The organism is Desulfovibrio piger (assembly GCF_012843875.1).
Classification (GTDB): domain Bacteria; phylum Desulfobacterota; class Desulfovibrionia; order Desulfovibrionales; family Desulfovibrionaceae; genus Desulfovibrio.
Genome location: NZ_JABAFY010000001.1, coordinates 1 through 114298 on the forward strand (window position 1 = coordinate 1; position 114298 = coordinate 114298).

The window sequence follows — 114298 nt, forward strand, 5'->3', positions numbered from 1 at the left end:
TTACCTCGTCAATTTTATGGGGCTACTTTACCTTGCTTTGGCCTGTATCCTTTGGAGAAAACTGGTATAGCAAGGTGTATGCCGGACATTCTCTAAGTCAGGGCAGCCCAATCCCAAAGGAGTCTTTATGTCCCTTGCCAGCCGTGGCGCGGAATTTTTCCGCTTCTGCATCGTGGGCGGTCTGACCTTTCTGGTGGACTACGGCCTGCTGTTCCTGCTGACCAGCGTGCTGGACGTCCATTACCTCTGGTCGTCCGCCTGGGCCTTCATCGTGGCCGTCATCGTCAATTACTACCTTTGCGTGTTCTTCGTCTTCCATCAGGCGGCACGCAGCTTTGCCCGGCAGGTGGTCTTCGTGGGATCGAGCCTGGCCGGTCTGGGCATCAATCAGGTCTGCATGTGGCTGCTGGTGGACAAGCTGGCCCTGCACTACATGCTGGCCAAGGTCGTGGCCACGGGCGTGGTCATGATCTGGAACTACATCATGAAGCGCAAGGCCCTCAGCTGACCGGGCAGGGAAGCTCCCCAGCCTTTTCGCTGCGTCCTTTCCAGCGTTGTCCAAAATGGAAAAAGCCGGGCTGTTGCCCGGCTTTCTTCATTTACGCCTGAGGGGCTTGCTCCGGCCTGTTCCCGCCGGAGGACATGCCTGTCCTGCCCTGCCGCAGCAGCAGTGACAGCACATTGAGCTGGATCTCGAAGGCCTGCCGGGCCCGCTTGCGCTGGCAGTCCAGGGTCAGGCCGGCAACAAAGCTCAGCAAAGCCGCCAGCATGCAGAATCCGGACACGATCAGGGTCGGGAAGCGGGGTACGAGCCCGCTGGACATGTATTCGCCCAGCACAGGCAGGAACAGCCCCAGAGAAAGCAGGGCCAGCAGACAGGCCACCGACCAGAAGACCAGCAGGGGACGGTAATCCTTGAACAGGACGGCGATGGTCTTCAGGACGCGGAAGCCGTCCCGGAACGTGCTCAGCTTGGAAAAACTCCCTTCCGGCCGGTCGCGGTACTGGATGGGCATGGAAGCGATGCGGAAATTGTTGGCCAGGGAAAAGATGGTCATCTCCGTCTCGATCTCGAAGCCCTGCGAAAGGATGGGGAAGGATTTGACGAACAGGGGCGACATGGCCCGCATGCCCGTCATGACGTCCTCGATCTGCCGGCCGCGCTTCCAGAACATATTGATGCAGCGGCGCACCAGCATATTGCCGCAGTTGTGGAATGGGCGCTTGTTCTCCGTGAAGTAGGTGGAGGACAGCCGGTCGCCGATGACCATGTCCGCACGTCCTTCCAGCACGGGCGCGCACAGGGCCGCCGCCTGCGAAGCCGGATAGGTGTCGTCCCCGTCCACCATCAGATAACAGTCCGCCTCGATGTCACGGAACATGGTCCGCACCACGTTGCCCTTGCCCTGACGGGGCTCGGGGCGCACGATGGCACCGGCCTCACGGGCCAGACGGGCCGTTTCGTCGGTGGAATTGTTGTCATAGACATAGATATCGGCATCCGGCAGGGCCTGACGGTAATCCCTGACCACGTTCCCGATGGTCAGCGCCTCGTTATAGCAGGGGATCAGGACCGCGATCCTGTTGCCTTTCTTCTCAGTCTGCATATCCGCTCCTCGTGACCTGTGCATCGGCGTCCGCCGCTACCGGCGAACGCCGCAGCAACAGCCAGCCTTCATTCTCAAAAAGCAGGACACCGTAACGCAGCAACAGGGCTTTGTGCTCCACATGGCGCGTCAGCAGCAACGCGGCCTGCTCCGTACGCCAGACCTCCATATAGCCGGTGGCATCGGCCGCCATGCGGTGTTGCATGGCCAGCCAGCGCCGGGCCATATCCGGGTCGGCGGCATAATAGATGACGTTCCCGTCCTTGTGTACGGGCAGCATGGGCATGCGGGCAGCAAAGCGCACGGCCATGCAGTCTCCGTCAGTAAAAACCAGCTCTTCCGGTCCCGCCTGCGAGCGCAGGGCCTGCAGGGCATCCCGCAATCCCAGGGAATGCGCCTTGATCTGCCGGGCCTCTTCCGTATCCAGCCAGCCCAGACCGGTCATGTCCGCCAGGGCATGCCGGGCCGCCACCACCTGTTTGCCCTGCCCCAGCGACAGCAGGACGACAGCCAGCAGGATGACGATGCCACGGCGCAGCAGGGGGGCAAGGCCCTGCCAGTACAGGGACAAAAGACAGGTCAGCAGCAGCCAGGAAAGCGGCACCAAAAAGCGCGTGCCCCGCAGGATCTCCTGACTCATGTTCTGCCGCCCCAGATGGCGGGCCAGCCACATCTCCAGGGCGCAGAGCACACAGCCGCCCGCGATGCCCAGCACCATGCCCGGCATGAGCCGCAGCAGAGTGCGCAGCGGCCCGGCCAGCTGCTGCCGCTTTTTGAACAGCACCACCGCCGACACGACCGCCGCGGGGAACAGCGGGACGGGGAAGGTATAATAGCGCGATATGTCCGCAAGGCTTTGCCAGACATCATGCCAGTCCTTGCTGTAACGCAGGGCGCGCACCTCGGCAAAAAGCCCGGCATACTCGGCCGGCGGTGCTGGTGTATCCGCAAGAAAAACTTTCAGATATATAACAACGGGAACTGCGAAGCTCAACAGATTCAGCAGGCTCAGGCCCGCGTGGCGCCACAGTCCCCTGTCCCGCCAGAGCAGGAACAAGGCCATGAAGAACATGGCTCCGCCCATGAGGGCGCTGACCGTATGCACCAGCATGGCACAGCCTGACAGGAACATGACCACAGGCTGCAGCGAAGGGCGTTTGACGGCCGCACAGGCCAGCAGCAGAAGGAAGGGCCAGAGATCGGCATAGAAGATGCGCGGCACCGGATCCGAGCGCATGCTGCCCCAGAAGGTGCCGAACGACCAGTGCACGGCAATGCTCATCAGGATCGAGAGCAGGACCGCCAGAGAGGGGCTGCGGAACAGGCAGCGCCCCAGGATGTAATAGGCAAGGAAGTGCAAAAAGACGCCCAGCGCGCCCACACGCAGCATGTCCGTGGCCGCATTGTCCCCGTCGGGGAGCAGACCCGCCAGGGCCGTCAGCAGGTTGGGCACGCCCGGATCCTGCGGGAAAAAAGACGCCACCGGGTCACGGGCAAAGGCCGCGGGGTATTCCCCGGCTTCCATGATCTGCGCGTAGTTCTGCAGGTCGCTGTCCATGCCGATGCCCTGGGGATTGAGGTCCAGCGTCCCCTGCAGGGCACACCAGCAGAACAGCGCGGCCAGCAGGACCAGAAGCAGATCCGCAAGCCGGTGTCTTTTGTGTTCAGTCTCTTTCATAGCGGCAGCCCGTCTCTTGATAGATGCCATCCCGCCGGTCTCAGTCCCGGCGGGATTCCTTTTCCGCAGCCTGCCGGCGGGCGGCCGCCAGCTCCCGGGCACGCCGGATCAGGCGCTGGTCCATGCGCCGCATGATCTGGCGGCTGTGCGTCAGGATGTACACCCCGCCCAGGATGCCCACGGCGCCGAAGGCCTCGCGGAAAGCAAAGTCCTCTCCCAGCAGGGTCACGCCCAGGACAACGCCCACCAGCGGCATGATGTTGAGGAAGATGGCCGCCTGCCCTGCCCCCACCACCTTGACCCCCATGTTCCAGAAGATCATGGCGCACACGCCGCCGATCCAGACGATATAGACCATACAGGCCAGGGTCGTGCCGCCCACGCTGTGCACGTCCAGCTGGCCGGTCAGCGCGGCGTAGATGAAGGTGCCCGCCGTCCCGAACAGCCCGGCCCAGGCCGTGGTCGTCAGGGGCGGAAGATGGCGCATGACGCGGAAGCCCGTCAGGGAATAGACGGCCCAGCCCAGCTGGGCGGTGAAGAACAGCAGATCCCCCTTGTTGAAGGAGATATGCAGCAATACGTCTATCTGTCCCTTGCTGACGAGGAACAGCGCCCCTGCCACGGAAAGCAGGATCCCCAGCAGTTCGATGGGCAGCAGGCGTTCGCGCAGGAAGATCAGGGCCACCAGTGCCGTCACGGCCGGAGTGGTCGTGGCGATGAGAGTGGCATTGCTGACCGTGGAGAGCTGCAGACCGGTGAACTGGGCGATATTGTTGAGCGCCACACCGGTGATGCCCATGAGCAGCAGGGCCGGCATCAGGCGCAGCGGCGGCAGGAGCGGCAGCCCCCGCCAGCGCATGAGCGCGAAAAAGGTGATGCTCATGAGCAGATAACGCACTGCGGTCATGGTGGACGGGTTCAGCTCCCGCATGGTGATCTTGACCAGCAGCGGCTGGGCGCCCCACAGGGCGGCCGTCAGGGCCAGCAGGGCAAAATATCGGCTTGTGGCTGTCGTCATGATCTTCTCCAGAGGCCTTCCTGTGCGCGCACCATAGCGCAAAATAAAAGATTTTTCGAGATATACGCACGCAGGATCCCCGCCGGGCCCCCCCGATCCTGAACCGGCGTTGACGTGATCTGCGGCGGCAGGCAGCAGTGCTGTGGTTCCTTTAACAAAGGTATCGCAAATCCCGTACCGCCGCTTTTCTTCCCTGCTGACCGGTAGGGGCACGCAGTCCGGGATCGATGCTGGCCCTGTTCTGCGTTATACGCAGAGATAAGCCGGCACAGGTTCGCTACCTTTTTGAGATGATTGCCTTTTTATTTTTCAAAGGCAAAATAAATTGAAAACAATTTTCAATTCCGTTGACATCATTTTTCAATCATGGCATGTTTGCCCCAACAAAACACATTACCACAGGAGCCACCATGCCGAGATTGGAAAACCTTCCCCAGACCCGGATCTCTTTCCGCCGCAGTGCCAACAACCTGCACATCGCCACCGGCGAGGATCTGGATCTGGAACAGGCCCGTGCCATCCTGAACCTTATGCGCTGCCACAGCAACGACTGCAACAAATTCTTCATCGATGTGCGCCATGTGACCCGCATCCAGCCGGCGGCGGCCGCCGCCCTGCGCGGTGCGCCCCAGCCTTCCATCGCGCCGCAGCGCATCCACTACAAAGGCTCCCGCGGCTTCGAGCTGGCGACGAGCGGCAACAAGGTCCTCATTGTCCCTGAAAAGGCAAAGCATGTTTGCAAGGGCACCTGCCCCAACTGCCGCTGCAAGGACAAAAAAGCCCGCGCCAAGGCGCGGAATACGGCCCGGGCGGCTGTGGCGTCGGGGGGCGCCGCTGTTGCCTGATGGATGTGAACCTCAAACAGTAAGGAAGAAGGTCATGAAAAAAATTCTTACCCTCATGCTGGCTGCCAGCATGCTCCTGGGGGCCGCCAGCGGCGCCAAAGCCATCGATTTCAAAGCCTCCGGCGAATGGCTGGTGGGCTTTGGCCTTGGTGACGGCAGCCTCATCAAGGATGTGGACAACAAGAAGTACCACCACGACGATACCTTCAACGCCGGTCAGCGCGTCCGCCTGCAGCTGGATGCCGTGGCCTCCGAATCCCTGTCCGGTACGGTGTTCTTCGAGATCGGCGACCAGATGTGGGGCAATGCCGAAAGCGGCGGCGCCCTGGGTGCCGACGGCAAGGTGGTGAAGGTCAAAAATGCCTATATCGACTGGATGGTGCCCAATACCGACCTCAAGCTCCGCATGGGCCTGCAGGCCGTGGCCCTGCCCAACGTGGCCGGCGGTTCCGCCATCATGGACGGTGACGCCGCCGCCGTGGTCGCCAGCTACCAGTTCAACGACAACGTGGGCCTGACCGCCCTCTGGATGCGTCCGCTTAACGACAACTACACCGGCACCAATGCCGACGGTGAAGCCTACGGCAACGGCTACAACAACTATCTGGACAACATGGACCTCTTCGCCCTCATGCTGCCCCTGAAGTTCGACGGTGTGGAGCTGACCCCCTGGGCCATGTACGGCATGCAGGGCAAGAACACCCGCTTCAATGAAGGCGGCGTGGGTACGGCCGACGGCGCGCTGGACGTGACCCTGCCCGGCTACCTGCCCGGCATGAACGAGTTTGCCCTCGGCAAGACCGGCAAGGCCTACGGCTCCATGTTCTGGGCCGGCCTGCCCGTGGCCATCACGGCCTTCGACCCCCTGAACATCGAATTCGACATCAATTACGGCTATGTGGAAGCCATGGGCCGTTATGACGTGCTCAAGCGCGGTACGGACTGGGTGCGCGGCAACAGCAAGCGTGAAGGCTGGCTGGTCAAGGCCCTGGTGGAATACAAGATGGACTGGGGCACCCCCGGCATCTTCGGCTGGTATGCCTCCGGTGACGACGGCAACGTCAAGAACGGTTCCGAGCGCCTGCCCTCCATCGCCGGCGCGGGCAACTTCACATCCTTCATGGGTGACGGCAACCTGGCCTGGGGCACCGGCTACAACTTCTACGACAACAATCTGACCTACGCCGGTACCTGGGGCGTGGGCCTGCAGATCGCGGACGTGAGCTTTGTGGAAGACCTCAAGCACACCTTCCGTGTGGCCTACTGGGGCGGCACCAACAGCCCCTCCATGGTCAAATACATGGGTTCCGCCGTGGCCTGGGACGACACCACCGCCGCCCAGGACGGTCCCTATCTGACCACCAACGACGGTCTGCTGGAATTCAACCTGGTCAACTCCTGGCAGATCTACGAGAACCTGGAAGCCAATCTCGAGCTCGGCTACATCATCAACATGATGGACAAGGACACCTGGGACAAGAGCTACGTCAGCGATCGTAACTGGTCCAAGCAGGATGCCTGGAAGGCCCAGCTGATCTTCGCCTACAGCTTCTAGTCCTCCCGGGGCGGGCCATCCGCCCCTTTCCCGCGCGTGCTTCTCCTTCCCGCGCGCACTCCGCCGCCGCTGTTTTTGCAGGAACAGCGGCGGCCTCCTTTTTCCGGCGGCTGCCGGCAGGCTCATCCGGCGCCGTGGGCACCGGATGCAAGATGCTCCTGCCTAGGGCAGACGGGCATACTCCTCTTCGCTGACAGGCTCCAGCCACTGGGAGCGGCAGCCCTCACCGGGGACTTCTACGGCCAGATGCACGAACCAGCTGTCCCTGGCCGCGCCGTGCCAGTGCTTGACCCCGGCGGGGATGTGGACCACGTCGCCCGCGTGCAGTTCTCGTGCGGGCTTGCCCCACTCCTGATACCAGCCGCGCCCGGAGGTGCAGAGCAGTATCTGCCCGCCGCCGCTGGCGGCCTCATGGATATGCCAGTTGTTGCGGCATCCCGGTTCGAAGGTCACGTTACCGATGACGACCCCTTCGGTGGAAAGCATGTTCAGGTAACTGTTGCCGACAAAGTAGCGGGCATAGGCCGTGTTGGCACCGCCCGGGGCGAAAGGCCCCCTGTTTTCCTGCATGGTCGTTTCCTTTTGTTGATCGTTATATGTCACGCCCGGCCGGTATCGCCGGAGGTGCGGCCACACTGCCGGGCAGCCGCGGACGGACTGCGCCGTGTACCGCTGCAAAGACAGAGCCTTCCTGAGGCTGGGGAAACACATCCCCTCCGGCGCTCTTGCACAGTCGTGCCGTCTGCCCGCGGACGCCACTGGCGGCGTCTTCTCTCCCTGCCGTCTGTTGGTTACACTGGACAGGCAGCCCGAACCGGAGGTCCTCATGGCATCCTCAGCCCTGTCCATCAAAGAAGATATCCTTGCCGCCCTGAAAGACATCCTGATGCGGCACCTCCCCGCCCCGGAGATCCGCCCCAGCTCCATCGACGGTCTGGTGCTCGTCCGGCGGGAGGACTCGCCCGCACCTGACCGCTGCTTCGAAAGACCGCTGGTGTCCGTCATCGTCCAGGGAAGCAAACGCTCGCTCATCGGCTCGCAGGAATTCGTCTTCCGACGGGGCCAGTTTCTGGTCTCCGGCATCGACATGCCCAGCTCGTCTTCCTTTTTCGATACGGCTCCCGGACAGCCTTTCCTCTCCCTCTTCTTCTATCTGGACAGGCAGATCCTGACGGACCTCATGCTCAGGATGCGGCCTGCGGGCAAAACGCCGCAGGAAGACGGCCCCGGCGTCGCCGTGGCGGATGCCGAACCGGAATTCCTGGAAGCGGTGCTGCGCCTGGCCGAGCTGCTGGACAAGCCGGAGCAGATCGCCATCCGCGCCCCCATGATCCTGCAGGAGCTGCACTATCTGCTGCTGATCGGGCCCCTGGGCCATGTGCTGCGCGGACTCTATGCCCAAGGCTCGCAGAACAGCCAGGTCTTGCAGGCCGTCTCCATCCTGCGCCGGGATCTGGGGGCCCCGGTACGCATGGAGAGCCTGGCACGGCAGGTGGGCATGTCCCTGTCCACGCTCCATCGTCATTTCAAGACCGTCACCGGCCTGAGCCCCCTGCAATACCTCAAACAGCTCAGGCTGCACGAGGCCCAGCGCCTGATGCTCATGGAAGACATGCGCGCGGCCTCGGCGGCCCTTTCCGTAGGCTATGAGAGCGTGCCCCAGTTCAGCAGGGAGTACAAACGCATGTTCGGCGAACCGCCCCACCGGGACATCCAGCGGAAACGCACGCTTGCGCCTCTGGGCGAAGCCGGGGCGGGCGGCCTTTAGGATACGTCCGCGTCATCCGTCCGCGGGCCGACCCTGTTCCGCGCCGGTGCGGCCCGTCCTCGTAGGGCCGCGCCCTTCCTGACCTCAAGACCATCCCGTCATTCCCGCATGCCCCGGCAACAGGAACACAGCCGGGGCGCGCGGTGACACTATCCTCCTGCCCGGTGCTCTAGGCCTCCGGCAGCACGCTGTTGACGCAGGCAAGAGCGTTGAGCGTGCGGGGGAAGCCGATGCAGGGCAGCATCTGCAGCAGGGCATCCACCAGCAGCTGCTTGCCGTTGCCCACGGCGGCATTGCCCTGCACATGGGCCTTGACCTGGGCCTCACAGCCGCCCAGCGCGCTGATGATGCAGAAGGTCAGCAGCTCCCGCAGCGGCAGATCAAGCCCCGTGCGCGTATAGATGTCGCCGAAGCAGAACGCGGAAAGATGCCGGACGAGGATCTCTCGCTGTCCTTCAGGGGCCGAAGCGTGCATCTTGCTGATGGCATCCCCGAAAATACCGGTCTGTACGGCAAGGCCTTTTTCAAAGCGGTCTTCTTCGCTCACCGTGCCGCCTTCAGGCAGGGGCAGGGCGATACCGGCGGCCTCCAGGGCGGCATCCGCATGGCGCAGGGCCGCCTCCGTCCGCGGGAAGCCGATATAGGGCGCGCACTGGTACAGGGCCTCGCGGATCTCTTCGGGACGCACGCCCTGATGCAGGGCGGCCCGTGTCTCCTCCCCTATCCCCTCCGGCGTCTGGATGGCGGCCAGGACGACCAGGGTGATGAGGCGGCGCCGACGCGCATCCAGGCAGCCCTGTCCGGCGATCTCGCCGTATTCCAGGCGCTCCCGGATAGCCGCCAGTTCGGGATCCGTCCCGGCCAGTGCCGGGGCCCCCGTCTTGCCCAATTCCTTCCTGTACGCTTCCGCTTTCTGCATCCTGTCCATGGTGTTCCCCACGATATCTTCAACGGTTGTGCCGGATGCCCCGGCATGAGAAAGACGGCCCGCTGCCGCATACCGGGGAACGCAACGCAAAGATGCCTCCTGCTCCCCGTCGACGCAGACCGGAAGGCTCCGCCCTTTTCCGGCAGATCCCGTCCGGGCAACGGACCTTTGTCCTGTGCTTACCGGGATACGCCGCCCCGGCTGCCGGGTACAGACCTGTTCCTGGCAAATAGTTGCCCAAAACTGTCGCGGGATGGCCCACGAAAAAGGGGACACCTTGCGGTGTCCCCTGCGTATGTTCGCTGAAAGGCTGCGCCACGGCAGCCGGGCGGGATGGGCTAGGCTTCTTCGGTATCGCGCACCACTTCGAGGATGCCGGACTGGCCGCGGATGGCCTCGATGACATCATAGAGCTGGGTGGCGTTGCACACTTCCACGGTCAGGCGCAGTTCGGCCCGGCCGTCCACCAGCGCCCGCGAAGACAGCGCCGTGATGTTGATGCCCTGCAGGGCCAGGAGCTGGGCGATGCCCGCCAGCACGCCGCTGCGGTTCTGGGCCAGGATGAAGATGCCGGCCTCGTAGGGCTTTTCCTCCTCGCCGTCCCAATGCACGGAGATGAGGCGCTCCGGCTCCATATTGGCTACATTGGGACAGTCCGCACGGTGGACGGTGACGCCCATGCCGCGGCTGATGTAACCGATGATGGGGTCCCCCGGCACCGGGTTGCAGCACTTGGCAAAACGCATGAGCACGCCGTCACAGCCGGAGATGCCCACGCCGTCGCTCTTGCGCTTGGCGGCTTCCTTGCTTTCCTTGATGGTGGGCGTGGCCGGTTCCGCAGCCGCGGCATTATCGGGATGCAGGACGGCATAGAGCTTGTTGAGCACACGGCGCGGCGTGATATGCGCATAGCCCACCGAGGCCACCAGCTCGTCCACGTTCTCGAAGTTCATCTCCTGGGCCACGATGGCCAGCTGGCCGTCCTTCAGGGCGCGCGCCACATTGAGGTTGACCTTGCGGCCTTCCTTTTCCAGCATGTCGCGGCCCAGGGCCAGGGCATGGGCGCGTTCCTCGGTACGCAGGTAGCGCTGGATGCGGCTGCGGGCGCGGGCCGTCTTGACGATCTTGAGCCAGTCGCGATTGGGGTTGCGCGAAGGATCGGTGATGATCTCCACGATGTCGCCGTTCTTGAGCGGCGTGCCCAGCGGCATGAGGCGGCCGTTGATCTTGGCCCCGGCGCAATGATGGCCCACCTTGCTGTGGATGTGGAAGGCGAAGTCCAGCGGCGTGGCGCCTTCGGGCAGTTCCTTCACGTCACCGGCAGGGGTGTAGACGTAGACCTCGTCCTTGAACAGGTCCAGCTTGAGCGAATGCATGAACTCGCGCGAGTCCGCTTCGTCGCCCTGGCGCTCGAAGATTTCGCGCAGCCAGGAGAACTGTTCCAGGTCCTTGGAGTTGACCCGGCCCTTTTCCTTGTACAGCCAGTGCGCGGCCACACCGTGTTCGGCCTGCCGGTGCATCTCTTCGGTACGGATCTGGATCTCGATGCGCTCGCCCTCGGGCCCGATGACCGTGGTATGCAGGCTCTGGTAGCCGTTGGCCTTGGGCATGGAGATATAGTCCTTGAAGCGCCCGTGCACCGGCTTCCACTGCGAGTGCACCAGACCGAGCACCGCGTAACAGTCGCGGATGTCCTTGACCAGCACGCGGAAGGCCATGATGTCGTGCATCTCGTCCAGGGTCAGGGACTGGGACTGCATCTTTTTGTAGATGCTGTACTTGTGCTTGATGCGCCCGTAGACCTGCCCTTCCAGACCGTTGGAAGCCAGCAGATCCTGGATGAGGGAGACCACCTTTTCGATGATCTGCTTTTCCACCACCTGATGCGCGTCCAGCCAGTGGTCGATCTGGTTGTAGATGTCCGGCCGCAGGTATTTGAAGCTCAGGTCCTCCAGCTGGCGCTTGAGCAGGTACAGGCCCAGACGGTTGGCCAGGGGCGCGTAGATGTCCATGGTCTCCTGGGCGATGCGGCGCTGCTTGTGGGGCTTCTGGAAATCAAGGGTGCTCATGTTGTGCAGGCGGTCGGCCAGTTTGACCATCAGCACGCGCATGTCGTGGCTCATGGCCAGGATCATCTTGCGGATGTTCTCGGCCTGCGCCTCTTCCTTGTTCTCGAAGACGATCATGCTGATCTTGGTGACACCGTCCACGATGTCGGCCACGTCTTCGCCGAACTTGTCGTCGATCTCTTCGATGGTGGTGCCGGTGTCTTCCACCGTATCGTGCAGCAGGCCCGCCGCCACCGTGGGCTCGTCAAAGCCCATGTCGGCCAGGGTATAGGCCACGGCCAGCGGATGGGACAGATAGGGCTCGCCCGAAAGGCGCGTCTGCCCCGCGTGAGCTGTGGCGGCGAACACATAGGCCTTCTGGATCAGCTCCAGATTGGCATCATGGTTGTTGGCCGCCACCTTGTCGAGAATTTCCTGAATACGAATCATAGCGTCCTGCCAGACGGTAAAAAGTTGACGATACCGGTTTTGTCCATGTTCGGCCAACTGTCCCGGCTTGTCAATGACGACGGCCCGGAAGGCAGGGACAGGCGAGAAAAGCTCCCTCCGGCCCGGGGAGGGCCGATGCAGGCCTCCCGATTGTCCGCAAAGGAGCCATGCTGCCGGGTCTCTCTCAGCCCTCCCGCGCTCTCCTTGTTGCCGCCGGGATCTCCGGGGCCTGTGAACAGCAGGAGGCCGCCCCCGAAGGAGCGGCCTCCCGACAAGCATCATGGTCTGTCCGTGCAGACCGGCATCAGTTAGTTGTCGTGATGCCAGCCCAGGAACATCTTGTAGGCCGGGTTGTCGGTCTCATCCACATGCGGGTAGCCCATGCGGTCGACGCGGGCCAGGAACTCCTCGAAGTCCTCGCGCCGCTCTTCGGGAACTTCCACCCCCAGCAGCACGCGGCCGAAGTCCGCCCCGTGGTAGCGATACTGGAACAGGGTGAAGTTGTAGGTCACGCGCATGGCGTCCATGAAATTGAGCAGGGCACCGGGCCGCTCGGGGAAGAAGAAGCGGATCAGGCGCTCGTTGTGCACCTGGGGCGCGTTGCCGCCCACCATATGGCGCAGGTGCAGCTTGGCCAGCTCGTTGTCCGTAAGGTCGCAGGCGCTGAAACCGGCAGCCCGCAGGTCTTCCAGCACGGAGGCCACCTCGTCGCTGTTCTTGATGTCGATGCCCACCAGCACATGGGCGTTGACCGGGTCGGCGAAGCGGGTGCACAGCTCGGTGATGTTGCGGCTGCTGATGGCCTGCACCAGCTGGCGGAAGCTGCCCGCCTTCTCGGGGATGGTCACGCCCAGCAGGGCTTCGCGGTTGGCACCGAAGCGCGCCCGTTCGGCCACATGGCTCAGACGGTCGAAATTCATGTTGGCGCCGCTGACCACGGCCACCAGGGTGGTGTCGCGCAGGTTGCCCGCGCGGGCATAGGCACGCAGACCGGCCAGGGCCAGCGCACCGGCCGGTTCGGCCACCACGCGGGTATCTTCAAAGATATCCTTGATGGCGCCGCAGATGGCGTCCGTGTCCACGGTGATGATGTCGTCCAGCAGGTCGCGGCAAAGGGCGAAGGTCTCCTCGCCCACCAGTTTCACGGCCACGCCGTCGGCGAACAAGCCCACGTCCTTGAGCTCCACACGATGCCCGGCCATGATGGAACGGCGCATAGCGTCGGAGTCCACGGGTTCCACGCCGATGACGCGGATCTCGGGCCGCAGGTTCTTCACATAGGCGGCCACGCCGGCGGCAAGTCCGCCCCCGCCGATGGGCACGAAAATGGCGTGAATGGGGTCGGGATGCTGACGCAGGATCTCCATGCCGATGGTGCCCTGTCCGGCAATGACATCGGGATCGTCAAAAGGCGGGATGAACACGTAGCCGGTCTCCTTGATGAGATCCAGCGTATGCCGCCAGGCATCGCTGAAAGACTCACCGAACAGCACCACCTGTCCGCCCAGACGGCGCACGGCATCCACCTTGATGGCGGGCGTGGTCACGGGCATGACGATGACGGCTTCGCATCCCAGACGGCGGGCGGCCAGGGCCACCCCCTGGGCATGGTTGCCGGCTGAGGCGGCGATGACGCCGCGGCGCAGCTCTTCGGGAGAAAGACGGGCCATCTTGTTGTAGGCGCCGCGCAGCTTGAAGGAAAACACAGGCTGCAGGTCGTCCCGCTTGAGCAGCACGCGGTTGCCCAGGCGGCGGGAAAGGCTCACGGCCTCATCCAGCGGGGTCTCGACGGCCACGTCGTAGACCCGGCTCAACAACACCTTGTTCAGGTACTCGCTATGATTCGACATGGAAAACATCCCTTGTAAAAACGGTGCGCCTGCTCACGCCAGAGGCAGGCGGAATCTTTGGAGCATATACCCATTACACACGCCCCACAAGGGGCCGGGGAGCCGCCTTTCCGCAGGACAACGGCTTTTCCGGCCACGGATGCCCCTGCGGCCCTTTCCTCAGGCCCGTCAAGTTCTGCTGCATATGAGACGGCAGCAGACATGCCCCGGGCCCGCCCTCTCTCCCACGAGTCGCCACCTGACGAAACCAGCCGCACATGGGCCTTCCTGCCATAAAAAAAGACCGCCATCCCACGGACGACGGTCTTTTTACCCAAACGGTCTTTTCCTGCCCCGTCAAGAGCAGTCCTCCTGCGCCTGCGATCGCTGTCCCGCCCCAGCAGGAAGCGGTACGGAAGCAGTCTATTTTTTCAGGGCCAGCGAATCCACGATGGCCTGGGCCTGGGCATCATCCACCTTCCCGGCCAGCAGGACGAGCACATGCCGGTCAGCTCCCAGAGCCAGCACGCCCCGCATGGGGATGTTCCCCGCATGGCCCTGCATCTCGTAGACATCATCGGCCCGGGGCCGGACATCCGGCGCATCCAGCATCTTGCGGTACTCCTCCACGATGTCGGCGCGGCTGCGCGTACCGTTGAGGCCCGTCACCAGACTCACCATGATGCCGGCATCCGGGGAAAGCATGGTCACGGAGCCCTTGTCCTGGGCCTCGATGGTCCAGCCCTCGGGGATGTCCACCGTGAAGAAACTGTCCGCCCCCAGGGGAGAGGCAAGGACGGGCACGGCCCCCCAGAGGAAGCAGCACAGCAAGATAGCGCAGTATTTCATTTTATTCATGCTTGCCGCGGGTCTGGGCGCGGCTCTGGAATTTTTCCCTGTCCACCACCACGCGCTCGTGGGTGCCCTCTCCGATGGGGCCTGCTTCGTCATAGGCCGTCACCGCAAAGGTCAGGCCGCGCCCGTTGGCCGAGACCGCCGTCAGCTTCGCCTCAAAGCGCACCTTCATGCCGCAGGGGGTCGGCGCCATGTGGCTGATGTCCACACGGGTGCCCACGCTGGTCAAGCCTTCGGGCAGGCAGGGACGCACAGCTTCCATGGCGGCCCGTTCCATGCCCATGATCATCATGGGCGTGGCCAGCACCCGGACCTCGCCGCTGCCCACCTGCGCGGCCAGCAGGCCTTCTTCCACCGTCGTTTCCCACTGTCCTGTCATCCCGGCTTTCGGCATGGTCTCCATGATGTCCCTCCCTGTTGCGGATACGGCTGTCTTCTGTTCCTGAACAGGATCGACCTTCCTGTCAAGCCGGATGCCCCTGTGCTCCGACAGCCAGTGGTACCAGGCAGCCACATCGCCGCGCAGACGGTCATCGAGGCGGGCCAGCGCCGCCTCCCGCAGATCCTGCGGCACACCGCCGTAAAAAGCCTCGGCTATGCTCCCGGCGATGGCGGCCTGCGTGTCGCTGTCACCGCCCAGCCAGACGGCATTGCGTACGGCCTCCTCGAAGGAACGGCTTTCCAGAAAGGCGATAATGGCTTCGGGGACGGACTCCTGACAGCTCTCCTTGTGACGGTACGCGGGCCTGATCTCGGCCAGGCTGCGGGCCAGATCATACCCGTAGCGGGAAGAGACATAGTCACGGATGGCATCCCGCCCGGCACCGTCCCGGGCCAGGAAGATGGCTGCGGCCGTGGCGCAGGCCCCCTTGATGCCTTCGGGATGGTCATGCGTCACGGAGGCGCTCAGGGCCGCATAACGCTCCGTTTCTTCCAGACTGTCACAGGCCCAGCCCACGGGCGAGACACGCATGGCCGAACCGTTGCCGAAACTGTTGTACGGCTCACGGCTGCCTGTGACGATCCAGCGGAAAAAACGCTGACCGTAGCCCGCCCGGCTGTAGGCACGGCCATATTCGTGCATGGCGTCGATGAAGGCCTCCCGGCAGGCCTGTTCCTGCCCGTAGGCCTGCATCAGCCCCCGGGCCACGGCCACGGTCATCACCGTATCGTCCGTGAAACGGGAACAGGGAGAAAATAAAGGAAAGGCCTCCGCAGCTCCCTGCCACGGATGGAACTCGTAAGGACTACCCACCATGTCACCGATGATGGCTCCCAGCATGATCGATCTCCTTGATACACGGCGCCTCATGGAAACGTCCTGCCCGTTCTTCTCCAGCAGGGAGGCTGCATCCCCGGGATGGCGCACTTCAAAGAAAAAAAGCTGGACGTGGCCGCAGAGACCAGCCTCCAGCCCTGGACAGCCTGTCCGGGAACAAAGATAGCGCCAAGGCGGAGCGTTTGCCACCATCACGACGGCGCACCTCACGGCACCTCTCGTTCCCGGATGCGGCATTGTTCACCGATGGCCCGCAAGCCGGAGACCCGGTAAACGCTAGATCTTTCTGTACTTCCCCTTGGGGCAGACATGGCAACGGCCATCGGGCACAGCCGGTTTGCCGTACCAAAGGGGCTCTTGGTGGTACCGCAGGCACCGCGCTGGCCTCCGGCGCTCACCGTATGCCGTTGCAACGGACATCACCGCAAACATCACATTTATAGATCGTTCCCGGAAAACCGCAGGTGGGACACACTAGCATGACGTACCTCTCAGGGTTGCAATGACACTGTCCGGCAGTGAATGCCCCATCCTGCTGCGGGATCGTTCCAGATCGCGGGTCATGTGAAAATTCTTTGTTCTTTTTTGTTATCCTGCGTGTATCATTGACCGATTATAATAAACAACCGTTTCTGTTTTTCATCTTTCAAGCACTTTTTTCCACCTGCGGTCCCTGCCGTCCAAAGACAGTGAGGAAAGCACCGAACATATCCACGCTTTCCACCAGGGCCTGCCGCGAGTGTCCCTGCCGGTCACGACAGCAGGCGCAGGACGGCGTGTCATGCGCCAAGGCAAACGGGGAATAGTCTGAACCGGAATGTCGTTTCGTTGGCGTGCTGACCGGGCATTTTCCCGGCCAGATCTGGCGTCATGACCATGCGCAAAAGATGGATCATTTGCCGTCCTGCCGGGATACCTCACAGAAAGGCCCGGCAGGAAGATGTCACATGGGCACAAAAAAAGCCCTCACGGAGATTTCCGTAAGGGCTTATTTTTTATGGAGCCAGCTAAGAGACTTGAACTCTTGGCCTGCTGATTACGAATCAGCTGCTCTACCAACTGAGCTAAGCTGGCGGACGGCTTGTTGTGTCAAAATATGGCCAGACTGTCAAGCGGAAATATGCCCGGCCCCGGGATCAGTCCGCAGTCCTTTCCAGATACAGGGGGATGACGTGCAGGCTGCGGCTGACTTCCTCGGTATGGCCCAGCCACCAGCGGACCTTGTCGCCGGGCCAACCCAGTTTTTCCGCCACGGCACGGGCCACGCCCGCCACATTGAGGATGGGATGGCGCTGGAAGACCTGCGGCAGTCCGTAGGTCAGATTGCAGGCAAGACATTTTCCGGGACGCTGATGCAGCTCAAAGGCCAGTTCCGCCTTCCCTTCTCCTTCGGAGCGGCAGACCAGAACGATGTCATAAGCGCCTTCCTCAGCGCCGCCGAACAGTGCGTCGAAAAAAGCCTCAGTGCGTTCCGGAGGGAACACACTTTCAAGAAAGGCCTTATCAAGAACCTTGCTCATATTGCCTCCAGCCCGACAACGGGCAAGAAAATTTCAAAAGCTAAAGATAGCGTTTTTTTTCATAAAAGACAAATCCGCCCGTCAGCAGAGCAGGCACAGGGGCCGCAGCCAGTCCGGCACACAGGGCAGGTCCCGTAGGCAGACGTCCTGCCGGGGCAGGCGCTCCAGCCGGAAATCTGCCAGCAGCTCGGCTGCCGCCAGCGGTCGCATGTCCGGGCGCAGGCCTGCCAGACGGGCCAGCACACCCACGATCTCCGCCGCCGTGACGCCCTGGCGGCGCAGCTCGCGCACCCCCAGGCTCTGATGGCGCTTGGCCAGCCGCTCCCCCTGTCCGTCCAGCAGCAGCGGGATGTGCGCATAGGCGGGCGGTTCGAAGCCCCACAGACGCAGCAGGGCCAGCTGGCGCGGCGTGGACGTCAGTATGTCGCGGCCCCGCACCACCTGGGTGATGCCCATCAGGGCGTCGTCCAGGGCCACGGCCAGCTGGTAGGCCACCACGCCGTCGGAACGGCGCAGGGCAAAATCGCCGCCGCAGTCCTCCAGAGTGAAAGATTGCTCACCCAGCAGGCCGTCCTGAAAATGGAAACGTCCCTCGGGGCAGCGCAGGCGCAGGCAGGCACGCCGCCCCTGTGCCTCGCGCTGGCGCCGTTCTTCCGGGCTCAGATGACGGCAGGTACCGGGATAGGGGGCCCCGGCATCATCCACATGGGGGGCTCCGGCCAGCTGGCGCAGCTCCTTGCGGGTGCAATAACAGGGATAGACCAGCCCGGCACGGTCCATGGCATCCAGCGTCGCATCATACAGGGCCGCGCGGGCGCTCTGGAAATAAGGTCCGCACGGGCCCTGCTCCGCCATGTCGCCCTCGTCCGGGATGATACCGTCCACGGCCGGGCCTTCGTCCCAGTCCAGCCCCAGCCAGCGCAGATCCTCCACCAGAGCCCGGGCATATTCGGGACGCGAACGCTGGGGGTCGATGTCCTCCATGCGCAGGACCAGCGTCCCTCCGGCGCTGCGCACCGCCAGCCAGGCCAGGAGGAAAGCCCAGGCATTGCCCAGATGCATGTAGCCCGTGGGGCTGGGGGCCAGCCGTCCCCGCACGGGACGGGAAGAGGCTGACGGCGCAGGATGGTAACGATAGGCTTGCAGGCTGCGGGGCAGTGCGCAGGGGATGGTCATGCCGCCTCCGAAAACGCCCGTACGGGCCGTCTGTGTATCATGAAGGATATGAACGAAAGGGGAAGGGCCCCCTGACAGGAGCGCCCTTCCCCTTTGGGAAAATCTGTCTGCGCGGAGACTATTTCTTGTTCCACGGCATGCGGGCCAGCAAAAGACCCAAGCCGCAGAAGCCCGTCACCCCGGCAAAGACCAGGCCCGCGCCCACGAAAGCGCTCAGCCAGAGCCACTGGGGCCAGGCAAGGCTCAGGGCCAGGCCCAGCAGCACCATGCCGCCCGCGCCGATCTGGATCTGGCGGAACATGGGCAGGCTGCGGCGGCTGCGCACCACAGGGAGACCGGCCTTGTCCCAGGCCGTGGCCCCGCCTTCCATCTGCCAGGCCTCACCGGCGGCCAGCTGTTCCAGAAGGTCGCTGTTGTTCTTGGTGCGGCGGCCCGAGTTGCAGGTGAAGACCACGGGCTTGTCCGTCACGGGGCGGAAATCCTGCCAGCGGATGACCGACAGGGGGGCGATCTCCGCGCCTTCGATGCGCAGGGACTCCACTTCATCAGGTTCGCGTATGTCCACGAGCCGGATCTCGCCGGCTTCCAGTTTCCTTTTGACATCCTGGGGGCTCATGAGAGGAAGCATGATCGACTCCCGTATATGCCGGGCCCGGGGCCCGGGTCATGCCGCCCTCCCGTTGCGGACGAAAGGACGGACTATTTCTTGGTATTGCGTCCCTGCTTGCCGGAGCTCTTCTTGCTGCTGCTCTTTTTCTGGACGCTGCTCTTGCTTTTGCTGCGACTGCTTTTCTTGACGCTGCTCTTCTTGCTGCTGTCCTTCCGGCTGACGCTGCTCTTGCTCTTGTTGCGGCTGTTGTTCTTCTTGACGCTGCTCTTCTTGTCCCGCGAGCTCTTCTGGCTGACACCGGCCTTGCTCTTGCTGCGGCTGTGCGAGATCTCGCGCACGGCCTGCTCTTCGGCATAGGCGGCCATGCGCAGTTCCTCGGCACTGAAGGCGTCGCTGCCTTCCACGCGCCGGGCTCCCATGAAGGTAGTTCTGAAATACGGGTCGTCAAGGCTGTTGATGCGCACGCGCGTCCAGCGACGGGGGCTGTGGACGAATTTCCCGTCCCCCACATAAATGCCGGTGTGGTAGCCGCGGCGGGGATGGTGGAAGGCCACGATGTCACCGGCGCGCATGTCTTCCACGCGGGTGATGCGCTTGCCTACGGCCGACTGTTCCCGGGCCGTGCGCGGCAGGTTGATGCCCACGCTCTTGTAGGCCCACTGGACGAGGCCGGAGCAGTCGAAGCCGCCGGGATTGCGCCCGCCGGGCACATAGGGGGTACCGATGGCGGAACGGGCCACCTGCACGGCCTTGGCCTGCCGGGGACCGCCCTCCTCGGCGCTTTCATCGAAAACGGCTTCATAGGAACGGCGGAAGCGGGCTTCCTGCGCCGCGCGCTGGCGCTGCGCATACCAGGATTCTTCAGGATAACCGGAAGAGCCGGACCCGGAATGGGAGGCGCAACCGGCGCTCAGGGCCAGCAGGCCCATGGCAAGGGGTATCAGCAGTCTTGGGACAAGACGCATGCTTTCTCCGGGGTAAGAAATCGCAACCAAAAACGGGGGGAAGGGCCCGGGCGGCAGGGAAAAGCCCCGCATGCCGCCGGCAAAGGGACAGTCCCTGAGGGGGACAGGACGACGGCCGGACAGCCTGCCCTGCCCCAAGGCCATACGAAACTTGGGCTTGAGAGTATTAGCACAGGCTGCTGTCAAGTGTAAAAAACTTTTTGGGAAAAATTTTTTGACCGCAGTATCGTGCAAAAAAAGGAAGCCGGGGCTCTCCCGGCTTCCTCAGGTGTGGGCTAGGCCTGTTCGTCCTGCGTTCGCAGGTCGCGTTCGATGCAGGCAAAGGCGTTGTGGCTGTGGATGGATTCCATGCTCTCCACTTCCACGCGGAACCAGCGCACATGCTCGTGCTCCGTCAGGCGCTGGGCCACGTTGCGCACCACGTCCTCCACGAAGGTGGGCTGGGCGAAGGCGTGCTCGGTGACGTATTTCTCGTCCTCGCGCTTGAGCAGGGTGTAGACGGCGGACGAGCCCGAAGCCTCGGCCATCTCGATGAATTCCTCGATCCAGCTGAAACCCGACATGCGCACGGCCAGATGGATCATGGTGCGCTGGCTGTGCGCGCCCTCGCGGCTGATGGCCTTGGAGCAGGGGCACACGGTCATCACGGGCACGTCCACTTCCAGCAGGAAGGACTGGCCCTTCTCGTCCAGCTCGCCGGTCAAACGGCATTCATACGAGATGATGCTCTTGATGCCCGACGAGGGCGCGGGCTTGTGCACGAAATAGGGGAAGCAGAAGCGCACATAGGAACGGCGCGCTTCCAGACGTTCCTTGACCGTGGCCAGCAGGCGGCGCACCGACTGGTAGTTGATTTCGTCGTTCCATTCTTCCAGCGCTTCGATGAAGCGGCTCATGTGCGTGCCCTTGAACGAGGCGGGCAGATCCACACCAAGGTCCACCCGGGCCACGGTCTGGCGGCTGCCCTGGGCGCGGTCGCGCACCAGCAGGGGCATGGTGATGCCGCGGATGCCGACGCGGTCGATATTGATGGGAACCTTGGGGGCATGGCGTTGCACGTCTTCCATTATGCGAGATCCTGTCCTGTAGTTGTACCGCTGAAGGTGCCGTGCTTGACACCCTTGCAGGAAATGAGCTTGTCGGCCAGCGCCCGCACGCGGGCGGCCTCGCCTTTGAGGATGAGCACCTCAAGGCAGTTGTGATGGTCCAGATGCACATGCAGGGTGGCGATGATGATGTCATGCTCGTCGTGCTGCATCTGGGTCAGGCGGCGGGCCAGGTCGTTCTTGTGATGGTCATAGACCAGGGTCAGCGTGCCTGCGCCCTGGCCGTCGGCCTGTTGCCACTCCTCGGCCACAAGGGCCTTGCGGATGAGGTCACGGATGGCTTCGGAGCGGTTGCTGTAGCCCTTGACGGCGCACAGGGCGTCGAAAGGTTCCAGCAGCTCTTCATCCAGAGAAACACCAAAACGTGTCAGTTTTCCCATTGTTCGCCTCATGCGGCCGGGACACCGTCCGGCGGTGCCCGGTGGTGAATCTAGCAAAATCTTCCTGAAAATCCAGAGGCCTTTCCCCGCCCCTGCCCGCCGGAGCGGCGCCTTTCACGAAAAAACGTGCCGGGAAAGGGGCGGACAGGCCGGATGTCGGCCACAGGTGCGCGCCCGTCATGCCGGGCCGCTGCAGCAAGGGATACAAAAGGCCCCTGCCTGCGCATGTTGCCGCATGCCTTGCGGGGACAAGCCCCTCACGCAGGCAACGGGGGGCCGGCTACCGGGGCGGGAGGGCTCCAGGGCCCACGATCCGGGCCTACGCGGGCCGGACGCGGCGGCGTATCTCCCATACGGCCACCGTGACGGGCACGGGCTGGGCATACAGGGGTTCCACACGCTCGGTGAACACGCGCCGCCCTTCCAGACCGCCGCCGTGCAGGGCCTGCAAGAAGGCCTCGTACACGCCGCGCCCGGGCTCGGCCACCCAGGCCGCGCCGTCGTCGGCCAGCACGTGGGAAAGGAAGTGCATCACCGGCGCCACGAAGCGCTTTTCGTACATGATGTCGCCGCCCCACAGGCGGAAGATGCTGCGGGGCCGCACGGCGGGCTGCCGCCAGTCCATGACGGTCCACAGGGGCGAGGACACCCCGTTGTGCCGGGCGTTGAGGCTGGCGAAGTGCAGGGCCTCTTCCTCATAGTCCATGCCGATGACCTGCGCGCCCAGCCACTGGCCCACCATGGCCGTGAGGCCCAGGCCGCAGCCCAGGTCGAGGCAGGGGCGCCCGGCGATCTCGGCGCGGCGCTCTTCCAGCCAGCGGCACAGGGCGATGCTGGACGGCCACAGTTCCGTCCAGTAAGGCAGACGTTCGTCCTCGAAGTTCTGCGGATCGTCCAGCATGGCGTTCCACAGGGTCTCCAGGTCGGCGGCGCGCTGCAGGCGCCACAAACGGCCGCAGGCCCGCACGGAGATGAAGGGCGTGTAGGCCGTCAGGCCGTGGCTTTCCTCTTCGGCTCCGGGAGCGGTCTCCGCCGCCGGAGCTTCCGTACTGTTGCAGGCCAGTCCGGCCTGTTCCAGCAAGTTTCCCAATCGCGTATCCATCCCGCAAGCATAGCGTATCGGCCCCCATCTGTACAGACGGACGGATTGTGTCCTGCCCCCCCTTTTGCTATGCTGCGCCCGTACCTGCACGCACGGATGCGGCCCGCCGCAGGCTGCCGGAGATCCCGGCGCCCCGCGACCCTGCCGCCCCGTCGGCCGCAGGAGGATCTTTTCCTACAGGAAGCTTATGGGACAGGATATTTTCGACGTCATCATCGTGCTGGTCCTGACGGCCTTCGCGGCCCGCGGGTTCTGGACCGGCTTCGTGGGCGAGGTCGCCGGGCTGATCTCCATCGTGGGCGGCTTCTGGGTCTCCCACCATTTCCACACCGTGCTGGCCCCGCACCTCACCTTCATCACCGAACCGGCCTGGCGCAACATCGCCAGCTATGTGCTGCTCTTCCTGGGCGTGCTCATCGCCGTTGGCCTGCTGGCGCGGCTGCTGCAAAAGCTGCTGGCCTTCTCCTTCGTGGGCTGGATCGACAAGCTCACCGGCGGCCTGCTGGGCCTGGCCAAGGGCGTGCTGCTCTGCGCCGTGGTCCTGCTGCTGTTGCAAAAGCTCTTCGGCGATGCCGAGTTCCTGCGCCATTCGCGCGCCCTGCCCTACTTCAATTCCCTGATAAGCCAGGTGCGCGGCTGGCTGCCGCCTGACCTCATCAGCCGTTTCGGACTTTAACCCTCCACAAGGAACAGTTTCATGAAAAGCGCTCTGGAAGAATTGCAGGCCGTCATCGAACGGCTGACCGATGCCGAGAACGGCTGCCCCTGGGACAAGGAGCAGACCCCCGAAAGCCTGACCGAATACCTCATCGAGGAAAGCCACGAGCTGGTCAGCGCCATCCGCTCCGGCAACACGGCCGACGTGTGCGAAGAACTGGGCGACGTGGCCTTCCTGCTGCTCTTCGTGGCCCATCTGTACCAGAAGCGCGGCCAGTTCAGCCTGGACGACGCCCTGAACAACAACCGGGCCAAGATGGTGCGCCGCCATCCTCATGTGTTCGGTGACGTGACCTTCGACAATCTGGACGAGCAGCTCAAGACCTGGGAAAAGATCAAGCGCGCCGAGCACACCGATGCCGAAGGCAAGCCCCAGGGCCTGTTCGACTCCCTGCCCTCCAGCCTGCCGCCGCTGACCAAGGCCTACCGCATCCACTCCAAGGCCGCCCGCGTGGGCTTCACCTGGCCCGAGGACGAAGAAGTGGAACAGCAGGTGGAAGCCGAATGGCTGGAATGGCTGGACGCCTCCGCCGGCGACGACGCCGAAGCCCAGAAGCACGAACTGGGCGACCTGATCTTCAGCATCACCGAGATGGGCCGCCGCAAGGGCATCAAGGCCAGCGAAGCCCTTGACCTGGCCACGGCCCGCTTCCTGCGCCGCTTTGCCCGCATGGAAGAACTGGCCCGGCAGCAGGGGAAGGACTTCCCCGACCTGTCGCTGGATGAGAAGGACGAGCTGTGGAACGCGGCCAAGGAAGAAGAAAAGGCCGCCCATTAGCGACCTTTGCCCTTTGGCGGCTTTTGGCGGTCGTGCTGGCCCTGCTGCTCTGCGCCTGTTCGCAGGAGGTCATGGGCCCGCACGGCCGCAAGCCGATGCTCCTGTCCGGGACGGAACGCCCCGACAGGGCCCCCGGCAGCCTGCTGCGCGCCGATCCCGGCTATATCCAGTGGCTGGAACGCCAGTCCATGCTGGGCAATGCCGACGACCTGGCCGCCGAGGTCTCGGGCTCGGAACGCCTGTGGGGCAACAGCGGCAGCAATGACCGCCTGCCCCTGCTGCTGGATGCCGCCCCCTGCTGGCTGGAGGTCAATCCCCACACCCTGCGGGGCAAGGCCACGGCCATGCAGTCCCTGGCCCGCTCCGGCACACTGGAAGCCTTCCGGCGGATGGGCTTTTCCGGCCTTTACCTGTCCCCGTCCCAGGAACAGGGCGCCCTCTGGCACAACCAGCTCCGCCCCGATTTCGGCACGGGCACCACGTCCCTGGCCTTCGACGCCCGCAGCGGCGATGACGAACAGTTCGCCCGGCTCAACGCCCGTGCCGCCACCAGCGGCTTCCAGCTGGGCGGCTCCCTGCCCCCGGCCGCCACAGGCCTGGGCCCGGACTTTTTCCTCCAGGCCCGCCACGCCAGCCGCTTCAGCGGTCTGTACGCCATGATGGAGGCCCCCTCCTCTCTTTGGAGCACGCTGCCCGCCTCGCCCCAGGAATGGGAATGCCTCCCCCTCAACGCCCGGCAATGCCGCGCCCTCACCGACAAGGGCCTGCTGCCCCCGGCCCTGCTGCGCGACAGCCTGCCCTGGGCCACGCCCGGCGGCTGGGCCGTCACCGGCGAAGTGCGCGGGGCCGACGGCAAGCCCCGGCGCTGGCTCTACCGCTATGCGGGCAACGTGCTGCGCCCCGTGCTGCTCTGGCAGGATCCCTCGGGACAGGCCCGGCGCGTGCTCTCCGCCGCCGTCATCCGCCATACCGGCCTGCAGCAGCAGACCCTGGCCGGGCTGCACCTTGAAGCCATCATGGGCCTGGACGTGCCGCCCGACGGCGGAGCGCCCTCCCCCCGTGACCAGCTGGCCCCCGGTCTGGAGGCCCTGGATGCCCTTGCCCGCGAGATCCACCGCTACGGCGGCTGGGCCATGCAGGCCGACATCCTGCCCCCGTCGCTGACGCCCCTTATCCAGCGGGCCCCCGTGGACCTGACCCGCGATACCGTCACCAGCCCCGCCGCCGAATATGCCCTGCTCACCGGCGATGCCGCGCCTCTGGCCACATTGCTGCGCCAGTCCATGAACAGCGGTGTCCGGCAGGAAGGTCTGGCCCGCGGTCTGCACCAGTGGCGGGGCGTGGACTGGCGTCCCCTGCGCGACCTGCCCGGTGGCGAGGCCCTGTTCCAGCGTGCCTGCCGTCTTGCCGGCCTGCATGACGACGAGTATTTCTGGCCCACCACGCCCGCCGGACTGGCCCGGGAAGCCCTTGGGCGCAAGCCCGATGCCGTTCCCGCCCGCGACCGGCGCGACACGGAACTGGAAGAAGCCTGCCTGCTGCTGCTTGCCTGGCGTGTGGGCCTGCCCGGTCTGGCCTTCGTGAGCCCGCAGGAATTGCAGGGCGCCCTGCCCCTGCCCAAGTCCACGCCGGGCACGGCTGCCAGCGCCGGTCTCGTCCCCCTTCTGGAGCCGGAGACCGCAGCCGGAGAAGTGGAGCCCGCGCCCCTGGCCTTTGGCCCGCTTTCGGAAGAGCTGCGCCTGCCCCGGAGCCCGGCAAGCATCATGGCGCGGCTGCTGCATGCCCGCGCCGTCTCCGGTGTGGCCCGGGGCCGGCTTTTGCGCGTGGTCAGCGGCCCTGCCGGGACTCTGGCCACCGTCACCCGTCTGCCTGACGGCAGCTGCTGGGTGCTGGCCGCCAACTTCGGCAGCGACAGCGCCACCCTTCGCATCCCCCTGCCCGTTTCCGGGGCAGCGCAAGATATCGTTGAACAGACGTCCCTGGCTGTCCAGGGAGGTCTGACCGTGACCCTGAACGGCCGTTCTGCCCGGCATTATCTGGTCGGAGCCGCCGCATCGCCCAAGGAGCCATCATGACAGAAAAAAATCCCGATGCCGCCAGCAAGCTGGCCTGCCCTGAAGAGGAGATCCCCATGGGCATGACGCCCTGGTCCCAGCTGGATGAAGAGGCCCGGGCCCGGGTAAGCCGCCCCACCCCTGCCGACGGCCAGAAGAGCCCGGCCCCCGGCACAGCGTCTGTGGCCCCGGAACCGGCGCCCGCCCCGCAGCAAGAGTCCCCTATCCCCATGCCCGCCGCAGAGGCCGTGCAGGCTGAGGACGCCCCGGCCGCTCCCGCCGCGCCCGTTGCCGCGCCGGTGGAAAGCCCTGCCGCGGACCAGACGCCCGAAGCGCCCCTGAGCATGGAAGCCGGGGAAGCGCCTGCGGCCCCTGCCGAGGCTGCACGGCCCGTACCCGCGACCGAGCCTGCCGTCACCGCCGAAGAAAAGGCCGACGGCAGCGAAGCCCCTGCGGAGGACGTCGCTGCCGATGCCGCCATGGCCGAAGCGCCCCGCAGCGGACGTCGCGGTCTGGCCACCATGCAGCCCGCTGCGATGGATGAACAGATCCCGGCAGCCGAAGCAGCTCCCCTGCCGGAAGAAGGCCAGGCGCCCGCCCCGCAGGCAGAAGCCCCGGCCGCTCCCGCCGCGCCGGTGGCCGTGCTGGAAGCCGGGCCTGCCCAGAAGGCCTTTGCCGTACTGGCCAAGATGGGCCCCCTGGCCCTGCTCCTGCTCCTGGCCTGCCAGCTCTGGCCCACCTTCCTGACCGGCGGTCTGTACTGCCCGCCGGAAATGAAACTGATGGATACCGTCCGAGAAGCGCTGGCCAGTGGACAGTGGTTCGCGCCCCTGCATAACGGTGATGCCCAGCTGCCCGTCTTCGTCTGGATGCTGGCCGCCCTCGACCTGGTGGCCCGCATGGTGCCGCAGCTTTCGGCCTTCGTCTGGCCGGCGGGCGCCGCTCTGGGCGGGCTGGCTTGTCTGTGGGGCACCTGGGCCCTGAGCCGTGCCGCCGGTTTCGGCCCGCAGGCCGCCCTGGCCTCCGGCCTGATCCTGCTCTCCAGCCTGCTGTTCCCGCAGCTGGCGCATTTCATGGGCCCGCAGGGGCTGGCCACCGGTCTGTGCCTGCTCTCCATGGCCTTTTTCTGCATGGGCTGGAAAAAGGAACACGCCTGGATCTCCCTGCCGCTGGCCTTCCTGACCTCCGGTCTGGCCGCGCTGACCGGCGGCCTGGTCTTCCTGATCCTGCCCCTGCTGACCAGCCTCGTCCACCTGTTCTGGACCTGGCGCATCCGTCGCGCCCAGCGCTTGGACGCGCTGGCGGGCTTCCTCCTGCTCCTGCTGCTGGGTACCCTCTGGGCCGCCGCCATCATCTTCTGGGTGCAGGCCGAAGGCTACGCCCAGGCCGTGTCGGGCAAGTTCATCAGCCTGCCCTGGCCCCTGCCCGCCTTCTGGTGGCTGGCCCCGGCGCTGGCCGTGCTCGGCCTCCTGCCCTGGCTCTTCGTGGTCACCGGCGTCAACTGGGGCCGCGTGTTCGCCACCAGCTGGAAGACCCTGCGAGCCAGCCGCAAAGAAAACAGCGGCAGCTCCTTCCTCTGGATCGCCCTGTTCTTCTCCCTGCCCTTGTCCCTGCTGGGTTCCGGCCTTGCCGGTGCCACGCCCGCGCTCTGCCTGCTGGCCATCCTGCTGGGCCGCGCCCTGGTCCGCATGGGCAGCCTGGGCAGCAAGTTCTTCTATCTGGTCATCGCCCTGCTCTTCCTGCATGCGGGCATGCTGCTGGCCGCCCTGCACTTCCCCGTGGCGCTGGAATGGCTCCGCACGTCCACCTCGCTGGCCATCCCCCAGCAGTATGAGGCCCTGCTGACCAGTCTGGATGCCCTGCCCGTCCTGGGCGGCCTGTGCATCGTCTTTGCCGTGCTGCTGGCCCGCTTCACCCGCCGCGCCTGGCCCGGCGGCTCCCTGCTGGTCTGCACCCTGTTCGCCATCCTCCTGGCCCAGCCTGCCCACCTGTGGCTGGCTCCCCAGCTGGCCGGACATGCCGAGCTCAAGCTCGCCGCCGCCCAGCCCCTGAACGCCGCTGCCCCTGCCGCTCCGGCCGCTGTTAAGGAAAGCACGGCTCCTGCGGCCCCCGAAGCTGCTGCCGAAACGGCCGCACCGGAAACGCCCGCTGCTGAAGCCGCCCAGGCCCCTGAGGCCGCTGCTCCGGCTGAAGCCGCCCAGGCCCCGGAAACGCCGGAAGCCACCGCTCCTGCGGAAACGCAGGCTGCCCCGGCCGAGGAGGCTGCGGCCCCCGCTCCCGCGGAAGGTACGCCCGCGCCTGCGGAAAACGCGCAGCCTGCCGAACCCGTGCAGGAGGCGCCCGCCGTGCAGACCCTGCCCGCGGGCCCCGAACACGGCACGCCCATCCCGCCGGAAGCCGTTCCGGTCCAGTAAGCGCCCGTCCATAGACCAAAAACAAGGGGAGAGCCTGCCAAGGCCCTCCCCTTTTGCGTTTCCTGTTTCCTTGCCCAGCGGGAACTCCACCCGCCAGCTTCGACAAAGACTCCCGCACCTGTCTGCTGTCGGGCTGCCTGCCGCCCCACATTTCGGACAGCGGGACTGTGACAGCATCTCTTTATCCCTGCCGGACGACGTATCCGCAAACATACGGAAAGGATGCCGCCCGAGATGGCGGATCTCCCCTAAGCGACACGACACCACACCAACAAATGCGAACGTACCGGACCTGTCTCCATATCGTACTGTAAAGCAGGGAGGCCACCAGTCCCGCCCTCTGTTTGGGCGACAGCTCTTCTTCGTTTGGCGCTTCCGTCCGTCGCCGCCGCTAAGGCTCTGAAGGCCTTGCCGTGCGAGAAAAGGACGCTCCACATCCGCCTGCCAGCAGGGAGGATGCAAACGGAACAAAGCCAAACGGCATGAAAAAAGCGCCCATCCCTCACGGGACGGACGCCTTTTTTTCAGAACAGCAGGCAGGGCCTGCGATGCTAGTGGGACATGCCCTCGTCAGGCATGCTCACCTTGAGCAGGCTGCCCAGATGCTTGCGGGCCAGCTCCACTTCGCTCTTGTCCACGACGGGCATATCCTTGGGACGGGCCTGCAAGTCATTGCCGTCTTCCACGATGACAAGCGCTGCGGCCATACGGCCCATGACGCAGAAGAAGCGCCGGGCATCCCAGCCCTTGGCTTCCACCCAGCGGGCGGCATCCTCAGGATAGAGGAAATCCGCCTTGCCCCTGCGGGCCACGGGATGGGCCTCGATCCTGTTCTCACGGGCCCAGCTGCGGAACTGGGGCAGCACATCGAGAAAGCGCAGCAGTTCCTTTTCTTCCACCGGGCTCTGCCCGTCATAGACCGTCGTCACGGCGGCCGCTTCCACGTCCACCGGGGCGACCACGGTCAGGCCGCACAGCAGCAGGCCGCAAAGCAGCCCGCTGGCCAGCCAGCCTTGGCATCCTGTTTTTCTCATCAAGCAACAAGCCTCGCTTAGTACTGCACGGCGCTGATCTTGGAGAGCCTGTCCATATTGTGGTAGGATTCCACATAGCGCAGGGTCCCGGTCTTGCCGCGCAGCACCAGGGAATGGGTCACCGCATGACGGGCGCTGTAGCGCACGCCACGCAGGAAATCGCCGCCGGAGATACCCGTGGCGGCAAAGAAGCAATCATCGCTACGCACCAGGTCGTGCACGGTCAGCACTTCGCGGATGTCGATGCCGGCCTCGTTGATGGCTTCCTTCTCCACATAGGACTGGGGATCCAGACGGGCCAGGATCTGGCCGCCCATCCCCTTGATGGCGCAGGCCGCCAGCACGCCTTCGGGGGTGCCGCCGGTGCCCATCATGACGTCGACTTCGGAACGCGGATCCACGGCCATCAGGGCGCCGGCCACGTCACCGTCGGTATGCAGCTGGATGCGGGCGCCCGTGCTGCGGATGTCTTCGATGAGCTTCTTGTGACGGGGCTTGTCCAGCACGAAGACCACCAGGTCCTGCACGTTCTTGCCCAGGGCGCGGGCCACGTTGTGCAGGTTGACGTCCACCGGGGCGTCCAGATCGATCACATCGCGGGCCTCGCGGGCCACCACCAGCTTCTGCATGTAATAGCTGGGGCCGGGGTTGAACATGCTGCCGCGCGGCGCCACGGCCACCGTGGAGATGGCATTGGGACGGCCATAGGCCAGCAGGCTGGTGCCTTCCACGGGGTCCACGGCCACGTCCAGCTGCGGGCCGTCGCCCATGCCGACCTTTTCACCGTTGTACAGCATGGGGGCGTGGTCCTTTTCGCCTTCACCGATGACCACGATGCCGTCCACATGCAGGGTGGAAAAACTGTTGCGCATGGCGTCCACGGCGGCGCCGTCACCGGCCTCCTTGTTGCCGCGGCCCAGCCAGCGGGCCGAAGAAAGCGCGGCGGCTTCCGTGATGCGAACGATGTCAAGAGCCAGGTTTTTCTCTGGTGCTTCAGGCATGGTCTCTCCTCCAGATGCGAATGATGTCTGTCTGCGCTCCTGCGAGCGCTCCGGCGGCCATGCTCGTTCCCGCAGCCGCCTTCCCTTGGTATCAAATATCGTGCGCCTTGCGGCGCGTCCCCTTTTCCTCGGATAGCACGCGCCCCTACGGCATGCGGTAGCGCCCGGCCACCGGCACCTGCCAGCCCGTGCCGAAGGGCATGCGGCTGATGTGCAGGCCCAACGGCTCCTGACGGCGCTTGAATTCCGCGGCGAACAGCTTGCGGCGCACTTCCTTGCGCAGGCCCTCGTCGGCTTCCTGGGGCTGGGCCGCCGTCTGCCCGGCAAAGATCAGGCTCTCCAGCACCGGGTCCAGCACGTCGTAGGGCGGCAGGGAATCCGAATCCTTCTGCCCGGGCCGCAGCTCGGCCGAGGGGGCCTTGTCGAAGATGGCCTGCGGGATGATGGTGGCCTGACGGTGATGGTTGTACCAGCCTGCCAGGGTGTAGACTTCGGTCTTGGTCAGGTCGGCGATGACGCCCAGCGCGCCCACGGTATCGCCGTACAGGGTGCTGTAGCCCACGGCGCACTCGCTCTTGTTGCCCGTGTTGAGCACCAGCGCCCGCGCCCGGTTGGCCAGCGAGGACACCATAATGCCCCGGATGCGGGCCTGCAGGTTCTCGAAGGTGGTGTCACCGGGGAAGGTCTCGAACAGGTCGAGCCCCGGCGCCAGCGCCGCGGAAAAACTCTCCATGACCGGCTCGATGGGCAGGGTCAGGGTCCGCACTCCCAGATTCTTGGCCAGCTCCAGCGAGTCGGTCACCGAACCTTCGCTGCTGTAGGGCGACGGCATGAGCACGGCCGTCACGTTGTCCGCGCCCAGGGCCTCGGCAGCCACACAGAGCACCAGGGCCGAATCCATGCCGCCGGAAAGGGCCACGATGGCCTTTTCCAGACCGCACTTGCGGACGAAGTCCCGCACGCCCAGGGTCAGGGCGTCCCAGATGGCTTCGGGCAGGCAGGCGGGACGCGGATGCACGATGCCGCCGCTGCCCGCGGTGTCCACCAGCAGCACGTCCTCGGCAAAGGCCTTGCCGCGGGCCAGGATCTGCCCCGTGGGATCGAAGGCCAGGCTCTGGCCGTTGTACACGCGGCTGTCGTTGCCGCCCACCATGTTGACGGAAAAAAGATGCACATGATGCCGCGCCGCCACATGCGAGAGCATCTGCTCGCTCAGGCGCTGCACCCCCTTGCTGAACGGCACCGCCGCCATGTGGACGATGGCGTCCACACCGCGCTGCACCAGCTCCATGAGCGGGTTGTGGCCGCTGGCGTACTGGGTCTTCCAGAAGGCGCCGTCCTCGGTGGCCGATTCCTGGCACAGCACCACGCCAAGGCGCCAGCCGTCCAGGGCCAGGATACCGCAGGAGACGCCCCGGTCGAAGAAGCGGGCCTCGCTGTCCTGCCCGTAGGTCTGGTAGACCTTGCGCGAGACCACCGACCAGCGCCCTTTCTGCACCAGGATGGCCGCATTGGAGAGCAGGCCCGAGGCGTACACGCTGGCCACCGGCGCGCCCACCAGCAGGGGCGGCCCGTCCTGCAGGGCATCGGCCAGCATCTGCAACCCGGCCTTGCAGCCCTCGGCGAAGTCCTCGGCGCGCAGATAGCTGCCCGGGGCCACGCCGCACAGGGCCAGCTCGGGAGTGACGCACAGGTCGGCGCCCTGGGCGGCGGCCTCACGCACGGCGGCAAGGATGCGCTCGGCATTGCCGGCCACGTCACCGGTGACGGTATTGCATTGCAAGAGGGCGATCTTCATAGACGATCCTTATTCGATAAGGCCGTGCAGCGGGCCGCCCGGCGCGGCCAGGGCATCCACACGGCGTTGAACGGCGGGGTCTTCCTCCAGGGCGGGCGCATGGAAGGGCTTGATGCGGGCATCCAGCAGCAGCGGCCCTTCGCAGGACCAGTGCCGCGCGCGGACCACGGCCCCGGTGCCGTAGACGTCGGCAGCGGGATCGGAACGGCTGAAGGCCACCCAGAGGAAATTGTCGAAGTCCGCGGCGCAAAAGGCGGCATCGTCCGCCACGACCACCAGCGGGAAGGCATCGCGCTGCGGCCAGTGGGCCAGGCAGGCGGCCAGCTCCTCCATGCGCGGGTCGGTCTCGTTGCGGCCCAGCTCATGACGGGGGCCGCGCAGCACCAGGATGCCCGGCCCGGCACAGCGGGCGTCGCCGAAGCCTTCGGGCAGCGACGGCAGGTCGTGCACTTCCAGCGCTAGTTCCCGGCGCTTCTCGCCCGCCGAGGCCCAGATGAGCTTGGAGCCTTCGTTGAGGGCAAAACCGGTGTAGTCCAGCGTATCCGTGGTGGAGCGGGTGATGAAGTGCAGGTCGCGCTCGAAATCGGTACGCTCCAGCAGATGCCGGAAAAATGCCACCACGTCCCGCGCCCGCAGTCCCGGCGCATCCTCATACGCGGCCACCAGCACGTATTTGGCCAGGGCCGTCTGCGTGGTGCCCAGCATGTGCAGGGCGGCGGTCAGCAGTTCGCGCGGGCGGCGCTGCACCTCGTACGGCGTATAGCGCTCGCTGCCCAGGGCCAGCAGCAGGGGGTGCACCCCGGCGGCGTCCACGGCGTGGACCTCGCGCACGCCCTGGAAGACCTGAGGCACCAGCGCGCCGGTGAGCTCATGGATAAAGTCGCCGAAGACCGTGTCTTCCTGCGGCGGGCGTCCCACGGCCGTATAGGGCCAGATGGCGCCGGTGCGGTGATGCACGGCCTCCACCTGCAGGACGGGGAAATCATGCTTCAGGCTGTAGTAGCCCACATGGTCGCCAAAGGGACCTTCGGGCTTGAGGTGCGGCAGGATGTGACCGCTGATGCAGAAATCCGCCTCGGCCAGCACCGGCAGGGGCAGACGGCGGCTGTAATGCATGGCCGCACGGCAGCCCCCCAGCAGGCCCGCGAAGCGCAGTTCCGACAGGCCTTCGGGCAGGGGCATGACCGCCGCCACGGTGAAGGCCGGCGGCCCGCCCACGAAAATGTTCACCGGCAGGCTCTGGCCCCGCTTGAGGGCCTCGGCATGGTGCACGCCGATGCCGCGATGGATCTGGTAATGCAGGCCCACCTCGTCGGCGGCGTAGTCGTTGCCCGCCAGCTGCACACGGTACATGCCCAGATTGGAGGCATCCGGGCCGGGGCGTGCGGGATCCTCGCTGTAGACCAGCGGCAGGGTGATGAAGGGGCCGCCGTCCATGGGCCAGCCCACCAGACGGGGCAGAGCCGACAGGGCGCAGCGGTTCTCCAGCACGGGGGCCTTGGAGGTGCGGCGGGGCAGCATGTGCGGCAGCGCGGGCAGGGCCCGCAGGCTGCGCAGGGGATGCTTCAGGGCCGCGGCCGGATCGGCCTTGGCGGCCAGCACGGCTTCCACCCCGGCGAGGCTGTCGCGAAAAATGTAGTGCAGGCGCTCCGTGGTGCCGAAAAGGTTGGCCAGCATGGGGAAGGAGCAGCCCTTGACCCGCGTGAACAGCAGGGCCGGAGACTTGGAGCGGAAGGCCCGGCGCTGGATGTGCGCCAGCTCCAGATGCGGGTCCACGGGCACGTCGATACGGCGCAGCTGCCCGACCTTTTCCAGATCGGCCACACATTCCTGAAGGTTACGGTAGCCCATCAGTCATCCTCCCCTGCCGGTTCCACCGGCGCCAGCGTACGTTCTCCCGCCAGCCAGCGGCCGAAGTCCGCCAGGATGCGGGCATGGTCGAAACAAATGGGCTGCGGCAGCCTGTCCAGAGGATAGAAGGCCGCCCGGGCCGCATCGTCCCCGGCTTTCAGGGCCGCCGCATCACGCGGACGCCCCACGAAGACCACGCTCATGGTATGGCGGCGCGGGTCACGATCCGGGCGCGAATACACCCCCAGCACGCCCAGCAGCTCCACATCGAGGCCGGTCTCCTCGCGCATCTCGCGCACGGCGGCATGTTCCACCTGCTCGCCGTCGTCCACGAAGCCTCCCGGCAGGGCAAAGCCGTGCGGCTCGTTGACACGTTCGATGACCACCACGCCCCGTTCGGGATCATAGATGACCACATCCGTGGTGGGCGCGGGGTTCAGATACTGGATGACGCTGTGACCACAAGCGGGACAGGTGAGTTCTTTCTGCATGGGTGCCTCCAGTGGCGCATGGTACGCCAGCAGCATGTTGGCCGCAAGCTCCATGTTCGACAGGGATTCCGATGCTCCGGGATGCGCCTTCCGCCTTTGGCGGCGGAGCGGGCTCAGGCCAGGTGCGGCGTGAAGCCCGCGGCCTTCAAAGCCTCCAGGCTCACGGCCCCCAGACGCAGCACGCGCAGGTCCGTACCGGCCAGCGGCTCCACGATGGTGGACGGCACGCCGCCTGCCGGGGCCGGGCCGCTGACCACCACGCCGTCGTCGGGCCCGGTCAGGGCCGCCAGCAGGCGTTCGTCCAGCTCCTCAGGCACACGGGCGGCCGCCTGGCCGCTGATGTTGGCGCTGCTGGCCGTCAGGGGCGCCCCGGCCAGACGGGAAAGCTGCGCCGCCAACGGATGGGGCGTCAGGCGCACGGCAGCCTTGCCCTTGGGGTTCACCAGCTGCGGCGCCAGGGGCCGACGGCCTTCCAGCGGCGTCAGCCGGGCGGTCAGCACCACGGTCAACGGGCCGGGCCAAAAGGCCGTCAGCAGCGCTTCGGGAGCCTGCTCCAGCGTCACATAGGGGCGCAGCAGGTCAAGGCTGCCCGCCAGCAGGGGCAGAGGCATATGGACGGGCCTGCGCTTGGCCTGATACACTCGCGCCACGGCCACGGCCTGGTCGGCACAGCAGCCCAGGCCGTAGAACGTCTCTGTGGGAAAGGCCAGCACGCCGCCATCACGCAGTCTGCGGGCGGCGTCTTCCGCCGTGGATATCTGACACAACGATCGAGGAATCATGACAGGGAAACCCTTGCGCCTGCTCAGTGTGGGCAAACTGAAAGTACCGTTCTGGAAAGACGCCGCCGCCCACTACAGCCAGCGCATCAACCGCTGGCGGCGTCTGGAATGTGTGGAAGTCCGGGACGGGGACCCCGCCCTGCCCCAGGCCCAGCGCAACGAGCTGGAAGGCCGCCGTCTGCTGGAGGCCCTGGGCCCGCAGGACGTGCCCCTGGTGCTGGACGAGCGCGGCATCACCATGACCTCGCCCCAGCTGGCCCAGCTGCTGCAAAAGATCGACAACAACGCCATGGGCCGCGCCTGCTTCATCATCGGCGGCGCCTACGGTCTGGATGAGGCCGTGCGCCAGCGCGCCTGGAAGCTCGTCAGCCTCAGCAGCATGACCTTCCCCCATGAGCTGGCCCGCGTGCTCCTGCTGGAGCAGCTCTACCGCGCGGAGTGCATCATCCGCAAGGTACCCTACCATCATTGATGCGGCCTGCGGGCGCTTGTCTGAAAAATCCGCCGGGGAGGAGCGCCCCTCCCCACCATGCGCTTCATCTCCAGAGGAGCCTTGCCGCGAGCCGCCTCCGCTCGCCCCTCTGCCGTCCATGCCCCGGCGCTCTCCATCGCGACGGACACGGCCCTGCAGACCGTCTTTGGTCACACGCCCATGCCAAAAGGGACGGCTTTGTCCGGCAAAAAGCATCCCCGCGACCGGGGCTCCCCCGGCATCCGCTTCCTCTTTTCCAGACAAAACACGCTGGGGAAGGCCAAGAGATTTGAGGAGAGGTCTGCCCTCTCCTCAAGAATCCCTCAACGTCCGCCCTTCCCTACAGCACTTCGTAGATACGGCAGAACACGTTGTCGTAGACCAGCTTGAAATAGGGCGAGATGGCCGGATCCTGCGGATTGCCCACCAGCAGGCGCACCATGAGCGAATTGTAGAGGTTGGCATCCATGGCCAGCTTCTCGTCCGTGATGCGGTTGAAGAAGAAGTGCACGTTGCGGCGTCCGGAAAGGAATTCCTGCCGCTGGGCCGCCGTGGCCCGCGGATGGCTGTCGAACCACTGCTGGATGTAGTCCCGGCGGGTGACGCCCGTCTCCTCGAACACGCTGATGGACGCCGGACGGATGGGCGTGGCGCTGTCGTCCAGCAGGACCTCGCCCTTGTCCAGATTGTAGGCCACGGCCTGCGGCAGGATGGACAGGGCCGCGCCCTCTCCCTGCCGGGTCACGAAATCCCAGTTGCCGAAATTGCTGATCCAGAAACCGAGACGCAGCATCTCGAAGCTGACCGTCACGAACTGCCGCCCTTCGCCTTCCACCAGCGCCGTTTCCGGCGAGCGCAGCTTGTCCATGAGGTCCTGGGCCTGCTGGGCGTCCAGTCCGGCAAAGACCTCGCTGGCCACCTCCTCGTCGAAGGGGTCGCGCCCTTTGGCGAACTGGCTGGTATAGCGGATGAGCTGACGGGCGAAACGGGGATTGTCCGTACCCAGCACCGCCGCCGAAAGATAGAGCGGCGCTCCGGCATTGCGGGCACCGTCCGCGATGGTGAGGCGGTGGGCAAAATGATGGGCCGCGTAGCCCCAGTCCCACCACAGCCAGAGCGTGGCATCCTTGGGCACCACGGTCTGGGCCCGGCTGAGCATCTCGGCATGGCGGCGGTTGATCATGGGGCCCTGCGACATGGCCGGGATGATGTTCACGAAGGGGGCCACCAGCAGCGCCAGCAGCAGCGCGGAGGTCAGGATGCCCGTCACGTTGGGGCGCAGCTTGCGCAGCAGACGCTGGAGCATCCAGTACAGGGGCAGGGTCAGGCCCACGGCCACGATGGGCGCGCCGAACATGACCATGCGGCCGCCCATCTTGGTGCTGAGCAGGCCCAGCGCCGCCAGCGGCAGCAGGAAGAGCGCGCCGGGACGGCGGAAGATCACCCACACAAAGCCCAGCAGGCCCAGGGCCGCGGCCTCGTGCCAGGGATGGAAATAGGCCAGCACGGCCAGCAGGCCAAGGTCCTGCACTTCGGTAAGGGCCTGTCCCGCAGGCGGATAGATGAGGGCCAGCGCCCCGCTGCCGCCCGAGACCTCGGCCTTCTTCATGTACAGGGAAAGCTGGTGGGTGATGGTCTGCAACAGTTCGCCCGACAGGAAGAGGGAGCCCACCCCCAGCCAGAGGAGGATGAGGACCCAGGGGCGACACAGCCACTGGCGCAAACGGTACATCTGACGGGCGCGCGTCCAGCCCGCGGTCATGAGCAGGGCGCTGAAGCCGAAGAACAGGGGGCCGCCCAGGGTGGGCAGGGCGTAGGCCAGCGAGCCCAGCAGCAGAAGGTTGCGGCGGCCGCGCGGCGCCATGACCAGGCTCATGAAGGCCAGCAGACAGACATTGTAGCGGGTCAGATAGGGGAAGACCGAGTGCCATTCCTGCGTCCACCAGGAGATGACGCCGGAAACGCCCAGCAGCACCACCCACTGCCAGCGCAGGGGGTTGCCCAGGCGCAGGTCCTGCTCGGCCAGCGAGCTGCCCCAAAGGCGTCTGGCCGCGGCCAAGCCGGAACCGACGATGAGCTTTTTCAGGATCAGCTGGGGCAGGAGCATGTAGCGCATGGCCCAGCAGGCAGGCGCCAGGGTCATGAGCAGGGGGAAGAACAGGGTCACCAGGTCCGTGTCGTAGTAGCCCAGCAGCGTGCGGGCCAGGAAACCCGGCGCAAGGCTGGTCAGCAGGCCCGCCGCCACACCGGCTTCCATGCTGCCCAGGGCCCAGACCCAGGCGTAGACGATGACGGCCACGAAGCAGGAGAGCAGCGCCGGGAACCAGAAGGCCACCGCTGCGGGATAGGTCCCCAGCAGATCGGCCATGCCGCGCAGCATGACGGCCATGGGGTGCCCCACCGCATGGCCGAAACCTTCGGCACCGGCCACCCAGTGGTAGGCATCGTGCGTGGCCAGCAGCCATTCCGAGCCCAGACGGTACTCCGGGTTCTGCCAGCAGGGCCATTCCAGCATGCGCAGGGCAAAGGCCAGGCCCAGGGTCACCAGGCCCCAGAACAGGCCGTGCAGCCAGAAGGTGCGGTTCTCAGCGGTAAAATAGACGGAGACCGGTTTGTCCGTCATGCGTGCTCTCCTTTGTGGCAGAGAGTTTTCAGGCAGAAGAAGGGACGCATCCCGGGGATACGAAGAAACGTGCGGGGAAAAGGCGAAAAGCCTGGGGCCCTCCCGCGTGGGCAGCCCCTCCCCTCAAAAACTATCCTTCGGCTCTCCGGCGCAGGGCCCAGAACCAGCGGTGCACGTTGTCGGCCGTGTAGGCGAAGGACCCCACCAGCGCCCAGCCGTCGATGTCCCCGGCGGCGGGCGGCTCCTCGCGGGCCAGGATCACCACGATGCCGTCATCGGCCAGATGCGGGGCCACCAGCTCCAGCAGCTGCGGCCAGGGCATGAAGGCCCGGCTGGTGATGCAGTCGGCCTTGCGGGCCTGCTTGGGGAAAAAGTGCTCCACCCTGCCCCGGAAAACATGGGTCCCCGGCAGGGGCACGCGGGCCAGCACCGTGGAAAGGAACAGCGCCCGTTTCTCCCGGGCCTCCACCAGCCAGCAGGTGCCGCGCTGCCAGGCCATGCGCAGGGGGATGGCGGGCAGGCCCGCACCGGAGCCCAGATCCCAGCACAGGGGATCTTCGGGCAGGGGCAGGCCGTCGAGGAAGGTCGCCAGATGGAAGCTGTCGGCCACCAGGCGCTGCATGGCGTCGCGCCAGTGATGCGCGCCCACCAGGTTCATGGCCTTGTTCCAGCGGCAGAGCAGCTGCAGATATTCCGCCAGCCCGGGCAGGGCCGCCTCGGGCACCGTCACGCCCGCCTCCCGGGCGCATCGCGCCAGGGCGGACAGGGAGATGTCGTCGTGTTTCGCGTTGGGCTTCATGGGCCTTGTGTAGCCTCTGGCGGCGGGACTTGCAAGCTCTGGCGCTCTGTCGTAAAAAAGACGACTTTATACCGCTTGCCAATCCATTTTTGGAGCTATGAAAATGACATCGTGTGCATTGCTTTTTCCCGGCCAGGGCTCGCAGGAAGCGGGCATGGGCCGGGAGCTGGCCGAAGCCCGTCCCGAAGCCATGACGCTCTGGAAGCGCGCCGAAGCCATCAGCGGCCTGCCGCTGCGCGAGATCTACTGGGAAGGCGATGCTGCCGCCATGAGCGACACCCGCGCCCTGCAGCCCGCGCTGACCGTGGTCAACATCAACCTCTGGCGTGAGCTGGCGGGCAAGGTGCGCCCCTGTGCCGCCGCCGGTCACAGCCTGGGCGAATTCAGCGCCCTGGCCGCCGCCGAGGTGCTGGATCCCGAGACCGTGCTGCAGATCGTGTCCCTGCGCGGCCGCCTCATGGCCGAGGCCGATCCCGACGGCACCGGCAGCATGGCCGCCATCCTCAAGATGAAGCAGGAAGACGTGGAGGCCCTGGCCCGCGAGGCCGCCGTGGAAGCCGACGCCCTGCTCATCGTGGCCAATTACAACACCCCGGCCCAGTTCGTGGTCAGCGGTCACCGCGATGCCGTGGCCCTGGCCTGTCAAAAGGCCAAGGAGCACCGCGGCCGCGCCATCGAGCTCAAGGTGAGCGGCGCCTTCCACAGCCCCATGATGGAAAAGGCCTCCCGCGAGCTGGAGCCCCTGCTGCGCAAGGCCGTGTGGCGCAAGCCGCAGTTCCCGGTCTACTGCAACCTGCACGGCCGCGCCGTCACCGACGGCGAAAGCGCCAAGGAAAGCCTGCTCAAGCAGATGACCTCGTCCGTGCTCTGGATCGAGACCGTGCGCAACCAGTACGCCGACGGCGTGCGCCGCTGGGTCGAAGTGGGTCCCAAGGCCGTGCTGGGCAAGATGGTGCCCGCCTGTCTCAATCATCTGGACGAGGCCGCCCGCCAGGAACTGCGGGTGGAACTGGTCAACAGCCTCGAAAGCGTGGAAAATTTTTCGGCGTAGGCGCGAGCCCCGCCTCAGGAGATAAAATACATGCGCGCTACCGACGTTTTGCGCTCTGCCCTCATGGACATTGTGGAAGAGATGGGCCTCAACTGGCCCGCCAAAGCGGTCATCGAACCGCCCCGCGACCCCAAACACGGCGACCTGGCCGCCAACATCGCCATGCTGCTGGCCCGCGAGGCCCACAAGAATCCCCGCGAACTGGCTCAGATCTTCGTGGAAAAGCTGCCCCAGCGCTGCGCCGACATCGAAAAGGTGGAAGTGGCCGGCCCCGGTTTCTGCAACGTGACCTTCAGCCAGCACTTCTGGCGCAAGACCGTGTGTGAAGTGGAAGCCGCCGGTGCCGCCTACGGCCAGAGCAGCGTGGGCCAGGGCCGCAAGACCCTGGTGGAATACGTTTCCGCCAACCCCACCGGTCCCCTGCATGTGGGCCACGGCCGCGGCGCCGCCGTGGGCGACAGCCTGGCCCGCCTGCTGCGCAAGGCCGGTTTCGACGTGGAGACCGAGTACTACATCAACGACGCCGGTCGCCAGATGCGCATCCTGGGCCTTTCCGTGTGGCTGCGCGTGAAGGAACTGGCCGGTCGTCCCGTGGAATGGCCTGAAGACTACTACCGCGGCAGCTACATCATCGATATCGCCCGCGAGATGCTGGCCGAAGATCCCCGCCTGCCCGACATGGAAGACCAGGCCGGTCAGGACCGCTGCTACGAACGCGCCATGAACGAGATCCTGGACGGTATCAAGGCCGACCTGGCCGACTTCCGCGTGGAGCACCAGCACTGGTTCTCGGAAAAGACCCTGGTGGAGAGCGGCGCCGTCAAGGCCGCCTTCGACGCCCTGACCGAAGCCGGGCACACCTTCGACAAGGACGGCGCCTTCTGGTTCGCCACCCAGGCCCTGGGCGACGACAAGGACCGCGTGCTGCGCAAGTCCGACGGCAGCCTGACCTATTTCGCCTCGGACATCGCCTACCACCACAACAAGTTCCAGCGCGGCTATGACTGGCTCATCGACATCTGGGGCGCCGACCACCACGGTTACGTGCCCCGCATGCGCGCGGCCATCACCGCCATGGGCAAGCCCCGCGAAAGCTTCGACGTGGTGCTCATCCAGCTGGTGAACCTGCTCCAGGGCGGCAAGCCCGTGAGCATGTCCACCCGCGCCGGCACCTTCGAGACCCTGGCCGACGTGGTCAAGGAAGTGGGCGCCGACGCGGCCCGCTTCATGTTCCTTTCGCGCAAGAGCGACACCAGCCTGGACTTCGACCTGGAGCTGGCCAAGCAGCGCAGCCTGGACAACCCGGTGTACTATGTACAGTACGCCCACGCCCGCATCTGCGCCGTGCTGCGCCGTGCCGAGGAACGCGGCATCACCCTGCCCGCCGCTGCCACGGACGAACTGCTGGCAGCCCTGGACACCCCCGAAGACATGGCCCTGCTGCGCAAGATGGCCGGTTTCGAGGACATGGTGGCCACCGCTGCCCAGGCCCTGGCCGTGCATCACGTCAGCCACTATCTGATGGATCTGGCCGGTATGCTGCACAGCTACTACGCCAAGCATCAGGTGCTGCTGGCCGACGATACGGCCCGCACCCTCTCGCGTCTGGCCCTGCTGCGCGCCGTGAGCCAGGTGCTTCGCAACGGCCTTGATCTGCTGGGCGTCAGCGCTCCCGAGGCCATGTAGATCCTATGGCCCAGCCTTTGCGAAAGATCCGCCAGCGTATCGCTCCCGCTGTGCCCAAGGGCGGTTTCAGCTTCACGCTGCCGCCCCTGGCCGCGGGGGCCGTCTGCATCGTCATGCTGGCCTGCATAGGCTGGGCCTTCTTCATGGGCTATATGGTGGGCCACGGCCAGAACCCCGGCGAAGAGATGCGGGAACTGACCGGCATCGGCCGTCCCGACAGGGAGACCCTGGCCGAGATGGACAAGGCCATGGCCGGTTCCGAAGACGCGGGCCTGCGCGACAAACTGGCCGACCTGAGCCGGCAGCCCGTGGGCGGCGCCCCTGCCGCTCCCGACGGGGATGCCGCTGCGGCCCCCGCTGCCGCTGCCAACGCATCCGCCGCACCGGCCGCGGCCCCTGCCGCCAAGAGCTCGTATCCTTTCAACAAGCCTTCGGACAACGGACTGGCGGCCTGGGGCAATGCCCCCAAGGGCGCGGCCCAGCCCGCTTCCGAAAAAACGGCGGCCCCGGCCAAGCCCCAGGCGGCGACGAACGGCGCGCCCCTGTATGATTTCGTGTTCCAGGTGGCGGCCTTCCGCAATGTGGACGACGCCGACCGCCTGCGCCAGCGCCTGGAAGGCCAGGGCCTGCGCACACGCGGCCAGAAAAGCGGCAAGCTGACCCTGGTCATGGTCCATATGCGCGGCACGGATCTGGATGCCGCCAACCTCAAAGAAGAGCTGCAACGCATGCGGCTCGGCTCTCCCCTGCAAAAATCCAAAAAACGGGTAGGCGGCAAACCCCGCCCCCGCTAGTGAGGCGTGTTACCCTTTATGAGCAGCATCCTGACGTTCTGCAACCGGCTGGGCACCGCTGTGCTGCGCATGCTGGACAGTCTGGGCGCCGTGACCCTTTTCATGCTCGACGGCCTGCGCCATATCTTCACCAGTCCCCGCATCGTTCCCCGCACCATCCAGCAGCTGTACGTCATCGGTTACAAATCCCTGTTCGTCATCCTGCTCATCGGCATCTTCTGCGGCATGGTGCTGGGCCTGCAGGGTTACTATACCCTCGTCCAGTTCGGTTCCGTGGGCATGCTGGGCTCGGCCGTTTCGCTGAGCCTCATCCGCGAACTGGGCCCCGTGCTCACGGCCATCATGCTGGCCGGACGCGCCGGTTCCTCCATGGCGGCCGAGATCGGCGTCATGCGCATCTCCGACCAGATCGACGCCCTGGACGTCATGGACATCAACTCCATGGCCTATCTGGTCAGCCCCCGCCTGGTGGCCTCGCTGCTGGCCTTCCCCCTGCTCACGGCCATCTTCGACGCCATCGGCATCATCGGCGGTTACCTCACCGGCGTGCTCATGCTGCACATCAACGAAGGCGCCTATCTGTACCGCATCGCCAGCTCCGTGACCATGAACGACGTGGCCGGGGGCTTCATCAAATCCCTGGTCTTCGGCCTGCTGGTGGCCACGGTCTGCTGCCATCAGGGCTACACCACCCACATGCGGCGTGACAGTGTGGGCCCCGAAGCCGTGGGCAACGCCACCACCTCGGCCGTGGTCATCTCCTGCGTGCTCATCCTGGTGGCCGACTATGTGCTGACCTCCTTCCTGCTGTAGGTGACCATGAACGCCTGGGACATCTCTTTTTCTTCCCTTTCCGTAGGCTACGGCGACCACGCCGTGCTGCATGACATCAACGCCACCCTGCCCGGCGGCAAGGTCTCCGTCATCCTGGGGGGCTCCGGCTGCGGCAAGTCCACCCTGCTGCGCCACATCATCGGCCTTTCGCGGCCCATCAGCGGCAACCTGCGCATCGGCGGCCAGGACCTGTTCAGCCTGCCCCATGCCGAGGCCCGGCGCATCCGCCGCCGCATGGGCGTGCTTTTCCAGGACGGTGCCCTGCTGGGCGCCCTGACCCTGGTGCAGAACGTCTGCCTGCCCCTCAGCGAGCATCTGCGCCTGCCCAAGGACGTCCTGCGCGAAGCCGGGCTGCGCGTCCTGCGCATGGTGGGGCTGGAAGACTTTGCCGACTATTTCCCCAACCAGCTTTCGGGCGGCATGCGCAAACGGGCGGGCCTTGCCCGGGCCCTCATCGCCGAGCCGCGCATCCTGCTGTGTGACGAGCCGACATCCGGCCTGGACCCCATCACGGCAGCGCGCATGGATGCCCTGTTGCAGGCCATGCACCGCCAGTACCCGGAAATGACCATCGTGGTGGTCAGCCACGACCTGGCCAGCCTGCGCTGCATCGCCGACCATGTGCTGGTGCTGCGCGAGGGCCGGGCCATCTTTTCCGGTACGCTGCCGGAACTGGAGGCCAGCCGGGACCCGTACCTGCTCCAGTTCCTGCGCCGTGAAGGCGGCGACGAGGAAAGCCTGGCCGACGCCCCTGCCGACCCGCGCGTGAGCGCCGCCCTGGACAAATGGTTCAGGACCTAGGCGGGGCCGGCGGCCCTCTGCCCTGTGCTGCGCTGCGGGGCCGTGCCGCCGCATCCATCGTCTGATACCCGGCGAGCCGCCAACGAATGTTGCCGTATATCGTTGCGGACGCACCTTGAAGATTGCCCCTGCCGGGCGTATAACCATAGCGCGGCATTGCCGCACAAGGAAATTGCCATGAATTCTTTCCGCCAGACCGCTGTCGGCATCTTCGTCCTGCTGGGCCTTGTCTGCGTGGCCTACCTGACCATCAAGCTCGGCAAGATGGAGGTCTTCGACAGCAAGGGCTTTGAGCTTGTGGCCAACTTCAACTCCGTTTCCGGTCTGCGCGTGGGCGCCGACGTGGAGATGGCCGGTGTGCCCGTGGGCCGTGTGGCCTCCATCAAGCTGGATGACGACCTTTCCCGGCGTCAGGCCCGCGTGGTCCTGATCCTGGACAAGGACCTGCAGCTGCCCGCCGATACCATCGCCTCGGTCAAGACCAGCGGCCTTATCGGTGACAAGTACGTCAACCTGACTGCCGGCGGCTCCGAAGACATCCTGGCTTCCGGGGACACCCTGGAAGAAACGGAATCCGCCGTGGACATCGAATCCCTTATCAGCAAATACGCCCTGGGAGGTGTGTAATATGAACAACCGTCGCACGGTGCTCGGCCTGCTGGCCGCTGCCGCCCTCACCCTCTGCCTGTCCCTGCCCGGCTTTGCCCCCGCCGCCGACGCGGCCGAAGCTTCTCCGGCCCGCAAGGCCCTGGAGGTCTCCATCAGCCGTGTGCTGGACTGCATCAAAAACCCCGACTATGTGAACCCCGCCACCCGGCCGCCCCTGCGCCGCCAGATCGAGGACGAGGTCTACCATATCTTCGATTTCGGCGAATTCTCGTCCCGTACGGTGGGCCCCCGCTGGAAGGAATTTTCCGCCGCCCAGAAAAAGAGCTTCAGCAATGCCTTTGCCGACCTGCTGCTGACCACGTATCTGAACAAGGTGGACGGCTATAACGGCGAGCAGGTGGCCTATACCGGCGAGATCGCCAATGCCGCCAAGACCCGTGTGGAAGTCCGCACCGAGATCACCATGAAGGACGGTACCCGTGTGCCCGTGGCCTATCGCATGATGGCCAAGGACAACAGCTGGCGCGTCTATGACATCATCGTGGAGAACCTGAGCCTGGTCAAAAACTACCGCACCCAGTTCCAGGACATCCTGACCAGCGGCACCCCTGACGAGCTCATCGCCCGCGTCAAGGCCAAGGCCGACGAAGTGCGCAAGCAGCCGGTCGGCAAATAGCCGCCAAACGGAGACAGCATGCGTCCCCATATCCTTGTCCCGCTCCTGCTGCTGACGCTCCTGTGCGCCGTGCCCGCCGGTGCCGCTCCGGCCGCTCCGGCCACGGAACACGCGCCGTCGAGCCTGTATGACAGCAGCAGCCCCACCATGCCGGCCGGGGCCATCTCCGTGCATCCTTATGCCCATGAGCAGCTGGCTGACGGGGATTCCCTGGATGATTACGACAGCGAGCCCCTGACCAGCATCGCCGACCCGCTGGAGCCCTGGAACCGCTTCTGGTTCGCCTTCAACGACATCTTCTTCCTGCATGTCGCCAAGCCGGTCTACAACTTCTACGAGACCGTCGTCCCCCAGCCCATCCGGGGCGGCGTCAAAAACTTCTATGCCAACATCCTCATGCCCAAGCGCATGATCAACAGTCTGCTGCAGTTCCGCGTCAAGGAAGCCTTTGTGGAATTCGGGCGCTTCTGCATGAACACCACCGTGGGCCTGGGCGGCTTTGCCGATGTGGCCAGCACCAAGAAGATCCTGGTGGACATCGATCCCGGCGGCGAGGATTTCGGACAGACCCTGGGCCGCTGGGGCATCGGGCACGGTTTCTACATCGTCTGGCCCTTCCTGGGCCCCAGCTCCGTGCGTGAAAGCATCGGCTTTGTGGGCGACTGCGCCACCGATGTCTTCTTCTTCGTCCATCCCTGGGAGCTGGCCACGGCTTCCGAGCTCTACCTGCGCTTCAATGCCCTGGACGACCTGCTGCCCACCTACGAGAGCCTGAGCGGCATCGCCGTGGACCCGTACATCGCCGTGCGCGAGGCCTACATCCAGTACCGCGAGGCGCGCGTCAAACGCTGATCCGCCGTCACCTCGACGACATCCGGGGGAAGGAGCCGTTTCCGCAAGGAAAGACTCCTTCCCTTTTTCAAACCCGCCGTGCCGGGACCCTGCCGGGGACCGGCCGCCCAACCCAACAGCCGGGGAACACTCCGCCCATGAACCTGGACGATACCCTCACTCTGGAACAGCTTTCCGTCAGTTTCAGCACGGACGACGGCATCCTGCCCGCCGTCCACGCCGTCAGCCTCAGCCTGCCCCCGGCGGGCATCACCTGCCTGGTGGGCGAATCCGGTTGCGGCAAAAGCCTCACGGCCCGCGCCATCCTGCATCTGCTGCCCGAAAATGCCCATATCAGCGGCCGTATCCTGTTCCGCGGCCGCGACCTGCGCACCATGCCCCTGGAAGAGATGCGCGCCCTGCGGGGCCGCCATATCGCCATGATCTTCCAGGAGCCCATGACCTCGCTCAATCCGGTGCTGAAGGTAGGCATGCAGACCGCGGAGCCCCTGCGCCTGCATCTGGGCCTGTCCCGCAGCGAGGCGCGGCAGGAGGTCATCCGCCTGTTCTCCGAGGTGGGCATCCCGGCGGCGGAGAGCCGCTATGACGATTATCCCCATCAGCTTTCCGGCGGCATGCGCCAGCGCGTGATGATCGCCATGGCCCTGGCCTGCAAGCCCGATCTGCTGCTGGCGGACGAGCCCACCACGGCCCTCGACGCCACCATCCAGGGGCAGATACTCAGCCTCATCACGGAACAGAGCCGCAAGCGCGGCATGGCCGTGCTCTTCATCACCCACGACCTGGGCGTGGTGGCCCGTATCGCCGACAACGTGGGCGTCATGTACGCGGGGCATCTGGTGGAACACGCTCCCACGGCCGAGCTGTTCCGCAATCCCCTGCATCCGTATACGCGCGGGCTCATGCGCTCCGCACCGGGACGTGCGGCCATGGGCATGCAGCGCCTGCCCGCCATCACCGGCAGCGTCCCCAGCCTGGACAACATGCCTGAAGGCTGCCCCTTTGCCCCGCGCTGCGACGAAGCCTTGCCGCGCTGCTTTGAAAGCGCCCCTATGGCCCGGTGCGAGAACGGCCACAGCGTTGCCTGCTGGGCGGTGTAGGCCGCCATTGCTTTTAGATCGAGAGGAGATCCCCTTTCGCTCTGCTGTCGATGCCCGTAACTTCCTGCGTCGCAACGGGCACGGCCTTGCGGCCGCCATCCGGTCGCATCTTGCGGCAAAAAGGGGCCTCTCCCCTCGAACGCCCTTCCTCTCCCCAAGCACCAGTATGTCCATCTGCCTTGCGGATGGACTTTTTTGTTTTGCAGCGGCCCGGGTCGCTCAGGGACGATCACAAAGCACCGGGATGGGGACAGGCCAGGCAGTGACAGGCTGCAGCCGTTACGACGGGCAGCAATAAGACAACCCCTGCCCTAAACGAAAAACACCCGCCGGAGCGGGTGTTTTTTCCGTCTGCAAGTCACAGGGGCGACTGTTGGGGAAGCTGCGATAGAGATGCCGGTATGGCGGACGCCGCTCCCCTCCGGTCAGCCTGTTGAGCAGGCCGCCTCAATCGGAAGAGGGGATGCGCCGGACAAGGACCTGGATCCAGCGTTCCCGCAGCTCCGCCGCACGGTCGTCCTCCCCTGTCCGCATATCCAGGCAGGAAAGCTCCGGCAGCGCATCCAGCAGGGCCCGGACACCGGCCTCGTCCATATCCGTGAAGCAACGACCGTCCGGGCTGTGGCGCTGCCCCTGACCGTACTTGAAATTGAAGAACATCACGCCGCCGGGACGCAGGGCACGCTGCAAACGCCGCAAGGCATCGGGCAGATCCGCCGGGGCCACATGCAGCAGGCTGGCACAGGCCCAGATACCGTCGAAACGCTCCTGCCATGCCACGTCTTCGAAGCAGAGCACGGGCACCTCCTGCCCCAGCAGGAGCGCTGCCTGCCGGGCCATCTGCGGCGAAGCATCGAAGGCCTCCACCCGGAAGCCCGCCTGCCGGAAAGCCAGCGCGTCCCGCCCCGAGCCGCAACCGGCATCAAGGATGAGCCCGCCGGGGCGCACATGCGGCAGAAAACGGGCATACAGAGGCCGCAGGTCCATATCATGGGATGCCGCAGCGTAGCTGGCCGCGCGCTGGTCATAGAATGCCGTATCCGGTGCCACAGTTTTCCTCCCTTTGTCTCATCGTAGCGGGATGCACTGGTCATCGGCCGGACAGGGCCGCTCCCTCCCGGAACAGGGACGGAGCCTGTCCTTCCCGCTGTCTTGCCGCGGGAAGTCCCGGAGGCTGGTCGCTGCCCGCACGGCCATATCACAGGCCTTCTTTTCAACGCCCCTGCCCGGCCTCCGAAACAAAAAAGGGGGACCGAAGTCCCCCTTTGTGAGCGTCATGACGGACAGCGGAACTAGTCCTTCTTGTCCTTCTTCAGCCAGGTCATCATGCCGCGCAGTTCCTTGCCCACCTGCTCCAGCTGGAGGTTGGCTTCGTTGCGGCGGGTGGCCATGAACATGGGATAGTTGGCGCGGGCTTCGAGGATGAAGTCACGGGCGAACTTGCCGCTCTGGATGTCCTTCAGCACGGCCTTCATTTCCTTCTTCACGGCGTCGGTGATCAGGCGGGGGCCGGTCACATAGTCGCCGTATTCAGCCGTGTTGCTGATGGAGTAACGCATGCGGGACAGGCCGCCTTCGTACATCAGGTCAACGATCAGCTTCATTTCGTGCATGCACTCGAAGTAAGCCATTTCGGGCTGGTAACCGGCTTCCACCAGGGTTTCGAAACCGGCCTTGATGAGGGCGGAGATACCGCCGCACAGCACGGCCTGTTCGCCGAAGAGGTCGGTTTCGGTCTCTTCACGGAAGCTGGTCTCGATAACGCCGGAGCGGGTGCCGCCGATGCCCTTGGCGTAGGCCAGGGCCACCTTCAGGGCTTCACCGGTGGCGTCCTGCTGGATGCCCACCAGGCAGGGCACGCCGCCGCCTTCGGTGAAGGTACGGCGCACCAGATGGCCGGGACCCTTGGGGGCGATCAGGAACACGTCCACGTCCTTGGGAGGCACGATCTGGTTGAAGTGGATGTTGAAGCCGTGGGCGAACAGCAGAGCCTTGCCGGGAGTCAGGTTGGGCTTGATGTCCTTTTCGTACACGGCGGCCTGCACTTCGTCAGGCAGCAGGATCATGATCAGGTCGCCCTGAGCGGCAGCTTCGGCAGCGGACACGGGGGTAAAGCCGTGCTGCTTGGCCAGCTCGTAGTTGGCGCCGCCGGGGCGCTGGCCCACGACGACCTTCACGCCGGAGTCGCGCAGGTTCTGGGCATGGGCATGGCCCTGGCTGCCGTAACCGATGATGGCCACAGTCTTGTTTTTCAAGACGGAAAGATCGGCATCCTGATCATAGTAAACTTTCATGGCTCTTGTCCTTTTCAATGGAAAAATACTCGGTATTCCCGAGGGGGAAACTTCTATTTGGGATGCCGTGGCGCAAATGTCAAGCGTCACGGCATCCCTCAGGCAAATTTGCCGTCATCTTCCGGTGGGGGACCGTCCGCGATCCCGCCGCCGGGGATGCTATTCACACTTTTTGGAGCGGCGCATGGCCACGGAACCGGTGCGGGCCACTTCCTTGATGCCGAAGCGGTGCAGCAGGCTCAGGATGGCGTCCAGCTTGTCGTGGTCGCCGGTGGCCTCGATGGTCATCTCGCTGGAGCTGACGTCCACCACCTTGCAGCGGAAGATCTCCACGGTACGCAGGATCTCGCTGCGGGCGGGGCCTTCGGCCTGCACCTTGACGAACATCATCTCGCGCTCGATGGCGGGCATGTCGGCAAAATCCGTCACCTTGATGACGGTCACGATCTTGTGGAGCTGTTTCATGATCTGCTCCAGGATCTGGCTGTCACCGTAGGTGGTGATGGTCATGTGCGAAACGCCCTCTTCCAGGGTAGGCGCCACATTGAGCGAATCGATATTGAAGCCGCGGCCGCTGAACAGGCCGGCCACGCGGCTGAGCACACCGGGCTCGTTCTCCACCAGCACGGAAAGAACATGTCTTTGCATGGCGTCCCTCCTCTACACCAAGAGCATCTCATCCAGGGCGGCCCCGGCGGGCACCATGGGATAGACGTTTTCCTCGCGCTCAACCATGACGTCGATGAAGGCCGGGTTGGGCGAGGTCAGGGCCTTGCGCAGCACGTCTTCCAGCTCTTCGGGCTTGCTGATGCGGTAGCCTTCGGCGCCGTAGGCCTCAGCCAGCTTCACGAAGTCGGGCTGGGCCTCCATATTGGTATGGCTGTAGTTGCGATTGTAGAAGAGTTCCTGCCACTGGCGGACCATGCCCAGATGACCGTTGTTGAGGATGACCACCTTGACCGGGATCTTGTTCTGCACCACGGTGGCCAGTTCCTGGATGTTCATCTGGATGGAGCCGTCACCGGCCACGTTGATGACCAGCTTGTCCGGGAAGGCGAACTGCGCGCCGATGGCCGCGGGGAAGCCGTAGCCCATGGTGCCCAGACCACCGCTGGTCAGCAGGGTGCGCGGTTTGGTGAAGGTATAGAACTGCGCGGCCCACATCTGGTTCTGCCCCACCTCGGTGGCGATGATGGCATCGCCCTTGGTGATGGAGTACATGGTCTCGATGACCTGCTGCGGCTTGATGTGGCCGTTCTTGTTGTAGGCCAGCGGATGGTTGGCCTTCCATTCATGCACGGTCTGCAGCCAGTCGGCATGCATGCCCGACCAGTCGGTATCGGCCATCTTGGCGCGGCAGATCTCCAGGATACCTTCCAGGGCCTGGCGGCAGTCGCCCACCACGGGCACGTCCACTTCCACGTTCTTGCGGATGGAGGTGGGGTCGATATCGATATGCACGATGCGCGCATGGGAGGCGAAGTCCTGCAGACGGCCGGTCACACGGTCGTCGAAGCGCGCGCCCACACAGACCAGCAGGTCCGCATGGTTGATGCTCATGTTGGCAGCGTAGGTACCATGCATGCCCACCATGCCCAGCCACAGGTCGCCGTTGGCGGGGAAGGCGCCCAGGCCCATGAGCGTGGTGGCCACGGGGATGTTCAGTTCGTGGGCCAGCTCGCAAAGGACTTCCGAAGCATTGGCCATGATGACGCCGCCGCCCGCCAGGATGATGGGCTTGCGGGCCTTGGCCAGCTCTTCGGCCGTACGGCGCAGCTGGTTCAGGTTGGGCTTGTAGGTGGGATTGTAACTGCGCATGAAGATATCTTCAGGCCAGACGAATTCCGTACGGGCCTGCATGATATCCTTGGGCAGGTCCACGAGGACAGGCCCGGGGCGACCGGAGCGCGCAAGATAGAAGGCCTGGCGGATGGTCTTGGCCAGGTTGCGCACGTCCTTCACCAGAAAATTGTGTTTGGTACAGGGACGGGTGATGCCCACGATATCGACTTCCTGGAAGGCGTCGTTACCGATGAGCTGCGTGGGGACCTGTCCCGTGAAGACGACCAGCGGAATGGAATCACAGTAGGCTGTGGCTATGCCCGTAACGGTATTGGTGGCGCCGGGTCCGGAAGTGACCAGACAGCACCCAACCTTGCCGGAGGCACGGGCATAGCCATCAGCCGCGTGCACAGCCCCTTGTTCATGCCGCACCAGAACATGCTTCAGTTCCGGATGCCGCGGCAACTCGTCATAAATATCAATCACAGCACCGCCCGGGTAACCGAACAGTACATCAACACCTTCTTTTTTAAGGGATTCCAGGAGAATCTGCGCACCTGTGAGTTCCATAGGGTCAACTCCTGCGCCAGCAGTTATGCTCCGGCGCGATGGCTATCCAAGAGCTCCATGAGCTTGGTTTTGCCTTCAAGTTTTTGTTTCTTAAGCTGCTTCAGGGTCTGTTCCTCGGTGGGGGTACGGAAAGACTTGGCTTCCAGCTTTTCTACCTGCTTGCTGTAAATGACGTGGTCTTCCCATAGGGATTTCAGCTCCGGATCAGTGGGCAGTAGCTGTTCGATGAGTTCAATTTCATGCTGATCCATAAGAAATCTCCAGCGTTAGATGTTCGGCGCCCGGCATGGCGCCCGTTACGACAAACCGCTGCTACACCAGAGTAGCGGCAAACTGGGCCAGTGATGCGATGACGATGCGGTTGATGAGCTGGATGACCAGCAGCACCACCACAGGCGAGAAATCGATGCCGTTGGTATAGGTGAAGGGCAACCATTTCCGCACCCGGTAGAACACGGGTTCCGTCAGGGTGCGCAACGCGCGCACCACAGGGTTGTAGGGATCGGGACGCACCCACGAAAGCACGGCCGCCACGATGACAACCCAGAAATACAGATTGAGGACTATGGCCAGCAGATCGACCACGGCCAGGATGACATTCTGTACAAAAAACATGCCTACTCCCATTCATTTTGCAGCAGCCCGGCCAGTTCGTCATAACCGGCTGCCGCGAGCGGGCCTTGCAATTCCCCGCCGAAGGCCGCGAACACGACGCCTGCGGCGGTGGCGGCTTTCTGGTCGTTGGGACTGTCGCCCACAAAAAGCACCTGCTCAGGATCGGCCCCCCACTGTTCAAGGATCAGCCGCACACCATCGGGGGCGGGCTTGGGGGCTGCTTCCGTCGCCGTGACTACAGGATTAAAATAGGAGGGCAACGCCAAAAAGTCCAGAACCCTTTGCATCCCTTCCGCAGTTCTGTTGGTATGCACGGCCAGACGCATGCCGTGACTGTGCGCGAGCTCAAGGAATTCCCGGTAACCGGGATAGATCTGCAGCAGGGGAACGATGTCGCGCGAATAGATGACCTCCGTCCGCACCACTTCATACATGCGCTGATGCATCTCGGGAGGCACGATGTATTCCAGCGCCTGCCGAGCCGTGGCCATGAACGTATAGGCATCCTGCTCCGGGGTCAGGGGCGGCAGTCCCAGGGCCGCCAGCACCTTGTTGTAAAAGATGGCGTTGGCGGCGCGGGAATCGATCATGACCCCGTCACAGTCGAAGATGATGCCGGTAAGGCCGTGCGGGAAAAGTTTGCCCATCAGTCGTCCCCGCGCAGCACTACAGTGCGTTCTTCCTGCCAGCCGGGGCAGCAGCGGGGCGCACGCGGACGCCCGAGGATGCGCCACAGGGGGGCACGCGCCTGCAACAGGGATACGGCGTTGCCTTCCGCATCACACAGGCGCAGGGGGCTGTCGTCGGGCAGGGGCCGGAACTCCAGCTCGCCCTGACCGTCCAGCAGGTCGCGACGCATGCGGCCCTCGGCCAGCAGCAGGCAGTCCGCCGGGGCAAAGCGCACCACGGCGTCCAGCAGACGGGGCCAGGCGGGCAGCAGGGAATCGTCCACATGCACGGGGCTGTTGAGGGTGGCCAGCGTGGCCAGGGCGGCCTCCGTGTCGCGGGCATCGCCCGCCAGCAGGGCCGTCTCGTCAAGATCGGCGGGATCCATGTCCAGTGCGGCCTGCAGACGGGCATTGCTGCTGCTCAGGCTGGAGCTCAGGGCCTGGAGTTCGGCCAGACGCTCTTCCTGCAGCCAGCTCCAGAGCAGCATGCGCTGGGCCGCACAGGCCTTTTCCCGCTCTTCGCGGGCGGCTTCCAGGGCCTGGGCCGTCTCCAGGGTGCCGTCGGCCATCAGGCCGGCACGCAGGGCGCTTTCCGCGCTGTTGCGGCGGGCACGGCCCACGTCGGCGCCCAAAGTCCCCACCGGCTGGCCGGAAAGGGCGGCATCCCCCATGCGCTGGAGGTCGTCCAGACAGGCCGCGGCTTCACGCGGCGAAAAAGGCAGATCCTCCGGCATATGCCACGGCCCCTCGGGAGCCGGGGCCGCGACGGTCACGGCACGACGGCCGGACGCCGTCAGCCCTCCGGCGGCAGGACGGGAAAATTCTTCCGGCAGACCGGGCCACAGACGCAAGACAGGACAGGACCCTTCCGCGGGCAAAAGCAGTGCTTCTCCGGGCAGGGGACCACGCAGGGCGGGGACACGGATACAGAGTGCAGACATGTATCATCCTTGGTTAAGCTGGAGTTTTTAGCATACGCCACAGGGGGACACGATTGCAAGGCCAAAGCCGTCATACCCTGACATCTCCGGCGCTCCCCTGCCCCGCCATGATTTATGGAAAAGCTTTTCCTCAGGGAGGCCCCGATCTTTTCCGGTGCCTGCCGTTACCCCGACCTGCCGCAACGGCGATGCAGACCGCAGACTGTGCGTGCGGACATGGAAAACCGCCGTCCATCCTGTCAGAACAGGCTCCGGGCCTTCCCCCGGACGGGCACGGCCTGTCTGCCGTAAGGCGCAGGACGGGCCCGGATTATTGTCACTGACGACGATATGGCATATAACGCGCTTCTGGCCGTTAAACGGCCCCACGCAACTTAGCGCACCGCACGGCGGTGCCGAAGGAGTAGAAGATATGGAACAGGGCACCATTCGCCTGAAGACCGGTCTTGCAGAAATGCTCAAGGGTGGCGTCATCATGGACGTGACCACCCCCGAACAGGCGAAGATCGCCGAAGAAGCCGGCGCCTGCGCCGTCATGGCTCTTGAACGCGTCCCGGCCGACATCCGCGCCGCCGGCGGCATCGCCCGCATGGCTGATCCCACCATCGTCAAGCGCATCATGGAAGTGGTGAGCATCCCCGTCATGGCCAAGGCCCGCATCGGCCATTTCGTGGAAGCCCGCATCCTTGAGGCCCTGGGCGTGGACTACATCGACGAGAGCGAAGTGCTGACCCCCGCCGATGACCGTTATCATATCGACAAGCGCGACTTCACCGTGCCCTTCGTCTGCGGCTGCCGCAACCTGGGCGAAGCCCTGCGCCGCATCGCCGAAGGCGCGGCCATGATCCGCACCAAGGGCGAACCCGGCACCGGCAACGTGGTGGAAGCCGTGCGCCATTGCCGCCAGGTCATGGACGAGATCCGTGTGCTCTGCTCCCTGCCCGAAGCTGAAGTGGCCAACTTTGCCAAGGAAAACGGCGCTCCCCTGGAAGTCTGCATGGCCGTGCGCAAGGAAGGCCGCCTGCCTGTGGTGAACTTTGCCGCCGGCGGCATCGCCACCCCAGCTGACGCCGCCATGATGATGCACCTGGGCTGCGACGGCGTGTTCGTGGGCTCCGGCATCTTCAAGTCCGGCGACCCGGCCAAGCGTGCCCGCGCCATCGTGCAGGCCGTGACCAACTACAAGGACTACGCCCTGCTGGCCGAGATCTCCCGCGACCTGGGCGAACCCATGGTGGGCATCGACATCTCCACCATCCCGCCGGCCGAACGCATGCAGGAGCGGGGCTGGTAGCATGGCCCGCATCGGAGTCCTGGCCCTGCAGGGGGCCTTCCGCGAACATGCCGCAGCGCTGCGCCGTCTGGGCGCCGATGTCTGCGAAGTGCGCCAGCTCAAGGACATGGAAGGCCTTGAGGGCATGGTCATCCCCGGCGGTGAAAGCACCACCATCGGCAAGCTGCTGGTGGAATGGGACATGCTGGAGCCGCTGCGCCAGCGCATCCTGGACGGCATGCCCGTCTACGGCAGCTGCGCGGGCCTGATCCTGCTCTGCAAGGAGATCGAAGGCTCTGACCAGCCGCGTCTGGGCGTGCTGGACGCCACCGTGCGCCGCAATGCCTTCGGCCGTCAGGTGGACAGCTTCGAGACCGACCTGCACATCGACGGTCTGGCCGGTGAGCCCCTGCGGGCCGTGTTCATCCGCGCGCCGCTCATCAGCCGCGTGGGCGAAGGCGTGCGGGTGCTGGCCCGTCTGGATGCCGACCGCGGCGAGCGCATCGTGGCCGTGCGTCAGGGCAATGTGCTGGCTACGTCCTTCCACCCCGAACTGACCCCGGACCTGCGCCTGCACCAGTATTTCCTGGACATGCTGGCCTGATCCGCGGCATCTGCCGAAAAACAAGGAGCCCCGCGCCGAACGTTGCGTTCGCGCGGGGCTCTGTCGTTCTCTGGCACCGGGATGCGCCCAGGAGGATCTTTGGCTTCTTCTGTCAAATGTCCGCCCCTTCCTCCGAAAATGTCTCCACTCCTGACCGGTACCTGGCGACCGGCCCGCACAAGGCCTGTCGTCCTCCCCTTCCCGGTACGGCCCGGACTGCGGACCGCATCCCCCACAAGGGAGGCTTTCCTTTTCCGCGTGAACATGAAAGATTTGTCCCATGCGCCCTCTCCCGGCAGCAGCCGTATGGTTGCACGGGCGCAGCTGCCAACCTCCGCCACAGGAGTTCCCATGAGCAATACCACCCTGACCGCCATCGACGGCCTGCTGGCAGGCCACGCCACGGACGACCGGAACCATACCGGCTGCACCGCCATCCTTTGCCCGCAGGGCTTCACGCCGGGCATCGCCGTGCCCGGATTCGCCCCGGGCTGCCGCGAGACCGAACTCATGCGGCCCGAATCACAGGTGGATACAGTGCACGGCCTGCTGCTGGCCGGAGGCAGCGCCTTCGGACTGGCCGCTGCTGACGGCGTCATGCGCTTTTTACGCGAACAGGGACACGGATTCGCCATGCCGCACGGTGTCATCCCCATCGTCCCGGGGGCCGTCATCTACGATCTGGACATGAATGCCCGGCCCGGCGTGCTGCCCGATGCGGACATGGGCTATGCCGCGGCCCGGGCGGCCTCGGCGGCACCGCTGGCCGAAGGCGCTGTGGGGGCAGCCTGCGGGGCCCGCTGCGGCCGCCTGTTCTGCCTTTGCCAGGATGCAGCGGGCAAACCGCTGGATCTTTCGGACAAGAGCGGTCTGGGCAGCCTGTGCCTGGAACGGGAGGGCATACGGGTGGCGGCCCTGGTGGTCCTCAATGCGCTGGGCAATGTCTACGATGCCCGGGGGAACTTTCTGGCCGGCGGGCGCTTCCCTGACGGCACGCCTGTGCCCCATGCGCAGGCTTTGGACGCTCTGGCCGGACAGGTCCCTGCCGGCAATACCGTGCTCACCGTAGTGGCGACCAACGTCCCCCTGGACAAGACCCAGTGCAGCCGTCTGGCCCGCATGGCCGCCACCGGTCTGGCCCGGCATATCATCCCCGCGCACATGCTCTTCGACGGGGATATCGTGTTCACGCTGGCCAGCAAGCAGCCCCTGCCCGAAGGGCACGGCCCCTGGAATGAGCTCCTGCTGGGGGCCCTGGCCGCTGACGCCGTGGCCGGGGCCGTCTGCCGTGCCGCCCGGCCGGGGATGTTCGCGTGATGCCGCATCACAGGGGGAGCCCTGCCGGACAAAGAGCCCCCCTTCCCTGCTCTCCGCTTTTTTCCGGCATGCGCCTCTGAAAAACTGCGGCGGGAGAAGCAGCGGCCCCCGCAGCGGGGCATATCGCCCTGCCGTGTCCGTGCCATCTCCAACAGCCGGAAACACTCCGGCCATCGTCTCAAAACCACCTGCCATGCGGGTGGTTTTTCATTTCGCGTCGTGCCGCCCGACAAGCTAAAGCCCAAAACGCAAAAAGGCCCCTGGTTTCCCGGGGGCCTCCATTATGCAGCTATGCAGCGAGGACTACAGGGCGGCCTTGTAGATGGCGGCCACAGCGGCGTCGCTCATCATGCGCGGGTTGGTCAGACCGCAGGCGTCCTTCTGGGCGTTGGCGGTCATGGTGGGGATGTCCTCTTCCTTCACTTCCTTGCCGTACTTCTTGCCCAGGGCGATCAGGCCTTCCGGGATACCCACGTCCTTGGACAGGATGCGGATGGCCTTGATGGCAGCCTGCGAAGCGTCGGTCGGGCTCAGGCCGTCCACGCGTTCGCCCAGCAGTTTGGCGATGCGGCCAAAGCGGCGGCGGCTGGAGATCAGGTTGTACTCGCACACATGGGGCAGCAGGATGGCGTTGCATTCGCCGTGCGGCAGGTCATAGAAGCCGCCCAGCTGGTGAGCCATGGCGTGCACGTGACCCAGGCTGGCGTTGTTGAACGCCATACCGGCCAGGTACTGGGCGTAGCACATGCCTTCGCGGGCTTCCATATCCTTGCCGTTGGCAACGGCGCGGCGCAGGTAGCGGTTGATGTATTCCATGGCCTTTTCGGCACAGGCGTCGGTCATGGGAGTGGCAGCGGTGGAAACATAGGCTTCCACGGCGTGGGTCAGGGCGTCCATACCGGTAGCGGCGGTCAGGGACGGAGGCATGCCCATCATCAGGACCGGGTCGTCGATGGCGACGCTGGGGGTGCAGCGCCAGTCGACGATGGCCATCTTCACCTTGCGGGAGGTGTCGGTGATGATGCAGAAACGGGTCATTTCAGAGGCGGTACCAGCGGTGGTGTTCACGGCCACATAGGGCGGGAAGGGCTTGCTGGATTTGTCCACGCCTTCGTAGTCGTGGATCGTACCGCCGTTGCCGACCACGAAGCCGACGCCCTTGCCGCAGTCATGCGAAGAACCGCCGCCCAGGGTGATCAGGCTGTCGCAACCGTTGCTCTTGTAAGCTTCGGTGGCTTCCGCAACGTTTTTATCCGTGGGGTTGGGCACGGTCTTGTCGTACACGGCATACTGCATGCCGGCGGCGTCAAGGATATCGGTGATCTGCTTCAGGATGCCCACGGCCACGATGCCCTGGTCGGTGACGATCAGTGGCTTCTTGCCGCCGAGGCTCTTCAGGCGATCGGGAATCTGGGTGGAGCAGTTCTGGCCGACCAGAGTCACGGTGGGGATGAAGAAGGACGTGATCTGGCCCATATGCATGCTCTTGACATCCGTGCTCATTGTGCAACTCCTTGGTTTGGGCATCTGAACGGTCTGGATCCCCGTCCGAGCCCGGTTTGGAAACGTTTATGGATGTACTGGAATCAACATACGCGACCAGCCCCGCCATGGCAATAAGATTTTATAAAATAGATTCAACTTTTTTTGTCCTCCCCGAAAAGAACCGGGCAGGCCGGGGCTTCGCGGGGTTTTGAAAGGGTGCAGATGCGCGCCATGAGGCGCAGGTATTCCTTGCGCCTGTCAAGGAAGAAGGCCAGGGGTTTCGAGAAGTTGCGCCCAAGCAGGCCGTCCACCAGGAACTGGCTCACCTCCCGTTCGCGCATCAGCACCAGCTGGGCGCTGAGCAGCACGGCCCTGTCGGCCTCGGCCATGGAGCGCACCTTGTGCCGGAAAGCCTCCTGGGCGCGCGGCTGGTAGAACCAGAAATACATCAGGTCCAGAGCGCAGATGATGAGGATGCGCTCCAGGCGCTGGGCCTCCTCACCGCCACGTCCGCGCAGGCCACCGGGACGGGCCAGGCAGATCAGGGCGTCCTCGCGGGGGAAGAGCAGCTCCAGCTGGGTGTAGCAGTCGAAGATGCGCTTGATGGTGCTCTCGTAGTCCCAGCGACGCATGCGCAGGTTCACCTGGCTGTCGGCGTAGCCCTCGATGATGGCTGCCACGGTGTCCGAGGCCATCTTGGAGATGACGGCCGCGCTGGGCACCAGATACAGATGGGGATCGGCGATGCCCCAGAGCAGCAGCAGGTGGAAAAGGATGAAGTCATACAGGGACGAGACCGGGATGGCCAAGGCACTGCGGAACAGGTTGCCGATGGCCGCCTCGCGGGGGAAGCCCCTGTAGACGTTGTGCGCGAAGATATAGAAACCATTGACGATGTTCAGCACGGTGAAGACCACCACGGGCTGTTCCGCCACTGTCACGCCGAAGCAGTCCTCCAAGAGCCAGACGCGGATCATCACCTCCAGCAGCAGCACCGAGATGCCCGTGTACATGAGCGAATCGCAGATGCGTTTGACGCTGACGTGCTCCTTCCAGTGGGTCAGGGTGCTGCGCTTGGCACCGCGGGCCGCCATGACCATCTGGACCACGTTGCGCACACCGGTGATGCCGAACCAGATGAAGGTGCCGAACCAGGCCAGGAACCACCAGTCCTGCGTATAGATGAAGGAGACGAAGGCCGGGATGAAGCCCAGCAGCACCTTGAGCCAGTTGCTCAGGCTGCTGTTGAGGTACTGGCCGTCGGGCCGGGCCTCCTCCCCCTGCGGCGCATCGGTCAGACCGTTACCGCGGAAGGGGCTCAGGCCGCCGAGGTTGACCATGTTGCCGCGGTTGCTGACGCGGCAATCCTCACTGGCCGCCCGCCACACGCGGCGGCGTTCCATGCCCAGATGGTCGCAGCCCGGCAAAAAGCGGAAATGGGCCAGCAGACGCTGCCCGGGCGAGGGGGTCTCCGGCTCGTTGTAGCGGATCTGCTCTTCCACCGGTGAATAGATGGGGATGGCAGACTGCTGGCTGCCCGACTTTTTCATGGCCAGCAGGGCCCGGCGCGGCAGCGTCTCCCGGATGGCCAGGCCCATGCCGTACGAGCGCGAACGGCTGGCCGAATTGCTGCCCAGGCGCGACTTGAGAGGCTCGTGGCGGTATGCGGCCCAGAGCTTGGGGATGTCGCGCAGGATGGCATGGAACTTTTCCAGGCGTTCGTCGTCGCCCGTCATCTCCATCTGCCGGATCATCTGGCGCACCATCTGCTTCATGCGCGGGGCAAGGCCCTGGTTGAGCACGCGCTGCAATTCGTTGATGGCCGCGATATTGTTGAGGTGCCCTTCCACCCAGCTCTTCATGTTGAAGAGCTCCAGATGGGTGATGCGCCCCTCGCAGTCCCAGAGCAGCTCCACCACGTCCTCCACGCTCAGGCCCTCGGTGCCCAGGATCAGACGGTTGCCCGTGGCAAGCCCGTTGAGATAGGCGGAAAGCTTCTGGGCGCTCATGCACATCAATTCCGGCAGGTTGTCGCAGGCGCCCGGCTGCTCCGTATTGGGGATGCGCGGGTTGTGGCCGGGGTTCAGCCACAGGGCCTGCACATCGTCGGGGCCCAGATTGTCCAGACGCTGCAACTCTTCCATGGCCTCGGGATCGTCATGCCGGGCACGCAGGATCTCGGCCCGGGCCCGCAGGCTGGGCTGGATGTGCTTGTGCAGGTATTCGGCCAGACGCAGCAGGGAGGCATGGCCACGCCCCACGAAGTCGAGGAATTCCTCCAGGCCCATGGGCGCCACGGATACTCCCCAGAGCTGCTCCAGACGGGGACGCTCGTCCTCGTTCCAGACTTCCAGGGTGTGCAGGGCCACTTCGCGCCGCCAGTGCAGCACTTCGCGCCCCTTTTCCAGCATCTCCCGCATCTGCGGGCTGCGCAAAAAGTCCAGGAAGCCCTTGCCGGAGCTGAAGCCGCGCGGCATCCAGACCAGATTCACGAAACGGTCATAGAAGGGCACGCTGAACTCCAGGCCGATACGCACGGAGATGCCCACGATGCCCGAAGCGTGGATGACCTCCGTGGCGGCCTCCAGATCCACACTGTTGTCGTAGACAACCGTGATGGAACGCAGGCCTTTGATCCAAGCGTCCATGATGAGGTGGGTGGGCGTTTTGCGGCCCTTGGTGTTCACGTCATAGACATGGTCGTCGAAGGCGAGCTGGTTCCAGGCTTCGGGCATCTCGGGCAGATGGTAGCGCGCCAGCATGCGGCGCACCACGCGCGGCGTGCCCAGGGCGGTGCTGCGGAAGTCATGGGCCAGCATGAGCTGACGGGTCTCGTCGCCGTGGGCGCGTACCATGTCCTTCATGATCTGCATGAGCGCACGGGCGGTATTGCGGCGCAGGGCCGAATGGGCGCTGGTCAGCACCTCGTCATACAGGGTCTGCAGGGCCAGCAGGCGGTCACGCGAGCCGCCGACCTCCAGATTGCGCAGCAGGTTGATGACGGCATAGGCCATGCGGGAGGCCGGAGAGGTGACCAGCTCCTTGATGCCGTGGGGATGCAGCTCGGGATTGAAAAGATTGTCCCGCGAGGGCACGTTGGGCGCTTCAAGGATACGGTTGACCAGGACGAGGATGTCCCTGTCCTGCTTGTCAAAAAAGATACGGTCAGTGAGTTTTGCCACGGCGTCTCCCTTTTTTTCCTGTCTATGGCCCGGGTTGGGCAAAACAGGATAACGGACTATGCCAACAAAAATAAAAAACCGCCACCGTCTGCCTTCTGGCAGTCGGTGGCGGCGGTTTCGCTGAAGAACGGCCCTGGCCGCTGCCTGTTAGATGAATTCGTCCATGCGGCCCGACTTGACCTTCTGCAACAGGCGTTCTGCCGCGCCGCGCTCCACATCGCTCATCTGCGGGAGCTTGCGGGCGATCAGGCGTTCACCCGCTTCGCGGGTAAAGGGCGTCGCGTAGTTGAGCAGGAACTCTTCAAAAGAGGCGATGGAGTTGGGGCTGCACTGGCTGCGCATGCCGCACTCGCGCACCATGCTCATGAAGTCCGCACCGCTGCGGCCCAGACGGGGACAGGCGGTACAGAACGAGGGCAGGTGCTCGGCCTCTTCCATAAGGAAGCGCACAACTTCGTCCAGATGGGTGTCTTCGCCCAGCGGGAAGGGGATGCCGTCGGGACCGGGCTTTTCGCTCCAGGTCTCGTAAGCGCTGCCCACGCTGCCCGTGAACACCTGGGAGACACCGCTGCTACAGGCGTCACGCCACAGGCCGGAAGGCTCACGCGTGGTGACGACGACGCCCGCATGGGGCACGGCCAGACGCATGATGGCCACGCAGCGCAGGAATTCGTCATCCGAAAGCGGATGCGGGGGCACGAACAGGCTGCCCGGCGCAGGACGCAGACGGAACATGCTGATGGTGTGGCCGCCGGCACCGAACAGGCGGTTGAGATGGGCCACATGCAGCATGGTGGCCAGCACATCGAACTGCCAGGGCGCAAGGCCCAGCAGCAGGCCAAGCCCCACATCGCGCACACCGGCGCCCAGGGCCACTTCAGGCGCGTTGAGGCGCTTTTCGTAATGGCTCTTGGGCCCGGCCACATGGGCGGCCTTGTAGTAATCGGGATGGTAGGTATCCTGATAGATCAGGACGTTGCCCACGTCAGCATCCAGCAGCACGCTGTACTGGTCGGCATTCAGCGGCCCCACGTTGACGTTGACGCGGCGGACTTCGCCGTGACCGTCGAACACGGTGTACATGATGCTGATGGCTTCGGCCAGGTATTCCACATCGGCATTGGGCAGCTGGCCGGAGACCAGCACGATGCGCTTGTGGCCCTGACGGATCAGCTTGCCGGCGGCCTCGCGCATCTCGGGCGAGGTCATGTACTTGCGCTGGATGAGCGTATTGCTCTTGCGATTGGCGCAATAAAGGCATTCACTGCCGCAATGGTTCGAGATGTGCAGCGGAGCGGTCAGCACGATACGGTCACCATAGACCTTCTGCTTGACCGCATCCGCCGTTTTCATCATCAGGGCAACGTCTTCGGGATCCGTCACCCGCATGAGAGCCGTCGCTTCCTGAATGGTCAGTGACTTCAGAGCCAGAGATTTGTCCAGAATATCCCGAAGCTCCGCCTTGTCCGGTGCAGCCGTACGACTGAGCGCGTTTTCGATGAACCGGGTGTCAAGCCATGCAGGCAGCTCGTATGCAGACATAACGTATCCTTCCAAGCAATGTCCCAAGGAGTTGCATCCCGCCCCTGCGCAACCCATACGCAGGGACGAAACACGAGTACACGTTTCCTGAGCAGGAGACTTAGCACAAGTTTCACAGCTTGCCTAGTGCTTTTTTTCACAGAAAAATGCCCAACGACAGGAAAAAAGCCTCAAAAATAGCAGAAAATCTTTCATATTATTATTTTTATCATTTAAAAACAGCATGTTGTAAAATACAATCTTTTTACTATGCAAATTGTTCGATTACTCAATTTTTCTCCAAGCGGCTCCCCGGGCGCTTGTGGCCTCTCCGGCCCCCTGCTAGTATGCCGCCGGGAGCCTGACATGAAAAAATGCTTTGATATCACCCGGCTGCTGTGCCTGTCCGTCCTGTTGTCCGTTTTTTGTTTCTCCTCCGTCCTGGCGGCTCCGGCCGACGAGGCCCCGGCCCTGCGCGTAGCTCTGCTGCTGGAAGATGCGGCCCCCGACCGGGGCTGGAACGATCTGCTGCGCCAGGGGCTGGAGCAGGCCCGGAAGGAGCTGGGCGTCCGCACGGCCGTCGTGGTGGCCCCGCCCCAGGGCAGCAACGGCCTGACGCAGGAGGGCATCTTCCGGGCCGCCGCCCGGCAGGCCGACCTCGTCCTGCTCTCCGGGGCTCGCTTGCACGAGATCTTGCGCAACAATGCCGCCAACTTCCGGCAGACGAAGTTCGGCTGTATCGATACGGGCATCCGCGCCGCCAACATCATGTGCGTGACCTTTGCCGACGAGCAGGCCGCCTTCCTGGCCGGTGCCCTGCTCTCCCAGCTGCACCGGCACGGCCTGCTGCCCGCTCCCCGGACACGCGCCGCCGGTGATGAACTGACCCTGGGCTGGCTGGCCGGGGAAGACGACCCGCAGCTGAAATCCATGCTCAACGGCTTTGTGGAAGGTGTCCGGCTGGAAAGCCCGGGCGCGCGCGTCATCAACGGCGTGGCAGGCAGCTACAGCTCCCCTGAAAAAGGCCGCGCCAAGGCCGAAGAACTGCTGGGGCTGGACATCAATGCCCTGGCCGTGCTGGCCGGGCGTGCGGGACTGGGCGCCGTGGAAGCGGCCATAGCCCAGGGGCGTCCCCTGGTGGGCGTGGACAAGGACCAGCAATTCCTGGCGCCCAAGCTCATGCTGACCAGCATCGTCAAGCGGGCCGACCGCGCCGTGTTCGAGATCGTCAAAGCCACCGCCCGGGGGGCCTTTGCCGGTAACGAGATCATCACCTATGACCTGGCCAACGGCGGCGTGGACATCGTCTCGCCCCAGGTCTGGGCCCGTCATGCCGGTGTGCGCCTGCCCGCCGCCATCGAACGCCGCCTTGCCGAACTGCGCCTGGAGCTGACGCGCGGCGGCATCCGCCTGCCCTCCCTGCGCGACAGGACGCTCTGCAACTGCCGCTAGCGGAAAAGATCATCCGTCAAAAAAAGCAGCCCTCCGGTCACCGGAAAGGCTGCCTTTTTTGCGGCACGCTCATGGCCGTGCTGTCCTGTCCGCCACAACGGCGGCCCGGATCAGAAGCGCAGCGTGAAACGGGGATCGTCCCCCCGCACCTCCACCTTGATGAAATCCGCCTGCTGGCCACGCGCCGGGCGGGCATCCCCCTCCAGCTCGAAGACATCACGCACCACCCAGAAGCGGTGCTTTTCGCCCGGCAGCTCCACGGACGCACCGCCGCCTACTTCCACATGCAGGTAGAACACGGGCTTCCAGGTCTCCAGGGTCACGGTCTGCTTGCTGTGCGGACCGAAGTTCACCCAGCCTTTCGTGACCCACACGCCGTCCGTGCGCAGATACCGCAGGGCCAGGCTCCCGCCCAGGGCCTGGCTGTTGTCGATATGGATCTCCAGAGCTGCGGCCGGGAAGACAGAGCCCAGCAGCAGGGCCAGGGCAAACAGGCAGGAAACGATCTTTTTTGTCATGACGACCTCCGTATGCCGTTCCCCATACGCAAGCCCGGCGCAGGATGCAACGTCCGCGCCGCAGGAAAGCCGGGATATGCCGGGCTCCCGCTCTGAATCCCCAGGAGAGCGGACGGCCGGATCCGAGCAGGAGCAGCAGGCATGCCCGCCGGAGCTCCCCGCAAAAAAAACACTTTTCAAGGCGAGGCAATGCGCATAGATGTTGCCTGTGCGCTCAAACAGTCCTGTTGGAGAGCGCCAGTGCTTTCATCGAGGATACGTCATGGAACTGACTATCTCCACTCCCCGCCTGGCCGCGGCCCGCATCCTGCCGCGTACGCCCCGGGCCTTCTATCGTACCGCCATCAATGCCTTTTTCTTCGTCATGGGCATGGTCTTCGCCTCCTGGGCCGTCCGCATCCCGGACATCAAGGCCGCCCTGCAGATGAGCGACGCGGCCCTGGGCAGCGTCCTGCTGGCCGCCCCTCTGGGCGAGATGCTCTCCATCGCGCCCACGGCCTGGCTCATCGGCCGCTTCCGCAGCCGCCGCGTTATCATGCTGGGGCTCATGCTCATGCCCTGCGCCCTGCTCTCCCTGGCCCTGGCCGGAAGCCCGCACTGGCTGGCCGCGGCCCTGCTGGGTTTCGGCTTTGCCAACAACATGCTCAACATCTCCCTCAATGCCCAGGCCGTGGGCGTGGAGACCCTTTACGGCCGCAGCATCATGGCCACCTTCCACGGCATGTGGAGCCTGGGCGGGGTGGCCGGCTGCATCATCGGCTCCATCGTGGCGCCGCTGGGCGTGGCGCCCCTGCCCCACTTTGCCGCCATCTTCGTCATCACGCTGGCGACGCTGTGCTGCCTGCGCACCTGGACCATGCCCCGGGAAGTGCGCATCGGCGCCGCAGCGCCCGAAAGCGGGAAGCGCTCCTTCCGCCCCGACCTCTATCTGACCCTGCTCGGCTGCATCGCCCTGGGCAGCATGGCCACGGAAGGCGCCATGTATGACTGGAGCTCCGTCTATTTCGCCCAGGTGGTCCAGCCGGGCGAGAGCCTCATCCGCGCCGGCTACCTGGCCTGCATGTGTGCCATGGTCACGGGCCGCCTGCTGGCCGACGGTCTGGTGAACCGCTTCGGGGTCACGCCCGTGCTCCAGCTGAGCGGCCTCTGCATCGCCGCCGGTCTGAGCCTGGCCCTGCTCTGGCCCGACCTGCTGCCCGCCACGGCGGGGCTGGCCCTGGTGGGCTTCGGCATGGCCTCCGTGGTGCCGCTCTGCTATAGCCTGGCGGGCAAGTCCACGCGCGTGCCGCCCAGCGTGGCCATCTCGCTGGTCTCTTCCCTCAGTTTCCTGGGCTTTTTGGGCTGCCCGCCCATGGTGGGCTTCCTTTCCCATCAGTTCGATCTGCGCTGGGCCCTGTCGCCCATCGTGGTGGTGGGCGTGGCCATCTTTTGCCTGGCGCCGCTGGTCCGGCGCATCAAGGCCTAAAAAGGGGCCTTGTCCGGCGGGAGGATCTCCGTTGTCTGGCGAAAAAGGAACCCCTTCCTCCGCACAGCATCAGGCACAAAAAAACGGCAGCCCTTCAAGGGAGATGGCGCAAACCCAATTCCGCCTTCCCTGAAAACAAAAACACGAAAAGGCAGGCACACCATCGCGGCGTGCCTGCCTTTTATTTTTATGGGTATGCGGCCAGTTCCCTAGCGCGGGCTGCCGTCAGCACGGCGCTCGAAGCGGGGCACGGCCAGATGGCAGCCGCCCCGGCCCGTGCGGCGGGCAAAATCCTGATGGTAGGCCTCGGCCTCGTAGAAGGCCCCGGCCTTTTCCAGACGGGTCACCACGTCATAGCCCAGACCGCGCAGCTCATCCATGAGCTTCTGGGCCGTCCGCTTCTGGGACTCGTCCAGCCAGAAGATGGCGGAGCGGTACTGGCTGCCGACGTCCGGGCCCTGCCTGTCCAGCTGGGTGGGATCGTGGACCTCGAAAAAGCGGCGTACGATGGCCTCATAGCTGATCTTTTTGGGATCGAAGCGCACCAGCACGGCTTCGGCATGGCCGGTATCGCCCCGGCAGACATCCTCATAGGAAGGCCGGTCGGTATGGCCGCCCGTGTAGCCGGACCGCACGTCCACCACACCGGGGAGCTTGCTCAGGGCATCTTCCACGCCCCAGAAGCACCCGCCCGCCAGCACGGCCACCTGGGTGTTGCGCACCTGCTCGTACAGGGCCAGGCCCAGCTTTTCCTTTTCGCTGCCCGCAGGGGCGAAGCGCATGGACAGGGAGTTGACGCAATGGCGGGTGTTCTTGGCCGTCAGGCCTTCGCCCTCAAAAACATGCCCCAGGTGGGCGCCGCAGTGCTCGCAGACGATCTCCACCCGGTGGCCGTCGGCATCGGGCTGGCGACGCACCATGCCCGGCAGGGCATCGTCGAAGGCGGGCCAGCCGCACCCGGAATCGAACTTGTCCGAAGAACGGTACAGGGCCACGCCGCACTGGCGGCACAGGTAGGTCCCGGCGGCCGTGTTTTTTTCGTACTCACCGGACCACGGGGCTTCCGTGGCCTTGCGGAGGATGATGTCCGCCTCGCGGGGCGTCAGGGGCGGCACCGCGGCATCACCGCGGGCAATGATCCGGAATCCGTCATTATTCATGGGGGCTTTCTCCCGTAAGGGGTCAAAGGTGGGGCGGGAAAGTTCCGCAGCCGCGGCACCGGTCCCGGAAAGGACCAGGACCAGCATCAGGATGAAAAAGGAAAAGGCGCGTCGCGCGCAGGGATAGCCGTACATGGCACCTCCTATCAGCACAAGTTATCAATATTAAGATAGCGGCGCCTCAAAAGAAAAGCAAGCCCGCGCGAGGCCATAAAAAAAGGGAGGCTCATGCCTCCCCGGATAAAACGTTGTCTTTTCTGGCAGGCCAGCCTGCCACTACCGTCCTTTGCACGGTTCCTCCGCCACAGGAACGGCGCATGGCGGACGCCCCGCCAGGATGCCGTCTTACTGCCGTTCGCCGTAACCGTGCGGATGTTCCCGGTGCCAGCGCCAGGCCGATTCGATGATGGCCTCCACACCCAGCTGCGGCTGCCAGCCCAGCACCTGCTGCGCCTTGCGGGCGGAAGCCACCAGACGGGCCGGATCGCCCGCGCGCCGCTGCCCCATGACCACGGGGATCTCGTGACCGGTCACCTTGCGGGCGCAGTCCACGATCTCGCGCACGGAAAAGCCCTGCCCGTTGCCCAGGTTGCAGATGAGGTCATCACCGCCGCGCTGCAGATGGTCCAGGGCCCTCATATGGGCGTCCACCAGGTCGGTGACGGCGATGTAGTCGCGGATGCAGGTCCCGTCGGGCGTAGCGTAATCATCACCGAAGATGGTGATATGCGGCCGCCGGCCCAGCGGCACTTGCAGGACCAGAGGGATGAGATGGCTCTCGGGGCTGTGGTCCTCGCCGATACTGCCGTCGGCCAGGGCCCCGGCCACATTGAAATAACGCAGGGAGACATAGCGGATGCCATGAGCCACCGAGACCCAGCGCATCATGGCCTCCATCATCAGCTTGCTGTGCCCGTAAGGATTGGTGGGCCGGGTGGGGGCATCCTCGCTGATGGGCACGCTGTCGGGCTCGCCGTAGACCGCCGCCGAGGACGAGAACACGATGCGGCCCACGCCATGACGGACCATGGCTTCCAGCAGGCTCTGCATGCCGCCCACATTATTGTTGAAGTACTTGAGGGGATCGACCATGCTCTCGCCCACCTGCGAATCGGCGGCGAAGTGCATGACGCCGTCGATGCGGAAACGGCGGAAGATGCCGTCCAGACAGGCGGCATCGCGGATGTCGCCCTGCACGAAGGCAGCCTTGCCCGCCACGGCGGCGGCATGGCCCGTCTGGAGATTGTCCACCACCACGACTTCCTGCCCGGCCGCTGCCAGGGCATGGACCGCGTGGGAACCGATATAGCCCGCACCGCCGCAAACAAGAATCGCCATACAGACCTCCACAACAAAGATGATGGCGGCACGCTACGATGTTTGCCTGCGGCTGGCAAGGCCCGGGATGCCCAAGGCCTCTTGAAGGCGGGACAGGACATAAAAGAAGCGCGGAGTCCATGGCCAGACTCCGCGCAAGGCACAGGACGCGCCCCGGCGAAGGCCGGGGTCCCTTTGCGGCTACAATGCTGCCAGAACAGCAGCCGCAAATTCCTGCACGGCATCAGGGGCATCGCTGACGGTACCGTCCACTTTCAGCCCCTCAGCCACGATCTGCGCACCCAGGTCCTTGCCCTTGGCCTCGATGGCGTCCACCGCACCGCAAAAATGCGTGTAGGAACTGTCGCCGGAGGCAAACGCCGACAGTTTGACGCCCGAAAGGCCCATGGCTTCCATGTTCTCATAAAGAGGGATGAAATCGTCCTGCAGCTCCAGCTCGTCGTCACCCCAGGCGGAGCAGCCCAGCAGCACGGCATCATAGCCTTCGGCCAGACCGTCGGCATCCACGTCGGCGGCGTTTTTCAGCGTGACGTCATGGCCTGCGGCGGCGATGATCTCTTCCAGTTTCTGGGCGATGCCCTCGGTATTGCCGGTGCTGGAACCAAAAACGATCAGGACTTTGCTCATGACAACTCCCTGGCGGCATGGCCGCCGTTGGATGTTTAGAAAAAGAAATTCAATTTCAAAAAGAAGCTATAGAAGAACAGGACGTGCGTCAAGCAAAAGACCGTCTCCCGACGAAAAATATTTATCTCCGACTAAAAACATCCTTTTTCCCATCAAAAACATCCCGCCCGGGAAACAGGCTGGAATATCCGCCCGTTATCCGTACCTGCCCTGAGCCTGTCCGTTCACCCGGGATCCACGCCTCCGTCGCCTCACGGATGAGCCTCCCGTCCGCGTGCTGCACCGTCCGCCCCTGCGCCGTTCCTGACGATGCCATGCTCCGGAAGCCGTCTTGCCGTTACTCCGGGCAGCGTCCTCTCTTTTAGGCACGGGAGACGCTCGCGCTCTCCCCTTCCCCGATGACGAAACGAAATCGCTCCCTGCAAGCCGAAGACGGGGACCTGCCATCCGCACCGGAGCAAAAGTTTTACGGGGAGAGGGGGCCCGGGGGAGGGGGACGCTTTTTCAAAAGCGCCCTCCTCCCCCGGAAAATACCCGGCCTCCTCCGCCAAAAACTATGCTCCAGCTTCCGCGTCCGCCTCCCCGGCGGCCTCTTCCGAAGCGGGCCCGGCCAGGGGCGCGTCGGCCACGGAAAGATCAGGCATCTGCCACTGCCCGGGCAGGGGGGCCGTGAGCTCGGCCTTCTCGCCCACATAGGGGTTGAAGTAGCCGAAGCGCAGCCAGGGGCAAAGTTTTTTCAGACGCTTCATGAACAGGCTGAGGCCCATGATGGGGCCGTGGTCGATGCCGCGCATGAGCCCCAGATACCATTCGGGGTCGATGTTGAGGTTACGCCACTGGATCATGCTCACGCCGTTCTCGCCCACCAGACGGGCCAGGGCTTCCAGTTCTCCTTCGCTGTCGGTGACCCCGGGGAAGAAGAGCAGGTTCAGCGAGACCCAGAGGCCGTTCTTCCGGGCCACGGCGATGGAACGGCGCACGTCGTCGAAGCTGTAGCCGTGGGGGCGGTAGTAGCGCTCGTAGACTTCGGGCCGGGCGCTGTTGAGGCTGACGCGGATGCTGGAGAGGCCCGCCTGGGCCAGACGCTCCACGGCCTCGGTGCGGGAGGCGTTGGTATTGCAGTTGACCGTGCCCACGCCGCCCCGGCTGCGGAACAGGCGCACGCTTTCCACCAGCAGGTCGGGATTCATGAGGGGATCGCCCTCACAGCCCTGCCCGAAGGAATAGATGGGCGTCTTCGTCTCGCGGCCGGCATGGAAGCTCATGACTTCCACCAGTTCCTCGGGGGTGGGGGTGAAGGTCAGGCGGCACTGGGGCGTCACGTTGATGGGCGAATCCTTGTCCTGCTCGGAGATACAGCCCACACAACGGGCATTGCAGGTGCGCGAACTGGGCAGGGGCGCCTCGAAACGGCCCAGGGCAAAGTTGCGGGCCGCCGGGCAGTCGTACTTCATGACGCAGTCTTCGAGGATGTGGCCCACCAGACGGTTCTTGGGGAACTGGCGCAGCAGGGCCCGCACGTTCTTTTCGATGCGGGAACGCGGGATGTGGCGGAACTCCTGACGCTGGTCGGCATCCACCTTGCGGGCACAGATGTAGAAGCGCCCCTTGGCGAAGCCCACGGCGCCATAGGCGAACAGGGGCAGCAGGGGGGCGTCGGCATCGCTGGTGTAGGCCGGATGGGCGGAGAGCGTATGGGCCGGTGCGGCAAAGGCGGCCACGGCCAGATCCTCGGTGCACTCTATCTCGCCGGTCTCGGGGTTCAGGCCCACGGCCCGGCGTCCGGGCAGGAGGAAGAGCTCGCTCTCCTCGGGCAGGGGCATGAGTTCGTCAGGACGGGGCGTGCCCCATTCCTCGCCGCGGCGGCAGACCATGAGCAGGTCGGGATCATCATAGATGTTGCCCTGGGCATCGGCCATGACCATATGCGGTTCGATCTTTGCTGTTGCCATTTTCCTTCCTTGCGGCATCTTGCCCTGCCGCGTCCGAATGTATATAAGCGGAGCTGCGGCCAGCCCCGGAAACATGGGCACGACGGCCGCCAGAATATCCGCGAGGCCGCCCCATGTTTTCCCTGATGCTCTTTATTTTTCTTTGTTTTCTCGGCATGCTTGCCGTACAATTCTACATGCTGCGCAGCCAGGAACGCCTGAACCGCGCCCTGCGTGACGAACACGCCCAGATGCGCGTGCTGCTGCGCGCCATGGAAGCCCGCCTGGATGCCCTGGGCTGCCCTGCCCCCAAACTGGCCGAAACGGCCGTGCAGGCCACGCCTGCCGCACAGGATCCCCTGCTGCATCTGAGCTTTGATGCGCCTGCGGCCAAGAAGGCCGCGCCCCGCACGCCGGTGGTGGACCCGGGCCTGGACCTGCACATGGACAGCAGCCGCTAGGGCTGTTCCGTTTTTTGCCCGGAAGCGGGCTTTTCCCTCCGGCGGGGCTTTTGTCGTGCCTTCCGCGCACGCCGCGACAGCGCTTCGTCAACCTAGCCTTGCCCCTTTTCATCGTCAAGCAGCCTTCCTGCCATGCCCGAACCATCCCGCCGCCTGCGTCTTTTCCTCCGCTGTCTGGCAGCCCTGCTGCTGGGCATCCTGTTGCTGGCCGGCGCGGCCATGGTCTATGTGCAGCACAATTCCGTCGCCATCACCCATGCCCTGCTGGAAGACTTTACCCAGCGTACGGGCCTCCACCTGCATGTCAGGTCCATCGGCCTTTCCTGGCTGCCTCCGGCCATCCAGGCCGATGACGTGCGCATCCGCATCAAAGAGCTGGACATCTCCGTCCGCACGGCCCGCCTGCGCCCCCGCCTGACCGCCCTGCTGCAGGGACGGCTGGAACTGGAATACGTGGCCCTGCAGAATCCCGTGCTCTCCGGCAGCCTCCCGCTGCCCACGCTGGACCTGCGCAAGCTGGGCTCCGCCGCCGAGGGCGGCAGCGGCGATACGGGAGGGCTGGCCCGGCTGGACGGCCTGCTGCCCGGTACCCTCCAGATAGAGATAGACCAGGGCAATTTCTCCTTCCAGGCCCAGGACGCTTCTTCCCTGCGCGCGGGCAACCTTTCCTGCGTGCTGCATCTGCGCGGTCTTCAGGACGTGCGCGGCAAGCTGCAGGCAGGTCTGATCCGCAACCTGGCCGCCGGGGAAGAGATCCCCGTGCTCGACCTGGAAAACCTGCTCGTGGAAGGCCGCAGCCGTCCGCTTCGTTTTTTGAGCGATACGCCCCGCCTGCGCCTGCGTACCCTGCTGCATCTGCCGCCCCACCTGCCCCGCGTACGCATGAACCTCGATTTCACGGCCACGGCCGCGGGCTGGCAGCTGGATCATGACATCCAGGGCGACCTGATGCAGGACGACGAGCCCATCCCCTTTGCCGTGGCCGGCCGCCTGCTGCAGGACAGGAACGCGCCGCAGGCCTCGGTACGGCGCATGCTGCGCGAGGTCTTCCTGCCCGATCCGCAGGAGTTGGCCGCAGCCGGAAAGGAAGGTCCCGCAACGGCTCCTGCCCCGTCCGCCCCCCGTTCACCGGCCGCTGATGCCGCCGCTGCAAAGACAGTTCCCGCACCCCAGGTGGCCCCCCAGCCCGATCTGCCCGCTGCGGGAGGGACGCGCCCGCCCGTGCGCCTGGAACGCATCCGGCTGGAACTGGGCGAAGACAGCGCCACCCTCGACGGCAACCTGATCCTCGACAAACAGCGGGGCCCCGTCCTCAACGGCAGCCTGCAGGCCCACCGCCTGAGCCTGACACGCTGGCTGGGCTTTGCCCGTGATCTGGCCCCGGGCCTTCAGATGGCCCTGGACAACATCACGGACAGTCTTCTGGAATTCGAACTGGATGCTGAAGGCCTGCGCGTGCCCTATATCGTGGCCCATGCCTCGGGCTCGCGCTTTACCGGTTCCGGCGGCGTGGCCCGCTGGGCCGAGCCGGTGGTGGCCCTTGACCTGACCGCCCCGGAAGTAACGCTGGGCCGGGCCATCCCGGAAGCCGTGGGCACCCTGCCCCTGCAGGTCTATTTCCCGCACGGGCCCCTGACCAGCCTGCGGGCCTCGCGCTCCACACCGCTGCCGCCGCCCGATCCCGCCACGGACCTGGATATCGGTTATGACATCCGCCTCAATGCCCGCACCGTGCATTACGGCCCTGTGACCATCACCGGCGCGGCCGTGGTCATCGAACCCGGCACCCCCGACAAGGCAGGCAACGGCACGGCCGTGATCCGGGCCACGGGCGACTTTTACGAAGGCCGCCTCAAGGGCCGCTGCGCCATCGGCGGGCCTTCGGACATGCCCACCTTCGACATCGACCTGCGCCTGGACAAGGTCCACGGCAGCAAGCTGGTCAGGGATTTCGACCTCATCCCCGTACGGCGCGGCATGCTGTCCGCCCAGGCGGCCATCACCAGCCGGGGCAGCGACCTGGACGTGTTCCTGAAGAGCATGCGCGGCACGGTCACGGCCGACGGCAGCAAGGGCCTGCTGCCCGCCGGAGGCAAAAAGAGCCTGCCCTTCGAAAAACTCTCGCTGCGCCTCGACCTGCAAAGCGCCCGCCGCGACCTGCGTCCCACTCCGGCCCGGGCCGGTTTCGAAGGCCGCTGGACGGCCTCGCTGGAGGGTGAGGATCTTTCCCTGACCCAGAAGCTGGACGGCCTCGTCTGGTTCGGCGGCAAGGAGTTCGTGGCCTGGCAGGATCTGCCCGGTTCCCTGCGCCTGCACCTGCCGTCCCTTGAAAAGGATCTGCTGCCCCAGGGCATGGATCTGGATGCCGACGGCGTGTTCAGCTGTGCGGGCCCTGCCGGGCTGAAGCTGAAAAAGGCCACGCTCTCGGCGCTGGGCCTGCAGCTCAAGGGCGATCTGGACGTCAGCAACGGCCGCAGCGGCCTGACCTGGGGCGGGAACGTGGATCTTGCCGCCCGCGACCTGAAGCACAGCCTCCGGCAGATCCGGGGCAGTGCGCCCGCCTCCCTGCCCGCCTCCCTCAACAGCCTGCGCCTCAAGGGCACGGCCTCCGGTACCCCGGACAGCCTGCGCCTCAAGGACCTGCGCTGCAGCCTGGGCTGGCAGCAGGTGGACGGCGAAGCTGCCGTGAACTGGAGCGGTACCCCGCAACTGGACCTGCGCCTGCATGCCGCGGACTTCGATCTGGACCGCCTGCTGGCGGAGATGTTCCCCGACCAGGCCCGCAGCAAGGGACGGAGCAAGGCCCCGGGCGCTCCCTGGGACCTGCGCTTCATGAAGGCCTTCGATGCCCAGGGGAGCCTGAGCGTGGACAGGGTGCGCTTCATGCGCCTGCGCATGCAGCAGATGACCACCCGCTTCAGTCTCAAGGACGGCCACCTTTCCGTGCCTGCGCTGGAAGGCAACTTTTACAATTCGCGCCTGCGTGCCTCGGGCGACTTCCGCTTCGACCGGGGCCTGAGCTACACCACCAAGGTCAGGGCCCTGAACATCAACCTCGACGCCGCCAGCAACGACCGCAACGACAAGCGCGCCGTGCGGGGGCTGGCCTCGGTGGAATCGGAGATGAGCGCCCACCTGACCGGCAGCGGCCAGATGCCCGCGGCCCTTTCCGGCACCTGGGGCGTGGCCATCATCAACGGCAGCTACCAGAACCGCGACAAGGCCGGGCGGCCCGGCGGCAAGCCCACCCGCTTCCAGCGCCTCAGCGCCTCGGGCAACATGCAGGGCGGTGTGGCCCGCAGCAGCAACATCTTGTATCAGGATGCCGAGATGCGCGTGCGCGGCGGCGGCCGCATCGACTTCAACAACGAAGACCTGGACTGCAACCTTTTCGTCAAGACCGACCGCATGCAGGAATTCCCCGTGCGCGTGACCGGCAAGCTCCATGATCCCAAGACCTCGGTCAGCGCAGGGACGGCCATCCTCTACGCCGTCACCAGCCTGACCCACGGCATCTTCGAGCTGCTGGGCGGGGTCATGGAAGGCACCTGGAACCTGTTCCGCTGATCCCGCGTCCCGGCCTTTTTCGTTCCGGTCCCACCGGCCTTCCCCTGCCGGAAAAGGCCTTGCACTTTCCCCGCCCCCGTTGACAGAACCGCCTGCAAAGGGTAGACAGGCTCTATCTGTTCTTTTTTGCACAAACCCAACAACGGTCCGTCTCAATAAGGAGAAGCGCCATGAATATCCTCATCTTTGGTCCCAACGGCAGCGGCAAGGGCACCCAGGGCAACCTGGTCAAGGCTAAGTACAATCTTGCTCACATCGAATCCGGCGCCATCTTCCGTGAGCACATCGGCGGCGGCACCGAGCTGGGCAAGAAGGCCAAGGAATACATCGATCGCGGCGACCTGGTGCCCGACGACATCACCATCCCCATGGTGCTGGAGACCCTGAAGACCAAGGGCAAGGACGGCTGGCTGCTGGACGGCTTCCCCCGCAACATGGTGCAGGCCCAGAAACTGTGGGAAGCCCTGCAGGCCGAAGGTCTGAAACTGGACTACGTCATCGAGATCCTGCTGCCCCGCGAGATCGCCAAGAACCGCATCATGGGCCGTCGCCTGTGCAAGGAAAACAACAACCATCCCAACAACATCTTCATCGACGCCATCAAGCCCAACGGTGACAAGTGCCGCGTCTGTGGCGGTGAGCTCTCCACCCGTTCCGACGACCAGGACGAAGCCGCCATCAACAAGCGTCACGACATCTACTACAACACCGAGAACGGCACCCTGGCCGCGGCCTACTTCTTCAAGAACCTGGCCGCCGAAGGCAAGACCAAGTACATCGAACTGAACGGCGAAGGCACCATCGACTCCATCAAGGAGACCCTGATCTCCCAGCTGAGCTAGCCTGAGCACGCCTTTCCAGGCCGGGGCCCTGCCCCGGTCTTTTTTTTGCCCGAAAATCCTGGAGCCCGGCCGGAAGCGGCCTTGCCTTTTGCCGCCGCGACCCCATCTTTATAGCGGGGGAAAGGTCCGCCGGCCCGCAGCGAGCACGCGTTCCGAAACAGGGGCCCTACTGGACATGCCTGTCCAAGTTTGCCACTATGCCCCCAACTTCACAGCGAGGTATCAATATCATGCAAGTCTGCATCGCGATCATGCACGGCAATCCCGTCATGCTGGAACTGCGGGAAGGCGTCCCCTACATCAATGACGAACCCCAGCCCATCAAGCACCTGACCGAAGATGACCTCGTGGCCTTCCACGAAGCCGTGAGCGCCATCCCCGACGACGGCGATCCCGGCAATGTCGCCCTTGTCAACGCCAAGCGCGCCGCGTTCATCGTGGACCTGCTGGGCCATGCCGTGGGCGACGAATGCGTCTCCTACCTGACGCATGTGCTGGACCACGTGCACTACGACGTCATGGAATATCTGGGTGAAACCGACCCCCAGGACTAGAAAGCCTGCCGGGCTCCCGCAAGGGGGAGGACTTCCGGCATAATTGAGGGAAACAATGCTTGAGATCCGAGACCTGCACGTTTCCGTCCACGGCACGCCGGTGCTCAAGGGCATCGACCTGAAGGTGGAAGCGGGCGAAACCTTTATCCTATTCGGCCCCAACGGCTCCGGCAAGACCACCCTGCTCATGACGCTGATGGGCTTTTCCGGCTACGAGGTGACCCGGGGCAAGATCATCTTCAAGGGCCACGACATCACCTACGCCCCCATGTACGAGCGTGCCCGTCTGGGCATCGGCATGTCCTTCCAGCGCCCGCCCACCATCCACGGCCTGCCCACGGGCAAGATGGTGGAACTGTGCGGCCGCGGCCGCAAGATGGACATCCCCGCCATGGCCAAGCGCGTGCATTTCGATACCTTCCTGGACCGCGACGTCAACGCCGGTTTCTCCGGCGGCGAGATCAAGCGCTCCGAGCTGCTGCAGCTCATGGCCCAGCAGCCCAACCTGCTGCTTTTCGACGAGCCGGAATCCGGCGTGGACCTGGAAAACATGGCCCTGGTGGGCAAGACCGTGCGCAAGCTGCTGGACGGCGTGCCCGACTGCTGTAGCGCCACCCTGCGCGAGCAGGGTCGCCAGCGTTCCACCAGCGGGCTCATCATCACCCACACCGGCCACATCCTTGAATACGTCAACGCCGACCGCGGACAGGTCATGTATCACGGCAAGCTCTGCTGTGAAGCGCGCCCGCGCGTCATCCTCGACCATATCGCCCAGCACGGCTACCAGGAATGCCTGCGCTGCCTGGCCGGCGACATGTTCGGCAAAATCGCGGAGGCTCCCCTGGTATGAGCAGCATCGACCTTTCCCGTTTCAACTTCAGCGGCGGTGAGAACTCCGCCCCCATCGAAGATCTGACCCGTCTGCCCCAGGAAGACCAGCAGCGCCTGGTCCTGGCCGGCATCGACGTGCACGACACCAAGGTCAGCGGTGCCTTCATGCAGCTCAACCATGCCGACGTGCACTGCACCACCCGGCAGGAAGGCCTGGACCTCATGGACATCCGCGCGGCCCTCAAAAAGTTCGACGGCCTGCCGCAGTACTACTGGAAGCTGCTCGATCCCAACAAGGACGAGATCACCCGCATGGCCTACGAGCACCTCAACGGCGGCTACTTCGTGCGTGCCCGCAAGGGCGTGAAGATCAGCCAGCCCGTGCAGTCCTGCATGTTCATCAAGGGCAATGCCGCCGGACAGGCCGTGCACAACATCGTGGTGGTGGAAGAAGGCGCCGAGCTCAACATCCTGGGCGGCTGCGCCACCTCCCAGCACAGCAATGATGCCGCGCATCTGGGCATCACCGAATACTATGTGGAAAAGGGCGGCAAGCTGACCTTCACCATGATCCACAACTGGGGCGACTCCACCACCGTGCGGCCGCGCTCGGCGGGCGTGGTGGAAGCCGGGGGCGTGTTCCAGAACAATTACATCCTGCTCAAGAGCGTGGGCAGCCTGCAATCCTATCCCCGCATCGACCTCAACGGTGAGGGCGCCGTGGCCACCTTCAACTCGGTCATCGTGACGCCCACGGGCTCCTACGTGGACAGCGGCAGCGCCATCCACCTCAACGCGCCCCACACCCGCGGCGAGATCATCTCCCGCACCCTGACCACCGGCGGCACCATCATCAACCGCGGTTTCATCGGCGCTTCGGCCACTCCGGTCAAGGGCCATCTGGAGTGCAAGGGCCTCATCGTGGGCGGCGGCCGCGTGCATGCCATCCCCGAACTGGACAGCTGCCGCGACGGCGTGGAACTCTCCCACGAAGCCGCCGTGGGCAAGATCGCCCAGGAAGAGATCGAATACCTCATGGCCCGCGGCCTGGACGAGGACGAAGCCACCTCCACCATCGTGCGCGGCTTCCTCAACGTGGACATCATGGGCCTGCCCGCGCCCCTGAAGAAGGCCATGGACGAACAGATCAGCAAGCTCAACGCCGGCGGCGCCATGTAGCGCCCCCGCTGCGATACCTGCCTGTTGCGGGGCTGTCCGTACATGCGGGCAGCCCCGTTCGTTTTTGCGGAACCGCCACAGGCCCGCCCGGCTGTCCCCGCCGGAGCCCGGCCCTCAAGCCCTGCCGGAAGGGCTTGACCGCCTAGTGTCCTTCCGGCTATAGTTCGCTTCCTTCGTGGGCCTATAGCTCAGTTGGTAGAGCCTCCGGCTCATAACCGGCAGGTCCCAGGTTCGAGTCCTGGTGGGCCCACCAATATTTGAAAGGCAGGTTCCCTTCGCGGAAACCTGCCTTTTCATTTTTCATAGATATCCCGGCGTCCTGCCGGGCCTCTCCGTCTTCCCTATCCCAACGCCCGCGTCTCCGCGAACGGCAGATAGCCGGGCGGCACGTCGTCCTTGAGATCCACACCGGACAGGCGCCGGACAAGGGCATTCTCCACCAGATAGCAGAGCTTGCGCACGGCCTCCTCCACGGGCAGGCCCGCGGCGCGCACGTTGGAGATGCAGTTGCGGGCCTCGTCGGTCAGACCGGGCGTGGGCGCGTGGGTCATGTAGACGCCCAGCGAATCGGGCGAGCTGAGGCCGGGACGTTCGCCAACCAGCACGACCACCAGCCGCGCATTGAGCAGGGCCGCCACATCGTCGCCCACAGCCACGCGGCCGAACTTCACCAGAGCCACCGGCGCGGCACTGAGCCCGGCAGCGGCCGCTTCTTCCAGAAAACGGGACGCGAAGGGCACGGCGTTCTCGTGCACGGCCCGTGCGGACAGGCCGTCACAGATGACCACGCTCACGTCCGGCGCACTGCCGGGATGCGCGTCCATCCAGGCATCCAGCAGTTGCCGCGAAGCCACGGAAAGACGACGCCCCTTGTCCGGCCGGGTCAGATATTCGTTCCTGTCCGCCACCGCGCTGCTCAGGGAGAGGCATTCCAGACCGTGGGCGGCCAGATCGGCGCGCACCTGCTCTTCATCCAGCGGCGTCATGACGGCATCCCGGGCGCGAGCATGGGCCAGACGGAATTCCAGCCAGCGTTTCACGGGCAGGCTCACCCCGCAATGGCCCAGACCGATACGCGCATCGGTGAAGCGGCGCAATTCTTCCCAGGGGTCCGGCGTCACGATGGCGGGCGCGGCGCCCGCGAGCGCATCCTGCCTAGTTGCCATGGCCGCCCTCCTCCAGTTCCCGGCCCAGAGCGGCCATGCCCCGGCGCTCACCGGGCGGCAGCAGCTCGCCCGCGGCGGACAGGATGCCCATGCGCTCCAGCCATGCTTCGAATTCCGGTGCGGGCCGCTTGCCCAGCACCCACCGCAGCCAGGCCACATCGTGGAAGGAGGTGGACTGGTAGCCCAGCATGATGTCATCGGCACCGGGGATGCCCATGACGAAATTGCAGCCCGCCACGCCCAGCAGGGTCAGGAGCATGTCCATGTCGTCCTGGTCGGCCTCGGCGTGGTTGGTGTAGCAGACGTCCTCGCCCATGGGCAGGCCCAGCAGCTTGCCGCAGCAATGGTCCTCCAGACCGGCACGGATGATCTGCTTGCCGTTGAACAGATATTCCGGCCCGATGAAGCCCACCACCGTATTGACCAGCAGGGGACGGTAACGCCGGGCCACGGCATAGACGCGGCATTCCAGGGTCTGCTGGTCCACGCCGAAGTGGGCCCCGGCGGAAAGCGCGCTGCCCTGCCCGGTCTCGAAATACATGACGTTGTCCCCCACCGTGCCGCGCTTCAGGGAGAGGGTGGCGTCCCAGGCCTCGTCCAGCAGGGACAGGGAGATGCCGAAACTGGCATTGGCCTTTTCCGTACCGGCGATGGACTGGAAGCAGAGGTCCACGGGCACGCCGCGCCGGATCATCTCCAGGGTGTTGGTGACGTGGGTCAGCACGCAGCTTTGGGTGGGGATGTCGTAACGGGCGATGACATCGTCCAGCAGGCGGAGCAGGCGCCCGATGGCGGGCAGGCTGTCCGAAGCCGGGTTGATGCCGATGACCGCGTCCCCGGAGCCGTATTGCAGGCCGTCGATGACGGAGGCCAGCACGCCGCGCGCGTCATCGGTGGGGTGGTTGGGCTGCAGGCGCGAGGAAAAACGCCCCGGCAGGCCGATGGTATCGCGAAAGCGCGTCACCACGCTGCACTTGGAGGCCACCAGCACCAGATCCTGGATGCGCATGAGCTTGCTGGCCGCGGCCACCATCTCCGGGGTCAGGCCCGGCGCCAGGGCCGTCAGGGTCGCCGTGTCCGCGGCAGGGGTCAGCAGCCAGTCGCGCAGCTGGCCCACCGTGAAGGAGCTGACCGGCGCAAAGGCCTGCGCATCGTGGCTGTCCATGATGAGCCGGGTGACCTCGTCCGTCTCGTACGGCACCACGCACTCCGACAGGAAACGCTTCAGGGGCACATCGGCCAGGGCCATCTGGGCCCGGATGCGCTCCTCCTCATTCTCGGCCGCGATGCCGGCCAGCACGTCCCCCGAACGCAAGGGAGAGGCTTTGGCCAGCAGTTCGCGCAAGGAACATTTTTCCACAGGATTTTCCAGAAGTTGAAGATTGCCCAACGTCACCGCCGCCTGCCGTGACCGTACCGGGGCCCTGCGGCGGCACCTCAGCCTGATACCCCCTCTGTATAGCCGCAGCCGACGGTCCCGACAAGGCGGATAGGGCCGGGACGCAAAAGCGGAAGAACTGCCCGGAAAGAAGCGCGACCGGCACCGGCCCTCCCAAACGCAGGCACATGGCAAGGCACGGCCCCGCTCCTTCCCGGGATGGACGCGATGCCCGTATACCGCCTTGCCTGCCGTAACTGTGTATCAAACTGTACACTCCGGGCCCGGGGCATTGCCTTGCCCGGCCAAAGGGCTATACTTCTTCCATGTTTTTATGACCGGCAGCATGCTGCCGGGTTTCCTTTCTGCCCCCGCGAGGGCGGGACTGCTCCCCCGCATCCCGTCCCATCAAGGACCGCCCTTTTCCGACGGTCCTTTTTTCATCCCTTATGGACACGAAAAGGGCGCTGCATGTGCAGCGCCCTTTTTTCCTCGAACAGCACCTCTGGGAAGGCACAGACTGTCCCGGCTACTTTTCCTGCTCGGCCTCCCCGATCCAGGTCTGCAGGGCGTCCACGATCTTGCGGGCCTGATCGGCGCTGGAAATGGTGAACTTGCTCTGCTGCCGGTATTCGCCGCCCACCTTCTTGTAGCGGCGGATCACATACTTGTCGGGGCCGTAGGACGAGGTCTGCGGCTTCCACTCCTGATAGCGGAAGAGGATAGTGGTCCAGGCGCCCTTGCTCAGGACGATCTTGTCCAGTTCCTTGAGGATGATCTGTCCGTTCTCCTCATACTCCACTGTGAGATCATCGATGGATTCGCTCAAAACTGCCTTCCTTGCGAACGCGCACCCGGGACGTGCACGGTTGAAGTAAAGAGTCTGCACGGGCCGCCGGGGCCGTGCCATCCCTCTCATGGCGCACAATCTACGCATTTCGGGGCCAAACGGCAAGCCTGCCCCCCCTGGGCGGGCATGGCTGCGGCCCGCACAGACGCATGCGGCTTTCCCGGCTCCGCGCAGTATGGGCCCCTACCCCCTGCCGTTTTCCCCAAAACGGATGGCCGTGCCGCCCTCTCGCCGCAGAAAGTGACGAAGGGCACGACCTGCCGCAACGGGCCTGACCACATCAAGGAAATCACAGAAGAAGGACGAGCTCTCCGGCTCAGGGACGCCGCAGCAGCGACAGGGCGAAACGTTCCACCGGGGCGAAGTCGTCACGCAGGGGCTCCGTAACCGGCAGAGAAGGACGATAACGGCAGGCCAGCATGGCCGCCATCTCCGGCGAATGCCCCGGGCCGTCACGCAGGGCCGCGGCCGTGGCGGCGTCGCTGAACGCCAGCACCATCAGGTTCTGCAACTGGCCGGGATGCCCGGGATCGGTGACGCAAAAGACCTCCACCCGGGCGAAATGCCGTTGCAGCCCGGCATGGATGGCCCGCAGCAGGCGGCCGTCCTCGCCTTCCACAGCAGCGATGACGTTCATGGCCAGCACGCCGCCGGGGCGCAGGGCACGGCGCATGGCGGCAAAGGCCTCCTGCGTGCCCAGATGGAAGGGGATGGAATAGCAGGAGTTGAACACGTCTACCAGCAGGATGTCATACTGTTCCCGCTGCCGGTTGAGGAAGGTCCGGGCATCGGCATGGATCAGGCGCAGACGCGGGTCGTCCCCGGGCAGGAAGAACCAGCGCCGGGCCACGGCGCTCATGCCGGGATCCAGCTCCACCACGGTCAGACGCAGGTCTGCGGCGTCCAGCCCGCTCTTGCCGGACAGCAGCCACTTGGGCACGGAGCCGCCGCCCCCGCCCAGCATGAGGATGTCCCGGGCCTGCGGACGGGCCAGCACGGCCAGGGCATAAAAGCGGGTGTAGTCGAAATAGAGCTCGTCAGGGTCGTCCAGATACATGCCCGACTGGCTGTAGTCGGGATCCGTGGAGAGGATGCGCACCGGCCTGCCCCTGTCGCGGCTCTCGTGGATCAGCATGCAGTTGTAGGGGCTCTCCACCATCAGGGGGCCTTCCGTCCGGCGGAACTGCCGGTCCCAGACGGCCAGCAGGAGCAGCAACAGCACAAGGCCCAGCCGCCCCCAGGGACGGGAGGGCTCGGCCGGCAGCGAGAGCAGCAGCAGGCCCAGGGCCACGCCCCAGAGGATGGTGCCGCTGGCAAAGAAGGAGATGAGGACGAAGCCCCCCAGGAAGGTGCCCACGATGCTGCCCGCCGTGGACAGGGCGTACAGCCGCCCCACCGTGGCGCCGGACGTGGCCACGTCCCGGATGCGCAGCCGAATGATGTAGGGGCTGATCATGCCGCAGCACAGGGCGGGCAGGGCCAGGATGCCCAGAGCACAGGCAACGGCGGCCAGATGGATGTCCGTGATGGCGACGCTCAGCGCCTCCCCCACCAGACGGTGCGTCCCGGCGGCCAGGGCGCTGCCCAGAGAAGCTCCCGTCAGGATGAAGGCCAGCCCCCGCCGGGAAAGGTGCCTGTCGGCCAGGCGGCCTCCCAGCCAGGCCCCCACGGCAAGACAGGCCAGCACCACGCCGATGAGGCTGGTCCAGACCACGGCCGAGGTGCCCACATGCGGGGCCAGCACGCGCGCGCCCACCATCTCCAGCACCATGACCAGGGCGCCGCAACAAAAAGCGATGATCTCCAGCATCGTCGTCCCGTACGCGGGCGTACCCGCAAAAAAAGCGGGGTCAGTCCCGCCGTCCGGCAAAGAAGTCCTGCAACAGGTCCACGCTTTCCCGGGCCAGCACGCCGCCCATATGCCAGACCCGGTGATTGAAGAAAGGCTGGTCCAGCGTCTCGGTGCAGGAAGTCACGGCACCGGCCAGCCTGTCGGCCGCCCCGTAGACCACCCCGGCGAGCCGGGCATGGACCAGGGCCGCGGCGCACATGGCGCAGGGTTCCAGGGTCACCACCAGCACCCCGCCGCCCAGACGGTAATTGCCGCTGGCGGCCCCGGCGGCCCGCAGGGCCAGGATCTCGGCATGGGCCGTGGGATCGTGCAGGGCCACGGGCCGGTTGTGGGCGCGGGCCAGCAGACGGCCATCCGCCGCCACCAGCACCGCGCCCACAGGCACTTCGTCCTCGCGGGCGGCCTGCTGCGCCTCGTCCAGGGCCAGACGCATGAGGGACTCCCAGCTCCAGCCCGGCGGCGCGGAAGGCACGGGCCCGCCGCAGGGGCGTACCAGCGCCCCGTTGCTTACAGGATCACGATCTTGCACAGATGCTCCACCACCTGCTCGGGCGTGTCGCACACCGTGACGAGCTTGTCGATCTCTTCCCGGTTGATGAAACCGCCGTTGGCCATGCTCGTGCGCAGCCACTCCAGCAGGCCCGCCCAGTAGGAAGAATTATAAAGGATGATGGGGAAGGGCCGGATGCGTCCGGTCTGGGCCAGCACGAAGGCCTCGGACAGTTCGTCGATGGTCCCCATGCCGCCGGGCATGACCACATAGGCCATGGCGTACTTCACGAACATGAACTTGCGGGTGAAGAAGTAGCGGAAATTGCAGCGCGTCTTCACATACTGGTTGCAGCCCTGTTCGTGGGGCAGCTCGATGTGCAGGCCCACGGAAACGCCGCCCGCCTCGGCAGCGCCCTTATTGGCCGCTTCCATGACGCCGGGGCCGCCGCCGGTGATGACGCCGAAGCCCTTTTCCACCAGCATCCGGGCCAGACGCTCGGCATCCCGGTATTCGGGCGTGTCGGAGGTGGAGCGGGCCGAGCCGAAGATGGACACGCAGTTGGTGCCCAGCTTGTTCAGGGTATCCAGGGCCTGGACCATTTCGGCCATGATGCGGATAGTGCGCCAGGACTCCGTGGTCATGGCATTGAGATCGTCGATGACGTTCTGCCGGATCTCCATGAAAGCCTCCTTGTTGCGAGGATCGCAGAAAAGAAGAATGAATCTTCATCTTAAACCGCCCGGAACAGCCCGTCAAAGGTTTATGGGGCCTTGCGCTTCCGGGGCAGGAAGCGCATAGTGAAGAATCCCCCGCTTGCATCCGGCAAGCAGAACATCACCCCGGAGCATCCCATGAAAGTCCAGTTTCTCGGCGCTGCCCAGACCGTTACCGGCTCCTGTTATATGATAGAGGCCTGCGGCAAGCGTTTCTGTATCGACTGCGGCATGCACCAGGGCAACAAGGCCATCGAGGAGCGCAACCGCAATCCCCGTCCCTACGCCCCTGGCAATATCGACTTCATCCTCGTGACCCACGCGCATATCGACCATTCCGGTCTGCTGCCCCTCATGGTGCGCGAAGGTTTCAGCAAGCCCATCTACTGTACCAAGGCCACCAGCGAACTGCTGGACATCATGCTGCAGGACAGCGCCCACATCCAGGAGATGGAAGCCCAGTGGGAAGCCAAAAAGTACAGCCGCCGCGGCCTCAAGAACCCGCCCGCAGCCCTGTACACCACCGAGGACGCCCTCAAGACCGCCGAGCTCCTGCACCCCGTGGCCTACCATGAGGACTTCGAGCCCGCCCCGGGCATCAAGGTCACCTACTATGATGCGGGCCACATCCTCGGCTCCGGCTCCCTGCGCCTGGAAGTGACCGAGGACGACAAGACCACCAGCATCATCTTCTCGGGCGACATCGGCCGTCCCCAGGCCCTCATCGTGCGCGACCCCGAAAGCCCGCCCAAGGCCGATTACATCTTCATGGAGTCCACCTACGGCGACCGCAACCACAAGGACGAGGACATCAGCGACCAGGAACTGGCCGACGCCATCGCCTACAGCTACAGCAAGGGCGAAAAGGTCATCATCCCCGCCTTTGCCGTGGAGCGCACGCAGGAGATCCTCTACTGTCTGCACATCCTCCAGAGCAAGGGCAAGCTGCCCGCGGACATGCCCGTCTTCGTGGACAGCCCCCTGGCCATCCGCGCCACCGAGGTCTTCCGCCGCAACCGCGAGCTCTTCGACGAGGACGCCCAGAAGATGCTGCACCAGGGCGACGACCCCTTCGAGCTGCCCAACCTTCGCTACACCCTGGATGCCGCAGAATCCCAGAGCATCAACGACTACAAGGGCCCGGCCATCATCATCTCGGCCAGCGGCATGTGCAACGCTGGCCGTGTGCGCCATCACCTCAAGCACAACATCTGGAAGCCCGGGGCCAGCATCGTCTTCGTGGGCTATCAGGCCGTGGGCACCCCCGGCCGCAAGATCGTGGAAAAAGCCAGCAAGATCACCCTGTTCGGTGAAGATATGGACATCGCCGCCCGCATCTACACCATCAACGGCTTCTCCGCCCACGCCGGGCAGGACCAGCTGCTCTCCTGGCTGGAGCCCCTGGTCCACGACAAGGCCAACGTGGTCCTGGTCCACGGTGAAGAAAAGGCCCAGACCACCCTTTCCGGCCTGATCAAGGAAAAGTTCGGTGTGACCCCGCTGGTGCCCGGCTATATGGAAGAGATGATCCTCGAAGGCCATCAGGTGGCCCAGACCGTCCAGCACGAGGCCCTGGCCCATCCCCGCATCAACTGGGACTTCCTCACCGGCGAAGTGGAACGCAAGTGGGGCATGTTCAAGGGCAAGCTGGCCGACGTGGAGCAGAGCCCCTGGGTCCAGCAGACCGAACTGCAGGACGCCCTGGCCAAGATGGATTACGCCCTGACCCGTCTCCTTTCCCGCATGTGACCGTCTTACGGGGCGCGGCCTTGGGGCCGCGCCCTTCCGCGCTTTACGGGATGCCCCGGCCGCCCATTGACGGAAGGGCCGCCCCGCAGGTACAAGTCTTTTCCCTGCCCTGAGGGCACCCTTTGTACAGCCAACCGCCGTTCATCCACGGCACAGAAAATACAGGAAAAACCATGCGCATCATCTCCGGCAGACTGGGCGGCAGACGCATCAAGACCGTGGAGGGCGAAGGCTACCGCCCGGCCATGGGCAAAACGCGCGAATCCCTGTTCTCCATGCTCACCTCGCGGGGCGTGGTCTGGGAAGGGGCGCGCGTGCTCGACCTTTTCGCCGGCAGCGGCAGCCTGGCCTTCGAAGCCGTGAGCCGCGGCGCCGAGCTGGCCGTGCTGGTGGAGAATTCCGCCGTGGCCGCCCGCTGCCTGGCCGACAACATCCGCCAGCTGGGCGTGGAGGACTGCGTGCGCCTGATCCGCGACGACGTGCGCAAGACCCTGAACAATACGCCCATGGGCTGTTTCGACCTGGTCTTCCTGGACCCGCCCTACCGCAAGAACCTGCTCAACGCCACCCTGCAGGGCCTGCTCAAACGTAACTGGCTGGCGCCCGGCGCCCTCATCTGCGCCGAGATCGAAAAAGACGCCGTCGTGGCCGCTCCCGACAGTCTGGAACTGCTGGTGGAACGCCATTTTGGTCAAACCCGCATACTGATATGGACACTCGCATGAAACTGGCACTCTATCCCGGCACTTTCGACCCCCTGACCAATGGGCATCTGGCCCTCATCCGCCGCGGCCTGGCCGTCTTCGACCAGATCGTGGTGGCCGTGGCCGACAATACGCCCAAGTTCCCCCTCTTCTCCCAGGAAGAGCGCGTGGCCATGGCCCGCGAGGCCGTGGGCGACGACGACCGCATCCTGGTGGAACCCTTCACCGGCCTGACCGTGGAATATGCGGCCAAGCGCGGGGCCTGTGCCATCCTGCGCGGTCTGCGCGCCGTCTCGGACTTCGAATACGAATTCCAGCTGGCCCTCATGAACCGCCGCCTGCAGCGCGACATCCAGACCGTGTTCCTGATGACCGACTACCAGTGGCTGTTCATCAGCTCCACCATCGTCAAGGCCGCGGCCAGCCACGGCGCCGACATCGTGGGCCTGGTGCCCGAGAACGTGCGCCTGCGCCTGATGGAAAAGTACCAGCGCGGCGAAGTGCGTCAGGCCACCCCCTGCCTCTCCGCCCCCTACGGCGGCTTCCGCGTCAACAAATAAGATGGCCGCGCCCCTGCCCGTCATCTGTCTGGCCGGCCCCACGGGCTGCGGCAAGACCGCTGCGGCCCTGGCCCTGGCCGAAGCCCTGGGCGGCGAGGTCATCAACGCAGACTCCCGCCAGGTCTACAGCGATTTTCCGCTCATCACGGCCCAGCCCTCGCCCGAGGAACAGGCCTGCTGTCCGCATCACCTGTACGGCTTTCTGCCCACGGAACAGAAGATCAGCGCCGGCCGCTGGGCCGACCAGGCCGTGGCCGAGGCAAAGGCCGTGCTGGCCCGGGGCCATGTGCCCCTGCTGGTGGGCGGCACCGGCCTGTACTTCCAGGCCCTGCTGCACGGCATCGCCGAGATACCGGCCATCGATCCGGCCATCACCGCCGCCCTCACGGCCCGGCTGGCCGAGGAGGGCCCGGCGGCCCTCCATGCCGAACTGGCCGCCAAAGATCCCGCCTACGCGGCCCGCATCCATCCCAATGACCGCCAGCGCATCGTGCGTGCCCTGGAAGTGCTGGCCGGCACCGGCCATACCTTCAGCTGGTGGCACGAGCACGGCATGCCCGAACCGCCCTGCGCCGGGCCCTTGCTGGTGCTGGACATGGAGCTGGATGCCCTGACGCCCCGCCTGGCCCGCCGCATCGACCTGATGCTGGAACAGGGGGCCCTGGACGAGGCCCGCGCCGCCCGGCGGCGCTGTGACGATGCCGCGGCCCCCGGCTGGTCCGGCATCGGCTGCGCCGAAGTGCTGGCCCATCTGCGCGGCGAGCTTTCCCTGGAGGAATGCCGCCGCCTCTGGCTGCACAACACCCGCGCCTATGCCAAGCGCCAGCGCACCTGGTTCCGGGCCCGCAGCGAGGCCCGCTTCTTCGCCCCGCAGGATCTGGACGGCCTGCTGGCGGCCGCCCGGCAGGCCTGCTGAACCGGGGCGGGCGGACGCCCGCTCTCCCCTCCCCAGCCGGCAGACAGATCACGGCACCATGCCCGGCACGGCCGCGGTATGGTGCTTTTTTCATGCCCGTACGGAGGTCCTTCCCCGCAGAGAGCAGGGCCCGGCCTCTGGAGCCCCCTTTTTGACGCGTGTCACAAGAGATTTCTCAAAATATTTCTTGACATCCCGCCCGTTCTCCCCTCCCACCCGCTCCCGCCTTCTTTGCCTGATCCGTTCCCGAAACAGGGCCAGCCGCAAGGATTTTTCCCGCCGCGGTCCCCTTTTTCTCCAGCCCGGATGCCCCAATACCAGCGTACAAGTAAGCTTTTCTGCTCGCGACCTCCCCTTGACGTGGCCTTGTGCCTGCGATAACTTGCCACACATTATTGGTGTGTTTGGCTCATGAGAGCCGGAGGACGCCCGCGGCTCCACGCTGCGGGAGAATGGGGAAAAGTCTGTTTCAAAAGGACGAGCACATGAGGAACGGTAAAGCACTGCTTTTGGCGGCGGTGATTGCCTTGGCCGGCGTGGCCTGTCTGATGCTTCCCGAAGCCAACCGCGCTGTGGCGGTGGGTCTGGAAGAATCCGACGCGGAAATGCCTAATGCCACGGTTCTCTTTCCGGTCAGCGAAAAGCCCAATCCCAAGGGCGCCAGCATGACGCCGGTGACATTCAACCATCAGGCTCACGTCGACAAAATCGACGATTGCACGGCCTGTCATCACACGGGCGACATGGTGGCCTGTAGCACCTGTCATACCGTGGAAGGCAAAGCCGAGGGCAACTTCATCAACCTTGAGCGCGCCATGCACGCCACCAAGATTGCCCCGCGCAAGGATGGCGTCACGCCCAAGAGCTGTGTGAGCTGCCACGAAGAGCAGTACAAGGAACGCCGCGAATGCGCCGGCTGCCACGAGATCGTCACTCCCAAGCGTGACGACCAGTGGTGCGGCGTCTGCCACGTGGTCACCTCCAAGATGACCCCCGAACAGTACCAGCTGGGCGTGGCCGGCAAGCTGTCCGCCGAGGACCGCGTCGCCCTGGCCGAAGCCACCATCGCCGAACGCAAGCCCGTGGACTACCTGGCCCCCGAAGCCTGCCCCTACAAGGTGGAGATCGGCAGCCTGTCCGACAAGTTCGAGCCCAACCTCTTCAACCATCGTCGTCACGTCTCTTCGCTCATGAAGCGCATTGAAGGCGACAATCTGGCCAAGGCGTTCCACAGCGAACCCGAGATCCTGTGCGCCACCTGTCACCATCGCAGCCCCCTGTCGGCCACTCCGCCCAAGTGCGGCAGCTGCCACTCCGCCAAGATCGATCCCCGCGTGCCCGAGCGTCCCACGCTGAAGGCCGCGTATCATCTGCAGTGCATGGGTTGCCATGACGGCATGGACGTTGCCCGTCCCCTCGATACGTCCTGCGCGTCCTGCCACAAGCCGCGTGCGACCGAGAACGCCAACTAGCTGGAGAGTACGATTATGGATCGTAGAAAATTTCTGACCATCCTGGGCAGCGCTGGCGTCGCTTCCGCATTGGGCACGGCACAAGTGGCCAAGGCCGGCGGCACCCATATGTTCCCTTACTATGAAGACAGCTACGGCGTCCTGCACGATACCACCCGCTGCATCGGCTGCCGCAGCTGCGAAGAGGCTTGCAACAAGGTCAACAACCTGCCCAAGCCCGAAAAGCCCTTCACCGACCTTTCCGTCTGTGACAAGCATCGTCGTACCTCCGCCGATGCCTGGACGGTGGTCAACAAGTACGAAGTGGGCGGCAAGCCCGTGTTCCGCAAGCTGCAGTGCTTCCACTGCAACGACCCGGCCTGTGCCTCCGCCTGTTTCGCCAAATGCTTCCAGAAGCAGCCTGACGGCAGCGTGACCTACGACGGTTCCCAGTGCGTGGGCTGCCGTTACTGCATGATCGCCTGCCCCTTCTATGTGCCCGGCTTCGAATACGACGAGGCCTGGGACCCGTTGGTCCAGAAGTGCACCTTCTGCGAACCCCGCCTGAAGGAAGGCAAGCTGCCCGGCTGTGTGGAAGCCTGCCCCATGGACGCCCTGACCTTCGGCCGCCGTTCCGACCTCATCAAGATCGCCCGCAAGCGTATCGCCGAGAACCCCGGCAAATACGTGGACTACATCTATGGCGAATGGGACGCCGGCGGTACCGCCTGGATGGTCCTGGCTCCCAAGCCGACCCCGTCGGCCGTCAAGGCCGCCGGTACGGCCGATGCCGGCCATACCTTCAAGGAACTGGGTCTGGACACCCACCTGGGCAACCGTCCCATGGGTGAACTGACCTACGGCGCCCTGGGTGCCGTGCCCATGATCATCGCCTTCTGGCCCATCCTCTTCGGTGGCGCCTACGGCATGACCAAGCGTCGTGAGGCCATGAGCAAGGCCGCCCAGGAAAAGACCGTCCAGACCGCCAAGGAAGATGTGACGGCCGCCATGGACGCCGCTGTGCGCAGCATCGAGCAGAATCAGGGTCCCGTGGCCGCCGATGAGGCCCGCAAGGCCATGATCCAGGCCCTCAAGGCCCGTGAAGCTCAAAACGGCTGCGACGGCTGCTGCGGCTGCAAGCACGGGGAGGATAAGTAAATGTCCCAGCACCAAATCGTGATCCCCACCAAGGACAAACTGTTCAACCTTGGTGAGTTTTCCCTGCGTCGCCCCGGCAACATGATCACCGCGGTCATCCTGGTCGTGGGCTTCGTACTGACCTTCATCCGCTTCACCCAGGGTATCGGCTCCATCACCAACCTGTCCGATACCATGCCCTGGGGCATGTGGATCGGCTTCGACCTGCTCTGCGGCGTGTGTCTGGCCGCCGGTGGTTACTTCACCACCGTGGCCTGCTACGTCATGGGCATGAAGCACTTCCATTCGGCCGTGCGCCCCGCTGTGACCACCGCCTTCCTGGGCTACGCCTTCGTGGTGTTCGCCCTGCTGTATGACCTTGGTCACCCGCTGCGTCTGCCCTACATGTTCTTCTTCCCCGGCACCACCTCCGTTCTGTTCGAAGTGGGTCTGTGCGTGGCTACCTACCTGACCGTGCTGTTCATCGAATTCTCGGTGGCTCCCATGGAATGGCTGTCCTGCAAGTTCCCCTTCCTCAAGAAGTGGCGCAAGGTCGTGGTGCGCTGCACCATCATCCTGACCATCTTCGGCGTGTGCCTGTCCACCCTGCACCAGTCCTCGCTGGGCGCCCTCTACCTGATCGCCCCCGGCAAGCTGCATCCGCTGTGGTACTCCCCCTTCATGCCCATGTTCTTCTTCGTCAGCTCCATGGCTGCCGGTTGCTCCATGGTCATCTTTGAAGGCATGTGGGCCCACAAGGGCGTGCACCACTACATGGACGAGACCCACCTGCGCGAAACTGACGAAGTGGTCTTCAGCTTCTCCAAGGCCGGTGCCTTCATCCTCTTCGGCTACTTCATGCTGAAGCTCATCGACATGCTGGTCCAGGCCAACCTGCCTTACCTCTGCACCGGTTACGGTCTGTGGTGGCTGGTGGAAATGCTGTTCTTCGTGCTGACGCCCGCTCTGCTGTATGCCAAGGGCTCTCGCGACCGCAACATCAAGCTCTGCCGCTTCGCTTCCGCCAACGCCGTGCTGGGTATCGTCCTGAACCGTTTCAACGTGTCCATGATCGCCTTCAACTATGCCCTGCCCGCTGACGAGCGCTACTTCCCCAGCATCTGGGAAGTGTGCATCTCCATCTTCGTGGTGACCCTGATCGTGACCGTGTACCGCTTCATCGTCTATCACATGCCGGTGCTGTACGAACACCCCGACTTCAAGGACGCCCACTAGGACAGGAGGAAAATCATGGAATTCCATACCTTTTACGACTACTTCCTCTACACCAAGAACTGGGCCTACGTCATGATGTTCGTGACCCTGCCCGTCTACGTTCTCTACTGGAACACCATGCTGTTCCCCAAGAAGGGCCCCTGGCTCTTTGGTGACGACGACGAGCATTAGGCCGTACGCAAACCACACAAACCGAAAGGGCGGGGGTGACCCCGCCCTTTTTCGTATCTGCGCTCCGGCGCTCGCCCGGGGAGTATTGCTCGCCCGGGAGCATGTTCCATCCGCCGGGCATCCCTCCCTTCCCCGCCATCCCCTTGCGGCTGCCCCGCCGGGCTGCTATGCTGTCGCCTGTCCGTGATCCGTCCCTGCCGGGGCATCCGCGCCTGCACGGCCGGCGCCCATGCGGCACCGGGCACGGCGGACACCACATCCCGCCCCCAGCGGGCGCAACTCCTGTACCGAGGATAGTATGGACAAAGTGCTTGTCATGGGTATCGGCAACCTGCTCCTCACCGACGACGGTGTCGGCGTCCACGCCGCCCAGACCCTGGCCGGGGAATCCTGGCCCGAAAACGTCACCATCATGGAAGCGGGTACCTTCACCCAGGATGTCTTCTATCTGTTCAAGGGCTTTGCCCATGTGCTCATCCTGGACATCGTCCATGGCCATGCCGGACCCGGCACGGTCTATCATCTGACCGAGAACCAGCTGGTGGACAACGAGAAGCAGCGCCTCTCCATCCACGATATCGACCTGCTGGATTCCCTGCGCATGGCCGAGATGCTCCACGGCTCCCGCCCCAACCTCACCGTCATGGGCATGGAGCCCGCGGACTACACCTCCTGGAGCATGGAGCTTTCCCCCGTCGTGCAGGAACGCTTCCCCGCCTATCTGGACGAGGTCCGCAAGGAGATCCTGCGCCTGTCCCGCCAATACGCCGGGAACGATCCCGACAGTACCTGTTAACCATCGAGGAAGAGTCATGTGTCTTGCCATTCCGGCCCAGGTGGTCGAACTCCAGGAACAGGGCATGGCCCGCGTGCGTGTGGGCGAAAGCCAGACCTACCTTACCGCTTCCATGCTCCTGCTGCCCGAGCCGCCCAAGGTCGGTGATTACGTCATCGTCCACGCGGGCTTCGCCCTGCACAGCCTCACCCCTGAGCAGGCCCAGGAGAGCCTGGCGGCCCTGCGCGAGGTGGCCGAGGCCATCGAAGGGCAGAAACCCCTGTTCTGATCCGCAGCGACAGCAAAGGGCTTTCCCGTGGGAAAGCCCTTTTCATCATCCTGCAGCTGGGCCCGGCCATTCACCAGTACGCTCCCGCCCCCCTGTCCCCTCTCCGCCGTCCGCGGCCGTTTCCGCCAGCTTTCCCTGCCTCCGGCGGGGCCTTTGGCCCACCCGGAAAAGCCCGCATCCGCATGTGCCGGGCAGCGGCCGTGTCCCCGGCTGCGTTTTCCGGCGGAAAAGCGCGTCAGGGCGGCCTTTCCTGCTGCCCTTTCCTTGACTTTACAAACGTATTTGCCGAAACTTAGGCGCTTTTTACATTGCCTGAGGAGCCAGCATGAGCGACTATAAAAAAACCCTGAATTTGCCCAAGACCGCCTTCCCCATGAAGGCCAATCTTGCCCAGCGCGAGCCCCAGCAGCTCAAGCAGTGGGAAGAAACCAAAGCCTGTGAAGCCATGATCGAGAACTGCACCGACAAGGGTGCGTTCGTCCTGCATGACGGCCCGCCGTATGCCAACGGTCATATCCACATGGGCACGGCCCTGAACAAGATCCTGAAGGATATCGTGGTCAAGTCGCGCAACATGCAGGGCTATCGCGCCCACTATGTGCCCGGCTGGGACTGCCACGGCCTGCCCATCGAGCACAAGGTGGAACAGGAACTGAAGGAAAAGAAAAAGACCCTGCCCGCCCACGTGGTGCGCAAGATGTGCCGCGACTACGCCGGCAAGTGGATCGACATCCAGCGCAAGGAGTTCAAGCGCCTGGGCGTGCTGGGCAACTGGGACGATCCCTACAAGAGCATGAACCCCGCCTATGAGGCCGCCACGGCCCACGAACTGGCCAAGTTCGTGGACAAGGGCGGTGTGGTGCGCGCTAAGAAGCCCATCTACTGGTGCTGCTCCTGCCATACGGCCCTGGCCGAAGCCGAAGTGGAATACGGCGACCATACCTCGCCCTCCATCTTCGTGCGCTTCGCCCTCAACGACGCCGCCCTGGCCCAGCGCATCCCCGGCGCCGATCCGTCCCGCGCCTATGTGGTCATCTGGACCACCACGCCCTGGACCCTGCCGGACAACATGGCCGTCTGCCTGCATCCCGAGTTCACCTACGTGCTGGTGGAGACCGGCGGCTGCCAGTACCTGCTGGCCGAAGAGCTGCTGGAAGGCTGCGCCAAGTCCTTCGGCTGGGAAGACGTGACCGTGGTGGGCCGCGCCACCGGTCAGGAGCTGGAAGGCCTCATCGCCCGTCATCCCTTCTATGACCGCCAGTCCCCCCTGATCCTGGGCCGCCACGTGACCCTGGATGCCGGTACCGGCTGCGTCCACACCGCTCCCGGCCACGGCCGCGAGGACTACGAAGTGGGCCTGGCCTACAAGCTGGACGTCTACTCGCCCCTGGACGATGCGGGCCGCTTCCTGCCGTCCGTGGAATTTTTCGCCGGTCTCAACGTCTTTGAAGCCAACCCCAAGGTCATCGAAAAGCTGACCGAAGTGGGCGCCCTGCTCAAGACCGCCAAGATCAGCCACTCCTACCCGCACTGCTGGCGCTGCAAGCAGCCGGTCATCTTCCGTGCCACCACCCAGTGGTTCATCAGCATGGAAAAGAACGACCTGCGCAAGAAGGCCCTCAACGCCATCGACACCAAGGTGCAGTGGATCCCCGCCTGGGGCCGCGACCGCATCTACAACATGATCGAGTCCCGTCCCGACTGGTGCATCTCGCGCCAGCGTCAGTGGGGCGTGCCCATCATGGCCCTGCTCTGCAAGGACTGCGGCGAAGCCTGGAACGACGCCAAGTGGATGCACGAGATGGCCGACCGCTTCGCCAAGCACCCCACGGGCTGCGACTACTGGTATGAAGCGCCCCTGGAAGAGATCGTGCCCGAAGGCCTCAAGTGCCCCCACTGCGGCGGCCAGCACTGGGAAAAGGAAGACGACATCCTCGACGTGTGGTTCGACTCCGGTACCAGCTTCGCCGCCGTGCTGGAGAGCCGCCCCGAGCTCTCCGCGCCTGCCGACCTGTATCTGGAAGGCTCGGACCAGCACCGCGGCTGGTTCCACAGTTCCCTGCTGGTGGCCGAAGGCACCCGTAACGATCCGCCCTACAAGGCCGTGCTGACCCACGGCTATGTGGTGGACGGCGACGGCCGCAAGATGTCCAAGTCCATCGGCAACGTTATCGCCCCGCAGGAACTCATCGACAAGTACGGCGCCGAGATCGTGCGCCTGTGGGTCTCCTCGGTGGAATACCGCGAAGACATCCGCATCTCGGAACAGATCCTGGGCCGACTGGTGGATGCCTACCGCCGTATCCGCAACACCTGCCGCTTCATCCTGGGCACCATCAACGACCTGACCCGCGCCGACCTGCTGCCCCTGGACCAGCTGCTGCCTCTGGACCGCTACGCGCTCCATGCCGCCGCCCAGGTGCATGACCGCGTGCAGGATGCCTACATGACCTACGACTTCCACAAGGTCTACCACACCCTGCACAACTATTGCGTGACCGACCTCTCGGCCGTGTATCTGGACATCCTCAAGGACCGTCTGTATTCCTCCGCTCCCGCCAGCAAGGAACGCCGCTCGGCCCAGACCGCCCTATACCACCTGCTCTGCATGCTGGTGCGCGACATGGCCCCGGTGCTGTCCTTCACCGCCGAAGAGATCTTCCACCACCTGCCCAACGACCTGCGCGACGACGTGCCCACCGTCTTTGCCCTGCCGCCCGTGGACAGCAAGCCCTATCTGCTGGAAGACGGCGTGCGCGACGACTGGAACGTGCTGCTGGCCGTGCGCGGCGCCGTGACCCGCGCCATCGAGCCCCTGCGTCGCGACAGCGTGGTGGGCCATTCGCTGGATACCAGCGTGACCCTTTATGTGGCCGACGAACTGCGTGAACGCTTGGAAGGCCTGCACACCGACCTGCGCGCCTTCTTCATCGTCTCGCAGCTGCATCTGGCGCCCCTGGCCGAAGCTCCGGCCGACGCCGTGCAGGACGCCGAAGTGGCCGGTCTGGCCGTGGGCGTGGCCAAGGCCGCCGGTGAAAAGTGCGAACGCTGCTGGATCTACAGCACCGAACTGGGCAGCGATCCCACGCACCCCACCCTCTGCCCCCGCTGTGCCAAGGTCATGGCGGAACTGCCTGAGGCGTAATGCGCAAATATACGATCCTGGGCGGCTACGGCCTGCTGGCGCTGGTCCTTGACCAGCTGACCAAGTGGTGGGCCGTGGCCGCCATCGATCCCCTGCAGCCCGTGACGGTCATCCCCGGCCTGCTGGATCTGGTGCTGGTCCACAACCGGGGCGCTGCCTTCGGCTTTTTGAACCGTTCCGACATCCAGTGGCAGTTCTGGCTGTTCCTGGGCGCGACCGTGGTGGCCGCCGTGGCCATCGTGGCCCTGCTGCGCAGCTCCCGCTTCAATGCCTGGCTCAGTGCCGGGCTGGGGCTGGTGCTGGGGGGCGCACTGGGCAATCTGGTGGACCGCATCCGCTTTCGGGCGGTCATCGACTTTGTGGATGTCTATGTGGGGCAGTGGCACTGGCCCGCCTTCAACGTGGCGGACATGGCCATCTGCGTCGGTGCCTTCCTGGCCTGCATCGTCATCTGGCGCACCCCGGAAGCCCCGGAAAAGAGCAAGGAGAAAAAATCATGACCTTTGCCTGGTGGCACGTCCTGGTGGCCCTGATCCCCATCCTGCCCAACCTCTGGAGCATCTGGCATATCTGGAACCACCGCTTCTCATCCTTCCAGCAAAAGGCCATCTGGCTGGTCATCGCTGTTTTCCTGCCTGTGCTGGGGGGCCTGATCTATATTTTCGCCGGTCGCAAGCACGCCGGTGAAAAACTTTAAAACGGGAGACCAAGACTCTATGAACAGCAAACGTCTTCTTCCTCTGTGTGGCCTGATCTGCGCCACCGCCATGCTGGGCGCTTGCGTGGGTCAGGGCAGCAGCAACGCTGCCAACGAAAGCATGTATCTTGAGCAGCGCGTGCAGGAACACGATACCCTGCTGCGCCAGATGCAGCCTGCCCAGGCCGAAGTCTGGAACCAGGTGCAGGCCATGCGCCAGGAACTGAACACCCTCAAGGGCCTGGTGGACGACCTGAAGAACGTGGGCGGTGCCGCTGCCCTGGCTGAACGCGTGCGTGCCCATGATGCCGCCCTGCGCCAGGTGGAGACCAGCATGGCCCTCAACCTCAACCTGGGCGAGCCCATGGCCGCCGGTGGCGCCGCTCCGGCCCATGCCGCCGCGCCCCAGGCCAATGCGCCCCTGTTCCAGCCCCAGCAGAACCCCTATGCCGCGCCCGCCGCTGGTGCCGCTGCCGGTGCAGCAGCCGGTGCCGCCGCCGGTCTGGCTACCGGCCCTTACGGTGATGCCGCCGCTGCTCCTGCCGCCGCTCCGGCCGCTGCGGGCAGCACCTGGGGCCAGCCCACGCCCCAGCCCGAAGCCAAGCCCGCTGCGAAGAAGGACATCTCGCTGGCCCTGTATGACGCCGGCCTCAATGCCTTCCAGGCCCGCAAGTACGATGAGGCCCAGCGTTCTTTCGCCGACTTCATGAAGAACTATCCCACGCACAGCATGGCTCCCGACGCGCAGTACTATCTGGCCGAGTGCTACTTCCAGCGCAACCAGTTCCCTGACGCCGCCCTGGCCTACGACACGGTCATCACCAAGTTCTCCAAGAGCAACCGTACTCCGGGCGCTTACCTGAAGCAGGGCATCTGCTTCAGCAAGATGAACCAGAAGGCCGCCGCCAAGGCCCGCATGAACGAGCTCATCAAGAAGTACCCCAACTCGCCCGAAGCGGCCCGTGCCAAGAACTTCCTCAAGACCAACAAGTAAGGCACGCGCCTGACAGATATGAAAAAGCCGGTGGCCAAAGCCACCGGCTTTTTTTATGTCCGCCGTCCGGGGAAGCTTGCGAACGGTCGACCGCTCCGCTGCGGCTCTTCCGTCCGGGCAGGGATGCGGACAGGCCATCGTGCCCCGCCGCCCCTCTCGCAGAGCCCGCGGGCAACTGCCCTGGCCGGGATGACATAGAGTATCCCGGCCCCCAAAAGACGAAGGGCCCCGTTGCCGGGGCCCTGTCTGGTGCGTTTGGTGTGGAGGTTTATGGGTTTGAGGAGGGAATGAAGAAGAAAGGTTCGTTATGACGTCAAAGCTGTCTACTGGCCCAGTTCGTGGCGCAGCCAGCTCTTGATGGCGGGGGTGGGTTCGCTGATGCCGCGCCACTTGCCGTGCACGGATTCGTATTCGGACAGCAGGTGGTGGGGAAGCGGCATGGTGAACAGGTCTTCAGCGTTTTCGGAGTTGCGGCGCACCAGGCGGATGACGGGTTCCTTGCCCCAGCTGTCCACCACGAAGTAGTGGGACACATCTTCCTTGGAGCGCACGGGCGGATATTCGGAGTGCCAGTCGTTGTTGCCCCATTCGAGGTACATGGTCACGGCGTGTTCAGGGCTCAGGTTCCAGGAAATATCATAAAGAGCATAATCTTGCAGGCGGTTCATATACTCCTCCATGTGCTTTTTTGAATAGTAATGATTCTTAATTAAAAAATCAATACCTAGCGCAAAAATAAGTAATATTTTTTATTCTCAAATCATTCCAGCGTATTATAAGATGAAGATTGGCACAAAAAGCTGTTTTCCGCGCCGTCCGCCCTTTATCCACGGGCTTGGGCCGTGTATGCTTGCTCCTGCGCCGGACCGATCCGGCACCGCAGACAAAGGAGTCAGTATGGACGTCAACAAGGTTTTGCAGGAACTCAAGGCCCGCCCCGGCTTCACCGACCATGTGGGCATGATGCTGGTACACAATGGCGTTGTCCGCGGCTGGTCGCGCAAGGATCATGCGCCGGTCAGCTCCATCACCGTCAGCCATGACCAGGCCAAGATGGACGCCATTTGTCATGAGATGGAGCAGCGCCCCGGCATCTTCGCCATCGTGGCCCAGGCCAATGGAGGGGAATTGCAGCCCGGTGACGACCTGCTCCTGCTGGTGGTGGCCGGTGACATCCGCGAGAACGTCAAAGCCACCTTTGCCGAGCTGCTGGACCGCATCAAGTCCGAAGCCGTCATCAAACAGGAACACGGCCCGGAAGCCTAGACCGGTGCCGTTCAGGGAGGAGCCCTCTGCCCTGCTGCCGCATCCGCACGGAACCGCGGCCGCCCTTGCCCGCAAGGACGATGGTGACAGCGGCAGAAGCTTCGGATGCCCGTGGCTGCCCGTATCGCCCGCAGTTTCCTGCCTCAACAGGCAGGGCCTGCGGGCAAGCTTCTTTAAAGAAGAGGCCCCTGTTTTAACGGGGAAGCCCCTCCCTCCTGCTCTTCCCTTCCCCTTGGCCTTCCCCTTGATCTTCCCCGGCCCGGCTCTTCCCGCAGGCAGGCAAGTCCGGCCCTGCCCAATGAAGATCCCGCTCCCGCTGGGCAGCCTGCTGCAGCTTTTCCCCACAGCCCTCCCCCGCCCCAGCTGGTCGCCAGACGCGCTTTCTCCTGTCCGTGAGGGCATTTTTCCCCCTCGGTGCATTGCCAAAGCCGTGTTTTGACCTTACTTCTACGGCATGCGCGACCGTTTGTGACGCCCGGCCCCCGGTGCCGGGCCCTTTCACGCACGGCCCGTCCGTTTTTTTCAGGATGCACACGGTCGCGCGCCTGCCCCGGGGCAGGCCATCCCGCCAAACGAGGAGAACGCATGTTCGGTTTCATTTTCAAAAAGATTTTCGGCAGCAAGAACGACCGCTACCTGCGCCGCCTGCGCCCCATCGTGGCGCGCATCAACGCGCTCGAACCCCAGATGCAGGAACTGGCCGACGAGGACTTCGCCCAGCGCATGGCGGAATACCGCCAGCAGGTGCAGGCCGGTGAACGCACCCTGGACGACCTTCTGCCCGAAGTCTTCGCCCTGGTCCGCGAAGCCTCCCGCCGTGTCATGGGCATGCGCCACTATGACGTGCAGCTGGTGGGCGGCATCGTGCTGCACCGCGGCAAGATCGCCGAAATGAAGACCGGTGAAGGCAAGACCCTGGTGGCCACCCTGCCCGTGGCCCTCAATGCCCTTTCCGGCAAGGGCGTGCATGTGGTGACCGTCAACGACTACCTGGCCACCCGCGACGCCCAGTGGATGGGCAAGCTCTACAACTTCCTGGGCCTTTCCGTGGGCGTCATCGTCAACGGTCTTGACGACCAGGCCCGCAAGGAAGCCTACGGCGCCGACATCACCTACGGTACCAACAACGAGTTCGGCTTCGACTATCTGCGCGACAACATGAAGTTCTACGCCACGCAGCTGGTGCAGCGCGGCCACAACTTCGCCATCGTGGACGAAGTGGACTCCATCCTCATCGACGAGGCCCGTACCCCGCTCATCATCTCCGGCGCTTCCGACGAAAGCGTGGGCATGTACCGCGCCATGGACCAGATCGTGCGCCAGCTGGGCCCCGAAGACTACACCGTGGACGAGAAGGCCCGCACCGCAATGCTCTCCGAGGAAGGCGTGGCCCACTGCGAAGCCCTGCTGCATGTGGACAACCTCTTCGACCCGGCCAACATCACCCAGCAGCACTGCATCCTGCAGGCCCTGAAGGCCCATCACGTCTTCAAGCGCGACGTGGACTACATCGTGCAGAACGACAAGGTGGTCATCGTGGACGAGTTCACGGGCCGCCTCATGGACGGCCGCCGCTATTCCGACGGTCTGCACCAGGCCCTGGAAGCCAAGGAAAACGTCACCATCGCCGCCGAGAACCAGACCCTGGCCTCCATCACCTTCCAGAACTATTTCCGCATGTATGACAAGCTGGCGGGCATGACCGGTACGGCCGATACCGAAGCCGTGGAATTCCACCAGATCTACAATCTGGAAGTGGTCTCCATCCCGCCCAACAAGCCCATGCAGCGCAAGGACTACCCCGACCTCATCTACCGTACCCGCAAGGAAAAGTACGATGCCATCATCGAGGCCATCCGCGAGCTGTACGAAAAGGGCCAGCCCGTGCTGGTGGGCACCATCTCCATCGAGACCTCGGAAATGCTCTCCCAGCGCCTGAAAAAGCTCAACATCCCGCACAGCGTGCTCAACGCCAAGCAGCACGCCCGTGAAGCCGAGATCGTGGCCCAGGCCGGCCAGAAGGGCCATGTGACCATCGCCACCAACATGGCCGGCCGCGGTACGGACATCGTGCTGGGCGAAGGCGTGCTGGAACTGGGCGGCCTGCACATCCTGGGCACCGAACGCCACGAGAGCCGCCGTATCGACAACCAGCTGCGCGGCCGTTCCGGCCGTCAGGGCGACCCCGGTTCCTCCCGCTTCTACCTCTCGCTGGAAGACGACCTCATGCGCCTGTTCGGCTCCGACCGCATCAGCGGCCTCATGGAGAAGCTGGGCCTCAAGGATGGTGAAGCCATCGAGAACACCATGGTCACCCGCGCCGTGGAAAGCGCCCAGAAGCGCGTAGAAGCCCACCACTTCGAGATCCGCAAGACCCTGCTGGATTACGACAACGTCATGAACCAGCAGCGCGAGGTCATCTACACCCTGCGCCGCGACATGATGGTGGAAGAAGATCTGGAACCCGTGCTGAGCGAGTTCCGCAACGATATCCTGGACGATGCCTACACGCCGCTGGAGCAGGCCGATACCGATACGGCCATCGAGCTGCGCAAGGCCCTGCAGGCCCGTCTGGCCGACGTCTTCAACCTGGGCCGCGTGCTGGCGGCCGATGCTCCCGTGCCCGACCGTGCCGGCTGTGAGGAATGCATCCACCAGATCTTCCAGCAGCTGCGCGAAGAAGCCGGTCCCCTGTACCAGGACATCCTGCGCTACTTCCTGCTGGAAGAACTGGACCGCACCTGGAAGGAACATCTGCGCAACATGGACGCCCTGCGTGACGGTATCGGCCTGCGCGGTTACGGCCAGAAGGACCCCAAGCTGGAATACAAGCGTGAAGGCTTCGAGATGTTCCAGTCCATGCTCTTCCAGATCCGCGAAGGCGTGTTCCGCGCCCTGACCCGCGTGCATGTGCAGCCCGCCGAACCCGCCCCTGCCGAGGACGCCGTGGAAGAGGGCAATGCCCCGGCCGAAGCTCCGCAGCAGGAAGCCCCCAAGGCCAAGCCCACCCTGAGCCTGCGCCACAAGGAGAACGACGACCTGGCCTACTCCGGCAGCCAGACCACGGATGCCGGCAACCAGCCCGCCAAGGCCAAGCCCCGCGTGGGCCGCAACGATCCCTGCCCCTGCGGCAGCGGCAAGAAGTACAAGAAGTGCTGCGGCATGGGCAAAGTCTAGCCGCTCCTGACCATCACTGACGAAAAAAGCGGGACCCTCTCAAGAGGGCCCCGCTTTTTTGCATCCGCCGACAGTGGAAGATGTGCGGCAGACAGATACGGACAGAATAACCAGAGGCACGGGAACGGGAAGGGCACAGCATGGCCGCGCAGGACGCTCCCGCCATGAAGACGCTACCCACCGGCCCCGTTGCACATACGGGCCGCATGAGGCTCACGGAAAGAGGGGTGAGCCTCCTCAAGCCCCCCTTTTCCCCGGGCCTTTCAACGCAACTCTCCGTTGTATTCCAATGAAATAAAGGATGCCAGCACACATCCCCAAAGAAGGATGCCCGCCGCATGAGCCAGCGCCCATCTGAAAAAGCGCGCTGGGGAAAGGATGGGGCTTGGGGAAAGGGAAAAAACTCGCGCGAGCAGCGAGCGAAGGCAGCCGCAGGCCGTGCCCGTTAACGACGAAGGAGCGTTACGGGCATCGACAGCGGAGATGAGAGGTTTCCCTTCCCCCACAAGCAAACTGCGGACAGGTCGCCACGCCCTAGCAGGGCAGGCCGCGCCGGGCGCGCATCTCGCGCAGCTCTTCCAGCACGCTGTAGGGCACGCGCAGGGAGCCGTAGCCCTTGCCCAGACGGATACGGGGCTTGTTGGTACCGTGATAGTCCGAGCCGCCGCTGACGCCCAGGCCGTAATGGCGGGCCAGCTCCAGGCAGCGCCGGGAAGCGGCCTCGGAATGTTCGCTGTGATAGGCCTCGATGGCCGTGAGCCCGCAGGGCAGGAGGCGTTCGATGAAGGCTTCCAGCCAGCCCTCGGGCAGCTTTTGCAGCATAGGGTGGGCCAGGCAGACCGTGGCCCCCAGAGAAGAGAGGACTTCCACGGCCTCTTCGGGCTGCAGGACCTCCTTGGGCAGATAGGCGCGGCCGTAATAGCCCAAATATTCCTTGAAGGCCTCGCTGACGTCCTTCACATAGCCCTTGCGGACCAGCACGGCAGCGATGTGCGGGCGCCCCACGCTCTCACCGCGGGCCTCGTGCAGCACTTCGTCGAGCTCGATCTCCACGCCCAGGCCCTGGAGCTTTTCCACGATGCGGACGTTGCGCTCGCTGCGTTTGCGGCGCAGATACTGGAGCCTGTCCTGCAGGGGAGCCAGATCCCGGGGCAGCCACAGGCCGAGCATATGCATCTCGCCCAGCTCCGTACTGGTCGACAGTTCGCATCCACGCACGAATTCCAGCCCCAGGTCACGGGCTGCCGCCTCGGCTTCGTCCAGGCCGGAGACCGTATCGTGATCGGTCACCGCCACCGCCGCCAGCCCCTGGATCTGGGCATTACGCACGAGCTGCCCGGGGCTGTCCGTTCCGTCAGAGGCCTGTGAATGCGTATGTAAATCAATGAATTGCATGCTTTCATCCCTGACAGTTATCTTTTTCTTTTCAAGTAAACTACGACTTTATGAAAAAAAAGCAAGCTGTGCACTCCCGTGGCAAGGTCCGCAGGGCCCGTCAGGTCACGCTTTCCCGCAGGTCGTCCCGGCAGCTTTGTCTTGAAGAACGGACGGCAAAAAGCTATGCTTTTGCCCTCGCAAAACAGGGGGCCGCTGCCCCCAAAGACAAGGAAACATCATGATGAACACACAGGAACTGCTGCAGATTCTGGCCTGCCCCCGCTGCATGGGCTCTCTGGAGCCCCTGCCCTCTGCCGAGCATCCCGAAGGCCTGGCCTGCCCGGCCTGCAACGTGGTCTATCCCGTGCGTGACGATATCCCCATCATGCTGGTGGACGCCGCTGTGGAGCGCGCCCGCTGGGATGAGGGACACAAAGGCTAGGGCCGTCCATGCGTCTGCTCATCGCTTCCGACCTGCACGGCTCGCTGGACAGCCTGCGCTTCCTCTGTGATACGGCCCAACGCCTGTCGCCCGACATGCTGGTGCTGCTGGGCGACCTGGTCTACCACGGTCCGCGCAACCCCCTGCCCGGCGGCTATGACACCCGCTCCGTGCTGGAAGAACTGGACCGCCTGAACCATCTGCCCTGCCCGGTCACGGCCGTACGCGGCAACTGCGACGCCGAAGTGGACATCATGCTCACGCCCTTCGCCGTTTCGGAGAATGCCTGGATAGAGGCCGACGCCCTGCGCATCTTCGCCAGCCACGGCCACCGTCTGCCGGAGAACCCGCCTCTGCCGGGTTTTGCCCCGGGCACGGTCATCCTGCGCGGCCATACCCACATCCCGCGCGGCGAGAGCCTGGACGGCCTGCACTTCTGGAACCCCGGCTCCCTCAGCCTGCCCAAGGGCGGATTCCCCCGCAGCTACGGCCTGTATGAGGACGGCTGCTTCCACGTCTACGACATGGAAGGCAAGGAACTGCTGCGCCACTGGCCCCGCCAGAACTGGCCCCATCAGGCGGGCCGATGAACACGGCCCCGCTCCAGCCCCTTTTCCTCCTGCGGCCCGGCATCCGGCTTGTGCTGGCTTCGGCCTCGCCGCGACGCCGCCAGTTCATGGATGAATGGGGCCTGCCCTATACCATCGTCCGTCCCACCGGGGTGGAACCGCGCCCCGAACACGGGGAAACGCCCGCCGCCTACGCCCTGCGTGCCGCTACGGCCAAAGCGCGGGCCGTGGCCGCCTCGGCGGATGCCGGGGCCGACGACCTGATCCTGGCCGCCGACACCGTGGTGGCCCTGGGCCACGACATCCTGGGCAAGCCCGCTGACGATGCGGACGCCCTGGACATGCTGCGGCGCCTTTCCGGCCGCGAGCATGAGGTCATCACCGGCGTCTGCTGCCTTTTCCCCGACGGGAGCAGCGCGGGCTTTGCCGATACCAGCGCCGTCCGCTTCCATGCCTGGCCTGAAGACGTTCTCCGCGCCTATGTGCGCAGCGGCGAACCGGCCGACAAGGCCGGGGCCTACGCCATCCAGGGCCAGGGGGCCTTTCTGGTGGAAAGCGTGCACGGTTCCTGGTCCACGGTGGTGGGCCTGCCGGTGAGCCGTCTTGCCGCCCTCCTGCTGGAGGGAGGCTGGATGCGCCCCGTGGACTGATCCTTGCGCCATCTCCATCCTGCTTTTCAGGGCGGTCTCGTCATGAGGCCGCCCTTTTCATTTTCCGGCCGTGCTGCCGGTCATTTTCTCTGCCGCCATGCATTTTTTGCACAAAAAGCAGGCTCTCGTTCCGAATATGGAAAAATTTTAAAAAATTTCATAAAAAATCGTTCCAGATTGGGATTTTTTTCACTATTCAGCATTCCCATGCATACCGGTGCCTGCTGCCGTTTTGTTGCACTCTGTTTCAGCTCCTTGTCCCTTTTTTCTCCACAATAACTGGTAGCACAAACAGTTTTCCGGCCCTTGACGCCCGTAAGAAATCACTTTACGCCGGTAGCATGGATGATTTTCCACTGTTGTTTGCAGTCTTAAGCTTATGGAGTTGCCATCATGTCCCAGGAACGGATTACCACTCTCTTAACCGAGAAGCGTAGCTACCTCCCCCCCCGAGCACGGCAAGTCGTCCGCGTGGATCTGCGGTCAGGACGAAGCCGACGCCATCTGCCGGCGAGCTCTGGAAGACCCCAATGACTTCTGGGGTGCACGCGCATCGCAGCTGATCCACTGGTTCAAGCGCTGGGACAAGGTACTGGAGGCCGACGAAGCGCGGCACAAGTACAGATGGTTCACCGGCGCCAAGCTCAATGCCGCCTTCAACTGCATCGACCGCACCTCATCTCCGGCCGCCGCAACAAGGCCGCCCTCATCTGGCAGGGCGAAAAGGAAATGGACGTGCGCTGCTTCACCTACCAGATGCTCTATACCGAGGTCTGCCGTGTGGCCCACGCCCTGAGCTCCCTGCACATCAACAAGGGAGACCGTGTGGCCCTGTACATGCCCATGATCCCCGAGCTGGTCATCGCCATGCTGGCCTGTGCCCGCATCGGCGCCATCCATACGGCCATCTTCTCCGGCTATGCCGAAGGCGGCGTGCGCAGCCGTATCCAGGGCTCCAAGGCCAAGGTCGTCATCACCGCCGATGCCGCCATCCGCGCCGGCAAGATCAAGCCCCTCAAGGCCAACCTGGACCCCATCCTGGAAAAGTGCCCCTCCGTGGCCCACGTGGTGGTGGTGAACCACGCCGACCTCTACGACGTGAAAATGACCCCCAACCGCGACATCTGGTGGCATGACCTCATCGAGGACTTCACCCTGGACGTGGACTTCCCCTGCGAGCCCATGGACGCCAACGACACGCTCTTCCTGCTGCATACCAGCGGCAGCACCGGCAAGCCTACGGGCATCATGCACTCCACGGGCGGCTACCTGACCTATGCGGCGCATACCACGCAATGGGTCTTCGACATGCGCGACGACGACGTCTACTGGTGCACGGCCGACATGGGCTGGATCACCGGCCATACCTACGGCGTGTACGGACCGCTGGCCCTGGGCGCCACCGTGGTGATGTTCGAAGGCGTGCCCACATGGCCAAAGCCGGACCGCTACTGGCGCATCGTGGAAAAATTCCGCGTCAACATCCTCTACACGGCCCCCACGGTCATCCGTTCCCTCATGCGTCTGGGCGAAGCCTGGGCCGAACGCTATGACCTGCGCACCCTGCGCATCCTGGGCTCCGTGGGCGAACCCATCAACCCCGAAGCCTGGCACTGGTACCACAAGAACATCGGCGGCAGCGAGCTGCCCATCGTGGATACCTGGTGGCAGACCGAGACCGGCGGTGCCATGATCAGCCCCCTGCCCTACGCCACCAAGCTCAAGCCCGGCTCGGCCTCGCGACCCCTGCCCGGCATCGACGCGGCCGTCATGGGCGGCAGCGCCACCCGTGACGAGGAAGACGGCGACGGCTCCACCCGCAGCGGCCATCTGGTCATCCGCAAGCCCTGGCCCGGCATGATGCAGGGCGTCTACAACGACGAAGAAAAGTACCAGTCCTACTTCTCGCGCTTCGGCTGCTATGAGTCCGGCGACGGCGCCGAAGTGGACGAGGACGGCTACTTCTGGATCCTGGGCCGCGTGGACGATTCCATCAACGTTTCCGGCCACCGTCTCTCCACCGCCGAGATCGAGGCCGTGCTGGCCTCCTGCCCCGAAGTGGCGGAAGCCGCCGTGGTGCCCATGCCCCATGCCCTCAAGGGCGAAGGCATCTACGCCTATGTTGTCACCCGTGACGAAGTGCCCTGGAGCGACGACGTGCGCAAAAAGCTGCGCGACACCGTGCGCCGCGACATCGGCGCCCTGGCCTCCCCCGAATACATCCAGTTCGTGGAAGCCATGCCCAAGACCTGTTCCGCCAAGGTCATCCGCCGCATGCTGCGCAAGATCGCGGGCAACGTCTATGACGACCTGGGCGATACCACGGCCCTGGCCAAGCCCGAAGTGCTCGACCACATCATCGTCGGTCACCGCAACCTGCTGCAGGGCCAGCACGAGACGGCCAACCTGCCCGACGAGGACCAGCCCAAGGAATAGGCTCTCCCCCGCTCCCTGATACGAAAAAAGACCACCCGCCGACGGGGGGTCTTTTTTTGTCCGCAGCCTCCTGCGGGCTCCTTTCCCCGGCGGAGCGGCCGGCCCCCCAGGCCGTAACGGCCGCCCCCAAGGTTCAGGAATCGTTGCCGCGTCCCTCCGCGTGCGTCTCCCGCAGCATGCGCCAGAACTGGCGGCATTCCTCGGGATAGGAAGCCATCAGGAAACACAGGGCCAGGACCACCAGAGCCAGCAGACACAGGGCCAGGCAGACGATCTGGGCCAGGGCCAGCAGGGCGACCAGGGCCGCCAGCAGGCCCGTTCCCCAGACCGCCAGCCGCCGGATACCCGTGGCCAGCAGGGCTTTCCACCGGGGGACGGCCGCCCCCGAAGCAGCGGGCAAAGCCGCATTCCCGTCGGAAGGACGCTCCATGTGACGATCCTTACAGGGCCTTGCGGCGCTTCCAGACGTGGTCGGCCAGCAGGGCGCTGAACACGGCGCCGGTCAGCACATGGGCCGTTTTGTTGCCGGCAAAGCCCAGCACCACCGATGCCCCCAGCGCACCGAGCATGATGCGCATGGCCAGTTTGCGCCCGCTGAGCTTTTTGGTCGCGGGCCGTGCGGGGACAGCCAGGTCCCCTGTAGCGAGACAGGCTTCTTCCATAAGAGCACTCCTGGGGTAAAAGGTTAAAATGAAAAGATAAAAAATTTTACATACAGGTCAAAAGAAAAATGAAAGTGATTTTCTTTTTTCTTGACACTCATCCTAGTTTACGCCATGCTTCTTTGCAAGCCCGGAGTAGCGGTTCGACATGCCGGATCAGCCGCCCCCCAAGCCCGGTCGGGATCGTCCCGGCCGGATCGTACTGCGCAGGTATGCCGGTCCCTGCTCCGGGCCCGTACCAGCAAAGGAGAAGATCATGAGCGACATCATCAGCCTTCGTCAGATGCAGATCGGCCAGAGCGGCAGGATCGCCACGGTGGAAGCCCTCGGAGAAATGGGCCGCCGCATCCGGGACATGGGCCTGATCCCCGGGACCACCGTTTCCGTCGTGGGCCGCGCGCCCCTCAAAGACCCCGTTGCGCTGCGCCTTTCCGGCGTGACCGTCACCCTGCGCAACAGCGAAGCCGACCACATCACCGTCGACGTCTCCAACTAGCCCCTCTCTTCTCCCAATCGTGCGTCTTTTGCTGTCCGGGCCGTGCCAGAATATGGCCCGGATGGCCCTCTGTATCCTTTTACCTGTGCAAAAGGAGGCACAAGCATGAACAACGGTCTGAAATACGGTCTCTTTTTCCTGGGTGGTCTGGCGCTGGGCGTCGTGGGCACCGTTGCCGTCACCCGCGGCAAGCTCGATCTCAAACCCCTGGCCACCGATCTGGTGAGCCGCGGCATGGACATGAAAGACGCCATCATGAGCAAGGTGGAAGCCGTCAAGGAAGATATGGAAGATCTGGCCGCCGAAGCCCGTCAGGCCGCTGACAAGCGCAAGGCCGAAGCTGCCGATCCTCAGGCCTGATGAGGGCACGCGCATGCGCTTTTTTCTGGTTCATGAACTGAGCTGCTCCAACGGGGCCGGACGGCTGCGTGCGCGTGCCTGCCGCCCCATGACACAGGTGCAGGCCGAGATCCTGGCCGATACTCTGGATGCCATCGACGGCGTGGAAGGCGTGCGGGTCAATCCGCGCGTGCCCAGCGTCCTCGTGCTCTACCGGCATGCGCAGGCCCGGCAGGACGTGCTCCGCTCCCTGGCTGCCCAGGACGCCGGTGCCCTCAATGACGGCAGCGTCCTGGCCACCCTGACCCAGGAGCTGGAAAGCAGCCTCGAACGGCACGCTTCCGGCAGCCGCCTGCCGGCCCATGATGAGGACGAGATGGGGGCCCACGGTTTCGGCCCCCTGATGCGCTTCCTCTTCGTCCGTCCTTTCCTGCCGTTCAAGCTGCGTGTGGCCAGCAGTGTCATGGGAGCCCTTCCCTTTTTGCGAAAGGGCCTCGCCTCGCTCCTCCAGGGCAAGCTCAATGTCGACGTACTGGATGCCGCGGCCATCGGTGTTTCCCTGCTGCGGCGCGACTTCCGTACCGTCACCGTGCTGACCCTGCTGCTGGGACTGGGCGAGGCCCTGGAATACTGGACGCGCCGCCGCTCCATGGACAGCCTGACCGAGAGCCTGGCGCTCAACGTGGATACCGTCTGGGTACTGGCCGATGGTGTGGAGACCAGCGTCCCGCTCTCCGATGTGCGTGAAGGCGATCTGGTCGTGGTCCGCGACGGCGGCTCCATCCCTGTGGACGGTATCGTCGAGGACGGCGAGGCCGTGGTCAACCAGGCCAGCATGACCGGCGAGCCCCTGGGCGTGGCCCGCAGCAAGGGCGCTGCCGTCTACTCGGGCACGGTGGTGGAGCAGGGACATCTCGTCATCCGCGCCACCCATGTGGGCGACGGCACCCGCCTCAAGCAGGTGGTGCGCTTCATCGAAGAATCCGAGGCCCTCAAGGCAGGCATCCAGGGCAAATTCGAACGCATGGCCGACATGGCCGTGCCCTTCACCTTCGCCCTGGCGGGCCTTGTGTGGCTCATCACCCGCAACCCCATGCAGGCGGCTTCCGTGCTGCTGGTGGACTATTCCTGTGCCCTGCGTCTTGCCACCCCGCTGGCCGTGCTGGCCGCCATGCGCGAAGGCGCGCGTCACGGCGTGGTCATCAAGGGCGGCCGTTTCCTGGAGGCCCTTTCCGAAGCCGATACCGTGGTCTTCGACAAAACGGGCACCCTCACCAACGCCAGCCCCCATGTGGTGGAGGTCATCCCCGCCGCCGGTCATGACCGGGACGAGGTCCTGCGCCTTGCGGCCTGCCTTGAGGAGCACTTCCCCCATCCTGTGGCCCGCGCCGTTGTCCGCTGCGCGCAGGAAGAAGGCCTGCAGCATGAGGAAGAGCACGCCCAGGTGGAATATGTGGTGGCCCACGGCATCGCCTCCACCCTGTACGGCAAGGCCGTGCGTGTGGGCAGCCGCCACTACATCGAATGCGACGAAGGCATCGACCTTTCGCCCCTGGAGGCGGAGATCGACGCCCAGGCCCGGATGGGACGCTCGCTGCTCTATCTGGCCATCGACGGCAAGCTGGCCGGGTTCCTGGCCATCGAGGACCCCCTGCGTCCCGAATGCCCGCAGGTCCTCAAGCAGCTCGAAGAGCTGGGCTTCCGCCGCATCCTCATGCTCACCGGCGACGACGAGCGTACCGCCCGTGCCGTGGCCGGCAAGCTGGGCCTCAAGGAATACCGTTCGCAGGTCCTGCCCGCCGACAAGGCCGACGTCATCGCCGACCTCACCGCCCAGGGCTGCAAGGTCCTCATGGTGGGCGACGGCATCAACGACGCGCCTGCCCTGTCCGCCTCCCATGTGGGCGTGGCCATGTGCGACGGCGCCGACCTGGCCCGCGAAGTGGCCAATGTGCTGCTCACCCGGCCGGACCTCAGCGGGCTCATCACGGCCCGGCTGCTGGGCAGGGCCACCCTGCGGCGCATCCACATCAACTTTGCGGCCACCATGCTGCTCAACAGCATGTTCCTGGCCGGGGGCCTGTTCATGATCCTGACGCCCGGCGTCTCGGCTCTGTTGCATAACCTGACGACCCTGGGCGTGACACTCAATGCCATGCGGCCGCATCTGCCCGGTCGCCACGCCCGTCAGCTGGAGGCCGCCTGATGCTCGACAGCCTGCGCTTCGTGAAATATGTCCGCAGCTTCATGGACGGACGCGTGCGCGTCCGGCACCCTGCCCTGCGTGACGCCGCCATCGCCGGTAAAGCCCGCGCCGCCCTCCTGCGTGTGGACGGTGTGCGGGACATAGAGCTCAACCCCCTGAGCGGTTCGGCCCTCATCCTGTATGACAGCACCCGTCTGTCGCAGGACAGGCTCATCGAGACCGGCTGCCGCTGGGCCGACTGGCTGGACAAAGCCGCACGCGGCCAGGCAGGCGAGATGCCGCCCTTGTA

General features: G+C 64.8%; 102 protein-coding genes, 2 tRNA genes and 1 pseudogene (1 of these 105 cut by a window edge). 54 read left to right on the top strand and 51 right to left on the bottom strand.

From position 1 onward, the window contains the following. Nucleotides 1-127: 127 nt before the first annotated feature. Nucleotides 128-508 (top strand): GtrA family protein, encoded by a 381-nt coding sequence (locus HF854_RS00005; RefSeq protein WP_006003486.1) that lies wholly within the window; start codon nucleotides 128-130, stop codon nucleotides 506-508. A 91-nt stretch (nucleotides 509-599) separates the two neighbouring features. Here HF854_RS00005 and HF854_RS00010 read toward each other — a convergent pair whose 3' ends face one another. From HF854_RS00010 to HF854_RS00020, 3 genes are read right to left on the bottom strand one after another with little or no spacing between them, the layout of a single operon-like run. Next, nucleotides 600-1607 carry a glycosyltransferase family 2 protein gene (locus tag HF854_RS00010; protein ID WP_168934445.1) on the bottom strand — a complete coding sequence of 336 codons (1008 nt, stop codon included), beginning with the start codon at nucleotides 1605-1607 and terminating at the stop codon, nucleotides 600-602. Then, nucleotides 1597-3285 (bottom strand): hypothetical protein, encoded by a 1689-nt coding sequence (locus HF854_RS00015; protein WP_168934446.1) that lies wholly within the window; start codon nucleotides 3283-3285, stop codon nucleotides 1597-1599. Before HF854_RS00015 ends, HF854_RS00010 begins: the two co-directional genes overlap by 11 nt. Before the next feature lie 40 nt (nucleotides 3286-3325). After that, a complete protein-coding gene (locus tag HF854_RS00020) occupies nucleotides 3326-4303 on the bottom strand; it encodes a DMT family transporter (RefSeq protein ID WP_168934447.1) in 978 nt (325 codons plus the stop codon). 410 nt (nucleotides 4304-4713) lie between these two features. Between HF854_RS00020 and HF854_RS00025 the strand changes: the two genes are divergently transcribed. Together HF854_RS00025 and HF854_RS00030 are read left to right on the top strand one after the other, a co-directional pair. After that, nucleotides 4714-5148 (top strand): squalene cyclase, encoded by a 435-nt coding sequence (locus HF854_RS00025; protein WP_168934448.1) that lies wholly within the window; start codon nucleotides 4714-4716, stop codon nucleotides 5146-5148. Between the two features lie 34 nt (nucleotides 5149-5182). Further along, entirely contained in the window at nucleotides 5183-6703 is a 1521-nt protein-coding gene (locus tag HF854_RS00030) for an outer membrane homotrimeric porin (RefSeq protein WP_168934449.1), read from the top strand. Between the two features lie 162 nt (nucleotides 6704-6865). On the opposite strand, the gene HF854_RS00035 is transcribed toward HF854_RS00030, so the two are convergent. Next, entirely contained in the window at nucleotides 6866-7273 is a 408-nt protein-coding gene (locus HF854_RS00035; protein WP_168934450.1) for a cupin domain-containing protein, read from the bottom strand. Nucleotides 7274-7529: 256 nt separating this feature from the next. Here HF854_RS00035 and HF854_RS00040 point away from each other — a divergent pair, with 256 nt between their 5' ends. Next, nucleotides 7530-8471 (top strand): AraC family transcriptional regulator, encoded by a 942-nt coding sequence (locus HF854_RS00040; protein WP_168934451.1) that lies wholly within the window; start codon nucleotides 7530-7532, stop codon nucleotides 8469-8471. Nucleotides 8472-8640: 169 nt separating this feature from the next. On the opposite strand, the gene HF854_RS00045 is transcribed toward HF854_RS00040, so the two are convergent. From HF854_RS00045 to HF854_RS00110, 13 genes are all read right to left on the bottom strand, one after another. Then, on the bottom strand, nucleotides 8641-9411 hold the full coding sequence (locus HF854_RS00045) for a carboxymuconolactone decarboxylase family protein (protein ID WP_297137526.1): 771 nt from the start codon (nucleotides 9409-9411) through the stop codon (nucleotides 8641-8643). 326 nt (nucleotides 9412-9737) lie between these two features. Further along, nucleotides 9738-11897, bottom strand: coding sequence for a RelA/SpoT family protein (locus HF854_RS00050; protein ID WP_168934452.1), 2160 nt, complete (start codon nucleotides 11895-11897; stop codon nucleotides 9738-9740). A 308-nt stretch (nucleotides 11898-12205) separates the two neighbouring features. Next, a complete protein-coding gene (gene ilvA, locus HF854_RS00055; RefSeq protein WP_168934453.1) occupies nucleotides 12206-13747 on the bottom strand; it encodes a threonine ammonia-lyase, biosynthetic in 1542 nt (513 codons plus the stop codon). Between the two features lie 402 nt (nucleotides 13748-14149). Continuing rightward, nucleotides 14150-14575 carry a hypothetical protein gene (locus tag HF854_RS00060; protein WP_168934454.1) on the bottom strand — a complete coding sequence of 142 codons (426 nt, stop codon included), beginning with the start codon at nucleotides 14573-14575 and terminating at the stop codon, nucleotides 14150-14152. 1 nt (nucleotide 14576) lies between these two features. After that, entirely contained in the window at nucleotides 14577-15863 is a 1287-nt protein-coding gene (locus tag HF854_RS12590) for a thioesterase, FlK family (RefSeq protein WP_240937613.1), read from the bottom strand. 995 nt (nucleotides 15864-16858) lie between these two features. Continuing rightward, nucleotides 16859-16934, bottom strand: a tRNA-Thr gene (locus HF854_RS00075). A 62-nt stretch (nucleotides 16935-16996) separates the two neighbouring features. Beyond that, nucleotides 16997-17380, bottom strand: a complete 384-nt coding sequence (locus HF854_RS00080) for a hypothetical protein (RefSeq protein WP_168934455.1) — start codon at nucleotides 17378-17380, stop codon at nucleotides 16997-16999. Nucleotides 17381-17461: 81 nt separating this feature from the next. Continuing rightward, nucleotides 17462-18556: a tRNA glutamyl-Q(34) synthetase GluQRS gene (gene gluQRS, locus HF854_RS00085; RefSeq protein WP_277347607.1), complete on the bottom strand. Its 1095-nt coding sequence runs from the start codon at nucleotides 18554-18556 to the stop codon at nucleotides 17462-17464. Between the two features lie 118 nt (nucleotides 18557-18674). Continuing rightward, nucleotides 18675-19184: a rhodanese family protein gene (locus tag HF854_RS00090; protein WP_006006353.1), complete on the bottom strand. Its 510-nt coding sequence runs from the start codon at nucleotides 19182-19184 to the stop codon at nucleotides 18675-18677. 71 nt (nucleotides 19185-19255) lie between these two features. Next, nucleotides 19256-20131, bottom strand: coding sequence for a C40 family peptidase (locus HF854_RS00095; RefSeq protein ID WP_240937614.1), 876 nt, complete (start codon nucleotides 20129-20131; stop codon nucleotides 19256-19258). A 275-nt stretch (nucleotides 20132-20406) separates the two neighbouring features. After that, complete coding sequence (gene folE2 / locus HF854_RS00100) at nucleotides 20407-21198, bottom strand: GTP cyclohydrolase FolE2 (protein ID WP_168934456.1); 792 nt, start codon at nucleotides 21196-21198, stop codon at nucleotides 20407-20409. Further along, on the bottom strand, nucleotides 21198-21617 hold the full coding sequence (nikR, locus tag HF854_RS00105) for a nickel-responsive transcriptional regulator NikR (protein ID WP_006006341.1): 420 nt from the start codon (nucleotides 21615-21617) through the stop codon (nucleotides 21198-21200). The genes folE2 and nikR overlap by 1 nt, the downstream gene beginning before the upstream one ends. Before the next feature lie 319 nt (nucleotides 21618-21936). After that, nucleotides 21937-22719, bottom strand: a complete 783-nt coding sequence (locus HF854_RS00110; RefSeq protein ID WP_168934457.1) for a class I SAM-dependent methyltransferase — start codon at nucleotides 22717-22719, stop codon at nucleotides 21937-21939. Nucleotides 22720-22906: 187 nt separating this feature from the next. Here HF854_RS00110 and HF854_RS00115 point away from each other — a divergent pair, with 187 nt between their 5' ends. From HF854_RS00115 to HF854_RS00130, 4 genes are read left to right on the top strand one after another with little or no spacing between them, the layout of a single operon-like run. Continuing rightward, nucleotides 22907-23395, top strand: coding sequence for a CvpA family protein (locus HF854_RS00115; RefSeq protein WP_168934458.1), 489 nt, complete (start codon nucleotides 22907-22909; stop codon nucleotides 23393-23395). A 21-nt stretch (nucleotides 23396-23416) separates the two neighbouring features. Next, nucleotides 23417-24214: a nucleoside triphosphate pyrophosphohydrolase gene (mazG, locus tag HF854_RS00120; protein ID WP_168934459.1), complete on the top strand. Its 798-nt coding sequence runs from the start codon at nucleotides 23417-23419 to the stop codon at nucleotides 24212-24214. A gap of 32 nt (nucleotides 24215-24246) precedes the next feature. Continuing rightward, nucleotides 24247-26289, top strand: coding sequence for a hypothetical protein (locus tag HF854_RS00125; protein ID WP_430392459.1), 2043 nt, complete (start codon nucleotides 24247-24249; stop codon nucleotides 26287-26289). Beyond that, nucleotides 26286-28682 (top strand): hypothetical protein, encoded by a 2397-nt coding sequence (locus HF854_RS00130; RefSeq protein WP_168934461.1) that lies wholly within the window; start codon nucleotides 26286-26288, stop codon nucleotides 28680-28682. The genes HF854_RS00125 and HF854_RS00130 overlap by 4 nt, the downstream gene beginning before the upstream one ends. 551 nt (nucleotides 28683-29233) lie before the next feature. On the opposite strand, the gene HF854_RS00135 is transcribed toward HF854_RS00130, so the two are convergent. The 6 genes from HF854_RS00135 to HF854_RS00160 all read right to left on the bottom strand — a co-directional run bounded on the left by HF854_RS00135 (nucleotide 29234) and on the right by HF854_RS00160 (nucleotide 35639). After that, the gene (locus tag HF854_RS00135) at nucleotides 29234-29716 is read right to left on the bottom strand and encodes a hypothetical protein (protein ID WP_168934462.1); all 483 of its coding nucleotides are present in this window, start codon (nucleotides 29714-29716) and stop codon (nucleotides 29234-29236) included. Nucleotides 29717-29733: 17 nt separating this feature from the next. Beyond that, nucleotides 29734-30717 (bottom strand): class II fructose-bisphosphatase, encoded by a 984-nt coding sequence (gene glpX, locus HF854_RS00140; RefSeq protein ID WP_006006325.1) that lies wholly within the window; start codon nucleotides 30715-30717, stop codon nucleotides 29734-29736. Between the two features lie 145 nt (nucleotides 30718-30862). Continuing rightward, the gene (locus HF854_RS00145; RefSeq protein WP_168934463.1) at nucleotides 30863-32515 is read right to left on the bottom strand and encodes an NAD+ synthase; all 1653 of its coding nucleotides are present in this window, start codon (nucleotides 32513-32515) and stop codon (nucleotides 30863-30865) included. A gap of 9 nt (nucleotides 32516-32524) precedes the next feature. Further along, on the bottom strand, nucleotides 32525-34366 hold the full coding sequence (locus HF854_RS00150) for a UbiD family decarboxylase (protein ID WP_168934464.1): 1842 nt from the start codon (nucleotides 34364-34366) through the stop codon (nucleotides 32525-32527). Further along, entirely contained in the window at nucleotides 34366-34857 is a 492-nt protein-coding gene (locus tag HF854_RS00155) for an NUDIX domain-containing protein (RefSeq protein WP_168934465.1), read from the bottom strand. The genes HF854_RS00150 and HF854_RS00155 overlap by 1 nt, the downstream gene beginning before the upstream one ends. Before the next feature lie 113 nt (nucleotides 34858-34970). Beyond that, nucleotides 34971-35639 carry an L-threonylcarbamoyladenylate synthase gene (locus HF854_RS00160; RefSeq protein WP_168934466.1) on the bottom strand — a complete coding sequence of 223 codons (669 nt, stop codon included), beginning with the start codon at nucleotides 35637-35639 and terminating at the stop codon, nucleotides 34971-34973. Here HF854_RS00160 and HF854_RS00165 point away from each other — a divergent pair. Next, nucleotides 35638-36111: a 23S rRNA (pseudouridine(1915)-N(3))-methyltransferase RlmH gene (locus HF854_RS00165; RefSeq protein ID WP_006006317.1), complete on the top strand. Its 474-nt coding sequence runs from the start codon at nucleotides 35638-35640 to the stop codon at nucleotides 36109-36111. The two genes, HF854_RS00160 and HF854_RS00165, sit on opposite strands and share 2 nt — an antisense overlap. 340 nt (nucleotides 36112-36451) lie before the next feature. Here the strand turns inward: HF854_RS00165 and HF854_RS00170 are convergent, their stop codons facing one another. Both HF854_RS00170 and HF854_RS00175 read right to left on the bottom strand, forming a co-directional pair. Beyond that, nucleotides 36452-38734 carry an STT3 domain-containing protein gene (locus HF854_RS00170; RefSeq protein ID WP_168934467.1) on the bottom strand — a complete coding sequence of 761 codons (2283 nt, stop codon included), beginning with the start codon at nucleotides 38732-38734 and terminating at the stop codon, nucleotides 36452-36454. A gap of 130 nt (nucleotides 38735-38864) precedes the next feature. Continuing rightward, nucleotides 38865-39533, bottom strand: coding sequence for a 16S rRNA (guanine(527)-N(7))-methyltransferase RsmG (locus HF854_RS00175; protein WP_168934468.1), 669 nt, complete (start codon nucleotides 39531-39533; stop codon nucleotides 38865-38867). Nucleotides 39534-39630: 97 nt separating this feature from the next. Here HF854_RS00175 and HF854_RS00180 point away from each other — a divergent pair, with 97 nt between their 5' ends. The 9 genes from HF854_RS00180 to HF854_RS00220 all read left to right on the top strand — a co-directional run bounded on the left by HF854_RS00180 (nucleotide 39631) and on the right by HF854_RS00220 (nucleotide 47936). After that, entirely contained in the window at nucleotides 39631-40584 is a 954-nt protein-coding gene (locus HF854_RS00180) for an ACP S-malonyltransferase (RefSeq protein WP_168934469.1), read from the top strand. A 30-nt stretch (nucleotides 40585-40614) separates the two neighbouring features. After that, nucleotides 40615-42270, top strand: a complete 1656-nt coding sequence (gene argS, locus HF854_RS00185; RefSeq protein ID WP_168934470.1) for an arginine--tRNA ligase — start codon at nucleotides 40615-40617, stop codon at nucleotides 42268-42270. Nucleotides 42271-42275: 5 nt separating this feature from the next. Beyond that, complete coding sequence (locus HF854_RS00190; RefSeq protein ID WP_168934471.1) at nucleotides 42276-43064, top strand: SPOR domain-containing protein; 789 nt, start codon at nucleotides 42276-42278, stop codon at nucleotides 43062-43064. Nucleotides 43065-43082: 18 nt separating this feature from the next. Beyond that, complete coding sequence (locus HF854_RS00195; protein WP_168934472.1) at nucleotides 43083-43877, top strand: MlaE family ABC transporter permease; 795 nt, start codon at nucleotides 43083-43085, stop codon at nucleotides 43875-43877. Nucleotides 43878-43883: 6 nt separating this feature from the next. Next, nucleotides 43884-44699, top strand: coding sequence for an ABC transporter ATP-binding protein (locus tag HF854_RS00200; RefSeq protein WP_168934473.1), 816 nt, complete (start codon nucleotides 43884-43886; stop codon nucleotides 44697-44699). 177 nt (nucleotides 44700-44876) lie between these two features. After that, entirely contained in the window at nucleotides 44877-45326 is a 450-nt protein-coding gene (gene mlaD, locus HF854_RS00205) for an outer membrane lipid asymmetry maintenance protein MlaD (RefSeq protein WP_006006299.1), read from the top strand. Between the two features lies 1 nt (nucleotide 45327). Continuing rightward, nucleotides 45328-45984 carry a Tgt2/MlaC family protein gene (locus HF854_RS00210; RefSeq protein ID WP_168934474.1) on the top strand — a complete coding sequence of 219 codons (657 nt, stop codon included), beginning with the start codon at nucleotides 45328-45330 and terminating at the stop codon, nucleotides 45982-45984. Between the two features lie 18 nt (nucleotides 45985-46002). After that, nucleotides 46003-46836, top strand: a complete 834-nt coding sequence (locus HF854_RS00215) for an MlaA family lipoprotein (RefSeq protein WP_168934475.1) — start codon at nucleotides 46003-46005, stop codon at nucleotides 46834-46836. Nucleotides 46837-46973: 137 nt separating this feature from the next. After that, nucleotides 46974-47936, top strand: a complete 963-nt coding sequence (locus HF854_RS00220; RefSeq protein WP_168934476.1) for an ABC transporter ATP-binding protein — start codon at nucleotides 46974-46976, stop codon at nucleotides 47934-47936. A 447-nt stretch (nucleotides 47937-48383) separates the two neighbouring features. Here HF854_RS00220 and HF854_RS00225 read toward each other — a convergent pair whose 3' ends face one another. The 8 genes from HF854_RS00225 to HF854_RS00260 all read right to left on the bottom strand — a co-directional run bounded on the left by HF854_RS00225 (nucleotide 48384) and on the right by HF854_RS00260 (nucleotide 54806). Next, entirely contained in the window at nucleotides 48384-48986 is a 603-nt protein-coding gene (locus tag HF854_RS00225) for a class I SAM-dependent methyltransferase (protein ID WP_303933545.1), read from the bottom strand. Nucleotides 48987-49228: 242 nt separating this feature from the next. Beyond that, entirely contained in the window at nucleotides 49229-50230 is a 1002-nt protein-coding gene (gene ilvC / locus HF854_RS00230) for a ketol-acid reductoisomerase (protein WP_168934477.1), read from the bottom strand. Between the two features lie 159 nt (nucleotides 50231-50389). After that, nucleotides 50390-50878 (bottom strand): acetolactate synthase small subunit, encoded by a 489-nt coding sequence (gene ilvN, locus HF854_RS00235; protein WP_168934478.1) that lies wholly within the window; start codon nucleotides 50876-50878, stop codon nucleotides 50390-50392. Nucleotides 50879-50890: 12 nt separating this feature from the next. Further along, nucleotides 50891-52582, bottom strand: a complete 1692-nt coding sequence (ilvB, locus tag HF854_RS00240; RefSeq protein WP_168934479.1) for a biosynthetic-type acetolactate synthase large subunit — start codon at nucleotides 52580-52582, stop codon at nucleotides 50891-50893. Between the two features lie 23 nt (nucleotides 52583-52605). Beyond that, nucleotides 52606-52833, bottom strand: coding sequence for an HP1242/YdcH family protein (locus HF854_RS00245; protein WP_168934480.1), 228 nt, complete (start codon nucleotides 52831-52833; stop codon nucleotides 52606-52608). Nucleotides 52834-52894: 61 nt separating this feature from the next. Further along, the gene (locus HF854_RS00250; protein WP_040369507.1) at nucleotides 52895-53197 is read right to left on the bottom strand and encodes a YggT family protein; all 303 of its coding nucleotides are present in this window, start codon (nucleotides 53195-53197) and stop codon (nucleotides 52895-52897) included. A gap of 2 nt (nucleotides 53198-53199) precedes the next feature. After that, nucleotides 53200-53844 (bottom strand): HAD family hydrolase, encoded by a 645-nt coding sequence (locus tag HF854_RS00255; RefSeq protein ID WP_168934481.1) that lies wholly within the window; start codon nucleotides 53842-53844, stop codon nucleotides 53200-53202. Beyond that, nucleotides 53844-54806: a hypothetical protein gene (locus HF854_RS00260; RefSeq protein WP_168934482.1), complete on the bottom strand. Its 963-nt coding sequence runs from the start codon at nucleotides 54804-54806 to the stop codon at nucleotides 53844-53846. Before HF854_RS00260 ends, HF854_RS00255 begins: the two co-directional genes overlap by 1 nt. A 412-nt stretch (nucleotides 54807-55218) precedes the next feature. On the opposite strand from HF854_RS00260, the gene pdxS reads away from it, so the two are divergent. The 3 genes from pdxS to HF854_RS00275 all read left to right on the top strand — a co-directional run bounded on the left by pdxS (nucleotide 55219) and on the right by HF854_RS00275 (nucleotide 58000). Further along, nucleotides 55219-56100 carry a pyridoxal 5'-phosphate synthase lyase subunit PdxS gene (gene pdxS, locus HF854_RS00265; RefSeq protein WP_006009534.1) on the top strand — a complete coding sequence of 294 codons (882 nt, stop codon included), beginning with the start codon at nucleotides 55219-55221 and terminating at the stop codon, nucleotides 56098-56100. 1 nt (nucleotide 56101) lies between these two features. Further along, nucleotides 56102-56683 (top strand): pyridoxal 5'-phosphate synthase glutaminase subunit PdxT, encoded by a 582-nt coding sequence (gene pdxT / locus HF854_RS00270; RefSeq protein WP_168934483.1) that lies wholly within the window; start codon nucleotides 56102-56104, stop codon nucleotides 56681-56683. Nucleotides 56684-57034: 351 nt separating this feature from the next. Continuing rightward, nucleotides 57035-58000 carry a P1 family peptidase gene (locus HF854_RS00275; RefSeq protein WP_168934484.1) on the top strand — a complete coding sequence of 322 codons (966 nt, stop codon included), beginning with the start codon at nucleotides 57035-57037 and terminating at the stop codon, nucleotides 57998-58000. A 303-nt stretch (nucleotides 58001-58303) separates the two neighbouring features. Here HF854_RS00275 and HF854_RS00280 read toward each other — a convergent pair whose 3' ends face one another. From HF854_RS00280 to hydG, 3 genes are all read right to left on the bottom strand, one after another. Then, nucleotides 58304-59503 (bottom strand): iron-containing alcohol dehydrogenase, encoded by a 1200-nt coding sequence (locus tag HF854_RS00280; protein ID WP_168934485.1) that lies wholly within the window; start codon nucleotides 59501-59503, stop codon nucleotides 58304-58306. A gap of 134 nt (nucleotides 59504-59637) precedes the next feature. Then, entirely contained in the window at nucleotides 59638-62667 is a 3030-nt protein-coding gene (locus HF854_RS00285) for a hypothetical protein (protein ID WP_303933551.1), read from the bottom strand. 147 nt (nucleotides 62668-62814) lie between these two features. Beyond that, on the bottom strand, nucleotides 62815-64209 hold the full coding sequence (gene hydG, locus HF854_RS00290) for a [FeFe] hydrogenase H-cluster radical SAM maturase HydG (RefSeq protein WP_168934487.1): 1395 nt from the start codon (nucleotides 64207-64209) through the stop codon (nucleotides 62815-62817). A gap of 345 nt (nucleotides 64210-64554) precedes the next feature. Here hydG and HF854_RS00295 point away from each other — a divergent pair, with 345 nt between their 5' ends. Then, nucleotides 64555-65640, top strand: a complete 1086-nt coding sequence (locus HF854_RS00295; RefSeq protein WP_168934488.1) for a BMP family lipoprotein — start codon at nucleotides 64555-64557, stop codon at nucleotides 65638-65640. A gap of 110 nt (nucleotides 65641-65750) precedes the next feature. On the opposite strand, the gene HF854_RS00300 is transcribed toward HF854_RS00295, so the two are convergent. Beyond that, nucleotides 65751-66158 (bottom strand): hypothetical protein, encoded by a 408-nt coding sequence (locus HF854_RS00300; protein ID WP_168934489.1) that lies wholly within the window; start codon nucleotides 66156-66158, stop codon nucleotides 65751-65753. 262 nt (nucleotides 66159-66420) lie between these two features. Between HF854_RS00300 and HF854_RS00305 the strand changes: the two genes are divergently transcribed. After that, nucleotides 66421-67623, top strand: a complete 1203-nt coding sequence (locus HF854_RS00305) for an MFS transporter (protein WP_168934490.1) — start codon at nucleotides 66421-66423, stop codon at nucleotides 67621-67623. A gap of 209 nt (nucleotides 67624-67832) precedes the next feature. Here HF854_RS00305 and HF854_RS00310 read toward each other — a convergent pair whose 3' ends face one another. The 4 genes from HF854_RS00310 to HF854_RS00325 form a co-directional block, all read right to left on the bottom strand. Further along, a complete protein-coding gene (locus HF854_RS00310) occupies nucleotides 67833-68918 on the bottom strand; it encodes a bifunctional methionine sulfoxide reductase B/A protein (protein ID WP_205905986.1) in 1086 nt (361 codons plus the stop codon). A gap of 210 nt (nucleotides 68919-69128) precedes the next feature. Then, the gene (gene galE / locus HF854_RS00315) at nucleotides 69129-70121 is read right to left on the bottom strand and encodes a UDP-glucose 4-epimerase GalE (RefSeq protein ID WP_168934491.1); all 993 of its coding nucleotides are present in this window, start codon (nucleotides 70119-70121) and stop codon (nucleotides 69129-69131) included. A 180-nt stretch (nucleotides 70122-70301) separates the two neighbouring features. Then, entirely contained in the window at nucleotides 70302-70748 is a 447-nt protein-coding gene (locus tag HF854_RS00320) for a flavodoxin (protein WP_168934492.1), read from the bottom strand. 554 nt (nucleotides 70749-71302) lie between these two features. After that, the gene (locus tag HF854_RS00325; protein ID WP_240937615.1) at nucleotides 71303-72700 is read right to left on the bottom strand and encodes a radical SAM family protein; all 1398 of its coding nucleotides are present in this window, start codon (nucleotides 72698-72700) and stop codon (nucleotides 71303-71305) included. Nucleotides 72701-72855: 155 nt separating this feature from the next. On the opposite strand from HF854_RS00325, the gene HF854_RS00330 reads away from it, so the two are divergent. The 7 genes from HF854_RS00330 (at nucleotide 72856) to HF854_RS00360 (ending at nucleotide 80366) form a co-directional block, all read left to right on the top strand. After that, nucleotides 72856-73140, top strand: coding sequence for a hypothetical protein (locus HF854_RS00330; RefSeq protein ID WP_239463774.1), 285 nt, complete (start codon nucleotides 72856-72858; stop codon nucleotides 73138-73140). Between the two features lie 132 nt (nucleotides 73141-73272). Then, nucleotides 73273-76707 carry an AsmA family protein gene (locus HF854_RS12815; protein WP_168934495.1) on the top strand — a complete coding sequence of 1145 codons (3435 nt, stop codon included), beginning with the start codon at nucleotides 73273-73275 and terminating at the stop codon, nucleotides 76705-76707. A gap of 170 nt (nucleotides 76708-76877) precedes the next feature. Beyond that, a complete protein-coding gene (locus tag HF854_RS00340) occupies nucleotides 76878-77549 on the top strand; it encodes an adenylate kinase (protein ID WP_006006223.1) in 672 nt (223 codons plus the stop codon). Between the two features lie 230 nt (nucleotides 77550-77779). Then, nucleotides 77780-78103 carry a hypothetical protein gene (locus HF854_RS00345; protein WP_006006222.1) on the top strand — a complete coding sequence of 108 codons (324 nt, stop codon included), beginning with the start codon at nucleotides 77780-77782 and terminating at the stop codon, nucleotides 78101-78103. Nucleotides 78104-78158: 55 nt separating this feature from the next. Next, a complete protein-coding gene (locus HF854_RS00350) occupies nucleotides 78159-78953 on the top strand; it encodes an ABC transporter ATP-binding protein (RefSeq protein WP_168934496.1) in 795 nt (264 codons plus the stop codon). Next, nucleotides 78950-80113 (top strand): SufB/SufD family protein, encoded by a 1164-nt coding sequence (locus HF854_RS00355; protein WP_168934497.1) that lies wholly within the window; start codon nucleotides 78950-78952, stop codon nucleotides 80111-80113. Before HF854_RS00350 ends, HF854_RS00355 begins: the two co-directional genes overlap by 4 nt. A gap of 177 nt (nucleotides 80114-80290) precedes the next feature. Next, nucleotides 80291-80366: transfer RNA gene (locus HF854_RS00360), tRNA-Ile, on the top strand. A gap of 88 nt (nucleotides 80367-80454) precedes the next feature. Here the strand turns inward: HF854_RS00360 and eutC are convergent. The 6 genes from eutC to HF854_RS00390 all read right to left on the bottom strand — a co-directional run bounded on the left by eutC (nucleotide 80455) and on the right by HF854_RS00390 (nucleotide 86532). Further along, nucleotides 80455-81279, bottom strand: a complete 825-nt coding sequence (eutC, locus tag HF854_RS00365; protein ID WP_168934498.1) for an ethanolamine ammonia-lyase subunit EutC — start codon at nucleotides 81277-81279, stop codon at nucleotides 80455-80457. Then, nucleotides 81269-82639, bottom strand: coding sequence for an ethanolamine ammonia-lyase subunit EutB (locus HF854_RS00370; protein ID WP_303933556.1), 1371 nt, complete (start codon nucleotides 82637-82639; stop codon nucleotides 81269-81271). The genes eutC and HF854_RS00370 overlap by 11 nt, the downstream gene beginning before the upstream one ends. Nucleotides 82640-83186: 547 nt before the next feature. Continuing rightward, entirely contained in the window at nucleotides 83187-83486 is a 300-nt protein-coding gene (locus HF854_RS00375; protein WP_168934500.1) for a hypothetical protein, read from the bottom strand. A gap of 337 nt (nucleotides 83487-83823) precedes the next feature. Next, entirely contained in the window at nucleotides 83824-85317 is a 1494-nt protein-coding gene (locus HF854_RS00380; protein WP_168934501.1) for a fused MFS/spermidine synthase, read from the bottom strand. Nucleotides 85318-85357: 40 nt separating this feature from the next. Next, the gene (gene tadA / locus HF854_RS00385; RefSeq protein ID WP_303930816.1) at nucleotides 85358-85888 is read right to left on the bottom strand and encodes a tRNA adenosine(34) deaminase TadA; all 531 of its coding nucleotides are present in this window, start codon (nucleotides 85886-85888) and stop codon (nucleotides 85358-85360) included. After that, on the bottom strand, nucleotides 85867-86532 hold the full coding sequence (locus tag HF854_RS00390; RefSeq protein ID WP_168934502.1) for an LOG family protein: 666 nt from the start codon (nucleotides 86530-86532) through the stop codon (nucleotides 85867-85869). The genes tadA and HF854_RS00390 overlap by 22 nt, the downstream gene beginning before the upstream one ends. Before the next feature lie 171 nt (nucleotides 86533-86703). Here HF854_RS00390 and HF854_RS00395 point away from each other — a divergent pair, with 171 nt between their 5' ends. The 14 genes from HF854_RS00395 to ybgF all read left to right on the top strand — a co-directional run bounded on the left by HF854_RS00395 (nucleotide 86704) and on the right by ybgF (nucleotide 100389). Beyond that, the gene (locus HF854_RS00395; RefSeq protein ID WP_168934503.1) at nucleotides 86704-88314 is read left to right on the top strand and encodes an MBL fold metallo-hydrolase RNA specificity domain-containing protein; all 1611 of its coding nucleotides are present in this window, start codon (nucleotides 86704-86706) and stop codon (nucleotides 88312-88314) included. A gap of 173 nt (nucleotides 88315-88487) precedes the next feature. After that, nucleotides 88488-89039 carry a 16S rRNA (guanine(966)-N(2))-methyltransferase RsmD gene (gene rsmD / locus HF854_RS00400; RefSeq protein WP_168934504.1) on the top strand — a complete coding sequence of 184 codons (552 nt, stop codon included), beginning with the start codon at nucleotides 88488-88490 and terminating at the stop codon, nucleotides 89037-89039. Continuing rightward, nucleotides 89024-89578, top strand: coding sequence for a pantetheine-phosphate adenylyltransferase (coaD, locus tag HF854_RS00405; RefSeq protein ID WP_006006201.1), 555 nt, complete (start codon nucleotides 89024-89026; stop codon nucleotides 89576-89578). Before rsmD ends, coaD begins: the two co-directional genes overlap by 16 nt. 1 nt (nucleotide 89579) lies before the next feature. Continuing rightward, a complete protein-coding gene (miaA, locus tag HF854_RS00410; protein ID WP_168934505.1) occupies nucleotides 89580-90494 on the top strand; it encodes a tRNA (adenosine(37)-N6)-dimethylallyltransferase MiaA in 915 nt (304 codons plus the stop codon). A 485-nt stretch (nucleotides 90495-90979) separates the two neighbouring features. Then, nucleotides 90980-91966: a nine-heme cytochrome c gene (locus tag HF854_RS00415; RefSeq protein ID WP_168934506.1), complete on the top strand. Its 987-nt coding sequence runs from the start codon at nucleotides 90980-90982 to the stop codon at nucleotides 91964-91966. Nucleotides 91967-91981: 15 nt separating this feature from the next. Then, complete coding sequence (gene hmcB / locus HF854_RS00420) at nucleotides 91982-93103, top strand: sulfate respiration complex iron-sulfur protein HmcB (protein WP_168934507.1); 1122 nt, start codon at nucleotides 91982-91984, stop codon at nucleotides 93101-93103. Further along, nucleotides 93104-94318: a sulfate respiration complex protein HmcC gene (gene hmcC / locus HF854_RS00425; protein ID WP_168934508.1), complete on the top strand. Its 1215-nt coding sequence runs from the start codon at nucleotides 93104-93106 to the stop codon at nucleotides 94316-94318. A gap of 15 nt (nucleotides 94319-94333) precedes the next feature. Then, nucleotides 94334-94489, top strand: coding sequence for a hypothetical protein (locus HF854_RS00430; protein ID WP_168934509.1), 156 nt, complete (start codon nucleotides 94334-94336; stop codon nucleotides 94487-94489). 298 nt (nucleotides 94490-94787) lie between these two features. After that, entirely contained in the window at nucleotides 94788-95285 is a 498-nt protein-coding gene (gene hysD / locus HF854_RS00435; protein ID WP_006006186.1) for a NiFeSe hydrogenase maturation protease, read from the top strand. A 16-nt stretch (nucleotides 95286-95301) separates the two neighbouring features. Then, nucleotides 95302-95553: a HypC/HybG/HupF family hydrogenase formation chaperone gene (locus tag HF854_RS00440; RefSeq protein ID WP_006006184.1), complete on the top strand. Its 252-nt coding sequence runs from the start codon at nucleotides 95302-95304 to the stop codon at nucleotides 95551-95553. Between the two features lie 325 nt (nucleotides 95554-95878). Continuing rightward, on the top strand, nucleotides 95879-98698 hold the full coding sequence (gene ileS, locus HF854_RS00445) for an isoleucine--tRNA ligase (RefSeq protein ID WP_168934510.1): 2820 nt from the start codon (nucleotides 95879-95881) through the stop codon (nucleotides 98696-98698). After that, complete coding sequence (gene lspA / locus HF854_RS00450; RefSeq protein ID WP_168934511.1) at nucleotides 98698-99198, top strand: signal peptidase II; 501 nt, start codon at nucleotides 98698-98700, stop codon at nucleotides 99196-99198. Before ileS ends, lspA begins: the two co-directional genes overlap by 1 nt. Then, the gene (locus tag HF854_RS00455; protein ID WP_006006176.1) at nucleotides 99195-99395 is read left to right on the top strand and encodes a PLDc N-terminal domain-containing protein; all 201 of its coding nucleotides are present in this window, start codon (nucleotides 99195-99197) and stop codon (nucleotides 99393-99395) included. The genes lspA and HF854_RS00455 overlap by 4 nt, the downstream gene beginning before the upstream one ends. A gap of 19 nt (nucleotides 99396-99414) precedes the next feature. Beyond that, nucleotides 99415-100389, top strand: a complete 975-nt coding sequence (gene ybgF / locus HF854_RS00460) for a tol-pal system protein YbgF (RefSeq protein WP_168934512.1) — start codon at nucleotides 99415-99417, stop codon at nucleotides 100387-100389. Nucleotides 100390-100712: 323 nt separating this feature from the next. On the opposite strand, the gene HF854_RS00465 is transcribed toward ybgF, so the two are convergent. Then, on the bottom strand, nucleotides 100713-101057 hold the full coding sequence (locus HF854_RS00465; RefSeq protein WP_168934513.1) for a DVU0772 family protein: 345 nt from the start codon (nucleotides 101055-101057) through the stop codon (nucleotides 100713-100715). Between the two features lie 229 nt (nucleotides 101058-101286). On the opposite strand from HF854_RS00465, the gene HF854_RS00470 reads away from it, so the two are divergent. Then, on the top strand, nucleotides 101287-101655 hold the full coding sequence (locus HF854_RS00470; RefSeq protein ID WP_168934514.1) for a molybdenum cofactor biosynthesis protein MoaE: 369 nt from the start codon (nucleotides 101287-101289) through the stop codon (nucleotides 101653-101655). Nucleotides 101656-102240: 585 nt separating this feature from the next. Further along, nucleotides 102241-104832 carry a preprotein translocase subunit SecA gene (secA, locus tag HF854_RS00475; protein WP_168934515.1) on the top strand — a complete coding sequence of 864 codons (2592 nt, stop codon included), beginning with the start codon at nucleotides 102241-102243 and terminating at the stop codon, nucleotides 104830-104832. A gap of 534 nt (nucleotides 104833-105366) precedes the next feature. On the opposite strand, the gene HF854_RS00480 is transcribed toward secA, so the two are convergent. Then, complete coding sequence (locus HF854_RS00480; protein WP_168934516.1) at nucleotides 105367-106227, bottom strand: PHP domain-containing protein; 861 nt, start codon at nucleotides 106225-106227, stop codon at nucleotides 105367-105369. 220 nt (nucleotides 106228-106447) lie between these two features. On the opposite strand from HF854_RS00480, the gene HF854_RS00485 reads away from it, so the two are divergent. From HF854_RS00485 to acs, 4 genes and pseudogenes are all read left to right on the top strand, one after another. Beyond that, nucleotides 106448-106651 (top strand): Trm112 family protein, encoded by a 204-nt coding sequence (locus tag HF854_RS00485; protein WP_168934517.1) that lies wholly within the window; start codon nucleotides 106448-106450, stop codon nucleotides 106649-106651. Nucleotides 106652-106659: 8 nt separating this feature from the next. After that, nucleotides 106660-107241 carry a phosphodiesterase gene (gene yfcE / locus HF854_RS00490; RefSeq protein WP_168934518.1) on the top strand — a complete coding sequence of 194 codons (582 nt, stop codon included), beginning with the start codon at nucleotides 106660-106662 and terminating at the stop codon, nucleotides 107239-107241. Then, nucleotides 107238-107870 (top strand): Maf family nucleotide pyrophosphatase, encoded by a 633-nt coding sequence (locus HF854_RS00495; RefSeq protein ID WP_168934519.1) that lies wholly within the window; start codon nucleotides 107238-107240, stop codon nucleotides 107868-107870. The genes yfcE and HF854_RS00495 overlap by 4 nt, the downstream gene beginning before the upstream one ends. A gap of 393 nt (nucleotides 107871-108263) precedes the next feature. Then, nucleotides 108264-110306: pseudogene (gene acs / locus HF854_RS00500) on the top strand (acetate--CoA ligase). 133 nt (nucleotides 110307-110439) lie between these two features. Here the strand turns inward: acs and HF854_RS00505 are convergent. Further along, a complete protein-coding gene (locus tag HF854_RS00505; RefSeq protein WP_168934520.1) occupies nucleotides 110440-110736 on the bottom strand; it encodes a hypothetical protein in 297 nt (98 codons plus the stop codon). Nucleotides 110737-110746: 10 nt separating this feature from the next. After that, a complete protein-coding gene (locus HF854_RS00510) occupies nucleotides 110747-110968 on the bottom strand; it encodes a hypothetical protein (RefSeq protein ID WP_168934521.1) in 222 nt (73 codons plus the stop codon). Between the two features lie 256 nt (nucleotides 110969-111224). Between HF854_RS00510 and HF854_RS00515 the strand changes: the two genes are divergently transcribed. The 4 genes from HF854_RS00515 to HF854_RS00530 all read left to right on the top strand — a co-directional run. Continuing rightward, a complete protein-coding gene (locus tag HF854_RS00515; RefSeq protein WP_168934522.1) occupies nucleotides 111225-111464 on the top strand; it encodes a FeoA family protein in 240 nt (79 codons plus the stop codon). Nucleotides 111465-111569: 105 nt separating this feature from the next. Further along, nucleotides 111570-111824 (top strand): DUF6110 family protein, encoded by a 255-nt coding sequence (locus HF854_RS00520; RefSeq protein WP_168934523.1) that lies wholly within the window; start codon nucleotides 111570-111572, stop codon nucleotides 111822-111824. Between the two features lie 13 nt (nucleotides 111825-111837). Continuing rightward, nucleotides 111838-114009: a heavy metal translocating P-type ATPase gene (locus tag HF854_RS00525; RefSeq protein WP_168934524.1), complete on the top strand. Its 2172-nt coding sequence runs from the start codon at nucleotides 111838-111840 to the stop codon at nucleotides 114007-114009. After that, nucleotides 114009-114298, top strand: the 5' portion of a protein-coding gene (locus HF854_RS00530) for an HMA2 domain-containing protein (protein WP_168934525.1). It continues 1 nt past the right edge of the window; 290 of the gene's 291 nt are visible here — the first part of the coding sequence; its start codon is at nucleotides 114009-114011; its stop codon straddles the right edge of the window (only 2 of its three bases are visible, at nucleotides 114297-114298). Before HF854_RS00525 ends, HF854_RS00530 begins: the two co-directional genes overlap by 1 nt.

Bases quoted from the DNA above. Each gene is read 5' to 3' on its own strand.
- HF854_RS00470 (WP_168934514.1), top strand. From the start codon at position 101,287: ATGGACGTCAACAAGGTTTTGCAGGAACTCAAGGCCCGCCCCGGCTTC.
- HF854_RS00510 (WP_168934521.1), bottom strand. From the start codon at position 110,968: ATGGAAGAAGCCTGTCTCGCTACAGGGGACCTGGCTGTCCCCGCACGG.
- HF854_RS00325 (WP_240937615.1), bottom strand. From the start codon at position 72,700: ATGGCAACAGCAAAGATCGAACCGCATATGGTCATGGCCGATGCCCAG.
- HF854_RS00095 (WP_240937614.1), bottom strand. From the start codon at position 20,131: ATGCGTCTTGTCCCAAGACTGCTGATACCCCTTGCCATGGGCCTGCTG.
- HF854_RS00295 (WP_168934488.1), top strand. From the start codon at position 64,555: ATGAAAAAATGCTTTGATATCACCCGGCTGCTGTGCCTGTCCGTCCTG.
- HF854_RS00260 (WP_168934482.1), bottom strand. From the start codon at position 54,806: ATGTCTGCACTCTGTATCCGTGTCCCCGCCCTGCGTGGTCCCCTGCCC.
- HF854_RS12590 (WP_240937613.1), bottom strand. From the start codon at position 15,863: ATGCTGGGAGCCATCATCGGTGACATGGTGGGTAGTCCTTACGAGTTC.
- galE (WP_168934491.1), bottom strand. From the start codon at position 70,121: ATGGCGATTCTTGTTTGCGGCGGTGCGGGCTATATCGGTTCCCACGCG.
- HF854_RS00060 (WP_168934454.1), bottom strand. From the start codon at position 14,575: ATGAAATACTGCGCTATCTTGCTGTGCTGCTTCCTCTGGGGGGCCGTG.
- rsmD (WP_168934504.1), top strand. From the start codon at position 88,488: ATGCGCATCATCTCCGGCAGACTGGGCGGCAGACGCATCAAGACCGTG.
- HF854_RS00215 (WP_168934475.1), top strand. From the start codon at position 46,003: ATGCGTCCCCATATCCTTGTCCCGCTCCTGCTGCTGACGCTCCTGTGC.
- HF854_RS00005 (WP_006003486.1), top strand. From the start codon at position 128: ATGTCCCTTGCCAGCCGTGGCGCGGAATTTTTCCGCTTCTGCATCGTG.
- mlaD (WP_006006299.1), top strand. From the start codon at position 44,877: ATGAATTCTTTCCGCCAGACCGCTGTCGGCATCTTCGTCCTGCTGGGC.
- lspA (WP_168934511.1), top strand. From the start codon at position 98,698: ATGCGCAAATATACGATCCTGGGCGGCTACGGCCTGCTGGCGCTGGTC.
- HF854_RS00020 (WP_168934447.1), bottom strand. From the start codon at position 4,303: ATGACGACAGCCACAAGCCGATATTTTGCCCTGCTGGCCCTGACGGCC.
- HF854_RS00220 (WP_168934476.1), top strand. From the start codon at position 46,974: ATGAACCTGGACGATACCCTCACTCTGGAACAGCTTTCCGTCAGTTTC.
- ileS (WP_168934510.1), top strand. From the start codon at position 95,879: ATGAGCGACTATAAAAAAACCCTGAATTTGCCCAAGACCGCCTTCCCC.
- HF854_RS00340 (WP_006006223.1), top strand. From the start codon at position 76,878: ATGAATATCCTCATCTTTGGTCCCAACGGCAGCGGCAAGGGCACCCAG.
- HF854_RS00010 (WP_168934445.1), bottom strand. From the start codon at position 1,607: ATGCAGACTGAGAAGAAAGGCAACAGGATCGCGGTCCTGATCCCCTGC.
- HF854_RS00165 (WP_006006317.1), top strand. From the start codon at position 35,638: ATGACAGGGAAACCCTTGCGCCTGCTCAGTGTGGGCAAACTGAAAGTA.
- HF854_RS00320 (WP_168934492.1), bottom strand. From the start codon at position 70,748: ATGAGCAAAGTCCTGATCGTTTTTGGTTCCAGCACCGGCAATACCGAG.
- yfcE (WP_168934518.1), top strand. From the start codon at position 106,660: ATGCGTCTGCTCATCGCTTCCGACCTGCACGGCTCGCTGGACAGCCTG.
- hmcB (WP_168934507.1), top strand. From the start codon at position 91,982: ATGGATCGTAGAAAATTTCTGACCATCCTGGGCAGCGCTGGCGTCGCT.
- HF854_RS00430 (WP_168934509.1), top strand. From the start codon at position 94,334: ATGGAATTCCATACCTTTTACGACTACTTCCTCTACACCAAGAACTGG.
- HF854_RS00350 (WP_168934496.1), top strand. From the start codon at position 78,159: ATGCTTGAGATCCGAGACCTGCACGTTTCCGTCCACGGCACGCCGGTG.
- HF854_RS00145 (WP_168934463.1), bottom strand. From the start codon at position 32,515: ATGAAGATCGCCCTCTTGCAATGCAATACCGTCACCGGTGACGTGGCC.
- HF854_RS00025 (WP_168934448.1), top strand. From the start codon at position 4,714: ATGCCGAGATTGGAAAACCTTCCCCAGACCCGGATCTCTTTCCGCCGC.
- HF854_RS00040 (WP_168934451.1), top strand. From the start codon at position 7,530: ATGGCATCCTCAGCCCTGTCCATCAAAGAAGATATCCTTGCCGCCCTG.
- ilvC (WP_168934477.1), bottom strand. From the start codon at position 50,230: ATGAAAGTTTACTATGATCAGGATGCCGATCTTTCCGTCTTGAAAAAC.
- HF854_RS00495 (WP_168934519.1), top strand. From the start codon at position 107,238: ATGAACACGGCCCCGCTCCAGCCCCTTTTCCTCCTGCGGCCCGGCATC.
- HF854_RS00480 (WP_168934516.1), bottom strand. From the start codon at position 106,227: ATGCAATTCATTGATTTACATACGCATTCACAGGCCTCTGACGGAACG.
- HF854_RS00440 (WP_006006184.1), top strand. From the start codon at position 95,302: ATGTGTCTTGCCATTCCGGCCCAGGTGGTCGAACTCCAGGAACAGGGC.
- HF854_RS00305 (WP_168934490.1), top strand. From the start codon at position 66,421: ATGGAACTGACTATCTCCACTCCCCGCCTGGCCGCGGCCCGCATCCTG.
- HF854_RS00015 (WP_168934446.1), bottom strand. From the start codon at position 3,285: ATGAAAGAGACTGAACACAAAAGACACCGGCTTGCGGATCTGCTTCTG.
- hysD (WP_006006186.1), top strand. From the start codon at position 94,788: ATGGACAAAGTGCTTGTCATGGGTATCGGCAACCTGCTCCTCACCGAC.
- HF854_RS00210 (WP_168934474.1), top strand. From the start codon at position 45,328: ATGAACAACCGTCGCACGGTGCTCGGCCTGCTGGCCGCTGCCGCCCTC.
- HF854_RS00200 (WP_168934473.1), top strand. From the start codon at position 43,884: ATGAACGCCTGGGACATCTCTTTTTCTTCCCTTTCCGTAGGCTACGGC.
- HF854_RS00485 (WP_168934517.1), top strand. From the start codon at position 106,448: ATGATGAACACACAGGAACTGCTGCAGATTCTGGCCTGCCCCCGCTGC.
- HF854_RS00115 (WP_168934458.1), top strand. From the start codon at position 22,907: ATGGGACAGGATATTTTCGACGTCATCATCGTGCTGGTCCTGACGGCC.
- hmcC (WP_168934508.1), top strand. From the start codon at position 93,104: ATGTCCCAGCACCAAATCGTGATCCCCACCAAGGACAAACTGTTCAAC.
- HF854_RS00090 (WP_006006353.1), bottom strand. From the start codon at position 19,184: ATGCTTCCTCTCATGAGCCCCCAGGATGTCAAAAGGAAACTGGAAGCC.
- HF854_RS00130 (WP_168934461.1), top strand. From the start codon at position 26,286: ATGACAGAAAAAAATCCCGATGCCGCCAGCAAGCTGGCCTGCCCTGAA.
- HF854_RS00135 (WP_168934462.1), bottom strand. From the start codon at position 29,716: ATGAGAAAAACAGGATGCCAAGGCTGGCTGGCCAGCGGGCTGCTTTGC.
- HF854_RS00030 (WP_168934449.1), top strand. From the start codon at position 5,183: ATGAAAAAAATTCTTACCCTCATGCTGGCTGCCAGCATGCTCCTGGGG.
- HF854_RS00180 (WP_168934469.1), top strand. From the start codon at position 39,631: ATGAAAATGACATCGTGTGCATTGCTTTTTCCCGGCCAGGGCTCGCAG.
- HF854_RS00395 (WP_168934503.1), top strand. From the start codon at position 86,704: ATGAAAGTCCAGTTTCTCGGCGCTGCCCAGACCGTTACCGGCTCCTGT.
- HF854_RS00465 (WP_168934513.1), bottom strand. From the start codon at position 101,057: ATGAACCGCCTGCAAGATTATGCTCTTTATGATATTTCCTGGAACCTG.
- ilvN (WP_168934478.1), bottom strand. From the start codon at position 50,878: ATGCAAAGACATGTTCTTTCCGTGCTGGTGGAGAACGAGCCCGGTGTG.
- eutC (WP_168934498.1), bottom strand. From the start codon at position 81,279: ATGGCAACTAGGCAGGATGCGCTCGCGGGCGCCGCGCCCGCCATCGTG.
- mazG (WP_168934459.1), top strand. From the start codon at position 23,417: ATGAAAAGCGCTCTGGAAGAATTGCAGGCCGTCATCGAACGGCTGACC.
- HF854_RS00280 (WP_168934485.1), bottom strand. From the start codon at position 59,503: ATGAGCACGGATGTCAAGAGCATGCATATGGGCCAGATCACGTCCTTC.
- ilvA (WP_168934453.1), bottom strand. From the start codon at position 13,747: ATGTCGAATCATAGCGAGTACCTGAACAAGGTGTTGTTGAGCCGGGTC.
- HF854_RS00355 (WP_168934497.1), top strand. From the start codon at position 78,950: ATGAGCAGCATCGACCTTTCCCGTTTCAACTTCAGCGGCGGTGAGAAC.
- HF854_RS00525 (WP_168934524.1), top strand. From the start codon at position 111,838: ATGCGCTTTTTTCTGGTTCATGAACTGAGCTGCTCCAACGGGGCCGGA.
- HF854_RS12815 (WP_168934495.1), top strand. From the start codon at position 73,273: ATGCCCGAACCATCCCGCCGCCTGCGTCTTTTCCTCCGCTGTCTGGCA.
- ilvB (WP_168934479.1), bottom strand. From the start codon at position 52,582: ATGGAACTCACAGGTGCGCAGATTCTCCTGGAATCCCTTAAAAAAGAA.
- HF854_RS00345 (WP_006006222.1), top strand. From the start codon at position 77,780: ATGCAAGTCTGCATCGCGATCATGCACGGCAATCCCGTCATGCTGGAA.
- ybgF (WP_168934512.1), top strand. From the start codon at position 99,415: ATGAACAGCAAACGTCTTCTTCCTCTGTGTGGCCTGATCTGCGCCACC.
- HF854_RS00155 (WP_168934465.1), bottom strand. From the start codon at position 34,857: ATGCAGAAAGAACTCACCTGTCCCGCTTGTGGTCACAGCGTCATCCAG.
- pdxT (WP_168934483.1), top strand. From the start codon at position 56,102: ATGGCCCGCATCGGAGTCCTGGCCCTGCAGGGGGCCTTCCGCGAACAT.
- HF854_RS00035 (WP_168934450.1), bottom strand. From the start codon at position 7,273: ATGCAGGAAAACAGGGGGCCTTTCGCCCCGGGCGGTGCCAACACGGCC.
- HF854_RS00515 (WP_168934522.1), top strand. From the start codon at position 111,225: ATGAGCGACATCATCAGCCTTCGTCAGATGCAGATCGGCCAGAGCGGC.
- HF854_RS00110 (WP_168934457.1), bottom strand. From the start codon at position 22,719: ATGGATACGCGATTGGGAAACTTGCTGGAACAGGCCGGACTGGCCTGC.
- HF854_RS00505 (WP_168934520.1), bottom strand. From the start codon at position 110,736: ATGGAGCGTCCTTCCGACGGGAATGCGGCTTTGCCCGCTGCTTCGGGG.
- HF854_RS00310 (WP_205905986.1), bottom strand. From the start codon at position 68,918: ATGTACGGCTATCCCTGCGCGCGACGCGCCTTTTCCTTTTTCATCCTG.
- nikR (WP_006006341.1), bottom strand. From the start codon at position 21,617: ATGGGAAAACTGACACGTTTTGGTGTTTCTCTGGATGAAGAGCTGCTG.
- HF854_RS00245 (WP_168934480.1), bottom strand. From the start codon at position 52,833: ATGGATCAGCATGAAATTGAACTCATCGAACAGCTACTGCCCACTGAT.
- HF854_RS00170 (WP_168934467.1), bottom strand. From the start codon at position 38,734: ATGACGGACAAACCGGTCTCCGTCTATTTTACCGCTGAGAACCGCACC.
- HF854_RS00195 (WP_168934472.1), top strand. From the start codon at position 43,083: ATGAGCAGCATCCTGACGTTCTGCAACCGGCTGGGCACCGCTGTGCTG.
- HF854_RS00415 (WP_168934506.1), top strand. From the start codon at position 90,980: ATGAGGAACGGTAAAGCACTGCTTTTGGCGGCGGTGATTGCCTTGGCC.
- gluQRS (WP_277347607.1), bottom strand. From the start codon at position 18,556: ATGACCATCCCCTGCGCACTGCCCCGCAGCCTGCAAGCCTATCGTTAC.
- HF854_RS00190 (WP_168934471.1), top strand. From the start codon at position 42,276: ATGGCCCAGCCTTTGCGAAAGATCCGCCAGCGTATCGCTCCCGCTGTG.
- HF854_RS00390 (WP_168934502.1), bottom strand. From the start codon at position 86,532: ATGGAGATCCGGCAGAACGTCATCGACGATCTCAATGCCATGACCACG.
- miaA (WP_168934505.1), top strand. From the start codon at position 89,580: ATGGCCGCGCCCCTGCCCGTCATCTGTCTGGCCGGCCCCACGGGCTGC.
- HF854_RS00160 (WP_168934466.1), bottom strand. From the start codon at position 35,639: ATGATTCCTCGATCGTTGTGTCAGATATCCACGGCGGAAGACGCCGCC.
- HF854_RS00275 (WP_168934484.1), top strand. From the start codon at position 57,035: ATGAGCAATACCACCCTGACCGCCATCGACGGCCTGCTGGCAGGCCAC.
- HF854_RS00455 (WP_006006176.1), top strand. From the start codon at position 99,195: ATGACCTTTGCCTGGTGGCACGTCCTGGTGGCCCTGATCCCCATCCTG.
- coaD (WP_006006201.1), top strand. From the start codon at position 89,024: ATGGACACTCGCATGAAACTGGCACTCTATCCCGGCACTTTCGACCCC.
- HF854_RS00520 (WP_168934523.1), top strand. From the start codon at position 111,570: ATGAACAACGGTCTGAAATACGGTCTCTTTTTCCTGGGTGGTCTGGCG.
- HF854_RS00300 (WP_168934489.1), bottom strand. From the start codon at position 66,158: ATGACAAAAAAGATCGTTTCCTGCCTGTTTGCCCTGGCCCTGCTGCTG.
- folE2 (WP_168934456.1), bottom strand. From the start codon at position 21,198: ATGGAAGACGTGCAACGCCATGCCCCCAAGGTTCCCATCAATATCGAC.
- HF854_RS00080 (WP_168934455.1), bottom strand. From the start codon at position 17,380: ATGAGCAAGGTTCTTGATAAGGCCTTTCTTGAAAGTGTGTTCCCTCCG.
- HF854_RS00250 (WP_040369507.1), bottom strand. From the start codon at position 53,197: ATGTTTTTTGTACAGAATGTCATCCTGGCCGTGGTCGATCTGCTGGCC.
- HF854_RS00330 (WP_239463774.1), top strand. From the start codon at position 72,856: ATGCTTGCCGTACAATTCTACATGCTGCGCAGCCAGGAACGCCTGAAC.
- HF854_RS00380 (WP_168934501.1), bottom strand. From the start codon at position 85,317: ATGCTGGAGATCATCGCTTTTTGTTGCGGCGCCCTGGTCATGGTGCTG.
- HF854_RS00050 (WP_168934452.1), bottom strand. From the start codon at position 11,897: ATGATTCGTATTCAGGAAATTCTCGACAAGGTGGCGGCCAACAACCAT.
- HF854_RS00255 (WP_168934481.1), bottom strand. From the start codon at position 53,844: ATGGGCAAACTTTTCCCGCACGGCCTTACCGGCATCATCTTCGACTGT.
- hydG (WP_168934487.1), bottom strand. From the start codon at position 64,209: ATGTCTGCATACGAGCTGCCTGCATGGCTTGACACCCGGTTCATCGAA.
- glpX (WP_006006325.1), bottom strand. From the start codon at position 30,717: ATGCCTGAAGCACCAGAGAAAAACCTGGCTCTTGACATCGTTCGCATC.
- secA (WP_168934515.1), top strand. From the start codon at position 102,241: ATGTTCGGTTTCATTTTCAAAAAGATTTTCGGCAGCAAGAACGACCGC.
- HF854_RS00175 (WP_168934468.1), bottom strand. From the start codon at position 39,533: ATGAAGCCCAACGCGAAACACGACGACATCTCCCTGTCCGCCCTGGCG.
- argS (WP_168934470.1), top strand. From the start codon at position 40,615: ATGCGCGCTACCGACGTTTTGCGCTCTGCCCTCATGGACATTGTGGAA.
- HF854_RS00150 (WP_168934464.1), bottom strand. From the start codon at position 34,366: ATGGGCTACCGTAACCTTCAGGAATGTGTGGCCGATCTGGAAAAGGTC.
- pdxS (WP_006009534.1), top strand. From the start codon at position 55,219: ATGGAACAGGGCACCATTCGCCTGAAGACCGGTCTTGCAGAAATGCTC.